Source organism: Fibrella arboris (assembly GCF_041321095.1).
Classification (GTDB): domain Bacteria; phylum Bacteroidota; class Bacteroidia; order Cytophagales; family Spirosomataceae; genus Fibrella; species Fibrella arboris.
Genome location: NZ_JBGGWE010000009.1, coordinates 1 through 115,343, shown reverse-complemented (window position 1 = coordinate 115,343; position 115,343 = coordinate 1). Strand labels below are relative to the sequence as shown.

The window sequence follows — 115,343 nt, the reverse complement described above, 5'->3', positions numbered from 1 at the left end:
TTGTGGTCGCTGAGCCGCTGGTACTTTCTAAGCAGCCAGTAAAGCACGGTGCAGGCAACGCCGGTTAACAAAAACAATATGGTCGATACGACCGTCAGCCGCCGTTGCGTAGTCAGGTTCTCGCGGCGCAGGGCCAGTTCCTGCTGCTGGGCCCGAAGCTGAAGGTCTTTTTTCGCGGTTTCATAGCGCACACCCAGATGATAGATGGCCCCTTCCCGATCGGCTTTCAAGCTCTTTGCCAGAAACGTGTAGTGTTGCCGCTGGTAGTTGAACGCCTGTTTCCACTGACCCGTTTGCGCATAGAATTCGGTGTAGCGTTCGGCCAGAAGCTGGTTCTGCTCAAAGTCGCCGAGGTTGGCCAATTTTCGCTGCTGCGTAGCCATATCCAGCCACTGTTTGGCAATCAATGGATGACCAAGCGCCAGATAACACCCGGCTATCTGTTGCGCCGTGTTGATCGTTGAATAGGCTTCCTGCTGATCACGATTGATGGCATAGGCCTTTTTTAAGTACGCAATAGCCTGCCAGTTGTCGCGGAGGGCGAGCGCTTCGCCCAGGCAGGTGTAGATACGAGCCTGGTCGTACGGTTTTTTCAGGGCCAGCGCTAAGGCCTCGGCCCGTCCATAGTAGTAGATCGAACTGTCGAGCGACGAGGCCGGGGCCGTACCTGGTTTGTCGCGGTTCAATTTCTCGCCCAGTACATAGATACCGGCCAGTGAGACATAGGCACTCATCAAACCGTGTCTGGACCGGCTATTCGTGCTGTCCTGCCTGAAGTTGACCAGTGCCCGGCGGGTACTGGCCATCGCGTTGGAAAACTCCCGCTCACGGGTCTGATTCTCGGCGATCCACAGGTACGTTCGACCCACGTTTTCCGAATACCCCAGCGGCTCGCGGATCCGTAACGACCGAAAGAACCACCCCTGGGCCACCACATAGTCGCCCAGACCATTGTAGCGCTTGCCGAGTTGGTAGCAGAACTCAGCTACTTGAACCGAGTCGCCAGCGGCCATCGCCGCCTGGTATTCCCGCTGGGTGTGGGCTAATTTTTCGTACAACCGCTTACCGAGCTGCGGCGGCGCCTGAGCGAACACTGACCAGGCAGGTGCCAAGGCACCTGCCAACAACCACACTCGTCTACACATAAACCGGGTCATGAGGTAAGCAGGCGTTTAGGGGGTAGGGAGCTTGTAACCCTGAGTAACCAGACAGCCTATAGCTGTAAGTATACTATAAAATGATCAGTTGTGTTTAACGGCATACTATAGGGTTACAAGACTTATACCCTGACTGGTCAGCCTACCCGTGTTGCCCGATCGTTTTGTTTGTAAAAAAGGGGCTTTTGTAAGGAATAGCCCGCTATTGGGAGATTTGGCGGGCTATCAGTAGGAAATAGCTGTTTATTCGTAATGGTTTCGATTACTAGAGGAGCTGTTTTGAGCCTAGCCTGCTGATCGCTTTCCGTTTCTATCCACGCCTTATTCATGAAAACAGGACTCATTCGCTGGCCTGGATGACCAGCTAGCGCGAATGAGCCCTGTGCATTTTATCAGCTATAGGTCGTGGATTAAGAGATCCGTGCGTTTTCAGTCGGCAGCCGAAACAGGATCAGCGACCCTACTTCGGCGATGAACAGGTTGAAAAACGTAGTTGAAAGCCCGGGAAATTCGTAGGCCAGAAACACCTCGTCAGTGAGGATAAAGGCGGCCCATAAACCAATGGTCGCACCAAATGCCCGATGGGCTGCTGCTCGGCTGTCGCCAGTGTGCTTAAGCAGGCCGATCAGTGCCTGCCAGAATAGAACAGCGCCGATGCCTTCCCAACTAATGACACCCGCAAAGAATACGCCCGCCAACCCAGCCGTAGGACCATACATACCGACCACCTTACTAACCAGGCTGTAATTGCCCGACACAAACCGAAAACCGGTCGGCAACAGGTTCAGTGCTTTCAGGGCGTCGGTGGTGTTACTAAGCCAGACTACTGAAAAATAAAGCGCCCAGAAGAGCAGCAGGCCAGCTTTAATGCGTCGGTCAACGATGTGGTAAGGCGTTTGCATAGTGATGGTGCTAACTTTTACATTTCATTTACAATGTTTTACCGGTGCTTAACGACTGGTCGCTGACCAATGAGTTAGCTTTGTTTCGTTGGTACGCTAAACACGAAAGCCATGAAACAAATCGCGTTCTTCTGCTCACTCATTGCCGGTGTCGGTCTGGGTACGTCTGCCCAGGCGCAGCAACCCTTTACCAACTGCTCGGCTGCTTTTGTAGGCAAAAAAATGGTGGTCGATACGTATACGCCCGCCGGTAAATGCCAACTGGCGGCAGCAGCCACCGGTACATTGACGGTACAAACGGTCGCGTTATCGACTACCGAAAGTAAAGCTGTTGATCCGATCGATTTTAAAGTAGCCATTCGCGACAAGGCCACCGGTACGTTGCATCTGTATTCGGAAGAGACTTATCGCCGGGTACCGGTAGAGAACGTACTGGCCCGCTGTAAGAAAGGCGATCAGATCGTTTTGCTAACGGTCGATACGCGCTACGCCCTGCCGCATAACGAGATTCTGGTGCAATAACGTTGCTACAGGATCACAAAATCAACTACTGAACGCGTAAACCTACAAGGCCGTGAGCAAACTAAACAAACTTTATAGCATGAAAACGAAACTGATGCTGGCCCTTTTACTACTTTGCCCCCTATGCGTGCTCATCGGACGCAGTATAGCAAAAACGACGCCTGTCAAAACGTCGCTGACCGTTAATGGTCGTCCAATCAATTATGAGCTGTTCACGCTTAACAACCCTGGGGTATTGACCGTCATCGAAGGCGATCTGAAAGTGCTGGAAGAGCGGGCAATGCCCTATCAGTCGTTGCTGCTGCAAGGTGGCTCGGCCCGACAAGACGCCTCTGTTAGCGCTGGCTCCGCCTTTCAGGCAGCTGAAGTGTGGCCGTCTACCTGGCTTCGTGGTGAAGTAGCCGATGAGCAGGCAATGAAGCGAAAAGCGGTTCCCTTCCGGGTATTGCTGCGGCGGAATGGATCGGTGGTGAAGCAGTGGCCGGCCAATGCCGAAGAAACGGTTGAATCGCTCCCGCTAAAAGAAATTTGGCCGTCTGCCCGACTCGGCGACGAGCTGATCGTTGAGCCGATGGGCCGTTCTGGATCACAACCGGATGAGAACGCTGGAAAACAGGCTATTAAACTGAAAAAAGTGGACCCTGTTTTGCTTAAAGCGTTGCAGGAAGGTTGTTAATTGCAGTTGGGTAAACCGGCAGCTACTAGCCAAACAGATACATCATGAAAAACTCAATCAAACTCAGTCTGCTGCTTGGCGCATTGCTGCTGCTGAACGGCCTGGGCATTGCGCATGAAAACCCAACTGGCCCAATCGAGAGTTGTAACGCCTTAGTATTGAACGGTCATCGGGTCGATTATAGCACCTTTTGGCTGAATAAAACGGGTGTGCTGGCTATTGTTACCGGTGATCCGCAGTCGGCGAATCATAAGCCGGTTGCCTTTCGGGTGTCGTTACGCCGGGCGGGTACTGTTGTTCGGCAGTGGCCGGCTAACCAGACGGAGACCGTTTATTCGCTTCAGGTCGACGAGATCTGGCCAAACGCGCAGCTTGGCGATGAACTGATCGTTGAACCCGCCAACTGTCCTGCCGACGGATCAACGGGTTGCCGGGGAAAACAGGTTCTGAAAATGCAGGGTTTTAACTGGCTGTCGCACTGTTTGCCAGCCGACAAGTGCTAGATGTTTTCGCACGTTATACGCGCTAATCAATCGCCGCTGGTGATACGGCTGGTGGCAGGCAGCGGTTTTCTGCTGTTGCTGGGCTTGCTGTTTCTGCAATTCACCAGCAGTGTACCGGCTGATTCCAGCCTGGAAACGAGTAAAAGACGGTCTGAAAAGATCAACCTGGCCCTACGCCGCACGGCCGATCTGTTGCTGCGAGCTTCAGGCGATTCCTCCTCGCGCATTCCGGCGGTAGAGCAGGTGAACGCACAGACATTCCGGCTGGCCGTGGGGCGCGCGTTCCAGTACGGCAGGCTACCCGCCCTGCTTCATGAGTCACTTCAACGACATAAGGTTTCGGGTACGTATGATGTAGCCGTGCTCGACTGCAAAACGCAAGCGGTACAGCTAGGTTATTCAGTTACTGATCTGCTCGGTAGTAACCCCGTTGTTGCCTGTTCTGGCCGGGCAACGATTGATGGCTGCTACACGCTGCAACTAACGTTCGACGGGCCAGCACCGGTTGAGAAACCGACCCCGTTCTGGCCGTTTCTGGCGGTTGGCGGCCTGTTTGCCGGTGTGCTGTTTATCGCCTGGCGGCAGGCCACGCAGGTACGTTCAACGGCCACAGCGCCGGGCGCCGAAGCCCCCACAGTGTTACCCAATCAGCTCCGCTTCGGGCAGTCGTGCCTGAATCTGGATAGTCAAACGCTGACGTCTGGCCCCGAGCAGCATAACCTGACCTACCGCGAAGCCAAGCTGTTGCGCCTGCTGGTCAATCATCCGAACCAGGTGCTGGAACGCGATCTGATCCTGAAACAGGTTTGGGAAGATGAAGGCGTTACCGTGGGCCGTAGCCTCGACGTGTTCATTTCGCGCCTGCGGAAGCTGTTGAGCAGCGATTCAACCATTAAAATTGCCGCTGTTCACGGCGTCGGCTATCGCCTCGATGTGCAGATAAACTAGTACTTTGTTACATAAATCAGTTGAATAAGCAGCGTTTTTGTCATCCCGACGACAGGAGGGATCTTGGCGTTAGCCTGCTAGCAATGTGAGCAACCCTCAAGATCCTTCCTGTCGTCGGGATGACAAAATCGCTGCCTGGCAACATCTGAAAATTAGCCTGAGAGATGCTAGTTAGCCCCTCCCTTTTCTGCCTAATTTCTTAACCTCCTACCGTTATGCGATCAAGCATGTTACTGCTTGTGTGTATTGCCGTCACGGCCTGTCATGGGCAGCCGAAGAGTACCCCGTCGAAAAGTGGCGCGGTGCCTCCATCAACGACACCTGTAAACTGGGTGGGCGACCCGTCTAAAGCGTTTATTCAGTCGCAGGTGAGCGAGTACATCAGGCGTATGTTCGAGGATAAAGACGGAAACATCTGGTTCGGTACCCAGGGCGACGGTGCCTGTCGCTACGATGGAAAAACGCTGACGTATTTCACGCCGAAGGAAGGGTTCAGTGGCAAGGTGGTGCGTGGTATGGAACAGCTTGATGACGGGACAATCTGGTTTGCCACCAACAACGGTGTCTGCCGCTATGACGGGAAAACGTTTACCACCTTCACCGTGAAAGACGGGCTAAGCGACAATGATACCTGGAGTATGTTGAAAGACAGCAAGGGAAACCTGTGGTTCGGTACGTTGGGCGGTGTAACTCGTTACGATGGAAAAACCTTTGCCCGTTTTCCGCTACCCAAGGCATCTATTGCGGCTAATGCCCGGTTTTCGCCCAAACTGGTCTGGAGCTTTTGTGAAGACAGGGCAGGCAATATCTGGTTCGGGCTGGATGGCGATGGCGTTCGGAAATACGACGGAAAGTCGATCACGACCTACACGTCTGAAAATGGCCTGAGCGATAATAACGTCGGTGCCATTCTGGAAGACAAAGCCGGTATCCTCTGGTTTGGTACCCGCTATGGCGGCCTGAACCGCTACGATGGAAAGGCCTTTACAACGTTCACCGAAAAAGACGGCCTGTGCCATGACTTCGTCTGGACGCTCGTAGAAGACAAAGCCGGTACACTCTGGATTGGTAGCGCTGGCGGTGGCATAAGCCGGTATGATGGCCGTTCATTCACCAATTTTTCAATCAGTGAAGGGCTGGGAAACCGGTTCGTGCAGAGTATCCTGGAAGATGAACGGGGCGGTTTCTGGTTTGGTACCTCAGGCGGCGTCTACCGCTTCAACGGAAAAACGTTTACCAACTTTACGAAGAATGAGGCTAACCGCTAAGGTTGCTGACCGTTGTCAGATTTTCAGCTAGCTACGTCAGGTACGTTGGTGGCGGCTTATGTTCTTGTAGCCTTTGACATTGCTTCGCGCTATAGCGCGAAGCAACCTATAGCGCGAAGCGACTCTAGTTGCTGGAATTGTATATGTTAAACTAAGTGAAAAATCGTACTTACACAGACGTATATATTTTTATAATATGTTGATTGATAGATAGTTGATTTAAAAAAAGAGTCCTTTCTGCCGCCACTTTTTTTAACCAATGATTAACCACATTGGACACTAACTTCAGGCGTATTCTTGTTATTAATATGGTCGCCCGACCAGTTGATGTAAGTGCCTGCATATAGGCACCTGCGCGACGAAACGGGTTCACCCACGATCACGTTAAATCAAGATTTGCACATGAACGCGCTTACCAATTTCCCAACCGCCAACGCACTGATGCTGGGTTTGGGATTGCTGTTTGCCCAATGGCAACCCACGCTTGCGCAGACACCTACGTACGGCAATCAGCCTGCTGCCACTACGGCTGATCCAAATCCGTCTCTTTTTACGTCGATTGCTTCCTACCGCGATGATGTTCGCCGTGCGGCCCTGTTGGCTAGTCAGCAGCCGAATGTGCTCGATAAACTGGTTCAGCAACAGGACAACAGTCGCGATGCTTTCGAACGGCTGATCCAGTCATACGGCCAAACCAAACAGGGGTGGTTTTATGAACTGGCCCGCTTCCCCGACATTCAGCACGCGCTGGCCCTGCTGCCCGCCGGCACTGATCAGGCCACCGTTCAGGCGATCACCAAATCGATGCCGACCAGTTTGCAGGAGTCGACCTGGAAGGTATTTCGTCATCATCACGATGATCTAATACAGGCCGACAAGCTGAATCAGCAGGCTAATCAGTCGTTCGAGAGTCTGATTGCTCCCCTCGACGGCGCCACCCAATCGGCTTTCCGGCAGCTGATCACCATGCCGGATGTGCTATCATTACTGACCCAGCAGCTTGATAAAACGGCGCAGCTTGGCCGTGATTATCAGACTGATCCGCAAGGTATTACGCAGCAACTGACCGATCTGCATACGAAAATCGAAGCCCAGAATCAGCAGGAACTGGCTGACTATCAGAATCAACTGAATCAGGACCCACAGGCTCGTCAGGAGTTGCAGCAGGCTGGTCAGGAGTATGCCCGGGCGAATGGTTATAACACCAGTGGTATTAACCCGAACCCCGCCTGGCCTGCCAATTCGCCTAATTACTACGCAAACCCATACTCCTACTGGTTCGGATATCCCTACTGGTACGGTTCGCCCATGTGGTATCCTTCGTATGGCTACGGCTTTGGCACCGGTTTCGCCTATGGCCTGGGCGGCAACCTGCTGTTCTACGGACTGCCTTCATACGGCTTCTCGAACTGGTTCTTCAACCGGGGCTATTATTCGTACCCACACCTGTATAACCGGTTCAATACCTATTACAATGACCGGATTGTGGGCGGCCGTGGGTACGTTACTTATGGCAACCGTGGATTCGTGGGCGCCGCCCGTCAGGCATTTGGCACCGGCAGATACAGCAGCCGTGGCGGGGGTAGTTACGGTAACGTCTACAACGGTGGTGCCCGGATGAGCGCTCCGTCAGGACGTACCCAGTCGATGGGTAGCGCTCCTTCCTACCAGCCCCGCTCATTTAGCGGTGGAAACTACAGCAGTGGCCGCTCGTATGGCGGTGGCGGTAGCTTCGGCGGTGGACGTTCCTTCGGTGGCGGTGGTGGCTCACGTGGCGGTGGCCGTCGTTAGGTTTATCACTTGACCAAAAAGCCCCGAATCTGACCGATTCGGGGCTTTTTGGTTTTGCTGGTTATTGGGTTGATAAGTCATCGTGCCGGTTAGGAAATCCAGAGCATGACGGAATAAACCAATTGCCATTTACCTTCCTTTGCCTCCAGAAAAATCACGTAGCCCGCGCCATTTTCGGACTCATTTGATTCTGAGTAGTAACAGGTTGCTTTCGTGCCATCGGACGAGTACGCTACTTTCGAGAACTGAATCAGACCACCGAATGTCGGATAGTCTTTTTGCAACTCATAATAGCCTCTGCTACCCTGCCTGTTGAAATAATAGGCCCTTTTTGCTGGAGTCCACCAAGCCGACTGGCGGCAGGCCAATACTGGTAATCGGGATAATAAGTAGCTGGTAAATTGGGCTGTGTCGACGGTATTAAAAAAAAGGGCCCAGTCAGGTCTTTTGTAGTCCTGATCTTTAGGCGGGAACATCGTCGCTTCAATCGATTCCTGCGATTTTTTAAAGTCAAACGAGAAACCAGCTGTACTGCCATTGAGAACCACTGTTGTGGTATTTATGAAAAGTAACCTGCCTCTTTGGTAGGCAAGCTGGCTGTTTGCGCAACCGGAATAATCATCGATGACCGCCGAATACACTGCGTAGTCGGTATCAGGCAAAGCAGGAGTGCCGGATTGCCCGTAGCAGCGGAACTGGCTACCGAGAAGCAGGGCGACAACAAGGAAAATCTTATACATGTTTACATACACAAAATATACGTCCTATGTCTCTACGGCTTCACGGGTTGATAAGCGCGAACAGCTTGTTGGTTGATGCCGATCAGCAGCGTGTTACCTACTGACACAACGCTACGGACATCGCCCGTCAACCCGAAGCCCGCCTGTGCGGGGGGGATGGCAACAAATCCGCCCCGGCCATTGCCCCGCAACAATTCCCCACTATTGGCATCGGCCCGGCCGAAGCGCAGGCGCGCCTGCGTTGTGTTGCCGCAGAGAAGTAAATCCTTTGTACCGTCGTGGTCGTAGTCCAGTGCGGTGATTGTAAAAATGGGCGCTAGCTGCGCGGCGGTGGGCAGGGGGGCGGCCGTATACTTGCCGGTCGAACTGCTCAGGAACGACATGGTTCGAAACTCGTTAGCCGTCAGGCGTTTGGCGTCGCGGAGTTCGTCGCTGGTGAACACGTCGGTCAGGGTGGCGTTGGCGTAGGTGTCGTAGCTGGTGAATCGCTGCCGAAGCATGCTTAGCTGGTCGAGCAGTTCGTCGCGGGTGGCGTGGGGGTAGCGCTTACCCTGCACATACAGGCACAGGACCGGATCTATCTTGCCGTTATTGTCGAAGTCCTTGTAGACCAGTTCGGCGGGTTGGCGGTCACTGGCGCGGCATTGGGTGTTCAGGCCCTGATTGCCCACTACCAGATCGGGCCGACCGTCGCCGTTGAGGTCATCGACCAGCAGTTTGTTCCACCAGCCCCGGTATTCCTTACCCAGGAAAGCCGTTGTCTGATCGGTCAGTTTTCCGCCGTTTACCAGACCAAGTACCGTAACGGGCATCCATTCGCCAACCACAACGAGTTCGGGGTTACGATCGCCGTTGAGGTCTGTCCAGGCGGCATCGGTGACCATACCAAGCTGAGCCAGCATAGGGGCTAACTGCGCTGTCTGATCGGTAAATTTGGGTTGGCCGCCAGGTACGTTGCCCCCGTTGATCAGCAGATAACTGCGCGGCGTTTCGGGGTAGCGACCCGGAATAACCCGACCGCCAACGAAAAGGTCGGGCCGATTATCGCCATTCACATCGGCAACCCGCACGCAACTGGTGCTGGTTCGCATGGTAGGCAGGGCGGCGGGGCTTTTGGTGAAATGCCCTTTTCCGTCGTTCAGATACAGCCGATCCTGCAAGCGTGGATCATTGGGCTGGAAAGCACCGTAGCCGCCGCTACACACGTAGAGGTCGGGGAAACCATCGCCATTGGCATCGAAAAAGGCCGCATCGGTGTTGGCCGAGGCGGTATCGGCGTCGAAAGCGGGTTGGGGCAGGCGGCTGAACTGGCCCGACGCCTGCTGCATATAGATCGCCCCCGCCTGACCGCTGCTGCCTCCTACGAACAAATCTTCACGACCGTCGGCATTGATATCGGCTTTAACCAGGCATGGACCACTAAATGACAGCGCATTGACCAGCAGCGGCTGCCGCTTGAAATCATTGATCGTGGTGGTTGGCTGCGTATAGGCCAGTGGCGATTTGGTGGCGCGGAACAGCGTGGGGGCAGGGGCCGGAACACGGTATGTTGACCGGGCATCGGCTTCCCGGATGGTCAGCAGCTGGTCTGCTTTTACGTTGGTTAGCAGTTGCTGTTTTCCCGTTGGCCAAACAACCTGTACAGAGTCAATGCTGGTACCGGTACCCAGGCCGAAGTGCAGCCGGGGCGACACGCTCGACTGGTAGCCCTGCGTAGGCATCTGTTCGGCATACTGCCGGTTGCCTTTCCGCGAAATGGTCACCTTGGCCCCAACTCCCTGTGTATTGGCCCCGCCACCAACCAGCTTGATACCGAGGAAGTGGCCTTTTTTATCGGTTCCATTCCGGAAGATATAGGCGGGCTGGTTCGTGTTGTTGACAACCAGGTCGAGGTCGCCGTCATTATCCAGATCGGCATAGGCGGCGCCGGTGCTGTTCGACACTTGGGTGAGGCCCCAGGCTTGTCCGGCGTTTTCGAAGGTAACGTTTCCGTCCCGTTCGCCCCGATTGCGGAACGCGTAGTTCGCTACGTTCGACGAAGGCATCCGGTGAACCAGCTCGAGAATGTCCTCCCGCTGTGGGTTGGTGGGCCGGTTTTGCATGAAATCGGCCATGTACTTCAAAAAGTCCAGATTGGTGTAATCGCGGACGTACCCATTGGTAACGTACAGGTCTTTCCAGCCGTCGTTATCGTAGTCGGCCAGAAGGGGCGCCCAACTCCAGTCGGTGTTTGAAATGCCCGCCAGTTGCCCGGTTTCACGGAACGTGCCATCGCCGTTGCTGATCTGGAGCATGTTGCGCATGATCTGATGATGAAAGCCCGATTCCACGCTGAGCGCGTACTTTTCGTAGTTGTCGGGGGCCATCAGCAGTTTCTGCCGCCGGTTGTCTTCGGGCAGCATATCCAGCGTCAGAATATCGGGTCGGGTATCGTTGTTGACATCCGCTACGGCATTGCCCATCGAGAAGTTAGACGTATGGCCGACGCTCGTTTTGAGCGCATCCCGGAACGTGCCGTCGTGGTTATTGATGTACAGGTAGTCGGGAACAGCGTAATCGTTGGAAATGTACAGGTCGGGCCATCCGTCGGCATTCAGATCCGATACGCCCACGCCAAGCCCGTAGCTCAGTACCGAGCTGCTCAGACCCGACCGGCCAGTAACGTCGTCGAACCGGTTCCGCGTGTTCCGAAACAACCGCATGCCAATCTCCGGGTTCGTCTGTTTGCGCAAGGCCGCCGTGCTGACCTGATCGAGAACGGGCAACGATTTGGGATTATGATTCAGCAGGAACAGGTCCAGGTCGCCATCGCGGTCATAGTCGAAAAAGGTTCCTTGTGTGCTTTGGGCCGGGTTATTCAGACCGAACTGCGCGGTCTGGTCGGTGAAGTGAGGGATGCCCTGCGCGTCGGGACCGTCGTTGATGAAGAGTTGCGGCGTCCGGTTTTCGGGTCGTACACTGCCCGAATAACACAGAAAAAGGTCGAGCCGACCGTCGCCATTCACGTCGGCCATCGACACACCGGTGCGCCACGGCCCTTCGCGCCCGGCCACACCTGCCGCCTTGGTCACGTCGGAAAAGACCATGTTCCCTTTATTGAGGTACAACTGGTTGGGCACCATGTTGCCACTGAAATAAATGTCGTCTAAGCCGTCGCCGTTCAAATCGCCCACGGCCACACCACCACCGTTGTAGAAATATTCATACATCAACACGTTGGTATTCAGGCCTTCGTTGAGGTTATTGGCAAAGGTGATACCGGTCTGATCGGGCGGAAGCAGAGTAAACAAGGGTGGCCCGGTGGGAGTCGTAGCCTGTGTCGGTGCGGCCGATTCATTGGTCGATGAACTGTCCTGGCAGCTCAGAACGGCGAAGCAGGCGGCAACCAGTACTAGACCAGATGAACGTTGGAAAGGGAATGTCATGGAAAAGAAAAACGGAGAATACACGACAATATCAGCTGAGTTGTGGCAGTAAGCAGGAAATACCTGTAATGAACACAAATCATTAATGAAAAGATTGCTGTTGCGTGTGTGTGTTGCTTCGCTAGTCGAAGGGCCTAGCGCGCGAAGCAACACACACGCAACAGCAACCTACAGCGCAAGAACGATCAGCTGTGATTAATTCTGGTAAAAGAAATCCAGGTACGTTGCCCGTTGGTAACGATGACCAGGTTTAAATGACTAATGCCAGCGTGAGTTACGCTGGCATTAGTTGACGATAAGGAGTAAGCCGCACTTTTCAGCCGATTAGTCCTGCATTATGTACGGCTAAACAGACCTTTAGTACCCCGGGTTCTGCACCAGTTTGCTGTTCCGGTTTATCTCATCGCGGCTGACGGGGAGGAAGTACAGCTTATCCAGCCAGGCACGGTTCTCTTTCCCCGGATCAATCTCGACTACCCGATACGCATAGTCGTAGCTGGTAGGATCGTAGCGGTACTGGGTCATGGTCTTGCCTGGTTTCAACGTACCCGTGATACTGATGGTGTTTGCCTTGCGGCCCAGCGTCGTGGGGGCAATCATCCAGCGGCGGGCATCGTGGTAGCGTTGTTCTTCAAACACCATCTCGATACGTCGTTCGTTGCGGTACCGTTGCCGCAGGGCGTCGCCCGTCTCGGTCAGAGCAGGCATCCCTGACCGGAAGCGAATCCGGTTCAGCCACGTTTTTGCTTCCGCATCCTGACCCAGTTCAATGCAGGCCTCCGCGTAGTTGAAGGCAGCCTCCGTAACCCGGAAGAACGGCCAGGGAATCTGCTGGTACGTGTTCTGATCGACGATGGCCGGGTTGGGGTCAATGAACTTACGCATGTAATAGCCCGTGTAGCTACCGTTCCAGTCTTCCACCGTGCTCTTGCGGGTGTCCAGACCGGCGATCGATACCTTGCCACTCCCACTCGTTACTTCATATTGTCCCGTCTGGATCTGGTTGACCGGATCTTTCGCGGCTACGTCGGCAGTACGTGGCTTCCAGGGAGCGCCGTCGTACAGGATCGACGCGTAGAAACGGGGATCACGGTTGGCGTAGGGAGTCGTTGCCTTGGCCGGATCGCTCCAGCTGAATTTCGATCCATCCATCATCTCGTAATCGTCGACCAGCAGCGACACCGGTGTGTTACCCGCCCAGTTGTGGTACCCGTTTGGCCCGTTATACAGCCCTTGCTGACCACCTGCTTCCGGCTTCTGGTTGATGAACGAACGGGAGAACAAGACGTCCTGCTCGCCGCCACTACGCGACAGCGCGATGTTCATGTAGTTGGTTGTACCGGCGTCTTTCGTCACCGGAGCCGACAGGTTCAACTGGTAACCGGTGGTCAGGTCCAGTACCGCTTTGGCGGCGTCTTTCGCTTTCTGCCAGCGGTCGGCCCGGCTTCCGCTCACGTACCCAAGCAGTTGGGGCTGAGCAAACGTAGCGTGCGCCGTTGATTTGGCTTTAGCTGTCGCCGCATCGTAGAGGTCACTGGCGGCATAGGTCAGAATGCGTGATTTCAGCGCCAGCGCAGCCAGGTCGGTGGCCCGTCCTTTGGCCAGTGATTTGCCTTTCAGCAGGGCGGCTGCCGCGTCGCAGTCTTTTACAATGAAGTTGATACACTCCTCCATGGTGTTGCGGGGCAAGGCATAATCCGCTTCACCCAGCGAATACGCCTTGTCGACGATCGGTACGCCACCGTAGTAGCGCACCAGCTGATGGTAGTAGTAGGCCCGCAGGAACAGGGCTTCTCCCTTCAGCCGGTCCGCGATGCCGTTTGTGTTGGCAAAGCCCGGTGTGGCCAGATTCTGGAGCGCCAGGTTGGTAGCCCGAATGCGCAGGTACATCTGGTTCCAGTCGATGGTCTCGTTGATCCAGCCCGGATCGGCCGGGTTGGTACGGGCCTCGGTGATGGTCGTGATGCCCCGTCCAGGGTGCGTAAAGATGGTTTCGTCGGTCAGCGAAGCCAGTTGCTGCTCATTGAAGCCGCCCTGGCCCAGCCCGGCATAGATACCGGTCACAAACGCTTCGGCCAGTGCGGCATCAGACCACACGGTTGACCCGGCTACCTGATCCAGTGGCTGCGTATTGACGAACTGGTCATTACAGCCCGTTACAGCGAGCGATGCAATGAGCAGACTTAAACTGATGGTTTTAACTTGTCGTAACATAGTATTGGTAATTAGAAACGAAGCGTCAGACCCGAGTTGATGATGCGCGACTGTGGATAGTACTGACCCGTAGCGTTGTCGGCTTCGGGGTCAAACGAACCCAGTTTGTTAACGATGTTGAACAGGTTCAGCCCGTTTGCGTAGATCCGCAGGCTGCTGATGCCCACTTTTTTGGCAAACGTGTCTGGAATCGTGTAGCCCACTTCGAAGTTTTTCAGGCGGATATAATCCGCTGACCGCAGCCAGTAAGTATTGCCGCCCGAGTAGTACTGATCGCTCCGGTTGGCAATGCGTGGGTGAACGCTGCTGGGGTTTTCTACCGTCCAACGGTCGGTGTAGAATTCCTGCAGGTAGTTACCGATGTTGCCCGATTCGCCCAGGCTGATGTACTGCTGCGCCCCGGCTGCTCCCTGGAACAGGATCGTCAGGTCGAAGTTTTTGTACGAAGCCGTCAGGTTCATGCCGCCCTGGAACAGGGGCAGGTTCGTGCGGTTGTTACGTACCTGGTCGTTTGGCGTAATCTTGCCGTCGCCGTCATAATCCTTGTACTTCATATCGCCGGGACGAAGCGTCTTCACGATAGCCGAGTAGTCGATTTTGTTGGCCGAAATCTCTTCCTGGGTAGCAAACACCCCGTCGTACTGGTAGGCAATGTAGGTGTTGATCGGTTTGCCTGTGGTACGCTGCCAGTCTGGTGCGCCGGGGGCTTCATCCCAGAACAGGATCTTGTTCTGCGCGTAGCCACCGTTAACGCCCACGCTGAAGCGCAGGTCGCCCGCTTTGCCATTATAGCTGATCTGCCCGTCGAAGCCGCTGTTACGGACCCGGCCAATGTTTTCTGGTGGCAGCGTCAGGCCCGTTGTCCGGGGAACGGAGGCGTTACGCGGATACAGAATCGAGGTACGCAGGTTATTGAAGTAGTCGAACTCGAAGCTGATCTTCCCGTTCAGGAACTGCCCTTCTATCCCGATGTCGGCGTTGTTGGCCACTTCCCAGGTAATGTTGGGGTTAGGAATCCGGGCTTCGCCCAGCGTCTGCTGCTGCGCGTTGTTGATAATGTACGTATTGAACCCGTATGTTGCCAGGTACTGATACGTCGCCAGGGTGGTCGTGCCGGGTAAGTAAATCTGGTCGTTACCCAACTGCCCCCATGAGGCCCGTACTTTGAAGTAGTTCATCACCGGAGCGGCGCCTTTCCAGAAGTTCTCTTCCGAAATGACCCATCCCGCCATCACGCCGGGGAAGAACCCATACCGTGTTGCCTCCGGGAAGATATCTGATCCGTCGTACCGGCTCAGGAACTCGAACAGGTACTTGTCTTTGTAGTTGTAAGCGACCCGCCCGAAGTAGTTCAGACGCGCCCGGTTAAAGGCGCCTCCGTTGTTGTTCTGCTCCAGCGCTCCACCAGCAAACAATTGGTCGATAGATGGCGAGATGAAGTACCGACGGTAGGCGTTGAAGTTGTCGCCGGTGATGGTTTCGCGGTTCACCCCGGCCAGTACGGTGAGGCCGTGATCACCGAATTTCCGCTCATACGTACCGATAGCCCCCAGCAGAATGTTCAGCTGCGTGTTGTTGCCCAGCGTCAGGCGAGGTTCTGCAGGGCCGCGTACACTGGCCGTCAGGTTCGGGTTGCCGTTGGCATCTACACCCGAGCCGCGCTCATACAGCGTCCAGGGCGTTTCCCAGCGCCGGTTGTTCTGATTCAGCTTATCCACCGCCGCCGTTGCCGACAGTTTCAAGCCTTCAACACCCGGAATCTTGAGGTCAAGCTGGCCATTGGTCTGAATATAGTCCCGTTTGTCGCGATCGTAGCCCGTCGCATTCGTGGTAATGACCACCGGGTTTTCGCCGTTCTCGATATCGGGCCCCGGCCGGCCATCCGGCCAGAAAGCAGGCTGGTTCGGCTTTCCGCGCATCTGCATCCGAAAGATCGCCCCGGCCCCCCGCGTTGGGTAATACCGGAATTCTTCACGCCCCAAAATACCCAGCGCCAAATGCAGGTTCTTGCTGATGTTCGCGTCGATGTTGATCCGCAGGTCGTACTGCTGATAGCCCGTTGCCGAATTCTTGTAAAACGCATCCTGGTTCTGATACCCCAGCGAGGCCAGGTACTTGAAGTCGTCTGAACCGCCGGTCAGTTGCAGGTTATGACGCGCCTGCGGCGACCAGGTTTTCAGCGTCGATTTATACCAGTCGGTATTGGGGTGTCCCCAGGGGTCCGATCCATCGTTGTACTTCGTAATGTCGGTTGGCGAATACGGGGCCGTCCGTACCGTTCCGTCGGGGCGGGTATACGTACCTGTAGCCTTGTACGCCTGCGTGGCAGCGGCCCATTCGGCTACGGGTAGTTCGTAGATGTTCAGGTCGTTCAGCATGGTAGCGTACTGCGCCGCGTTGGCCAGTTTAGGCACTACCGTTGGCTGGGCAAATCCCTGGTTGAACGAATACGACAATTGCGGTTTGCCACTTTTGCCGCGTTTCGTCGTGATCAGAATAACGCCGTTGGCCGCCCGTGACCCGTAAATAGCGGCAGAGGCATCTTTCAGCACAGAAATCGTTTCGATGTCGGCCGGGTTGATCCGGTCCAGTCCACCCGCCCGGTCAGGAATACCGTCAACAACGACCAGTGCGCTGTTGTTACCCAGCGTGTTGGTGCCCCGAATCCGAATCGTCGACCCGTCGTAACCGGGTTCCCCACTGCGGTTCACCGCTGTTACGCCCGGCAAACGCCCGGCCAGCGAGTTCGATAGGTTGGTGGTCGGCGATTTTACCAGATCGCCCCCCTTCACGGCAACAACGGAACCGGTAATGGTTTCTTTCCGCTGGGTACCGTACCCCACCACCACCACTTCGTTCAGCGACTTGGTGTCTGCCGCCATGTTCACGTTGATCGCATTCTTTCCGTTGATCGGTATTTCCTGCGACACATAGCCGATATATGAGAACACGAGCGCAATGGCTTTATCGGGTGCAGTCAGCGTATACTGACCGTTCGCATCAGTCACCGAACCGGTAGTGGTGCCTTTTACCACAACACTCACGCCCGGTAGCCCCTGCTGTTGATCATCTACTACGCGCCCTGTAATTCGGGTCTGGGCATACGTACCTACTGCACACAGCAGCACGAATGCCCATGCTACGAACAGACGGCTTGTCGATAGCCAGCCTGGTGTTGAGTGATCCAGCCGTATCTGACCAGATACTCGTCTCGTAAAAAAAGTTCGCATAAATTATCCTGTCTTGTTTGTACTAATCGGCTACAAAAGAGGCTTTATGGGAGACGTTTACTAGCTATATGTTAAAATATTTTAATTTATCGTTAATGGTTTTATAATTCTGGATTCTTTCATATAAGTAATTTTAGTCATAAGAAAATAACCTAACAAGCTCATTCTGTAGGCTATATAGATTTAGCAGTAATCAGTTCTACGGGGTCTTAAAAAAATGGTCATTTCAGGCCGAAACTTAACCCTGGGTAGAGCCACGTTTCGGCCTGAAATGACCGTTTGAAGAACAGGTGTGAACAGGGTGCTCAGATAGGCACTCGTAGTTAACGAACTCGTGGGTAGGGTGTGTTGCCTTTTGCCCAGAACCACAGAATCCGGTTGTTCAGCTCGTCTTCGCCGGTATCGATCCCCTCCTCCGCTTCTTCTACCGACTCTTTGGCGTATTCCAGGGCACGGCCCCGCAAGGCTGATAGGGGTTTGTTCATTTCGTTGAGCGGAACCCGGTTAAGTAACGCTGTGTACTGGGTCAGATCGGGGTTATCGATGAAGCAGTCGAACATGGGCAGGGCGGTGGCGTCGATGACGTTCATGGGAGGGAGGCCCAGAATCTGCTCGATCGTGCGCACCATCGACGTCTGGTTGTAATTGGTCGTCACCGTCCGCTTCAGCCGCGAATACGGACTGACTACGAATCCGGTGGTTCGATACGCCGAAATATGATCCCAGCCCGATTGCGAGTCATCTTCGGTAATGAAAATGACCGTGTTAGCCGCAAACCGGCTTTTCTGAATCGCCTCAATGATGCGTCCCACGGCCAGGTCATTGTCGGCTACCATGGCGCGGGGCGTCGGGAACTTCGGGCTCATGCCCGAGGTGTGATCATTGGGCAGCGACATCACCATCAGGTTGGGCCATTGATCGCCGGGTTTGGCGGCGTATTCGTTCAGTTCACGAATGAAGGCATCGGCCCGCATCTGGTCGTTGATGATCTCGTCGTCGCAACCGGGGAAGTCTGCCGCCAGAATGGGACGTACCCGCGAAATGGTTGTGGTGTTGGTGAACGAGAACGGCTGGCCCGTCAAACGCATGTTGTAGAGTTTGGTCCAGTCGTGTTTGGCCTTGTCGAACTGGCAGGTGCAGGCTTCGCCGTAGATTCGGACGGTTTTTCCGTGGTCGAGGGCATTGTTCCAGATCATGCCTTTTTTGTTGTAGACCAGCGCGTCGTACAGCACGTGCGGATACGACCGAAACCAGCCCCGGACGCTCTTTTCGGTGTAATCGGTCACGATGGCGGCATCGACCCAGGAGTGTCCTTCGGCCGATGATTTGCCGGAGGCGTAGTAATTATCGAGCAGCACGAAATCCCGCGCCAGTTGGTGCTGATTAGGCGTGATGCTGTCGCCGAAGATGCACAGCGACGGCATGCCCCGGCCGTCGGGGATATCACCCAGCACCTGATCGTAGGTGCGGTTCTCTTTGATAATGTACACCACATGCTGAAACACCGACGGCTCACCGATCCGCTCCGGAACGGGGCGGGGCGGCGCGTTCCGACGGGGTAGTTTGGCCGCAATGGCCAGCCGGAATTGCAGGCTCAGTTGGCGCACCCGTTCGGTGTAGCTGTTCAGCTCACGCTCAGAAGGAAGTGGAATGATCGAGAGCGAAGCCAACTGCCGGTGCGAGTTGTAAGCCGGCTGGTCGGGCTTTACGTTCCGGCCCTGACTGCCCTGATCGGCTGGAGTAAGCGCACGGGCACCGGTTGCTTCCAGATTCGTGACATAGAGCGTGTTGTCGAGCAGCAACACCCCGCCCGGATAGGTCTGCGTAGGCACGTACCCACGAACCGCCGTTCCACGTGCCTGGTTGGGCCGGTCTGCTGGTCGCAAGTCAACTACGGCAATGGCGTTGTCGTGCCCATTGGCGACGTAGAGGGTTGTGCCGGCTGAGTCGAGCGCCAGGGCGTTGGGCGTGCTGCCAATGTAGGTGTCGCCCATGCCAAACAGGCCTACGGCCATGGAATCGATAACCTGCTTTGTCGCTGCGTCGATAACCGAGATGTAATCACTGTTACCATTGGCAACGTACAGCCGCTTCTTGTCCGGGCTGGGCAAAATCGCGTTGGGATGCAGTCCAACAGAGATGTCTGACTCGACACGCCCTGTCGCCAGCTCAATGACCGAGACCGTGCCCCGCGCGATGGCCCCGGTGCGGGGATCGATGTATGCCTGCCCCCAGGGTACGCCCGCCGTTTCGGTTTTGCCGGTCGAGTCGGGTACGTTGGTTGGGAGCGGCCCCGCCCAGTTTGTCACGAACGCCCGATCGCTGGTCAGGGCAAGGCCGTAAGGAGCCACGCCGGTTGGGGCAGTCCAGACCGTGCTGCGGTCGGCAAACCTGACTTTAACGAGTTGGTTGTTGCCGTTCAGGGCTACGTACAGAAACCAGTCGCCGCCTTCCATCCGGGCTGCCACATCGTTGGGGAGCGATAGGGGCGAGGGGGCCACCGGCGCAAACGGCAACAGCTCAACCTTACCCACCTTCCCATTCGTCCAGGCGGCGATCACCACGCCCGATTTGCCGTTTTCGCGTTCCGATGCCCCCCAGGCCAGGTACGTTTGCCCATTCACCACAAAAGCCTCGATGCCGGAGAACGTGCTCATCAGCCCTTTGGTCGCCGACGCATCGCTTAAACTCCAGCGGTACGTAATCTTCCGGGTAGCCTTGTCGAACACCGCTATGCCGTACCGATCTTCGATGACCAGTTGATTGCCGCCGGGAAGAGGCGTAAGATCGAGGGCGTGGTTTTCCAGTTTGGGATCGCCAAAAAATACGGCCGTTCCTGCCGGGTCGATGAGCCGGTTGTAGGGCATCGCCAGTGGAAACCCGTCAGCTGTCTGATCGGCCAGCGTCCGTTTGTCGGAGGCATGACGATGCGCCCGTTTTTGAGCTATAGCAGGTACTGTAAACGCCAGGAGAAGACCTGCAAGCAGGAGCCGGTTGAGCATAATGAGTGTTGAATGGACTATCAAATTTAATCGGCGCAGTGTGTTATTCGGTGTCGTCTTCTTAATGGCATAGCCCCCCGCCGGCATACCGGACCACCTACAGGAAGCCTGCTGGCGCATTCTAGCTCCGCGTTAGCGTACTAGTGCGCCAGCAGGCTCCCTGTAGGTGGTCCGGTATGCCGGCGGGGGGCTATGCCAATTAACAACGTACCTAGTACCCCGGGTTCTGAACCAGATAACCCGGCAGGTTAGAGGCGCCGTCTATGGCTGATTGAGGAATGGGGAAAAGGCGCTTTTGCGGGTTTGAATCTGTCTTTTCGGTCCAGGTGCCTTCGTATTTTCCAAACCGGATCTGATCAGTCCGGCGGGCCATTTCCCAGTACAGTTCAAAACCCCGTTCGCGCAGCAGCAGATCCAGGTTCATGCTGGTGAGGGCAGGGGGTGGGGCGGTCGCGGTGCGCGACGCCCGTACAACGTTCACGTCGGCGAGGGCACTGGCGGCGTCGTTGCTCTTCCGCAGTTTAGCTTCGGCGCGCATCAGGTACACATCAGCCAGCCGCACAATCGGGATATCGACATCGCCAAGGTTACGGCCCGATGACGATTTACGGCTGAATTCGTATTTCAGCACCCGATAGCCCGTGTTGTAATCGCTGCCAGCGACGGTGAAGTTTACCTGTTCGGTGAAGGTAACCGGTAAGGTAGGCCGGTTGCGCGATACGTTGAACAGCTTACCCACCCGGAAATTGGCACCACACTTGACAAACGCACCGTTTACCCGCACCAGGCCATATTGCTGCCCACGCAGGATACCCCGGTTCATGTTGAAGTTGGCATCTGTAATGCATGAATCGGCTGGGATGGTCCAGTTTTGCTTGAAGAAACGCGGATCGGCACTAGCCGGGTCGCTGGTATTGGCATTGACCCAACTCCGGTAAAAATCGGGGGTGATGGCCGGCCCATCGGTGCCGTTGGCCGCCGGGAAAGCGGGCAGCGGATACTGGTCGCCCGAGAGGGAGAAGTACGCCAGGCGATTGGTCCCGTTCAACTCAGCCCGCTGGTCGACGGCAAAAATCAATTCTTTGTTGGAATTATTGTCGGAATTGAAAATGGAGAAATAATCCCGCGAAAGCTGGTACTGGCCCGAGTTGATGATCTTGTCGCAATACTCCGTCACCTTGTCCATGTCTTCGGGTTTGAACGTGAGCTGTGTGGCGTACCGGTCGCGATACACGGCGGCGTTCAGGTACAAACGCGCCAGCAGCCCCCAGGCCCCGCCCTTGGTCAGGCGGCCGGGGCCAACGGTGGTGAGCAGGTCGGGTTCGGCGGCCAGCAGTTCTGCCTTCACGTAGTTGAGGGCTGCTTCGCCCCGCAACACATCTGAAATCGCCTGCGGGTTTTCTTTCAGGAACACCACCCCGAACAAATCGAGCATCATCATGTTGTAGTAGGCCCGCATGCCCCGTGCTTCGGCCATGTAGACTTTCACGTTGGGGTCGTTGATCGTCGGGAGTGCGCTGAGCGCCGTGATCGAGCGCGAAATTCCCTGCGTCAGAAAATTCCAGGTGTTGCGAATGTTGGGGTCGGTACTGGTCGAGGTGTGCTGGTGCAGGGCAATGTAAATGCCGTTATCGCCCCAGTCGGTACCACCCCGATACGGCAGAATAGCCTCGTCGGACGATATCTCCTGGAGAGCGAAGTAGTTCGTGTGCAGGAATATATCCGGCAGGCGGGCATATACCGGCGCCAGGTTACCATCAGCCGCCTGCTTATCGGTGAGGCCCGTTGCCGAGGACTCATCCAAAACGTTCTCGGTAAGATCAGTACATCCGTTCAGCACCATCAGGCCGAAACAGGTCAGTGTGAGAATAAGTGTCTTTTTCATTTGCGTATGTGGGTTACCCCACCCCCAGCCCCTCCCCTCAAACAAGGGGAGGGGAGTTGCACTACAGTAGCTTCGCTTACTTCGTGAAGTAACTTCACTGTAATCGGTAAAGTGGCGGAGCATTGTCCCCCTCCCCTTGGTTAAGGGGGGGGGAGTCGCACTACAGTAGCTTCGCTACTTCGTGAAGTAACTTCACTCTAATCGGTAAAGTGGCGGAGCAGTGCTCCCCTCCCCTTGGTTAAGGGGAGGGGCCGGGGGTGGGGTACTGTTAAAACGTGAGATTGAGGCCGAACAGGAATGAGCGGGCTTTGGGATAACTCAGGTAATCGATGCCGTACGACGAAATGCCGTTGACCGTGCGGTCGGTATTTACCTCGGGGTCATAACCGTTGTAGTTCGTGATCACAAACAGGTTTTGCCCCGTTGCCGACACCCGGATACCCTTTACCCAGCGGTTGATGCCCAGTTTCTGCACATCGACGTTGTAGCTGAGCGACAGGTTGTTGAGCCGGGTGAACGCCCCATCTTTCAGGAACCGGGTCGAGACCGGAGCCGAGTTATTGATCGACTCGTTTGGTTCGCCGATGGCTTCTGCCGGGCCGTTCAGCCCTTTCACCAGCCGGGCCTTGAAGAAGTAGGCATTGGCCGTGTTGTCGTACAGTTTATTGCCCGATACGCCGTTGAAGTTGGCCACCAGGTCAAAGCCTTTATAGCCGAACCCGACGTTGAGGTTGTACTGCTGGGTGGGCAATGCGCTACCCGCCGCAATACGATCTTTGTCGGTACCCCCAATGCCATCGCCATCTATATCGCGGTATTTGCTGACGCCTTTATCATCGATGCCGATGTACTCACGCAGGAAGAACGTACCGATAGGCTGCCCATTTACGTACCCGTTGACCGTGGCTGACGTTAGCCCGGCCCCCGACGCTGACCCGGAGGTGATGACTGAATACGGCGAGTTTTGTACGATGTTCCTGATGAACGTGATGTTGCCACCCACATCGAACCGGAAGCCGCCCGTGCTGGCGTAGCGGTAGTTGAGGTCCAGCTCAACACCCTGGTTGGTGATGGTCATGTCAGGTACGTTGGTCCAGTAGGTCGAAGCGGGCTGGATGGGGTCGGCCGGAATGACTTCGAGCAGAATCTTGCCCGACACTTTTCGGAAGTAATCGACCGTACCGGTCAGCGCGCCGTTGAACAGACCGAAATCGAGGCCAAGGTCGGTTTGGGTCGACAATTCCCACTGAATGTCCGGGTTGGCCAGTCGGGTGTAGGTGGTACCAGCCGGATACACGGTGGTGCCATCGAGCGGATAACTGGTGGCCGCCGAGGTGCTGGAGGTAAACAGCGCCTGGGTGATCTTCGAGGGTATTTCCTGGTTACCGGTCTGTCCCCAGCCAGCGCGCAGTTTCAGGTCAGAGAAGGGTCCCGATTTCATAAACGCCTCTTCCGACAGGCGCCAGCCTGCCGAGAACGACGGGAAAACGCCATACTTGTTATTGGCTCCGAACTTGCTCGACCCATCGGCCCGGACCGTTGCGGTCAGCAGATAGCGGTTGTTGTACTGGTAGTTTACCCGGCCAAAAAACGATTGAAGCTCGTTCTCGATGGCATAGCCACCCGGCCGATTGGTGGTAAGACTCAGTTCCTGCCCCAAAGCGGGGTTGTTGGCGGGCTCGATGGGCGACAGCGGGAATTTGTTGATGCTCCAGTTGCGGCCCGTCAGCGAAAATTTCTGGAACGAGTGACCCGCCAGCGCCGACAGGTTGTGCTTGTCGAGGTTTAGCGTGTAGGTGAAATAGTTCTCGATCAGCACGTTCCGGTTGTTCTGGTAGGTGGCGTCCAGGCGGCCATCCTGCTGGGGAATGAGGCTGGCAAAAAGCTGCTGATCGCGGGTCGAGCTGGCATTGTCGATGCCCAGGTTGAGCTTGTATGTCAGGCTTTTGGTGATCTTGAACGACGGCGACACACTGGCCACGACCCGGTTGATGGTAGTCACGTCTTTTTGCAAATCGAGCGACAGCAGCGGGTTCGTAAACGCCTGATAGCGAGCGGGCGCACCGGTTGCGTCGCGGGCTGGGTACGTTGGGTTGGCCGATAGTGCCGCCCCGATAATACCCTCGATGGGCGGACGTGTATTCTCTGTTTGCGATGCCGTCAGGTTCACGTCCAGCGTAAGCCGGTCTTCCAGGAATTTCTGCGACGCATTGAACCGTCCTGTATACCGGTTCAACTGGCTGTTTTTCAGAATACCCTGCTGATTCTGTACGCCCACCGAGCCGTAGTAGGTAAGCTTTTCGGCACCCCCACTGAACGACAGGTTATGGTCTTGCGTGATGGCCTGGCGGCTAATCTCCTTCTGCCAGTCGGTCGAGGCTTTCTGATCATCTACCACGCCTCCAACAGCGGCGACCTGCTTTTTATACTCCTCGGCCGAAAACAAGGCTATCGGGTGGGCGATGTTCGAGATGCCCACGTTCGTAGACAACGTCAGGGTTCCTGCACCTGCTTTGCCTTTTTTGGTGGTGATCAGAATGACGCCATTGGCCCCACGAGCCCCGTAGATGGCCGTTGCCGACGCATCTTTTAACACGTCGATGGCTTCGATATCCTGTGGATTCAGGAAATTGAGCGGATTGGTGGCACCGCCCGTGCTGGAGTTGTCGAGCGGAATGCCGTCGAGCACGAACAGGGGGGTGCTACCCGTTCTGACCCCACCCGGCCCCCGAACGGTGATGTTCTGCCGTCCGCCGGGTTCGCCGCTGGCTGCCGTGACGTTCACGCCGGCCACTTTACCCTGCAGCAGTTGCTCGGGCGAGTTGATGATACCCCGGTTGAAGTCGGTGCTTTTCAGCGATTTAACCGAACCGGTCGCGTCTTTTTTAGTGGCGGTACCGTAGCCGATCACCACGACCTGCCCCAAATCGGCCGACGAGGCAGCCAGCGATACATTGATGGTTGTTTTGCTGCCCACAACCATCTCCTGCGATACGAAACCGATGAAACCGAATACGAGCACCGCATTGTTGTCGGGCACCACGATCCGGTAGTCGCCGTTGGCGTCGGTAGTGGTGCCTTTCTGGGTACCCTTCAGCACCACCGTACAGCCTGCCAGTGCTTCGTTGGTGGCCGCGTCTGTCACCCGCCCGCTGATGGTGATGTCGGCCTGAAGATGTATACGTGATGAAGGGGCGTCCCGCTCCGAAGCCGGTATGCGATTTTCCCCTTGGACGGGTAGTATCAGGAGGGCCAGCAGGACGCAAAATAGCACTCTCCCTACGGCCGAAGCCAGCGCTGGAAAGCGATAATAATAGAATTGGGTCATAACAGATGTTGATTTTGGGTGCAAAGGTCCGGTTACACTGTGTACTGAAAACAGGGAATCAAGTATTTAAAAAAATGATAATATTTACGTTAAAACGGACGGTGGGAAGCACGTAATCTGACTGACTTATGCCCGAAAAATCCACTAGGGCGAAAATTATACTTAGCTTAATACTCTTTATTCTTTATATGAGTCAAGCAGTATATTATCTTACTGTTACGCGCCTGAGTACAAGTGCCCTATTCCAGGCAGCGAACGAGTGAAGGGGCAGGCGGTCGCTCAGGGGCAGCTTGACCGCCATCTGGCAGGCCGGATCACGACCGGGCTGGTTTGCTCATGCCGGAGAGCCGCGTAGCCGACTAGTCGGCAACTAAAAGAGGGCTGGTGGCTTATAGAAAACCAGCCGATGCCCTATAGTATGTCGGGTAGCCTTTTGTGCTTTGTCTCTGTAACCGATTGCATAACCAAAAACAGTAGCCTAAATGCTGTCCTGAAGCATCAGGACAACGCCTGTGTACTAATGAAAAGACTCGTCTTGTTTTGCCTTTTACTGGCAACCGGCACGCTGGCCAACGCGCAACTCCGACTCCCCAAACTGATTAGCGACGGCATGATTCTGCAACGTGATGCCAAACTGACGGTATGGGGGTGGGACAAGCCGGGCACAAAAATTGCCATACGGTTCAAAAATAAGCCTTACAGAACGGTAACGGATGCCACTGGAAAATGGCAGGTTGGGTTGCCCCCAATGCCAGCGGGTGGGCCGTTTACCATGGACATCAGCGGAAGTTCGCCGCTTACCATCAACGACATTCTTATTGGTGACGTATGGTTTTGCAGTGGGCAAAGCAACATGGTCCATCAACTGAACATCCATGACGTTACCTACGCCAACGAGATTCGGGAAGCCAACAGCCCGCAAATCAGGCACTATTGGGTGCCTACGCTGACCAGCCTGCAAGGGCCTCAGAGCGATATTCCGGAGGGCCATTGGAAATCGGCGGTGGGTGAAGATGTTCGGCCATTTTCGGCCGTCGCCTATTTCTTCGCGAAGAAAATCCAGGCGACATACAACGTACCTGTGGGCATTATCAACGCCAGTGTGGGGGGGACGCCCATCGAAGCCTGGATCAGCGAAGACGGGCTAACCGATTTCCCGACCCTGAAAGCTACCGTCGAGAAAAACAAGGATACGGCTTATGTCAACAGGGCCAACCGCCGACCGGCAACTGGACCAAACAGAGCCGCGCCGCCCGTAGATCTGGGCATGACAGCTACTCCCAACTGGTTCGATCTGGCCTATACGCCCAAAGGCTGGCGGTCGATCAACATTCCCGGCTATTGGGAAGACCAGGGCCTAAAAGACCTGAATGGCGTGGTCTGGTACCGGCGCGAAATCGACGTGCCGACGTCGATGGCGGGCCAGTCAGCCAAGGTGTTTCTGGGCCGGATCGTTGATGCCGATGAGCTATATATTAATGGTAAACAGGTAGGCAGAACCACCTATCAGTACCCGCAACGGCGCTACAACGTACCTGCCGGTGTGCTCAAAGCGGGGAAGAATGTTTTCGTGGTCCGGGTAACCAACACCGCCGGGAAGGGTGGTTTTGTACCCGATAAACCCTACTACCTGTTTGCCGGGGCCGATACCGTTGATCTGAAAGGCACCTGGCAGTACAAGGTAGGCACGGCCTACCGGCCCGCCAGCGGCGGTTTTGGTGGTGGCGTCAGTGCCCAGAATCAGCCTGCGGCCCTCTACAATGCGATGGTAGCGCCGGCAATAAAGTATGCGATCAAAGGAATTTGCTGGTACCAGGGCGAAAGCAACGCCGGTCGACCACAGGAATACCAAAAGCTGATGCCCGCGCTGATCAACGACTGGCGGAATCGCTGGCAGCTGGGTACGTTGCCATTTCTGTATGTACAGCTTCCTGGCTACATGGACTACAGCTACCAGCCATCAGAGAGTGATTGGGCGGTGCTGAGAGAAGCCCAGTTGACCGCTTTGACCGTCCCAAACACGGGAATGGCTGTGGCAATTGACCTGGGCGAATGGAACGATATTCACCCCGATAACAAAAAGGATGTGGGCGAGCGCCTCGCCCTGGCCGCGCTCAAAACAGCTTACCACGAAAACCTGGTTTCTTCCGGCCCATTGTACCAGTCGGCCACCATCGAAGGCAATAAAATTGTGGTCAATTTCAGCAACACTGGCAGTGGTCTAATAACCAATGATGGGGAAGCACCTGGTGAATTCGCTATTGCCGGGGCCGACAAAAAATTTGTGTGGGCACAAGCCGAAATCAACGGCGGGAAGGTGGTCGTGTGGAGCGATGAAGTGCCTTCGCCCCAGTTTGTGCGTTATGCCTGGGCCGATAACCCGGTTCACCCAAATCTCTACAATAAGGAAGGGCTCCCCGCTTCTCCATTCCGAACGGATAAGTAAGTCGCAAAGGCACCGTTCCCTCTGGTTCTGTCATCCCCAGGAAGGAGCGCTTTGCCATTGCGAAACCCTGGCGTTCCCGTTGATAGCGACAGGTACTGTTGATCGGACTCAGTCTTCGGGATACTGAAAGACGTGTAGCCAGACGGCCCCTTATGTCAGGCTAATCGTCCGGCACTACACGTTCCACCAGTAGGTCAGCTTCATCACCAGCGCACGGGTTTTCACGGCGAAATTGTCGGGCAGGTAATTGTCGGTGTATACGATGAACAGGTCGGACGCTGGTTTGTAGCGCCATTGTAGCCGGGTATTCAAGTTCACGTTTTTGATCTGCTCATTATACTGCATGAAGGCCGTCAGAAACAGCTTGTTCGTCATGGTCAGGTCGAGGCGGGGGCCAACGAGCCAGAACTGGGTAAGGCCCGATAACGCGGGGAGGTCGATTCGGTTGTAGTTGGCGCTGAGGGCGAGGCTGGCAAACGGTTGTATCCGGTAGCCCAGATCGGCGGTCAGGTTCAGGCGAGTGCCGTTATCGTAAAAACCACCGTAGCGCGAGGTAAAGCCATACGTAAACAGCTTCTGTGGTTGCGAGATGAACTCGGTCCCCCAGGCCTGCCAGTGGTGCAACGTACCTGCCATCAATTGCGCTTTGCCTGAATTGGTGGGATCGAGGTTGGTTAACAGACGCACGAAATCAGTGGCCGTCCAGGCGTTGAACGTGATGCGGTTACGAAACGTGATGCCGTACGATAGCCAGTGTTCGTTGTCGAGTTGCCGCGACAGACCCGTATTCATAAACGTCGTACTACTCACCGTTGGCCCGTGGCTCAGGATCGATGTACCCGTCGGAAAGAACAGGTAACCGGCCTGAAGCGCCAGTTTCTGGTAGCCGCGCCGGGGAACGTACCCAACTTCGGGATTATACTCTTCGCCCACATATTCGTGTTGTCCGCTTACCAGCCAGCGCCGGTTGTTGAATTGCAGGTTACCCGCCAGCACGTTGTTATTGGGTGTGCTTCCCGGCGAAAATGATTGCAGGTACAATAGCTTACCCGTCCATAAATTATTGGCCGACAAGAGGTTGTACTCGGCGCCGATGTTCCGGTTGTATTGTGAATAGGCCGTGGCGCCATCGGCCGGTACGTAATCGAGCGATTGTTTATTGACAAACAACAGGCCGATGTTCGACCGAACGCCCACGCGTCGTTGCAGGGCGGCTACGGTAAAATTCTGACGAGGCAGGGCCGTCGCCGGTACGTCGCCGGTCTGCATCTGCATCAGGCCAATCCGCCAGTCTTTGTTGAGTTTGCCGCTTACCCGTGCGCCATACCGGATAGGCACGCCAAGCCCGATTCGGCGGCTGAAAAAGGGCCGGATGGTGGCGTAGCCGAAGTTGGCGAACAGGTCGCCGTTTTCGAGAAAGAATTGCCGCCGTTCCGGGAAGAATAGCTCAAAGCGATCCAGATTGGTTACCTGACGGTCTACTTCTACCTGCGAAAAATCGGGGTTGATGGTCAGGTCCATGTTAATCGATGAGGTCAGCGCAATTTTGGCATCGCCCCCAAACGCCACCTGACCGGCGTTTACCTCCGGGTTGTTAAAGTCGCGTACGCTACTGGCCAGCGCATACGGAATCAGCGATACGTTGGGGCCCGCCGATGGGGGCGGCTGATCCCACACCAACGTACCTGTGTAGGCAAGCGAGGCCGTAGGAAACTGGCGCGGAATGGGCGTCCAGGCTGATTTTTCGGTGCTGGTCAGGTCTTGCCGACTGAAATTGAGGCCCCACCGGCCAACGCCTTTTTTGTAACGAATGGTCTTAAAGGGAATGGCCGCTTCAAACACGTACCGGTCGTCGTAATTCTTTACGGCCGACGTCCATTTATTATCCCAGCTCAGGTTGATCTTATTGCCGTCGTACATCAGGCCATCCCACTGCGCGCCGGCGGCATTTACCCCGAAAGCGAAGCCGTTGGTCTGATCGTCGAACGTATCGAGCATCAGGAAGAAGTTGTCATTTTTGCCGAAGTTCCAGTCTCGCCGCAGCGACTCGACCATATAGGGTTGCCCTTTCGGAAAATAACAGACGGCCACCACGTAGATCGTCTGATCGTCGTAGGTCATCCGCACCTCTGTCTGCACCCTGGCAAGACTGGTGTCCATGGGGAGCACCATCCGAAAATCAGCGGCCAGTTGTGCCTGCTGCCAGGCCGGTTCGTCGGCCACGCCATCGATCCGAACAGGTGAGGTGGCACGCCGCATGGCGTATTGAAATGAGTCGTTTTTTTTCTGGGCAAGTGCCGGTAACGTAACCAGGCCGATAACTAGCAATAACAGTAGACGATTCACAGGGAGAATATTCAGGTTGATATTCGTCAACGAAAGTACGCCCGTAAATCGGTCTACCGTTTTAAATGACTCAATAAAGCACCCAGGTATCTTTACCGCCGCCGCCCTGCGATGAGTTCACCACCAGTGAGCCTTTGCGAAGCGCCACGCGGGTTAGCCCGCCGGGAATAACGTTGATCTGATCGCCGTAGAGGATGTATGGCCGCAAGTCAACGTGGCGTCCTTCAGCCTGACCGTCGATGAGGCACGGCACGCGCGACAGGGAGATCGTTGGCTGGGCAATGTAGTTGCGCGGGTTCTCCTTGATCTTCCTGCGGAACAGGTCGTGGTCTTTTTTCGTGGCTTTAGGGCCGATCAGCATTCCATAGCCACCTGCTTCATTGGCCTCTTTCACCACCAGATCGGCAATGTTGTCGAGCACATAGTCGCGGTCTTCCTCTTCGCCGCAGATGTATGTGCGCACGTTCTGGATCAGCGGTTTCTCGCCCAGGTAATACTCGATAATTCTGGGTATGTAGGCGTACACCACCTTGTCGTCGGCCACGCCGGTACCAGGTGCATTGGCCAGCGCCACACGCCCTTTTTTGAACACGTCGAAAATACCCGGAACACCAATCAGCGAGTCGGGATTAAAGGTATTCGGGTCAAGGAACGTATCGTCGATGCGGCGGTAAATGACGTCGACGATCTGGAAACCTTTGGTCGTGCGCATCTTGACGTACCCACCCGATACCACCAGGTCCCGCGCATCGACCAGCTCGACACCCATTTGCTGCGCCAGATACGAATGCTCGAAATAGGCTGAATTGTATACGCCGGGCGTCAGTACCACCACCGTTGGGTTGGGCCGGTCGGCAATGTGCTGCAACATCTGCAAGAGCCGCGTCGGGTAATCAGAAACAGGTCGTACGCCGGTGTTTGCCAGCACTTCGGGAAACGTTTGTTTGGTCAGTTCCCGGTTTTCGAGCATATACGATACGCCCGACGGGCAGCGCAGGTTATCTTCCAATACCATAAACTCACCATCGTCGCCCCGGATCAGGTCAGTACCGGTTATGTGGCACCAGATATCTTTGGGCGGCCGCACCCCCAGGCAAGGCTCCAGAAAACATTTACTCGATTCAATTAACTCCCTCGGCACCACGCCATCTTTCAGCACCCGTTGTTCATTATAGATATCGTGAATGAACAGGTTGAGCGCCTTGATGCGTTGGATCAGCCCTTTCTCCATCTGATCCCATTCGGCGGCTTCGATGATGCGCGGAATGATGTCGATGGGCATGATGCGTTCGGTGCCTTCGCCTTCCGAATAGACGTTGAACGTAATCCCCATGCTCATCAGGGCCCTTTCAGCCGCCTGCTGCCGGCTGACCATGTCGTGGCTGGACAGTTGCTCCACGCGTTTCCGAAAGGGAACGTACCCATGACGAACCTTCCCATTGTTACCAAACATTTCATCAAAGAAATTTTCGGTCTGGTATTCATTGAATGAGAAACTGGCCGAAGCGGTACTCTGAGATTGCTTCATGCCATTGAGCGACTGACGTTGTTTCATACGAGTGAGGTCAATTCTGTGATCTGGCAAACAAGATAGCGACCAAAGCCGGCAAATGCAGAATTATGACCAATAGACACCAGGAAAACGGCAAATATTCATAAGACGGCTGCTATAAAAAGAAACGGGCTTTGCTTACCGACAACCTGTGTCCGTGAGCAAAGCCCGTTGGTGATTTATACGGTACGCGCGTGGTGCTTACCTTGGCCTGCGACCACCGCCACCGGCTGGCGTCGTTGTGGCTGGTGTGGCTGCCGGTTGTTGCTGACCACCGTTGTCACCGCCCCCGTCTTTCACGTCGTCGTTGTTAACCGACCGTTTGCGCCGGTTGCCCCCGTCGAAGCTGAGTTTGCCGAAGCGATAGCTGAAGTTGGCCCGGATACCTGCGTTGAACAGATTCTGGAGGCTATACTGCGAGAACACGGCTGAACTGGACTCCGACCGTTGGGTGAACGGGTGGTTGAAAATGTTTTCACCGGCAATACCGAAGCTGCCGCGCTTTTCATCGAAGTCATGTTTTACGCCAAAGCTGTAGAACATGAACCCGCCCTGGTAACCCTGCAATTGCACCTGCCGACCCCGCGCAAACATATTCGCCTGAACACCCCAGTTCTTTTTCAACTGAAGGCTGGCGAAAATACGGCCCGACACCACAAAGCCTGAGTTGCGAGCCTGCAAGGCCGGATTGGGGCTATTGTTCGATAGGGTTGAATAGTAGACGTCGCCACCGCCACCGAGCTGTAGTTTCGAGAATAGCGTTGCGTTACCGAAGATGTTGATACCGTAGGAGTTCTGCTGGCCAATGTTGGCGTAGCTCGATAGCAGCACGTTCTGATAAACAGGGTTGGTGACATCGCCAAAGGCGCGGCGCACGGTATCACGAACACTTTCGATCGAGTTGTTGGTGAAGCGGGCAAACAGCGACGTGTTGATGTACACCTGCTTGATGGTGGTGCTGGTGCTGAACTCGAAATTATCGGTTAGCTCTGGGCTCAGCAGCGGGTTACCCCGGGTGATGTTCAGGGGGTTGGCCGCATTTTCGTTCGGGTTCAGGAACTGGATACCCGGACGTTGCAACCGGCGGTTATACGCCAGCTTTACCGTTTGGCCTCCTTTCAGACTTTTCGAAATATTGACGCTGGGCACCAGGTTACCGTAGTTCGGAATATCAGCTACCTGCGAGGTCAGGGCGTCGCCGGTGGCTGAGCGGAAGCTGGCGTTGATAAACGTGTATTCGTAGCGGGCACCTGCCTTAATGGTCATTTTACTTTTCGAGCTATAGGTGTAGGAGAGGTACCCCGCCGTTACGTTCTGATTGTAGTCGAGGCCGTTGGGCTGGCGATTCGGGTTGTTGGTAAATCCGCCGGTTTCCCCCGCCGCTATCAGATAGGCGTAGTCGCTGGTTACCTGGCGCAGAATGCCTTTACCACCTACCTCCAGCAACTGGTTGGCTTTGATTGGCGTCTGGTAATCGAGCTGGATCGTCGATTCCTGGTTGCGGCTGGTGTTGTCGTTTCGTTCGCGGCTCAGGATGCTCTGCGCCAACTGGCTATCAAAAATATTGGCGGTGAAGTTGTTTGTCCGGTTGTTCTGGCTGAACAGGGTCAGAATGCTCAATTCCTGCTGCGGTTTATACGTCTTCGTGAAATCGAGGTTCACGTCTACCGTTCCCGAAAGATCTTTCACGTCGACATCGCGTACGCCAACGGTGGTGCCGCTAGGCAGGTACGTTGTCGTGGTCAGGTTATTCTGGAAGTTCATCTGGTTCCGGGCCCCGTAGCGAACGCTGGCCGTCAGCGCCGTTGTCTTGTTGATGTCGTAATCCCAACCCAACTGGTACTGACCAAACAGCCCCTGGTTGCGGGTATCGGCGGTTTGGGTAGTCAATACCGTACCAGCCGTTTGGCGGTTCTCGAAACTCCCCCTGATATTATACTGCGACCGGCCGAAACCGTTCAGCGAGAAGCCCATCTTGCCCGTGCGCAGGTTGCCCTGCAAACCGAGGTTGGCACCCCGGTTACCCACGCCCGAATCCAGATTCAGCGTGAAGCCCTGTAGGTTATTCTTCTTGGTGATGATGTTGATGATACCAGCCGACCCTTCAGCATCATACTTGGCCGATGGGCTGGTGATCACTTCCACACTCTTGATCATGTCGGCAGGAATCTGCTTCAAGGCATCGGCCACACTGCTGGCTACGATCGTGCTGGGCTTGTTGTTGATCAGTACGCGCACGTTGCTGCTGCCACGCAGGCTCACGTTGCCATCCAGATCGACGGTCAGCAAGGGTACTTTCCGCATGATGTCGGTAGCGTCGCCGCCTTTCGAGGTCAGGTCCCGCTCGGCGTTATAAACCAGGCGATCCACTTTTTCTTCCACAATGGCAGCCTGCCCCGTTACCACTACCTCTTTCAGATTGCGTACTTCAGGAGCCAGCGAGATGGTGCCCAGATTCACATCGGCTCCCCGGGCTTCGACCACCACGCGGGGGACAATCTGATTGCGATACCCCACGAAAGAAACCAGCAGCCGGAACGTACCTGATACGACCCGGTTCATGCTAAATCGGCCCTGGGCGTCGCAGACGGCCCCGTCGACCGGGCGATTGGTGGCCGTGTTGACCAGCGCCACGGAGGCAAATTCAACAGGCTGTTTGGTGAGTGAGTCGATAACAATACCGGACACCTTACCATTGCCACGCGGAATGTCTTCGGCACCCGCTACGCCCTGAGCAGGGGGAGCCTGCCGGGGCTGGCCATTACCAAAACCCGGGCTGGCTGGCGCAGCAGGTGTGGTTTGTGGCAGTGCGGTTGTCGATGTGCCATCTGTTGTTGTACCAACGGCTGCCGGTGCGCCGGTGGTGCTGGCGGGGCTAGCGAGACTCACGCTGGCCGGAGCCGCTGAGGTAGCCTGCCGACGGGTGGTGTCGGTGATGGTAGTATCTACGCCGGGGAGCCCTTTCACCGGAGAGCCCGCTGATGGCAGACCAAGCACCGAGGGGCTGGAGTCTACGGGGGCAGTGGTGCCACTAGCTGGCGTGGTCGACGCGGGCTGTGAACTGCTGCCTGGTAGAGAAGGAGTCTGCGACTGAGCGTTTTGTAGCTGAAAGGTGAGTAAACAAACGCTGAGCAAGGCAGAAAGTATTCGCTTTTTCATAAAAATTGGTTGTATCGTCGAGTAGGACAACAGGCTATTAATCACTTAACTAAATAGAGGACAAACCGGCTGATGGGTTGCGCGGAAATGCCACAAACTGCAAAGGTAAACCGGGTTTGTGCCGACGAACAGCGTGGTCGACACATTGACGCTGTTCCTTACGGAGTGGCCCATTAGTTGGATAGGCGGTCATTTTACGCCACTAATCCGCTTGCATTACTCAGCTCGGGGTACGTGAACGGCGCCAGTACCTCAGGTACGTTGCTGGGTTCTGTTCGCGACGTAATGCGTTTGCTGATCGACTGGCTGTGCATTTGTTTCGCCGGATACGTTGTTGCCAGCAAGTGCAGGGCGTCGCGTTCGGTCAGCTCATCGTGCAGCCAGGTACGTTCGGCGTCGGGGGTAAGCACGCAGGGCATCCGTTTTTTCTCGTTATGCACTGCCGCCAGCAGCGAATTGGCATCGGTGGTCAACAGCGAGAAGGTGGTGAGCACTTCGCCGGTGTCGGGGTCGGCCCATTCGTCCCAAAGGCCGGCAATGCTGGTGATGGGTTGGTCGGTGGTGAGGTAGAACGGGTACTTCTGTTTACCTTGCGTGTACCACTCAAAGAAGCCCGTGACGGGAATAAGGCAGCGTTTTGCCTGTTTCGCCGCCTGCCGAAACGAGGGCTTTTCGTAGATCGTCTCCGACCGGGCATTGATGGTTTGGGCCCGTAATTTGTCAGCTTCTGCTTTGGTTTTCACCCAGTGGGGAATGAGCCCCCAACGAATGGCCTGAAACTGGTCGGGTTGCTGGTGGGTCAGTACAGGGTAGGGCGGAAAGCTATAGGCGTTGATGTGATAGGCTGGCGCCACCGCTATGGAGCTGGGCATGGTGGCCTTGAAGCGTGCTTCAAGCGCAGGGGCATCGGCCACTAAGGACGTATGGAAACACATAGGGGATGGCGTTTAGAGTAAACAATGACCATGGCTCGTCGGGCATCGACTGGCCTGCCGAATAGCCAATAAACCACAACTGGCTAGAGGGCAATGAATGTTTTTTTGCACCATTTACCGGTTCCTGTGTTATTTGATCAAGCGTGATAATCGGAGGTCAGCTCCTGTCTTATTAGTTATCCATGTCAGAACTCATTCGTGACCTTACACCCCGGCAGATCGTTGCCGAACTAGATCAATACATTATCGGCCAGCATGAGGCCAAACGGAATGTGGCCATTGCTCTCCGTAACCGCTGGCGGCGAATGAACGCCCCGGCCGACATGCAGCGCGAGATTACGCCGAACAATATTCTGATGATCGGGGCTACGGGCGTGGGGAAAACCGAGATTGCCCGTCGGCTGGCGAAACTGGCCGATGCGCCCTTCGTGAAGGTCGAAGCCTCGAAGTTCACGGAGGTTGGGTACGTTGGCCGCGACGTAGAGAGCATGGTCCGCGACCTGGTCGAGCAGGCGGTGAACATGGTACGGACCGCCAAAAAAGAGGCCGTGCAGCTTCGTGCCCAGCAGATCGTGGAAGATATCATTCTCGATATCCTGATCCCACCCGTAAAAAGCGCCACCGGTGGAAACCAGCTCGGATTTTCCAGCGATAAGAGCGGCCAGAACGGCGACGGGATGCCCGACCCACATCAGGGCGATTCCGATTCGGAACTGAACGAACGTACCCGCGAGCGGTTTCGCCGGAAAATTCAGTCGGGTGAACTCGACGACCGCAAGATCGACATTGATGTGCAGCAGAATGCCGCGCCCAATATTGGGGTGATGGGCGGCTCGATCGATGAACTGTCGATGATGAACATTCAGGAAATGATTGGCGGCATGATGCCCAAAAAAGGCAAAAAGCGCAAAGTGACCATCGCTGAAGCCCGCAAGATCATGCTCGACGAAGAGGCGGCCAAGCTCATCGACATGGATGAAGTGAAGGAAGAGGCGATTCGTAAGGCGCAGAATACCGGCATCATCTTCATCGACGAGATCGACAAGATCGCCGCCAGCCGGTCGGGTGGTTCGGGCGGGCCGGATGTGAGCCGTGAGGGGGTGCAACGCGATTTGCTGCCCATCGTGGAAGGCTCGTCGGTGAACACCAAATACGGTGTGGTGCAGACCGACCATATCCTGTTTGTAGCAGCGGGAGCTTTCCACGTGGCCAAACCGTCGGACCTGATTCCTGAGTTGCAGGGCCGCTTTCCGATTCGGGTCGAGCTGCAAAGCCTGTCGGAAGACGATTTCTATCAGATCCTGCGCGAACCCAGAAACGCCCTGACCAAGCAGTATGAAGCCATGCTGGCGGCCGAAGGGGTCACGCTCTTCTTCACCGACGAGTCGTTGCGCGAAATGGCGCGTATTGCGTTCGAGGTCAATGCCGAGGTCGAGAACATCGGTGCCCGGCGGCTGCAAACCGTGCTGAGCCAGTTGCTCAACGAGTTCATGTTCGATATTCCCGACAGCATCCCGGCTGGCTCAACCGTTGACGTAACGAAAGAACTGGTGCAGGAGCGATTAAGTGGCCTGGTGAAGAACCGCGACCTGAGCCAGTATATTTTGTGAATGAGCGAAGGGCATGGGGCGGGGGAGTTTGCGGCCTGTAGTGTAGCCCCAGCGGGGCGTAACGTCGGTAGAAAATCGGGACATTACGCCCCGCTGGGGCTACACTACAGGCCGCAAAACCCCCCCGCCCTAAAACCTCACCGTCACCGTGGTGCCGTTGCCGGGGGCGCTGTCGATGAGCAACTCGCCTTTATTGAGCCGGACAAACTCGCGGCAGATGTCCAGGCCCAGACCGGTACCGCTTTCGCCCAGCGTACCCCGTTCAGATGCCAGGGCTGAGGAGGATGCCAGCTTTTCGGGCGACATCCCGATGCCTGAGTCCTGAATCGTCAGCACGGCACGGCCATTTTGCTGACCCGTGCTGAGCCGGATGCGGCCTCCCGGCGGGGTAAACTTAATGGCATTGTGCAGCAGGTTGCGGGCCACAATGTGAAGCTGCTGTTCATCGGCCGTAACCGGGGCTGGTTCATAGCGGCTGTTCACCGTCAGTTGCTTTTGCTGGATGGCGCTGCCGAAGAGCTGATGCGCGGCCTCGATAGCGACCGGCAGATCGAAGGAGGTGGGCCAGCTACGAAGCGTACCCCGCTGTAAGGTCGACCAGCTCAGGAGGTTATCGGTGGTGTTGTAGACATCATCGGCCAGTTGCAACATACGGGTGTAGCGTTCATCAGGCCCGGCTGCCGTTGTCTGTTCATGGGCCAGGGCCGAGAGCTGTACCTTCAGCGCGGCCAGGGGACTGCGCAGGTCATGCCCAACGATGGCAAACAACTTGTTTTTTGTGCTGTTCAGGGCCGAAAGCTCCTCGTTTTGATCAATAGTCAATTGCTGTATATGCAACGCTGCCTGTCGGGCAATATGTCCGGCGTAGATGATCGTGATAAACAGCAGTGCCCCATTCAGCAACTGACCAACTTCGAAAGGCAGCGGTACGAAATGGAAAATTAATAGCCTGGCGGCCAGGTAGCTGATAGCCATGAATGTCGACAAAAACCACGATGACTTCCGATCCAGTAAAATAATGGACAAGACCCCGATCACCATAAAATGCAGTTCCAGGTGCACGTCGGCATGCGCCATCAGCCGGGCGTAAAAACCCCGAACGGTACTGATATACGTAGCTCCCAACAGATACCACGAAGCCAGGTAGAGCTTATACCGATAGGTGAGCCAAAGGGTGGGCAGCAGGTAGGCCGACAGGGAGAACACACTGGTGAACGCCCGGTCATAGTGTTGGTAGGCTATGTTGAAAAGGATAGACACCAGCCCCATCAACAGGCCAAACCAGCCAATGTTGAGCAGCGTAATGAACCGGACCCGATCAACGGTAGGGAGCGCATCAAGCCCTTCTTCGGGGACCAGCCGCGCCCATAAGCGGGATAACCAGCGCATAGGGTGATCAGTTTACGCCCGTACTAATACCCAGCGACTGCATTTTCCGGTGTACGATAGGATGGTAGGTAACACCAATCGGCAGTTTGACCGTTTTAACCCAGATCTGTTTCGACTCCAGCCGTTTCAGGTGATCGATGTTGATAATGTACGATTTATGGATGCGGATAAAGCGCTCTTTCGGGAGTTCATCGGTGAGTACGGAGATGCGTTTATTCACCGCGAACATACCTTCACTGGTGTACATTTTGGTGTACAACCCATAGGCCTCCATGTACAGAATATCGGTATAGGCAAACCGCTGGAGGCGGCGGCCCGATCGAAAGAAGATTTCATCTTTTTGCGGGGGGGTGGGCCTGGGGTCAACAACCGTTGTCGACGACTGAATACGCTGTAGTACCCGGCTCACGGCCCGCAGAAACCGATTGAAATCGTAGGGTTTCGGTAGAAAATCAACAATGTCCAGATCGAAGCAATCGATGGCCAGTTCATGATGAGCCGACGTAACAATGACAGCCCGTGTGTTGGCGTTGGGCCGGGGCGATGCCTTGAGTAGATCCAGCCCATTCATATCGGGCAGACTAAGGTCTAAAAAAACAATATCGACCGCTGTGGTAGCCATGACCTGCAACGCTTCCATGCCGCTGGCACAGAGCCTGGGCTCGGCCAGAAACTGGACCTGTGCGATGTAGTTCTGTAGCTGCCCGGCGAAGATAGGCTCGTCTTCAACGATTAGCGGGGAGTAGGTTACCTTGGGGGTAAGTTCGTTCATGAGGCGGTAAAGAGTACGGTGAGAAAAGGATTTTCAAATATCGTGCTAAAGTACTTTTACCGTAGATACAGGGTAGTGGCAAAAGAAGTAAAAAAAGATATGATGAGCTATAAATAAAGCTCATTCCGCTAAAAATACGGCAAATAGGGGTAGCGTAAATTTCCGAATAATACTTAATCAGACAGAACGACGCATTTGGCCAATAAAAGCAGCCATTCAGCAAAGAAAGGGAGTTGTTTGACAACAAATGCCCTTCATAGTGAGAAAGCACACACCTGATTGTCAGCTTGGCAAACTAATAGATATACTGTGCTAGTGAGATGTGTATACCTACTTCTCGCTAGTGACATGGTTCAACTTGTACATAACGTAAACATGCTGCCCACTTCGACACGGCTGGCCCGCCTGTGGCCGAGCGTTAGCCACTCTTATCGGCTCCTGGTTGGGGCCATGCTGTTGCTACTGGTCTTTACGTACCCCGCCACGGCGCAGGACGGCTTCGTGGGCGATGGCTTCGGAGGCCGAAGCTGGTATAGACCCGCCAATATTGTGGCCGGCCAAAATATGGGAGCTGCCATCGTTAACGGGCAACTCTATATGTGGGCAACGCCTACCGGCAATGCCATTTTCCCAATACTGACCGTGCCATCCCCACCGACTTCGTATCCCCTTCAGGGGCGAGTTGATTATACAGGTACGGAACCCCTGACATCAATTCCCGGCAGTGAATCCGGCGTTGGTTTAGGAAGCGGCAAGACGTCAACGGGGAGTACTGTCGGAGCGTATGCCAATCCCTACCCGGTAGCGGCCTTTTCGAGTGTTAAATTGATATCGCTGACCGAGCAGGGGGGGGTTATCAAAACCGACGGAACGGGCTGGGTCTGGGGGCAAACCCGTTCCGCTAATACGTACGGGAGTTTGCTGAATTATCACGCGCCGGTGCAAGTGGTCAGCAATGCCAAATTCGTAAGTGCGGGAGCCAATCATAGCGTTTTTGTGAAGAACGATGGCACCGTCTGGACAGTGGGTGATAACAGTACAGGAGTATATGGTAATGGCACAACCGTGCCGGATTACACATCCCTTCCCAGCAAGCTAATGTCCACCACGGCTGTGCAAATGACGGGTATTACCAATGCTGCTCGGGTTGTTGCCTTTCATATTGGCACTTCTAATGCATCGACCACCCCAAGCGGTACGGTGGTACTTAAACAGGACGGTACGGTATGGGTAGCGGGCGCGGGGGGGGTGTTAGTGTCTACCAATCCAAACAAGTCGCCTACTCAGGTGCCCGGTTTAGCCAATATAGTTGATATTAAATGTACGTCAACAAATGCTGCCGCGCTGACCAATGCCGGCGATGTGTATATCTGGGGCTCTGGTACGGCTGGCCCGCAATACGGTAATGGAACGCCTAGTGCTGCGGGCAATACCTATACGCCTAAAAAAGTGCCGTTTCCGCCCGGTACGCCACCCATGGTTATGATCGAAGCGGACGGTTACAGCTATAACCCGCTTTTTTATAGCATCGATGAGAATCATACGCTTTGGCAGTGGGGAATCAATGCGGATGGTATGCCTACCCAGAGTGATGGCTATATACCGTCAATAATTGCCAAACACGTGCTGGATGTAAATCTGGCGGGATATGGAGTAATCTATATCACCCGAACCGCCGACTACCCGGCCAACGAGCGGTTATGGGCTGGGCTGGGATCGGCGGGCGGGGTCGGTTCGCTACTGGGCCTGAACCCGGAATACCTATCGTTAGGAGCGAAGATTAATCCTCTAGATCCTAGTACTATATATACATCGTTCTCGACGGCTAATAACTACTGGGTTCAATCGTATAACAAGGGTGTCTCTGGTACCTATTGGCCAGCCAACCCCGGTGCGTGGGGGCTGGGCGGCATCGGGCAGGTCGAAACGCCTACTACCATTGCCGGTTCGGTCGATTGCGGGGCTACGGCTATTGTGGGGAGTCTGGTGGCGGGTACGGCCTCCAATGTGCTGCTGAAAGTGACGGCTACGGTCAGCACCACCGGCACGGGTACGTTTACGGTCAGCGGCTCCGGCCTCTCGCCCGATCCCTCGCCTGCTACCTACACCGCCACCACCACCGGCCCGCAGACGTTCTACCTGCCCATGGCCTACGACGGCTCGACACTGGGGGCTACCACCTTCACCTTCAGTGGGTTAGGCGCGTGTACGGCCGATCTGTCGGGCCTGACCAAACGCCCGGTGCTCACGCCCATTACGCCCTTAGTGAATTGCACGCCGTTTACATCGGTAGTGATTAGTAAATAAGGAATTAAATCAGTTGGAGTTTAGCAACCTTCGGGTCAACGATAACGGTATCATGCTCAAAATCAAGCTTAATGCGCCATTTCTGCATGGTAGCGGCCCCAATAATGGCTTCTTCGGAAAGACCCGGAATCACCAGGAACTCATCCGACAGATGCACATCGTTGAGGTAAAAGTCAATGGCGATTTTGTGCTTGATTTCGATGTAATGACCCTCGGCGGCTGTGGAAACGAGGCGAGATTTTTTAAAGGGAATCAACGTGGTGAGTTCCGATGCGTAGGCATCGCTGATACACGAAAGGTTGGCGCCAGAGTCGAATAAGGCGTACAGCGTTTTGTCGGATTTAGAGCCTTCAAAGAGCAACGGCAGTTTGATAATGGACATAATGAGTCTGATTGACTTGAATACCAAAGGTAGTACAAACAAGTTTTAACGCATACCACCAATGACTTACCTCCTTCGACAATCGGTCCGTGTGGCGGTCGCCGGGCTGTGCTGGGTACTGACCCTGCTGGCCACCGACGCCCTGGCGCAGACCACTGTGGTGCTGCCCCGGTCGTGCAAAAGCTGCCCCCTCTCGACCCACGGCACGGGCGACATCACCAGTTTCGACAACTGTAGCGTAGCCAGTACAGGTACGCTCACCAGCGGCACACCGGCCTCGGCCGTGACCCAGACCATTGCCGTCACGGTGGGCAAGCTGGGTACGTATAACCTCCAGGCCATTGCCAACGGGGTCATTTTCTCGGCCTCAGGCTCCTTTACGGCAACGGGTTCGCAGCAGGTGGTGCTGACCGGCACAGGTACGCCCCTGGCCGTAGGTACGTATACCTACACCCTCAATACCACGCCCACCTGTAGCTTCCAGCGCATCACGCTGGCGGGCGCAGCCTCGGCGAAGGGAGCAATAGCCCCCTGTCCGGGTGCTTTTGTGAATGTCATGTCATTCGGGATGCAGCGCACAGTAGGTACGTTGGATGGATTTGCCTACGACGACCAAAGCCTTGGCTACGATAATATGTTTTTATCTGCCGATGGCAGCACACTCTACGATACTCGAGGCTATTATCACGACGTAAACAACCTGCCTGCCATTATCGCTAACAAGGGCAACAGCGGAGCAAAAGGTATGGACGCGGTGGTACCCGTGCAGGCAATCCGGCAGGTGTTTCCAGGTGTTACGTTTAAACAGTTCAGCCATGTTGACTTAGGGACTACGGCTGCAGGACGCTATGTTTTTTTGTTGACCAGCACCAACGACCTGTATGGGATGGTGCTGTTGATGCCACCTCCTAACCAATACTATCTTCCTATGATGGGGCCAACGCTGGCTGGAACAACTACGCCAGCCAGTGGCACAGCCTATAATGCGGGCCATTATCAGACCGTAAAACTCACCACGCCGACGATGAAGTTCAGTTCGTTCTGGCATGGATTCATAGGCGCCATGTTTGCCTATAATCCGGCTGACAATCTGGTATATTCCTGGGGCAATAACTTTGAAAGCCCACCCGGAACCCGAGGGTCGAACAATACACTGTTTAGAACCCCATCCTCGGATCTCGATTCGTATACACCAGGTCCGGCTACGGTGATCAATACCATTCTGACGCGAAATAATACCAGTCTCAAAGAGATGACCGATTCCGACGTGACGTTTTTGGTAGGGGCATCCAGTACTGTTGAATATAATCAACCACAGGCGAATGCGGTGTTTATCGGCAAAGACGGCAAGGTCTATCGGTATTTCTATATTAACCAGAAGAATTACAAAATCAGTTTGCCTGGTAGTGCAAAAGCCGTATCGGTTATGAGTACCGTGAATCAGTACGGCACCAAACTAATTGTTATTCTGGGAGACGACGGTAAACTCTATACGGATAATCTCCTGCCCTCACTATATGTTGATGCTACTTCCAGCGCCCCTTATTTGCCTACCACCAATGACCAGGCTATCACGGCGACACAATTTAACTCCTCCACCGTGGTGACGGGGGGGCCTAACTCGACCACCGGAGTCACGGCGGTAGATAACCTGACCATCGTTCAGATTCTTTCGCCCTGGAACACGGGTAGTCAATATGCCCAGTCGATAGGGGCGTTGGCCAACGACGGGACCCTGTATCGCATTTTCGACAATACGCCCCGCACGGAGTTGACTTCGAAGGGCGTTCCCATTGTGCCACTATCTACGGCTAACATCAATATTACGCTGCGAGACGGGCTGCCCCTGTTTTCCAAAATATTTACCGTTGAAGAAAGAACGCAAATAAATCAGCAATTCGTTGGTCGCTCCAAAACAACGGGGAATACCGTAGCCGCAGCAACAAACGGGCAAAATCAGGCTAATTTGAATGCTACCGCTTCCTTATCGCAGAACAATGGTTTTATCGGTCATTTTTCGGATACGGGTACGTTCATCAACTCGACCACCATTATGCAGTACGTCTGGTTCAATTGCTACGATCCCTGGAGTAACTAATGGTTGAGTCGGCTTTACCCCCAACCCCCTGAAGGGGGGCTAAACCATTCGGCGGAGCATTAGCCCCCTTCAGGGGGTTGGGGTTACGCCGGATAAAGTTTCGTAGGAATGGCCGATGTAAAGGCTATATCGTCCGTTCCTACGGAACTAATTACCAACGATTTACACCAAACCCCCCAATGAATTGGGGGGCTACAATATCGGTCGAGCCTACGGCTCTATCTATAGTTCGTGCCAAACCGAATTGCTATGAAACGATTGCTACTTCTTTTATCCTGGTTGCTGCTGAGTCTGGTGGCGCGGGCGCAGTATAGCGGTACCGGCACGGTGTCGCTCACGGCCCCCGTGGGCGCGTCCGGTGTGCAGTGGTACACCCTCAGCAGCGGGGCGCCGGTGGCCATCAGCGGGCAAACAAGCCCAACCTACGCGGCGGGTACGTCGGGTATTTACCTGGCCACCTACCAACTGGCCGGGCAGGGCGACTGTACCGACTATACCATCGTGATTTCGCAGGGTAGCTCGGTGACGCTCAATGGCAGCACCAACAACACCGGCGGCAGCAACTACCAGTGGTATCAGGAAGACGTAGCGGTTTCCGGGGCCACCACCGCCAACTATGCCGCCACCACCGGCGGTCGCTACCGCTTTGAGTTCGACAATGGCGGCAGTTGCGCCATCAAAAGCGACGACTATACCGTCTATACGCTCACACCCTGCGCCACGCCTTCGGTGGGTGGCGCGGCGGCGTTTGCGGGTGGTCCTCTCTGCGCTACGGCCAATACCGGTACGGTTACGCTGAGTGGACAGACCGGCGCGGTAGTGACCTGGCAAACCTCCACCAATGGTGGCACCACCTGGAGCGATCTGGCAGGTACGTCGGGGCGGTCGTACTACGGTTTTGTTACGGCGGCCAACGGGCAGCAGTACCGGGCGGTAGTGAACGGCGGCAGCGGCTGTGCGTCCGAGAATTCAACGCCCGTGACCATCACCACCAGCGCGGGGGCCTGCACTGCGCCGGGTACGCCCATTGCCGGGCCGGTGCCACCCGCCCTGCCCACCACCTGCGATTACCCCTCGGCCCCGGCCAACATCGTGCTGACCGGCACCACCACGGCCACGTACCTGCTGGTGGATATGGCCTCGGGCGTGATTGCGGGGGTCAACACCAGTACACCGAGTTTCAGCAACGTAGCCGCCGGGGTCTATTATGCCGTTGCGGCCCAAACGTCGGCTACGCTTGTCAATGCCACCGTGGGTAAGCTGGTGAGCGACGTGGGCGATGCCGTCAGCGGCTGTGTGGTCTGGTCGCCGACGGTGGCCCTTAAAGTCTGCACCACCACCTGCGATGCCACGTCGGCCCCGGCCAGCCTGAGCTTCACCGCCAGCACCGCGCCCGCTGGCCTGACCACCACCTACGTGCTGGTGGATCTGGCCATCAACACCATTGCCGCCCTCAGCAACACGCCGAGTTTCGGTGGGATTGCCACCGGCGACTACGAGGCACTGGCCATTCATACGCCCACTGCCACTACGCTCACGGTGGGCAGCAGCCTGTATACGTACCTGACCGGCAGCGGGTTAACCAACTGTGGCGGTACCGGAAGCGTGGTCTCGAATGCGTTGTTTTTCAAGGTTTGTTCGTCGCCACCCCCGGCACTGCCGCCAACAGTAGCCATCAACACGCCGAATAACGTGATCATTCCGGTAGCGGCGACCGCCACCAGCGCGAACCCGCCCATTTCAGGAACGGCTACGGCCCTGGCCTCGGTGACGGTGAATGCGCCGGGCGGGCAGGTGTGCCTTACGGCGGCGGATGCGAGTGGCAACTGGACGTGTAGCAGCCTGACCTTTGCCATAGGTTCGCAGACCGTCACGGCGACGGCCAGCAACACGGCGGGCGTAAGCAGCCCGGCTACGGCCAGCTTCACGGTGGTGCAAACGCCCGTGGCCTGCGCCAACCCGTCGGTGGGCGGCACGGTGGCGTTTGCCGGTACGTTGCCGTTGTGCAACGCCGGCAACGCCGGTACGTTGACGCTATCGGGACAGACGGGCGCGGTGATTAAATGGCAAACCTCGACGGATGGAGGCAGCACCTTTACCGACATAGCCAATACCAGTACGAGTCTGGCCTTTACCAATGCGGCCAACAATCAGCAATACCGGGCGATGGTACACAGCGGGGGCAGTTGTAGTCCCGCTTTTTCATCGCCGGTAACGATAACCACCAGTGCGGCAGCCTGCTCAGTAGCGTGTGCGGTGCTGCCCGATACAATAGCGAAGTAATAAACAGTACGCGTACCACTGGCTAACGAGCCAGGATCAGTTCTTTGAGTTTACGGAGGATATAGACGATCTGAAGGAGGTCGGGTAGGTCGGCAGCGTCGAATTTGCGGCTGACGTAGTAGTTGGTGTCCAGCAGGAGCGTAAAGTTCCAGATACTACCTACCAACCAGGCACCATAAATCGGTTTTGATGGACTGCCGTCGTGGTCGGCGTTGCGGTATTGAGCTACCAACATGGCGGCCAGCATCTGCGCTTCGGGGTCATTACTGTCTCCCTTTTGTTTCTTAAATTCTTGCAAAAAGAAATACGGAGTTCGGGGGGTGGCAATACCGGCAGATGAGGCAAGCAGACAGTCGCAGATAACCGAAATCCTGACATGATTGATCGTAGCCGTCATAGGACGCTCAAAAAAAGAAGCGATTTTATCGTCGGCTTCCAGATCGGCCACATCGAAGAGGATGCTGACAAATTTCATTTTAAGCTCTTCTTCGTTCCAGCCATCGCCCGAACGGAGGGCTTTTTTATGGAGTTTTTTAACGCGCTCCATATCCCCCTCTGTGAGCGTGCCAGTAGCTGTGGTCCACTGGTCTATCAGATCGCCTGACCGCAAACGGGGCAGGTTGAATTGAACCAGAATGGAGTCGATGTCTAAGGGAAGTTTTTTAGCTGTATCCATATATCCGTAAACGATGAAATTGACTTGTGCCTGTAAAGGTAGGAAGAAGAACCAAGTGCGGGGCGAAAGCCCCTAGACCGGACGGGGTAACCCGACCGGTTCTATACAGTTTGAGTCACGACCAGAAAAACAGCCGTTTTTTCAGGGTGAGAGAAGTACGTATATGCAATACCGTTAGCGCGATAAAACGCTGACCAACCAGTACCTAATGACCCTGGCAACGGGGCACCAACCGACCAACGACCAGTAACTACTATAAACCAGTAACACTATGACGCTTGCCCGTTTTTTCTCCGTTTCCCGTACCGCCATTACCCGACTGTCGGGTACGTCTATGTTGGGTACGTGCCTGTTGCTGCTGACGCTTGCCGTAGGCGTGCAGGCACAGACCAGTATCAACATTCCGGCCTGCGCCAACTGCCCGGCACCAACTGCCGGTACAACCTTCGTAGCCAATACACAAGGGTGTTTTAATACAAAAATGGCAAATGTATCGGCCTTTGGTTACTTAAATATGGGGGCCTCAGTTGCTGGTGAGGTGTACATCTGGGGTAATGCTCAAGGATTAGGTGGCTTCACCTATGCAGCTACTTCTGAATTTCCGGTTCCAACAAACTTGCCCTTGTCGGTTGGACAAGCGGTCAAGGTTGGTTCTGGCAGGCATACACAGGCTGCCATGACTAGTACGGGCGAATTTTATATGTGGGGATTTGCGGGTTCTGGCCTTGGTGGCATACCCGGTGGAACAACCAGCGCGTTTGACATACCCTATTCAACAACGGCTCCGGCTGCTCCTTTGACAACGCCGGGAGCAGTAGCCGATTTTGCAATAGCTACTGCATTTACGTTTATCGTTACACAGGCAGGTAATGCGTATGTGACTGGAAATGTGGGCAATAGCGCAACTACGACATCGAATGGTAATCTTGGAAACAGACTCCTACTCGGATGGAATCAAATCCCAGCCATTGCTGGCTCGATCTATACCCGCGTTTGGGCAACGGGTTCCAATTCACAGGCGTTTGCCATTTTTGAGGTAAAGAATACCACGACAAACGCGTACAGTTATTATGCCAGTGGAGCTAATTACGCCCAGCTATTAAGTACAAACGATCTGAGGTTAAAGAGTGGCGATCATCCATCCTATGTGTTGGCGCTGGATCAGATACCCGCCTTAATGGATCTGCCTGGAATAACGGGACGCGTACAGGAATTTATCATAGACGACATCACCAGTTCCATCATTATTAAAGTGTCCAATACAGAGTATTATTTCTCTGGACATTACGGCTCCACAACAGGTACTCACTTTATTAGTTTGGTGGCGGGAGCGTCACTGGCGACGACCCCAAGCTTCGGTATCACCTATACACCAAGTCCCCAACGAGTAAAACTACCGCCAGGGGTTACCGAAATCTATGACATGGGTTATGGAGGGTGGGCGACCCCGGGCATTTCAGCATCAAGCTGGATAATCGCAACCGATAAAGGACTGTATTATGTAGATAATGGTGGAACAGGAGACTGGAAATTAGATACCTATCACCTTACTGATGGGTCCGTAAAAGTTGTTGAAGGAGATGTTCAATATGGAACTGCATTCTTCTACATCGACGTAAATGGGTTCATCACTTATTCAGGGGAGATCGGGTTAAAAAATCGTAATGCTCAGGCCGGGATTGGCTATGATTATCGGGACATGGGACTGTCCTCGGGATTAACTTATCCAAGCGTATTACAACATACCTGTCTTCGAAAATAAGAATTCTATAGCCACTAATGGCAATAGGCAACGATGCCATCTAACAAGATTAGTTGATTAAACGAGTACGAACGCGTATGAGGAAATTACTCTATATAGGTCTATTGCTGTTCGGCCTGCCCTGCCTGGTGCTGGGGCAGTCGAGCGGTACGGGGCCATTCGCCCTGACGGCCCCGGCTTCGGCAACGAGCAACCTGCAGTGGTACAAGAATGGAACGGCCGTTAGCGGGGCCACATCTGCTTCGTATTCGGTGGGTACGCCCGGCGTTTACTGGGCAAGTTATGACCAAACCTCCCCCAGCAGTTGTTCGGGGGTGGTAACGGCCTACGACCTGGTGCTGCAACAGGGCGACACCGACATCAAGTCGCTGATCGGCCCGGCCGGGCAGACCGCTTACCAGTGGTATAAGGGGGGAACGGCCGTGTCGGGGGCTACCTCGGCTACGCTGAGTTTGCCCAACACCACCTCGGCGGTAGGTACGTATTACCTGAGCTACAACAACGGTACGTGTGTCATCACCACGGGTAATTTCGAGGTGTATGTCATCACCTGCGCCAACCCGTCGGTAGGCGGCACGGTGGCCTATGCGGGTACGTTGCCGTTGTGTAACGCCACCAACGCAGGTACGTTAACCCTCTCCGGGCAGACGGGCAATGTGGTCAAATGGCAAACCTCCACCGATGGCGGTACCACCTGGACGGATCTGGCGGGTACGTCGGGCAAGACCTATTACAGCTTCATCAACGCGGCGAACAACCAGCAGTACCGGGCGGTGGTCAACAGTGGCGCTGGCTGCACGGATGCCAACTCGGCCCCGGTCACCATCACTACCAGTGCAGGACCCTGTACGCCAGCCAGTTGTGATGATACTGCCGGTCAGATTGCCATTACGGTACCCAGTTCGGCAACGGGCAGCAACCTCACCAAACAGCTCATTGCCACCAACGCCGCCGGGCAGATCCAGTATGTATCGGCACCGGGCAGTACCTCTGTCGGGGGGGTGGCCGTGGGTACGTACTACGTCTACCGCGTCAGCTTCGACAACACCATCAGTCCGTTGCCAACGCTTACGGTCGGCACCAGTTTGTCGGGTATTGGGGGTGGGTGCGTGGCGTTTTCCAACCAGATCGTGTATCAGGTTTGTCTGTCGCAGCCGCCCACGGTAGCGATTGTCAGCCCAACCGCCAACTCGACCATCACCACCACGCCCACCGTTTCGGGGACAGCCACACCAGCCAGTACGGTCACTGTTTATTTCCCGAACGTCGACCCACTGCTGCCACCCGTGCAGTTTTGTCAGACAACCGCTTCGGCAACGGGCGCCTGGTCGTGTTTGGGGACAACGACCCTGACCGGCCCGGCAACCATTACGGCCATCGCGACTAACGCGAACGGAACCAGCATCCCCGCAACCACCAACCTGGTCATTGTTCCCGGCGCTGATGTATGCGCCGCAACACTGCCGCTGTTGTTGCCGCTTGGCTCGGCCCTGTCTATTCCGAACTATTGCCCAACCGCAACCTGGATTTACTACAAAGACCAGCCCACGTCTCCATCGGCATCCATGGCCATTGAGCCAAACGGCAATCCGTGGAATCCGCTCAATATATCCATTGACGCGACCACGGTTGCCAGCCATACGGTCACCCGGGAGGGCAAAACGGTGCAGTTGGCTAATCGGATGTTTCATATTCTGGCACCGGGTAGTTTTACGGCGAATGGAGGTATAAAAGTTCGGCTGTATTACAACCCGGCTGAATTTGCCAACCTGCCAATAGGCCGCCGGACCTGGTTTAAACACCCGGCGCACCTCAAAACAGCGGTACTGGCTGACCTGACTTCGGAAACGCTGACCAATGCGATTGCCGTCACGCCCGATGCATCGGGAACGGAACTGGGTGTGGGCGGTATTCAGGTGGCTTACGTTGAATTTCACCACGTTACCTCGTTCTCCACCTTCGGGTACATGGGGTCGGGAACCCCACCTACAGTAGCCATTACCAGCCCGGCCGCTACTACCACCACCAATACCAACCCGCCTGTTTCGGGAACGGCCACAGCCCTGGCTTCGGTGACGGTAAACGCGCCCAACAATCAGGTGTGCATCACAGCGGCCGATGCCAGTGGCAACTGGAGTTGCCCCAGCCTCACCTTTACGGTAGGCTCACAAACGGTAACGGCCATTGCCAGCAACACGGCGGGGGTGAGCAATACGGCTACGGCCAGCTTTACGGTCGTGGCTCCGGTGATTCCGCCCATCATTGCCATTACGACGCCTAAAAATGTAACAACTACTGATACGAACCCCCCTGTTTCGGGAACGGCCACAGCCTTAGCCTCGGTGACGGTGAACGCGCCGGGTGGGCAGGTGTGCATCACGGCGGCCGATGCGGGTGGTAACTGGACCTGTACGAGCCTGACCTTTGCCATAGGGTCGCAAACCGTCACGGCGACTGCCAGCAACACGGCGGGGGCGAGCAGTCCGGCTACGGCCAATTTTACGGTGGTGAGCAGTTGCCCTAACCCGTCGGTGGGGGGTACGGTGGCCTACGGGGGTACGTTGCCCTTGTGTAACGCTAGCAACGCCGGTACGTTGACCCTGTCGGGGAATACGGGCGCGGTGGTGAAGTGGCAGACCTCGACCGATGGCGGCACCACGTTTACCGACGTGGCCAATACCAGTACGAGTCTGGCATTCACGAACGCGGCCAACAATCAGCAGTACCGGGCAGTGGTGTATAACGGGGGCAGTTGTGCGACCGTGAACTCATCGCCTGTAACGATCACCACCAGTGCGGGAGCCTGCTCAGTAGCGTGTGCGGTGCTGCCGGGTACGCTGGCGAAGTAATAAACAGTACGCGTACCACTGGCTAACGGGCCAGGATCAGTTCTTTGAGTTTACGGAGGATATAGACAATCTGTAGGAGGTCATCCGATTTAGTGGCATCGAATTGTGTACTAACGCAATAGTCTTTGCCATTAAGTACGGTGAAGTACCAGTTTTTGCCTTGAATCCAGCAGCCATACAATGGCTTATTGTCCTGATTAAGCTCTTGGGCTAAAATCATGGCAGCAAGCATCTGACCCTCTGGGTCGTGGTTATCGCCAAGGGATCGCTTGAATTCCTGCAGGAAAAAGTAAGGCGATTTGGGGCGACCGGAGTTCATGGGCGAAGCAATCATGCAATCGATGGTGACAGAAATAAGGATGTCATTGACTTTGCCCGTGAGTTTACGCTCATAAAAGGTGCGAATCTTTTTAGGAACGTCGAGATAAGCAGCAAAAAGGATGAGTCCGATGAAGTTCATTTTAAGTTCTTCTTCATTCCATTCATCCCATTTGAGTTCAAGTTCGGTACGGGCTTTCTCGCACAGTTCCGCTTCAAAGGAGGAGAGTTTATCCGTTGCCGACATCCATTCATCAAGAATGGAGCAGTGGCGAATTTTCTCAATGGCAAACCGGTCAATCACTTCGAAAATATCGTAGTGATTCACCCTGATTGATTTCTTATCCATATATCCGTAAACGATGACATTGACTTATGCCTGTAAAGGTATACATAAGAACCAAGTGCGGGGCGAAAGCTCCTAGACCGGACGGGGCAACCCGGCCAGTCACATACAGTTTGAGTCACGACCAGAAAAACAGCCGTTTTTTCAGGGTGGACGAAGTACGTATATACTATACCGTTAGCGGCTCCTGGAGTACTGACACCGTTTTTTACTGAAAATGAACAGGACTATGTTTACTTTTTCTACGCTATTCACCAGCTTCAGAGCAGGTATCAAACACGCAGCCTGGTTGTTGGGTTGGGCAATTGCACTACTCGTGGCGGTGGGGCAGTTGGCTCATGCCCAGAACAGGCTCTGGTATTATGCCGGTAGCTATGATGGTCCCCCCACGTATGGTCAGGGATATGCCGGCGATGGCTTAGTGGCGTTTACATCGCCCGGCCAGGGGCAGTCTGTCGTGAATCGTCCCCCCCTTGTAAAGCTGTACTATCCAAGCAGCATCGCCTTTGATGCCCAGGGGCATATGTACATTGCCGATGAGAATAATCAGGCGATCCGCAAGGTTAATTATTATACCCATGTCATTACCACCATTGCAGGCACCCCGACTGTGGGTGTACAAGGTCCCTACAGTGGTCCGGCGGCTTCGACTGGATTGTACGCCCCTAGATCGATAGTCTATCGGGCGGCTGATAATAGTTTGTATGCCGCAGCAGGAAATGGTAAAGATTACATTATTAAGCTTGATCTGAACACCAATACCATCACGACGATTGCGGGTAATGGCGTTGCAGGGCTTTCTTCAGGTGATGGTGGCCCCGCCCTTTCCGCGACGTTAAACATCGCTTCATTCTCTAACCTTGCCTTCGATGCAACGGGTCAATTCCTGTATATAATCGATACGGGTGGTGCTGGTGCTACCAGTTTTATTCTTAGAAAAATAGACTTGACTACCAATACCATTACGAAGGTAGCCGATCTGCCGATATCGAGCCGGGCGCTTACTTTAGATCCCTCAAACAATGCCTATTTTGTTTGCCAGTGTGCCGCTAATAATCGGTTTCTTGTTAAAAAAATAACACCGGGTGGGGTTCAGACAACGCTTGCCGGTGGTGGTCCCGACGCTAATTCAGCCGATGGCGGAGATAATGTAGCCGGTACCACAGTCCGGCTGTTGTCTCCGGCGGGTGTTGCATTTGATACGGGCTATACCAATTTGTATTTTACGGATAATGGGGTGGTCAGAAAACTGAATCTGGCTACCGGCATATTATCTAAGGTTGTAGGCGATGCCACCTATGCGGCTTCGGGTAATTTCGCCGGCGCAAACCAGACAGATGGAGAGCTGGCTACCGAACCTTTTTCCTGGAACATGAACCAGGCGATGGACGTACAATTCAATCCCAAAAATGGTCTCCTTTATGTAACAGACAAGAACGCGATTTTTCAGGTAAGCCCTGCAGCACCCGCCATTACCCCAGAGCCGGTCTGTGCGGCCGGTACTACCGCTCCGGCCTTATCGGCCACGACCAAATCGAATGTTTGCCCGGCCACGACGGTTGATTTAAGCACCATTACGGCCAGCAATACCCCCGCGAACACTACCCTGACCTGGCATAGCGGCACACCGGCCACCTCGGCCAATAAGCTGAGCAGTGTAAACGCGGTAGGTGCGGGGACGTATTATGCGGCTTTCTACGATGCCACGAACGACTGTTATAGTGGCACGGGGTCGGCTACTACACAGGTAACGGCTTCGGTAACGACTTGTGCTGCCCCCTGTACCGCGGGCAGCACGGCTCCGGCCTTATCGGCCACGACCAAATCGAATGTTTGCCCGGCCACGACGGTTGACCTCAGCACCATTACGGCCAGCAATACGCCGGGCGGGACTACCCTGACCTGGCATAGCGGCACACCGGCTACCACGGCCAATAAGCTGAGCAGTGTCAATGCGGTAGCTGCGGGAACGTACTACGCGGCCTTTTTCGATGCCACCAACAACTGTTATAGTGGCACAGGCGGGGCTACCACACAGGTAACGGCTTCGGTAAACACCTGTAATTCCTGCCCAACAACGGCACCTGCTTTATCGGCAACTACCCGTACAATTAATTGTTTCGCTGGCACAACGTTTGCCAATTTGAACGCTTATGTTACGTCTACGGCACCTTCGGGAGCGGTTTTACAATGGACGACAGGCGGTGTAGTGGTATCTAACCCGACCTCGGTAACGGCCGCCGGTACGTATACAGCTACTTATTATAATGCTACGCTTAACTGTTCAAGTCCGGGGATAGACTTTACGGTGGTAACAACGCCCATTCCTACGTTATCCACAACAAGCATAGCTATTTGCCCACCTGCCACTACGGCAGATCTAACGGGTATTGCTACACTTGTTCCAGCCGTGTCGGGCTTTGTCGTGGAGTGGTGGAATGACCCCGATGGGGCAAACCCAGTATCAAATAGTGCGGCAGTGCCGGTGGGTACGTATCATGCCTATGCTTACAACCCAACTACAGGTTGTTATGGTGCAACACCATCTCCCACTGTTACAGTAGCTAATTCGGCTCCTTCTGCCCCGACGGGCGCAACTGCCAGTCCGGCCTCTATATGTAGTGGGGCCAATAGCACGTTGAGTGCCAGTTGTAGCACTGGAACTTTACAATGGTATAGTGATGCCGGTTTAACAACGAGTATCAGCAATGTTGTCTCGCCGGGTGGCACAACAACCTATTACGGCGCCTGCGTGAGCGGCAGTTGTAAAAGCAGCAGTATACAGGTATCGGTGACCGTGAATACGCCCCCCGCCACCCCGACGCTGGGCGCACCCACGCAACCAACGTGTTCGGTGGCAACAGGTACGTTTACCATCACCAATTACGACGCTACGGCCACCTACACCTTCAGTCCGGCAGGCCCCACTCAGACTAATGGAACGGTAACGGCTTCGCCTGGAACCTACACCGTTACGGCCAGCAAGAGCGGCTGTACGTCGGGGGCTTCCTCGCCGGTAACGATCAATACCCAGCCTGGTGCTCCGGCTACGCCGACACTTGGCGCACCCACGCAACCTACCTGTTCGGTAGCGACGGGGACGTTCAGCATTAGCAACTACGATGCCTCAGCGACCTACACGATTAGTCCTTCGGCGGGCGTGTCTCAGAGCGGAGCGACCATCACTGCCCCGGCTGGGACATACACGGTGCAAGCTACGCTAAGCGGCTGTACATCAGGACCTTCGCAGGGAGTAACGCTCAACCCGCCGGTTTGTCAACCCACCGTTGCCATCACAACTCCCAACAATGTAACAACGACCAACACCAACCCCCCTGTTTCGGGAACGGCCACGGCCCTGGCTTCGGTGACGGTAAACGCGCCCAACAATCAGGTGTGCATCACCACGGCGAACGCGAGTGGTAACTGGACGTGTAGCAGCCTGACCTTTACGGTGGGGTCGCAGACGGTCACGGCCATTGCCAGCAACACGGGCGGAGTCAGCACGGTCGCTACGGCCAATTTTACGGTGGTGAGCAGTTGCGCCAACCCGTCGGTGGGTGGCACGGTGGCCTACGGGGGTACGTTGCCCTTGTGTAACGCCAGCAACGCCGGTACGTTACTCCTGTCGGGGAACACGGGCAGTGTGGTCAAATGGCAAACCTCCACCGATGGCGGTACCACCTGGACTGATCTGGCGGGTACGTCGGGCAAGACCTATTACAGCTTCATCAACGCCGCGAACAACCAGCAGTACCGGGCGGTGGTCAACACCGGTAGCGCAGGTTGTGGCGATGCCAACTCGGCCCCGGTTACCATCACCACCAGTGCGGGCGTTTGCTCGCCAGTGGCCTGCGACAAAACCGCTGGTAGTCTGACCTTTACGGCTACGCCCGCCGTGTCGGGTACCAATTTTAGTCATGTTATTATTATGACCGATGGGTCGGGCGTGATTCAATATGCCTCGGCACCGGGCAGCAGCACCGTAACGGCTGCGGCAGGCGGTCCTGTGGCGTCGGGTACGTACCTGGTGTATCTGGTCAGCTACGACAACACGCTCTCGCCGGTACCAACCCTTACGGTCGGCACCAGTTTGTCGGGCATTGGTGGCAACTGCGTGGCGTATTCGGGGCAACTGCCGCTGAAGGTGTGCGCGGCCCTGCTGCCCCCGGTGGCAGTGAGCGACATTGCCAACACGAACATCAACACGCCGGTATCGGACAATGTGCTCACCAACGACAAAGACCCGCAGGGCGGACCGCTCACGGCGGGCCTGTTGAGTCAGCCTGCCAGCGGTACGGTGGTGCTGAACCCGAATGGCAGCTACACCTACACGCCGCCAACGGGTTTTACGGGCATTGCCAGCTTCTGCTACAGCATCACCAATACGGCGGGCCTGAGCAGCAGTGCCTGCGTAACGGTGAATGTCAACCCGGTGCCATCGCCCAACCCAGGGGCCAACAACCCACCGATTGCGGCGAACGATGCCACCCAGACCACCGCTGGTATGTCGGTGACGGTGGTTGTACTAGCCAACGATACCGATCCTGATTCGGCTACGAGCCTGAACGGTCAATTGAATACCCCTGTGCTGCTGGCTCAACCGGCGACGGGTACGGCCGTGGTGAATGCCAATGGCACGATGACCTATACGCCACCAGCGGGCTTTACGGGTGTTGTTTCGTTCCCGTATCAGGTTTGCGATAAAGGCACCAGCCAGCCTTCGTGCGCTACGGCCCTGGTGACGGTGGACGTGCAGCCCACGCCACCAGCCAACACCACATTGGCTCCGGTAGCGGTGGACGATGCGTTGACCACGCGGGTGAACGTACCTAAGACGGGTACGGTAGCCGACAACGATTCGGACCCGCAGGGCTTGCCCCTGACCTTTACCGGTGGTCAGCCCGTCAGTGGCACGGTGGTGATGTCGCCCAACGGCAGCTACACCTACACGCCGCCAACGGGTTTTGAGGGACCCACCAGCTTTACCTATAGTGTGTGCAACAGCGCGGGTAAATGTACCAAAGCCACGGTGAGTGTACTGGTGCAGGCTCCACCGGCCCTGCCGCCTGTGGTGAAACCTGACATTGCCAATACCAACATCAACACGCCGGTGCCGGGTAACGTGCTGACCAATGACGTGGACCCACAAGGTGGTCCGCTGACGGTGAGCCTGTTAACGCCCCCAACGACGGGTACGGTGACGATCACGCCGACGGGTAACTATACCTACACGCCGCCAACGGGCTTCACGGGTGTAGTGAGCTTCTGCTACACGGCCAGCAACACGGCGGGCCTGAGCGCCAGCACCTGCGTGACGGTCAACGTCAACCCCGTGCCGTCGCCGATTACGAACAATCCACCTGTAGCGAACGCCGATGCCACCCAAACGACGCAGGGTACGCCAGTGATCGTAGCGGTGCTGGCCAACGACACCGACCCGGACTCAGCCACCAGTGCCAACGGTCAATTGAACAACCCGACATTACTCAGCCAACCGTCGACGGGCACCGCCGTGGTGAATGCCAACGGTACGGTGACCTATACGCCACCGGCTAACTTCACCGGGGTAGTTTCATTCCCGTATCAGGTTTGTGACAAGGGAACTAGCCAGCCTTCGTGCGCTACAGCGTTGGTGACGGTGAACGTCCAGCCTACGCCGCCAAGTGGTACCACATTGGCTCCGGTAGCGGTAGACGATGCCTTGCTGACGCAGGTAAACGTACCTAAAGCGGGTACGGTAGCCACCAACGATAGTGATCCGCAGGGCTTGCCACTGACCTTCACGACGGGTCAACCCACGTCAGGAACGGTGGTGATGTCGCCCAATGGGTCATATACCTATACGCCTGCTCCTGGGTACGTTGGACCTGACAGCTTCACATACAATGTGTGCAACTCTGCGTCTAAATGCACGAAAGCCACAGTGAGTGTCGATGTGCAGCCGCTGCCGGTCAACCAGCCACCGCTGGTTACGTCGGACGTGAATACGTTCATCGCGACGGTTCCGACGACAGGCAACGTGCTGACCAACGACAAAGACCCGGAAGGTACGCCCCTGACGGCCAGCCTCATCGGTACGCCGCCGACAGGCTTTACGCTCTCGCCCGATGGCAGCTACACCTACACGGCTCCCCTAAGCCAGACCGCGCCCGTGACGCTGGTGTATCAGGCCTGCGATAGAGCGACACCCCCAGCCTGTGCGACAACGACCCTGACGTTGACCCCGGTGCCGACTCCCTCGCCACTGGTCAACGATGCACCCATTGCCCTCAACGATGCGACCCGCACTACAGCCGGTGTGTCCGTGACAGTCAACGTGCGGGGCAACGACCGCGACCCCGAAGGATTGCCCCTGAGCAACCCCACGCTGGTGAGCCAGCCTACAACCGGTACGGCCCTGGTCAATCCTGACGGGACGGTGACGTATACCCCGCCTGCGGGCTTCACGGGGGTGGTGAGCTTCCCTTACCAGGTCTGCGATACGGGTACGCCCGTTGCCTGCGCCACGGCCGTGGTGACCGTAACGGTTGACCCGACCCCACCCGCCAGCCAGACTAACCTACCGCCAGTGGCTATCGACGATGCGCTATTGACGACGAAGAATGTCTCGGCGACGGGTACCGTAGCGGCCAACGACAGCGATCCCAACGTGGGTCAGACGCTGACCTTCAGTACGTTGACGACTCCGGCCACGGGTACGGTTGTCTTCAACGCGAACGGCTCCTATACTTACACGCCACCAACCGGTTTTGTAGGAACAACCAACTTTGTGTATCAGGTGTGCGATAACGGCTCGCCGGTGTTGTGTACCACCGCCACGGCCTACATCACTGTCAGCGATCCGGGCAACCTGCCGCCTGTGGTGACCCCCGATATTGCCAATACCAACAAAGACACCCCCGTGTCGGGTAATGTGGTGACGAATGATGTGGACCCACAAGGTGGTCCGCTGACAGTGAGCCTGTTAACGCCCCCCACAACGGGTACGGTGACGATCACCCCAACGGGTACGTATACCTATACCCCGCCGACCGGCTTTACGGGAACGGTGAGCTTCTGCTACAGTGCTACCAATACGGTAGGGCTTTCAGCGAGTGCGTGTGTAACGATCAACGTATTACCTGACCCCTCGCCTTTGGTCAATGATAAGCCTATTGCCAATAACGATGCCACCCAGACGACGCAGGGTACGCCTGTTATCGTGGCGGTGCTGGCTAATGACACTGATCCTGATTCAGCCACGACGCTGGATGGTCAGTTGAACAATCCGACGCTGCTTTCTCAACCGAGTGTAGGTACGGCCGTGGTAAATGCCAACGGTACGGTGACCTACACGCCACCGGCTAACTTCACGGGGGTAGTGACCTTCCCATACCAGGTTTGCGACAAGGGCACGAGTCAGCCTTCGTGTGCAACGGCTCTGGTGACGGTGAACGTACAACCCACGCCACCGGCCAACACCACACTGGCTCCGGTAGCGGTAGACGATGCCTTGCTGACGCAGGTGAACGTACCTAAAGCGGGTACGGTGGCGGCCAACGACAGCGATCCGCAGGGACTACCCCTGACCTTTACCGGTGGTCAGCCCGTCAGTGGCACGGTGGTGATGTCGCCCAACGGCAGCTATACCTACACGCCACCAACGGGTTTTGTGGGACCCACCAGCTTTACCTACAGTGTCTGCAACAGCGCAGGTAAGTGCGATGTAGCAACCGTCAGCGTCGATGTACAGTCACCAGGCAGCAACCCGCCGGTGGTGATCGGCCGGCCGCTGGTGACTACGCCTACTGACCCCGTTACCGTCTGCCTGCCCATCGTGGATGCCGACCAGCCCGACAGTTTCACGGCCTCGATCTGCGCCCAGCCTGCCAGCGGTACGCTCACGGCCAGTGTCAACAACGCCACCGGATCGCCGGACCGCCGCGAGGTCTGTCTGACCTACACGCCGGTGGGTACGTTCAATGGTCCTCTGACCGCCTGCGTGGGTGTCTGCGACAGCCAGGGCAATTGCACCACGGCGGTGGTGCCCATCACAGTGACACCGCCCAGTCAGACCGCCGTTACACCGCTGCCGCCGCTGGTGGTGGTGACCCCCATCAGTACGCCGAAAAACACCTCGGCGACGGTGTGTATGCCCATCCGGGACCCCAATGGCAGCGACACCCATACCGTAACGGTATGCAGTGTGCCGGGTAAAGGCACGGCAACGGCCAGTGTCAACAATACTACGCATGAGGTCTGTGTGATCTATACGCCCACCTCCGGCAGTGTGGGTCAGGATAAAGTATGCCTGACCATCTGCGACCAGACGGGTCTGTGTACGACCGTGACGGTGCCAATTCAGATTGTGGACCCCACGCCACCGGGTCCGGGTGTTGAGCCGCCGGTGGTAACGCCAACACCGATTGTGACGGTAGTCGACAAGCCGGTGACGGTGTGTACGGGCATTGCCGACAGTGGCACCGACAGCCACACGGCGACGATCTGTGGCTTGCCCGACAGCGGCACGGCTACGGTCATGGTCGACAACGCCAGCCACGAGTTGTGTGTGGTGTACCGGCCGGGAAGCGTCCCTGCCAGCACGAGTGTATGCGTGGAAGTGTGCGATCAGACGGGTCAGTGTACGCAGGTGATTCTGCCCATTACGGTACTGCCAGTCAATCAACCGCCGGTGGTTCGTCCCGACATTGCCAACACGACTATCAATACGCCGGTGCCGGGTAATGTGCTGACCAATGACAAAGACCCACAAGGTGGTCCGTTGACCGTCAGCCTGTTAACGCCGCCCACAACAGGAACGGTGACGATTTCGCCGACGGGTAACTACACCTATACGCCGCCAACCGGCTTCACGGGTGTAGCCAGTTTCTGCTACAGTGCCACCAATACGGCGGGCCTGAGTGCGAGCACCTGTGTGACGGTGAACGTCAACCCCGTGCCATCGCCCTACCCAGGGGCCAACAACCCACCGATTGCGGCGAACGATGCCACCCAGACCACCGCAGGTACGTCGGTGACGGTGGTTGTACTAGCCAACGACACCGATCCTGATTCGGCTACCAGCCTGAACGGTCAATTGAATAACCCTGTGTTGCTGGGTCAACCGGCGACGGGTACGGCCGTGGTGAATGCCAATGGATCAGTCACGTACACGCCACCGGCTAATTTCACCGGTGTGGTTTCATTCCCCTATTCGGTTTGTGATAAAGGCACCAGTCAGCCTTCATGTGCAACGGCCCTGGTGACGGTGGACGTGCAGCCCACGCCACCGGCCAACACCACATTGGCTCCGGTAGCGGTGGACGATGCCCTGACCACGCGGGTGAACGTACCCAAGTCGGGTACGGTAGCCGACAACGATTCGGACCCACAAGGCTTACCCCTGACCTTTACCGGTGGTCAGCCCGTCAGTGGCACGGTGGTGATGTCGCCCAACGGCAGCTACACCTACACGCCGCCAACGGGTTTTGAGGGACCCACCAGCTTTACCTATAGTGTGTGCAACAGCGCGGGTAAATGTACCAGGGCCACGGTGAGTGTGCTGGTGCAGGCGCCACCTGCCCTGCCGCCTGTGGTGAAACCTGACATTGCCAATACCAACATCAATACGCTGGTGAGTGGCAATGTGCTGACCAATGATGTGGACCCACAAGGTGGTCCGCTGACGGTGAGCCTGTTAACGCCGCCCACAACGGGCACGGTGACGATTTCGCCAACAGGTAACTATACCTACACGCCACCAACCGGCTTCACGGGAACGGCCAGCTTCTGCTACAGTGCCACCAGCACGGCGGGCCTGAGTGGGTCTACCTGTGTAACGGTGAACGTCAATCCGATTCCATCGCCAGTAAGTAACGATAAGCCCGTCGCCAACAACGATGCCACGCAAACGACGCAGGGTACGCCAGTGGTCGTAGCGGTGCTGGCCAACGATACCGATCCTGATTCAGCCACGACGCTGGATGGTCAGTTGAACCCGCCGACACTGATTAGCCAACCGAGTGTGGGTACGGCCGTGGTGAACGCCAACGGTACGGTAACGTATACGCCACCGGCTAACTTCACGGGTGTAGTGACCTTCCCGTATCAAGTCTGCGACAAGGGTGCTTCTCAGCCTTCGTGCGCTACGGCTCTGGTGACGGTGAACGTACAGCCTACGCCGCCAAGTGGTACCACGCTGGCTCCGGTAGCGGTAGACGATGCCTTGCTGACGCAGGTGAACGTACCTAAGTCGGGTACGGTAGCCACCAACGATAGTGATCCGCAGGGCTTGCCGCTGACCTTTACCAGTGGTCAGCCCGTCAGCGGTACGGTGGTGATGTCGCCCAATGGGTCATATACCTACACGCCTGCTCTTGGGTACGTTGGGCCTGACAGCTTTACGTATGCGGTCTGCAACAGTGCGGCTACCTGTACCAAAGCGACAGTGAGTGTCGATGTGCAACCCGTGCCTCAACCGCCTGTGGTGATTGGTGAACCCCTGGTTACGACCATTGGCAAACCCGCTACGCTCTGTCTGCCCATCGTGGATGCCGACCAGCCCGATAGCCATACGGCCTCGATCTGTGGACAGCCCGCCAGCGGTGTCGCCAGCGTCAGCGTCAATAATCTTACCCATGCGGTCTGTGTGATCTACACCCCAACGGCCACCTTCACAGGACCCACCACCGTTTGTGTGCAGGTCTGCGACAGCTACGGGCTGTGTACCACCACGATTGTACCCATCACGGTGCAGCCCGCCAGCCAAACCAGCACTACGCCCAAACCACCTGTGGTCGTGGTGGTGCCGGTAGTCACGCCCAAAAACACGCCGGTAACGGTGTGTATGACGGTTGTAGACCCCAATCTGACGGATACCCACAGCGTAAGCGTGTGTAACGTACCGGGTAAAGGCACGGCTACGGCCAGTGTCAACAATACTACGCATGAGGTCTGCGTCACCTATACGCCAACCTCCGGTAGCGTGGGTCCCGATGCCATCTGCCTGACGGTCTGTGACCAGACGGGCCTGTGTACGACGGTAACCGTGCCGGTACAGATTGTGGACCCCACGCCACCGGGTGATGGTGTTGAGCCACCGGTAGTAACCCCAACACCGATTGTGACGGTGCCCAACAAGCCCGTTACGGTTGTCACGGGTATAACCGACAGCCTGACCGATAGCCACACGGCTACGATTTGTGGCGGGCCAGCTAGCGGCACGGCGCAGGTGGGTGTAGATAACGTGACCCATGCCCTGGCTGTAACCTACACGCCGGGTTCATCGGCTCCGGTGAACACCACGCTGTGCGTAACGGTGTGCGACCAGACGGGCCAGTGTACGCAGGTGATTCTGCCCATCACGGTACTGCCTGTCAACCAGCCGCCGGTACTGACGGCTGACATAGCCAACACGAATATCAACACGCCGGTGCCGGGTAATGTGCTGACCAACGACAAAGACCCACAAGGTGCTCCGCTGACCGTCAGCCTGTTAACGCCGCCTACAACGGGAACAGTAACGCTTACGCCGACGGGTAACTATACCTATACGCCGCCAACCGGCTTTACGGGAACGGCCAGCTTCTGCTATTCGGCTACGAATACGGTAGGGCTTTCAGCGAGTACGTGTCTAACGATCAACGTATTACCCGACCCCTCGCCCTCGGCCAATGACAAGCCTATTGCTAACAACGATGCTACGCAAACGACCGCAGGTACGCCAGTGATCGTGGCGGTGCTGGCTAATGACACTGATCCTGACAGTGCCACGACGCTGGATGGTCAGTTGGATAATCCAACGCTGGTTTCTCAACCCAGTGTAGGTACGGCCATGGTGAACGCCAACGGTACGGTGACCTACACGCCACCGGCAGATTTTACCGGGGTAGTTTCGTTCCCCTATTCGGTTTGCGATAAGGGCACCAGTCAACCTTCGTGTGCTACGGCCCTGGTGACGGTGAACGTCCAGCCCACGCCGCCAAATGGTACAACGCTGGCCCCGGTAGCGGTAGACGATGCCTTGCTGACGCAAATGAACGTACCCAAGACGGGTGAGGTGTGGCGCAACGACAGTGACCCACAGGGCTTACCGCTGACGTTCACGACGGGTCAGCCCGTCAGTGGCACGGTGGTGATGTCGCCCAACGGTAGCTATACCTATACGCCGCCAACGGGTTTTGAGGGACCCACCAGCTTTACCTACAGCGTCTGCAACAGCGCGGGTAAATGTACCAACGCGACAGTGAGTGTACTGGTGCAGGCCCCGCCTGCTCTATTGCCACCGATTGCTACGTCGGATATTGCCAACACGAATATCAATACGCCGGTATCGGATAATGTGCTGACCAACGACGTGGATCCGCAGGGTAACCCACTGACGGTGAGTCTCATCAGCCAGCCAATCAGCGGTACGGTGAGCCTGCTGCCCGACGGTACGTATGTCTACACACCACCGACCGACTTTACGGGCGTGGCCAGTTTCTGCTACGCCATCAGTAACACGGCGGGTCTGAGCAGCAGTGCCTGTGTGTCGGTCAACGTGAATCCGGCTCCATCGGTACTGGGGAATAACAAACCCATTGCCAACAACGACAATACGCAAACAACGGCGGGTGTAGCGGTGACCATCAAGGCCATCGCCAATGATACCGACCCTGACGCGGCTACTACGCCGGACGGACAATTGAACAACCCAACGCTGATTGCTCAGCCGAGTGTAGGTACGGCGGTCGTGAATGCCAATGGGTCAGTCACGTACACGCCACCGGCCGGCTTCACGGGTGTTGTTTCGTTCCCGTATCAGGTTTGTGACAAGGGAACTAGTCAGCCTTCGTGTGCAACGGCGTTGATAACGGTGAACGTGCAGCCCACGCCGCCTGCGAATACAACGCTGGCCCCGGTAGCGGTAGACGATGCCCTGCTGACGCGGGTGAACGTACCTAAGTCGGGGGATGTGTCGGCCAACGACAGTGATCCGCAGGGCTTGCCGCTGACCTTTACCAGTGGTCAGCCCGCGAGTGGCACGGTGGTGATGTCGCCCAATGGTAGCTATACCTACACGCCACCGACCGGTTTTGTGGGGCCGACGAGCTTCCTCTACCTGGCCTGTAACAGTGCCGGTAAGTGTGATGTGGCCACGGTGAGTATCGATGTCCAGGCACCGACTGGTCTGCCGCCTGTGGTAACCCCGGATATTGCCAACACCAACAAGGATACGCCGGTAACGGGCAATGTGGTGACTAACGACAAAGACCCGCAGGGTGGCCCGCTGACGGTGAGCCTGTTGACGCCCCCCACAACGGGAACGGTGACGATCTCGCCAACGGGTAACTATACCTACACGCCGCCAACGGGCTTCACAGGAACGGCCAGCTTCTGCTATTCGGCTACGAACACGGCAGGCCTGAGTGCCAGTACGTGTGTGACGGTGAATGTGCTGCCAACGCCATCGCCAACGGGCAATAACGCTCCGGTGGCGAATAACGACGCGACGCAGACCACCGCAGGTACGTCGGTGACCATTGCCGTACTGGCCAATGATACCGACCCTGACAGTGCGACGAGTCTGAACGGGCAGCTCAGTAATCCAACGATTCTGGCCCAGCCCGCGCAGGGAACGGCCGTGGTGAATGCCAATGGTACGGTGACCTATACGCCACCGGCCGGCCTTACCGGCGTGGTTACCTTCCCGTATCAGGTTTGTGATAAAGCCACGCCAGCCCTGTGTACGACGGCTCTCGTGAGTGTGGATATTCAGCCGACTCCGCCAGTAGGTACTACGCTGGCCCCGGTGGCTATCGACGATGCGCTGCTGACCCAAAAGGATACGCCGAAAACAGGCACAGTAGCCACCAACGACTCTGATCCGCAGGGTTTACCACTGACCTTCACAACGGGTCAGCCTACGTCGGGAACAGTGGTGATGTCGCCCAACGGCAGCTACACCTATACGCCTGCCCCTGGGTACGTTGGGCCAACCAGCTTTACCTACAGCGTCTGCAACAGTGCGGGTAAGTGTGATGTGGCCACGGTGAGTGTCGATGTGCAGTCGCCCGTTAATCTGCCGCCGGTGGTAACGCCTGACGTGAACACGTTCATTCCGGGCAAACCAACGTCGGGCAATGTGCTGACCAACGACAAAGATCCCGAAGGTACGCCGCTGACCGCGACGGTGATTGGCACGCCACCCGCCGGGTTCACCATGACCCCCGACGGCAGCTACACCTACACCGCCCCCCTCAGCCAGACCGCTCCGGTGAGTCTGACGGTGAACGTCTGCGATTCGGCTACGCCACCCGCCTGTACGACCTCGACGCTGACGCTGACACCGGTACTACCGCCAACGCCCGGCAACGATGCGCCGATTGCTCTGAACGATGCGGGTCGCACAACGGCCGGTACGTCGACAACGGTGAACGTACTGGGCAACGACAAGGATCCTGAGGGCTTGCCGCTGAGTAACCCCACGATTGTTTCGCAGCCTGCACAGGGTACGGCCACGGTCAACCCCGATGGCACCATCACATACACGCCGCCAACGGGCTTTACGGGTGTGGTCACGTTCCCATATCAGGTCTGTGACACGGGCAGTCCGGTGGTTTGCACCACGGCGCTGGTGACGATGACAATAGACCCCACGCTACCAGCGGGCGTGACCAACGTGGCACCTGTGGCCATCGATGATAACCTGCTGACGACGAAGGGTACACCCGCCACGGGTACGGTGGCCAGCAACGACCGCGATCCGAACCCGGGTCAGACGTTGACGTTTACTAAGCTGACCAATCCGACGAACGGTACGGTTGTCTTCAATGCAGACGGTAGCTACACCTACACGCCTGCCCCTGGTTTTGTGGGCACGGATCACTTTGTGTATCAGGTCTGCGACAGTGGTTCGCCGGTGTTGTGTACCACTGCCACCGCCTACCAGACCGTCAGCGATGTGCCGACGCTGGCTCCCGTACTGACTCCGGATATTGCCAACACCAACAAGGATACGCCGGTAACGGGCAATGTGGTGACCAACGACAAGGACCCGCAGGGCGGCCCGCTGACGGTGAGTCTGCTAACGCCGCCCACAACGGGCACGGTGACGCTTACGCCAACGGGTAGCTATACCTACACGCCGCCAACGGGCTTTACGGGTACGGTCAGCTTCTGCTACAGTGCCACCAATACGGCGGGCCTGAGTGCGAGCACCTGTGTGAGCATTACGGTAAACCCTGTGCCTTCGCCGCTGGGTAACAACCCGCCGATTGCCGACAACGATGCCTCGCAAACGACCGCCGGTACGCCGGTGATCGTAGCGGTGCTGGCTAATGACACTGATCCTGACTCGGCCACCAGCCTGGATGGTCAGTTGAATAACCCGACGCTAATTGCTCAGCCGAGTGTAGGCACGGCCGTGGTGAACGCCAATGGCACGGTGACCTACACGCCACCTGCTGGCTTCACGGGTGTGGTTTCATTCCCGTATTCGGTTTGCGATAAGGGTACGAGTCAGCCTTCGTGTGCAACGGCGTTGGTGACGGTGAACGTACAACCTACGCCGCCAAGTGGCACTACGCTGGCCCCGGTAGCGGTGGATGATGCGCTGCTGACGAAGCCGAACGTACCTAAAGCGGGTACGGTGGCTACCAACGACAGTGATCCCCAAGGCTTACCGCTCACGTATGCCGGTGGTCAGCCTACGTCAGGTACGGTGGTGATGTCGCCCAATGGGTCGTACACCTATACGCCTGCTCCTGGGTACGTTGGGCCAGCCAGCTTTACCTATACTGTGTGCAACAGCGCGGGTAAGTGTACCAACGCCACGGTGAACGTGCTGGTGCAGCAACCCATCGACCCCGCTGCCCTGGTGTTGCGGTTGAAGGTGCTCTTGCAGGGCGCATTGATTGGTGGAACCAATAACCTGATGCGCGACGATCTGCGGAGCCAGAAGTTCCTGCCCCTGACGGAACCCTACTCAGCCATCGGCGGTGACCGCTTTACCCACGTCAACGGCGGCGGCGAGACGATGCCTGCCAGCGTGACAGCCCTGAATGTAGGGACGGGCGACGCCATTGTCGACTGGGTGTTTGTGGAACTGCGTAGCCCCGCCAACCTCTCGGTAGTGGTGGCTACCCGCTCGGCCCTCGTACAGCGCGATGGCGACGTGGTGCTGGCCAGCGATGGTGTATCGCCGCTGAGCTTCACAGGCCTGTCGGGCAGCAGCTTCTACGTGAGCGTCAAACACCGTAACCACCTGGGTGCCATGACGGCCACGGCCATTCCGCTCTCAACCACCGGTACGCTGGTCGACTTCACCACCATGACGGGTGCCCAGCTATGGAACAAAATCGTGGGTACTTACGACTACGAGGGCTGGGAGCAAACCACTGTGGGCAACAAGCAGGCTTTGTGGGCGGGTGATGCCAACCACAATGGTAAGGTCAAGTACCAGGGCACGGCCAATGACCTGATCCTGATCTTCGCCGAAGTGATCGGTACGCAGGCTGGTAACGCAAGTCCCCTGTACAATTACAACAATGCGCTGGGGTACTATTTCGGGGATGTGAACATGGATGGGAAGGTGAAATATCAGGGTACGAGCAACGACACCTCGCTGATCTTTACCAATGTGATCACCAACTTCCAGACCAGCACCCAGATGAACAGTGCCCAGCTCTATAATTTCGACTGGATGCTGGAACAGCTCCCTTAATCACAGTCCAGCTGGACGTACCCAGACCAGGTACGTCCAGCTTTTTCTACGCTCTATTCGCTTTAGCTGATTACCTATGAAAAAGCTGATCTTTCTTTTTAGCCTGCTGTGTCTGGCATTGAGTGGCCTGGCCCAGACCGTAGACTATACCCTGCGCTACAATATCGCCCAGAACCGGTACGAGGTCTACGCCAAACCCAACTTCACCCAAACCCAGTACAACTGGGGCAGTGCCCAGGTGTCGGTAGTAACACCTGCTTCACTGGCCAATATGGCCTTCGCCATCAACAGCGTGGCCGCCGGGGGCTGGACCGATAATTCCCAGGCCTATGGCGTACTGGGGTCCGACTTTCACGGGGTTGGCTCCAACGGCCTGAAGGTCGATCTGACATCGGGGCAGGAAACCCTGCTGTTCACCTTTGTGCTGCCGGGCGGGGTGTGTTTGCCGGGCCTTCGGCTGTTTGTCAACGGGTCTGACCCTGATTCGGGCGTGGCGGGGATGAATGGGGGCGACTTTGCCAACACCATGTATTCGGCCAATGACATACTGGGGGCCACCAATCTGTATAGCCAGAACTACGCCAACACGGGTACCGCCTGCACCGCCTGTAACCTGACTGCTCCCACCCTAAGCAAATAGCGCCGATGGATACGAAACAGAGCTACTCCTGGGTATTGCGTGTAGGGGCGACAATCGCGCTGCTGCTGGGTTTGGGTGTGGCAGCAACGGTCGTTGCGGTCCCCACCGATGGGCTGGTTACGGGCTGGCTGGCCGACTCGGATGCGGATGGCGTCGATGACGCCACCGACTTGTGTCCGGGTACCCCCACTGGCACGGCGGTCAATGCCTACGGATGCCCCCTCGCGGTGGCTGGCTGCGATTACACCACCTCGACCGTGACCCTCACCAGCAGCGGCGGCAGCAGCGGCACCGCCGTGACCACCCGCTATGTGCTGGCCTCCAATACGGGGACTATCCTGCAAATTAGCCCTACGGCCAGCTTCTCGGGCCTGAGCGGCACGGCAACCTATATGGCCGTTGCCCTGACCTACGAAGCGCCCATCAGCAACCTGGCCCCCGGTAATGCCCTGAGTGCGGTGTCGGCTTCCTGTTTCGACTGGTCGGATGCGCTGGTGTTCAGGGCCTGTGTGGCTTCGACCACACCAACGCCCGTCTGCGACTACCAGGTTGGGCAGCTCATTACCCTGCAAGGCGCGGGAGGAAGCGCTGGCGCAGGCATCAAAACCAGCTACGTGCTCACCGATGCAGGCGGTAAGCTGGTTCGGGTATCGGCCAGTCCTTCGTTTGCTACCTCAGGGCTGGTGGCAGGAACGTACCTGGCCTATGCCCTCACCTACGCTGACGACGCCAGCGTGGCCAACCTGGTGGCGAATGGCGTCAACACCGTGAGCAGCGTAATGGCCAGTTGTCTGGCTCAGTCGCCCGGGTTATCGTTGCAATTGTGTGGTAATTGTGCAGCTGAGTGTTTGCCCCTGGTGGTGACGCGAATTCGATAAGGAGTTACGAATAAAGGGCATCAAAAAGGGGTGGCGAGGGTACTTGGCTGGTCGATCTGTCGTTGGTAGCTCAGTTTATCAGGCCTGGTACACATACGGGTGAGCAGGCTCCGTATTCCATCCGCCGTAAACCGTTCGCTCAATTTAGCTGACTGACCCCGAAGTAGTGCTGGTTCTGATTAGCATGACCACTGCATTCATGAACACAGCATACCCACAACGTACCTCACCCGCTGACAATCGATTTACTACCTTCTGGTGGGCCGGTTATGAATGTACCGACCAGCAGAATGCCTTTGGCAACCGCGTTGATTTTTTGCCGCTAACCGGCCACCTCGACCGACTGGATGAGGACTATCGCGATATCGACCGCCTGAACATACGTACCGTACGGGAAGGAATCCGCTGGAGTCAGGTGGAGAAACGAGCGTACACCTATGACTGGACGGTGGTACGTCATATGCTCCAACGGGGAAAAGCGCTGGGTATTCAGCAGATTTGGGACATTTGCCACTTTGGTTATCCCGATGATCTGACGCCGCTTCATCCCATGTTTGCCCGCCGTTTTGCAGCTATCTGTCGGGCTTTCGTGCCTGTTTACCGGGAGGCGTACCCAGAGGGTCCACTCATCGTAACGCCCATCAATGAGGTAAGTTTCATTTCTTGGCTTGGTGGTGATGTATGCGGCACCTCGCCCTACTGTACCAAACAGGGTTTTGAAGTGAAAATGGGGTTGATCCGGGCATACATCGAAGGCATTGTCGCCATGCGGGAACTGGACCCGAACATACTGGTGATGACCACCGAACCGCTGGTAAATATGGTGCCACCGCTCAACGCTACCCGGTCTGAAATAGGCAACGCGAAACGCGCTCATGATAATCAGTATCAGGCCGTTGATATGCTCCTGGGGCGTTTACATCCTGAACTGGGTGGCCGGCCCGATATGGTTGATATCGTTGGGGTGAATTTTTATTATAACAACCAGTGGGAGTTGCCCAGTTACCAGTTGCTGCCGTGGGGAAATGAAGGACGTGATCCGCGGTTCAGGCCCCTGCATCACCTTTTTCTTGAAGTCTACAAACGCTATCGCAAACCCATTGTACTCAGCGAGACCAGTCACCCCGGCATCGACCGGCCCGCCTGGATACGCATGATAGCCCGCGAGTGTGTGAAGGCCCGGCAGGCAGGCATTCCCCTGGAAGGCGTTTGCTTGTACCCGATCATCGACCGTCCCGACTGGGATCAGCTGACGCCCTGGCATCGGGCTGGCCTGTGGGATGCTGCCCCCCTCGGCACCGATTTAGAAATGGGGAACGCACCGGGCCGTCATCTATACCAGCCCTACGCAGAAGCATTGCGGGAAGCACAGACCATGATCGCTTAACTAAACAGGACCGGCTACTATCAGCTTGGCCGTGAGCCAACCTTCACTGATTCGGCTGCTTGGCGCGGTTAGTTGTCAGTCTCGTTGATCTTCGTTTCGAGCACTTGAACTTGGGCAACTGGAAGTTCAAGCGCTGCGGCAATCGTAGCAACGCTCATGTGTAGATTCAGCATAGCCTTCACCGCTTTTAAAAGCCCCTGCTCTCTGCCCTGTTCCAGCCCTTGTTCCAGGCCCTTCTCCAATCCTTCCTGAATGAGTTGTTCGTAAAGCGACATACTGTAGTTGTTTGCCTGTTTGGAAACGTCTTGAAAGATAATGACAACCTCCGCTTTTGTCAAGGAGGTTACCCACGTTAAATAGATAAGCGAGGTTCAAAAAAAACGTTCACCCCGTTCATCAGACAGTAACCGGTTTATTCCGTCGGCGATAGAGTGAAGCGATCTTTCCAGTAAACGCCTTTGTCGACTGTTCTGCAATAATACGCCGGTTAAACGAGCATAATCTGTTTGGAAGCTGGGCAGCCTGTTCAGAATCGTTGACAGGTCTATCAACACATAATCAAAGCTGGGTACGTAGGGCGAAACCGCATCTGGCAGTTGCTCAAAATAAGACCGGATCTCGCGCTTTTTCCAGCGCCGCCTGCCATGATAAACCACAACCGGGATAATGGGCAGCAACGGCTTTTTCTCCGAAAGCTGCGCATCCCACACAGTCAGGACATATCGATTCAGCTGGAAATGAATGTAGGGTTCGGTATAGCTTTTGTGCTCAAGCAGAACCGCAATTCGCACTGGCTGATCGGTCAGGCGAGCGGTAAAAACCAGATCAGCAAAATGCTCGCTAAGGGTTTCGTCTGTGTACGTATCGAACTCCCGTTCCAGTGAAGAAAAGTCGAGCTGGTTGCGAAGTGTTTCAGGGAGATACACATTCAGGAAGTCGGCCAGGATGTCTGTTTGAGCGAACGTTTCTTTAAAATAACGGTCGTGCGGGTTGTCGGTATGGTGGGACATTACTTTTTGGCGTTGTACAGGCGCTCGCCACCAACCCAGGTCTGGGATACTTTTACGTCTCTCAGTTTTTCATTAGGAGCTTTCATGATATCGCTGTCAAGGATGACAAAATCGGCCTGTTTGCCGGCGGCGATGCTACCCCGCAGGCTGTCTTCAAAGCAGGCGTAGGCGGCCCAGCGCGTCATAGCCAGCAGCGCTTCCTTGCGCGAAACGGCATTTTCGGGCTGGTAACCGCCTTTGGGGTAGTTCTTGGCGTCTTGCCGGGCTACGGCCGAATGAAAGCCAAATAGTGGATTGACATATTCGACGGGGAAATCGCTGCCGAAGGTGATATAGCCGTTCTGCTTCATTAAGTCTTTGAACGCATAGGCCCCTTTTACCCGCACCGGTCCCAATCGCTCACCGGCCCAGTACATATCGGAGGTCGCGTGGGTAGGCTGTACCGATGGAATAATAGAATATCGACCAAACAACTGGACGTCTTCGGGCGAGACTACTTGCGCGTGCTCGATCCGCCAGCGGCGGTCGTTCTTTGTTTTCAGGTACGTTCCATACAGGTTTAGCATCAGATGATTCGCTGAGTCGCCGATGCAGTGCGTGTTAGCCTGGAAACCGCTGTTCGCAATCAGTTTCGTTACGCGGTCCAGTTCAGCAGGGCTTAAGAGCAGAAAACCGCTGGTCTCGGGGCGGTCAGAATAAGGTTTTCGTAAGCAGGCCCCGCGCGAACCTAACGCCCCGTCGGCATACAGTTTGAACGACCTTACCGTCAAGCGATCGGTTTGGTAGGGGCCATGTTTCAGGTAATACTCCAGGTTCGCTTCGCCCAAGCTGATCATGGCGTAATCGCGGATTTTAAGCTTTTTCTCATGGTGCAGCTTAGCCACCAGGTCAATATCGGTGCGGTTCAGGCCAGCGTCTGAAACTGTGGTCAGGCCCAGTTCAAGGCATACTTTTTCAGCAGCCTGCAACATCTTGGTCTTGGCCGCTTCATCGGGTTGCGGAATCACCCGCCGGACCACCTGCATGGCGTTATCCACCAGCACACCGGTTGGCTGTGAACCCGCCAGCACCACTTCGCCGCCCGGCATGGCCGTTGAGCCAGTAACCCGAGCGAGTTTGAGTGCTTTATCATTCACCAGTAATGCATGGCCATCAATGCGGGTCAAGGCTACGGGAATGTTTGGAAACGCATCGTTCAGCCGTTTATTGGTCGGAAAACCGCGTACGGGTGAATCACTTGCTGGCCAGTCGTTCTGATCCCAGCCGCGGCCAATGATCCAGAGCACATCCGGGTGGTTGGCGTGGTAGGCCTTCAAGCGTGTGATCACCTCCTGGTACGAGGTGGCGCCCACAAGGTCGGCCTGGCTGAGCATCTGGCCGAGACCCAGAAAATGGGCGTGCGGATCGTAGAAACCCGGGTAAACGGGCTGTCCGTGCAAATCGATGAGGCTGTCGGAGCGGTAATCGTTCAGGATGGTTTCGGAGGTGCCGGTGGCCACGAAGTTGCCTTTATCAACAGCAAAGGCCTGAGCCACGGTGAACGATGAATCAGCCGTGTAGACAGTGGCGTTTGTGAAGATAAAGTCGACCGAACGGCGGCCAGAACAGGCGGCCAACAGCATGGAAGCGAACAGGAACAGGCAGATAGAGGGGCTACGCATGGGGAGTTTGATGACAGATTGAACAAACTTACCAGATTCAGGTACGTTAGCCAACTCGCCACCTAACGAAGGACCGGACTTAACGTCTGTAGACAATTGAGCTGTTTGCATTAGCCACCTCGCCGCCCAGGCGCACCATGACCTCGCTGCCTCGTCGCACCATCACCTAGGCGACGAGGCAGCGAGCCGTACAGGGACATCGTTGCCTAGTCGCATCGTCGCGTAGCGACCTAATGGCTGTAGCTCTCTTGGCTTCCCATCAGTATTCCGTCGCGTAGCGACCTAACAATTCAGCGTGTGATCAGGTCGCTACGCGACTAGGCGACTAGGCGACTATGCAGCTAGGCGATGGTGTGCCTGTGCGACGGGGCAGCTAACGCAAACAGCTTCTTAGAACAGCGGTAGACAATGCTTTTTGCTCTACTTTTATCGTTCTATTTAGCTATCTGTCAATTAATAGGCCACGTAGCCTGATTACCACTTCTCAATTTAACCAGTATCGTTCGATGCGCCTCTTACTCGCTCTCTTCTTTTCACTCGTCATTACCGTTTCCATTGCCCAGCAGCAGCCGTTTCAAAACCCTGTACAACGGGCGCTGCGAAATGCCTACATAACGCAACAGGGTGAACAATTGCTGCTGGCCGATGCCATTGCCGCAGCGCTGGCAAACAACTACCAGATAAAAGGCCTGCAAACCCAGGAGCAAATAGCCCGGAACGAACGGATTCCGGCCAACGCGGGCTTCTATCCGCTGATTACGGGTAACGTAAGCACCAACGGTAGCAAGCAGAGCGTCAACCAGACGTTTGTTGATAACATCCGCCCGCCGCAGACGCTGAACGGCATTTTCAACCGAACAACCACGGCGGGGGTAAACCTGAACTGGACGGTGTTCAATGGGCTGGCCAATTTTGCCACTTACGAGCGCTTTGGCGAGCTGGTGCGCATTAGTGAAGTAAACACCCGGGCCAGCGTTGAACAGACGATCGCCAACGTAGCCACGGCCTATTACGATGTGGTTCGGCAGCTACAGCAATTGCTCTCGTTCCGGCAGGCGCTCGATATTTCCCGCGACCGGCTTGAGCTGGCCAAGGCAAACTACGAAGTAGGGACACGCTCGAAAGTAGATTACCTGACGGCACAGGTCGACTATAACGCAGATAGCGTGACACTGCTGACGCAGGAGCAGAGCCTGCGGTCGGCTAAGGTGTTACTGAACACCCTGATCGTTCGTGACCCGCTGACCGATTTTGCCGTTCGGGATACCATCCTGGTGAACCCAACCGTAAGCATCGACCAGATCCGCCAGCAGATGGCGAGCAACAACCCCCTGCTGGTCGCGGCTGCGCTGAATCGGCGTGTGGCCGATATTGGGATCCGACTGGCACGGGCTCAACGCCAGCCAACGCTCAACCTGCAAACGGGCTATAACTTCACGTTTATTGATAACGAAGGGGGCTTCGGTGTGGCGCAGGGCCGCAACCGTGGATTGACCTACGGGGTCACGGCTGCCGTTCCAATCTTCAACGGGGGGAATCTCCGCCGCCTCGAAGCCAATGCCCGTGCTAATGCGCTGGCCGCTGAATACCAGCAGGCAGATCAGAAAGTGGCGCTTGAACAGGCTGTAGCCCAAACGTTTACGCAGTATCAGAATAGTCTGGCGTTGTTGAATGTAGAAGTGCAGAACTACAAAATTGCCCTTGAAAACATCGATATCGCCTACGATCGCTACCGGGTGGGCAATTCAACGCCCGTTGAGTTTCGGGATGTTCAGCGCAGTTCAGTAACTGCCCAGGCCCGGCTATTCGACGCCGAGTTCAACGCCAAAGCCGCCGAGATCGAACTCCTCCGACTAAGCAGTACCATCAGTCAGGTTTTCCTGGGAACGAAACAGTAGTAGCGGTTGGCAGTGGCTGTTTGCCGGCTGAGGTGCCTGCATGCTTGCATGTGGCTTGCCAACGGCCACTGCCTGCTGTCAACTACGTTTTCACCTGGTCGTGCAGGAAGGCTAGCAGGAGCTTTTCCACGCCGTCGAGGCCGTGGGGGCTGGTTTGGCGGAAACGGTTGCGTTTCTCGATGTATGGGTTCAGATCCTGGCATTCGTAGGCTTCCAGAATCTGCGGGTGAACGTAATGTTTCCGGCAAACGGTGCGCGTGTTGCCCAGGCGGTGTGCTACTTCATCAAGCACCGTATTGACGTTCTTTTTGGCATCTTTTTCGGTTTCGCAGGGTTCCAGGTCAACCAGCAGGCGCAGGGCGTTGGTAGTGCCCGCCCAGGTTCGGAAATCCTTGGCCGAAAACTCGTCGCCCATCGTTTCCTGTAGGTATGTGTTCACCATGCCCGAGTCGATACCGTGGCGATTACCGTCTTCGTCAATGTACTGGAACAGCTCTTTTCCGGGAAGCTCGCGGCAGGCTTTCACCAGTTTGGCAAGTCGTTTATCGTGCAGCGTAATGTCGTGGTAAATGCCTTTTTTGCCTTTAAAGCTGAAACGTACCTCACTATCGTTGGCTTTCACGTGCCGGTTTTTAAGCGTCGTCAGTCCATACGAACCGTACTCTTTTTCATACGCCGCGTTGCCCACCCGGATCAGCGTCTGTTCCATCACGCTCAGGGCAATGGCAATCACCTTGTCGTGGTCTAGCTGTCGGCGGTTCAGATCCTTGTGAATCCGCTCACGAAGCAGCGGCAATTTCTCGCCAAAGGCAACCATCCGGTAAAACTTCGTTTCGCTCCGAATGGCATTCCAGTTGGCGTGATACCGGTATTGCTTGCGACCTTTGGCGTCGATGCCCGTGGCTTGTAAATGCCCGTTTGGTTTAGGGCAGATCCAGACGTTTTGGTAGGCGGGTGGCAGGGCCATCTTTCGGATACGTTCCAGCGTAGCTTCGTCGTCGATGACTGTCCCGGTAGTGTCGAGGAACTCATAGTGATCGCCCTTAACCCGGCGAGTAAGTCCCGGCATGGTATCGCTGACGTAGACCAGTTTAGCCGCTTTAGCCACTTTGGTCGGATCTTGTGCTAATTCAAGAAGATTCATAACGTTTTTTAGAGATGGCCAATAGGGCCACTAGCCTTAACCCGGAATAGCCAGGTTGGGTTTATCAGTGGCCTTCCAGCCATCGATTAGGCATCTATTTACCCGACAACAGGGGTAAAATAGGTGTAGCGCGTCTTTGATTGACAGAATAGTACACAAAGGAGCATATAACTAGCAGAAGTTATACCGCCTATTCACTTATTTTTGACCCTACTTGTTCTACTTTTAATGCTATAAACGCCCGAATTTCCTTTTCCATGAATCAACTCGTTACAACGGATTACATTGTTTTTCTCCTCTACTTCGTCGGCGTATCGGCCTATGGGTATTGGATATACAAACAAAAGAAGACCCACGCACTCGATACAAAAGACTTTTTCCTGGCCGAAGGGTCGCTGACCTGGTGGGCCATTGGGGCATCGCTGATCGCCTCCAACATCTCGGCCGAGCAGTTTATCGGTATGTCGGGGAGCGGTTATACGCTGGGGGTGGCTATTGCGGCTTATGAATGGCTGGCTGCCATTGCGCTGATTATTGTGGCGGTCTGGTTCATTCCCATCTACCTGAAGAATCATATCTTCACGATGCCGCAGTTCCTCAGCACGCGCTATAACGAAACAGTGAGTCTGATCATGGCCGTTTTCTGGCTATTTCTGTACGTATTCGTTAACCTGACGTCTATTCTGTTCCTTGGCGCTCTGGCCCTGTCGAATCTGGTGGGCACTGATCTATTCCACCCCATCATTATCGCGCTGAGCATATTCGCGATCATCATTACACTGGGGGGGATGAAAGTAATTGGCTTCACCGACGTAATTCAGGTGCTGGTGCTGATCGTTGGCGGGCTGGTAACCACGTACCTGGCGCTGGATAAAGTATCAGAAGTGCTGGGCGTAGGGAGCGGCGCCATCGATGGGTTCAGTGCTATGATCGCCAATGCGGATGATCACTTCCACATGATCTTCGAGAAGCCCGGCCCTAACACCTCGCAGGCCGACGTGAACAAATACCTCACGCTGCCGGGTATCAGTATGTACCTGGCTGGTCAGTGGATTGTGAACCTGAACTACTGGGGCTGTAACCAGTACATTACCCAACGGGCGCTTGGTGCCGACCTGAAGACGGCCCGTACGGGTATCCTGTTCGCCGCTATTCTGAAAATATTTATGCCGCTGGTCGTTATGGTACCGGGTATTGCGGCCTACGTCATCTATAAAAACGGTGGCCTGCAGGCAGAGATGACAACCAACGGAAAAGTGATGGCCGATAACGCCTACTCGGCGGTGTTGACCTTCCTGCCAAGCGGCCTGAAAGGCCTGTCGGTTGCTGCGTTGACCGCCGCCATTGTGGCGTCGCTGGCTGGTAAAGCCAACTCGATCTCGACCATCTTCACGCTCGATATTTACCATAAGTACGTGGATAAGGTAGCCACAGAGAAGAAGCTCGTCTGGATTGGCCGGTTAACGATCGTGGCGGCTATGGTGATCTCTATTGCCCTGGCCTGGGGCGATGCGCTCGGTATTGGTGGCGAAGGTGGTTTCACGTTCATTCAGAAATATACCGGGTACGTTAGTCCCGGCATTTTTGCCCTGTTCATTCTGGGTTTCTTCTGGAAACGCACCACCGGTACGGCGGCCATTGTAGGGGTGTTGCTCGGCTTTGCCCTGGCTGTACTGTTCAACAACTACGCGCCAAGCCTGTTTGGTAACGAAACCATCCTGTACACGGCCTTTCTCAACAGCGATTCAGGCAACATGGAAATTCCATTCCTGATCTGTATGGGCTGGTCGTTTGTGTTCACGGTGCTGGCCATGGTGCTCATTAGCCTGGCTGGTCCGAAGGTGAACCCAAAAGCATTCGAGATCGATGCAACGATGTTCAAGCTAAACCCAACCAGCATTCTGCTGATCGTGATCATCTTCATGCTGTTGTCAGTACTATACATCCGGTTCTGGTAAGAGACCTGTCGTAAGTCAATAAGTCGTAAGTCGCGTTGTTGCTCACTCTTTTTTGATGCGACGGCGCGACTTACGACTTATTGACTTACCTCTTACGACTACTTGTTTAACTTGCGGCCTCAATTGCCTCATTCCGTGAACGAAATACGTGTATTTGCTCCCGCTACTGTTGCCAACGTGGCCTGTGGCTTCGATATCTTTGGGTTTGCCGTCGATCAGCCCGGCGACGAAGTGCTTCTTCGCTTATCAGACGAACCTGGTGTTCGTATCCTCGATATTATTGGTGACGACGGCCGGCTCCCGCGCGAAGCGGCCCGCAACACCGCTGGCATTGCCATTCAGGTGTTTTTGAAAAAAATTGGCCGTACCGACGTGGGCTTCGAGATGGTGCTCACCAAGCATATGCCCTTGGGTAGCGGACTGGGTTCCAGCGCGGCCAGTGCCGTAGCCGGTGTTTTTGCTGCTAATGAACTGCTGGGGCGCCCGTTGCCAACCATTGAGTTGCTTCCGTTTGCTATGGAAGGAGAGCGTGTGGCCTGTGGCTCGGCCCATGCCGACAACGTAGGGCCGTCGCTGCTGGGTGGTTTTGTGGTGGTGCGTAGCTACGCACCGCTCGATGTGATCAAGATTGAAACGCCCGCCAGCCTCTTTGCCACACTGGTGCATCCCGATGTGGAAGTGAACACAAAAGATGCCCGCTTCATCCTGAAAAATGAAGTGTCGCTAAAAAACGCGATTATCCAGATGGGGAACGTGGCGGGGCTGATTGCGGGTCTGACCAAGCCCGATTATGACCTGATTGGCCGCTCCATGGTCGACGTGATCATTGAGCCGGTGCGCTCGATTCTGATTCCTGAATTCAACGAGGTTAAACAAGCCGCACTCGATAATGGGGCACTGGGCTGCAGTATTTCGGGTTCTGGTCCGTCGATGTTCGCGCTGAGTCGTGATGTTGAGACGGCCCAACGCGTTGGGCAGGCCATGCAGCAGGCGTTTCTTTCGGTGGGCATCACTGGCGAAGTGTATGTGTCGGCTATCAATACGGTTGGTCCCAGGATCTTAGCGAATTAGCCGTCGTAGCATGGCCACCAAAAAACGGAGTCGTTAAGCAGTTGGTATATTGCTCAACGACTCCGTTTTTTGGCGATAACGTACCTGACTTACATGGTTTCGCCGGCACGGAAGATGTCTTCCTGGTCGGGGAGCGATGGGTTCAGGAAGACATCAGCGCCATTGAGCGAGTAGCGTTGTGGCTCATCTGCCGATCGGAGCCGGTGGTGCTTGTAGGCGCTGACAGACGAGTAATGACACACATACGATTTACGGGTCATGTCGGCATTACGGATCGGATCACCACCGTGCGCCAGCGACGCGTGCCAAAGCAGTACGTCCCCTTTTTTGATCAAGAGTGTTTGGCGCTCCATACCGGCCTCCTGACAAACTTTATCGAGGTACCGGGCAAAATCATCGGGATTGTAGGTCGACTCACCGTTGAAGAAAATGCCATTACCGAAATCAAATTTCTTGATTTTGTGCGAACCAGGGTAATAGTATAACGGACCCGCATCGAACTGCACATCTTCCAGCGCAATCCAGGCGGCGGCCAGGTGACTCGGAATTTCAGACACCACATAGGCAAAGTCCTGGTGGGTAGCCTGCTGACTACCGAACTTGAACAGAAGGCTCTGCATGGCCACCACACGCTCACCAAAAACGGCTTCCAGGAACGTGACGATATTGCGGTGCAGCATGATCTTCTTGCCTATGATCGACGAGTTGTGGAAGTCCATGAACTTGATGTACTTGCCACCCAACACTGATTTTGGTAACGCCCGCGCCTCCTGCACTGGTGCCGCCTGATACTCGGGCAGGTCGACCCGGATATTGACCTTGTATTGTTCGTTATGCTCAATTAATTCTTCGGTTTCGCGCCAGAGCTGATCGGCCCATTCGGGTGCAATTGCTTTTTCGAGGATAACAAACCCGTTTTTTTGCCAAAAATGAAGTTTTTCGGCCATGTCATACGATAGGCCCTGGTGGTCGCCGGCAAACTTTTTGGCGAAACCGTCGATATCTGCACCAGGCCGGTCAATCCAGGGAAGCGTTTTGGGGTCAAACTCACGAACGACTTTAGGAGCAGGCTGAATGGCCTTTTTGATAATCGATTTTAGACTGGATGTAATGCTCATGCTGCGAAAAGGATTGATTAGCGTTGTTCTGATTCGGAACGGCCTGGTTTGATACGCTGAATGGAACCAAAAATAACGGGTATGAAGGCTTTAACAACAAACAGATTTATTTTATCATACACGATCGTCGGTCAGTATACCGAACGGATAGCCAGTGATGGCCCCACCCCCAGCAACTGATACGAACCATCGACGAAACGGAGTATCCGAACCTGGTAATCGCCTGGCTGTAACCGACCAGAAAGAAAGGATAGCGTGCTACCGCGCCTGAATGGGCCTCTGGCGGCCATAAAATCGCGGATGCTTCCTTTACTCGGCGCAGCCGGAAACAGGTAGGTATGCCGGTCGGCACCCTGCAGCGCAATGAATGTGCCTTTATCGGTGCCATCACTCAGGTGGAAGGCGAGGGTCTGGTTATCAATCGTTATGTAACAGGGATGGTCGCCCAGAAACGCATTGCGAACAAGATCGTCCTGGTAGCTGCTGATCATCAACGAGTCGGTTGAGGAGCCGGTCGACCAGGCTGTTGGCGGGGGCAGGCTGTTGGGAAACCGATAGATAGCCTGGCGATGAACGCTCGTGAGCAGACTGTCGGTATACTGCCGGAGGTAGGGGATGGGCAGTGTGCTACCGTTATTCAGAAAGTTGAATGCATCGGTTTGCCGTTGCTGAAAACCCACCACAATGCGCGGCAGACAGGCGTGCAAAGCGCCAACGTTCATCAGCATAGCCAGTAGGGTGGTACCCAGGGCCCAGCCTGTTTTTAAGCGCGGTGTAGTGATGGCCAGCCCCAGCAGGTACACTAGGCTCAGCATCAGGTGCGCATATAATTTATACCGGTCGCGCAGCAGTTCGTCGGGCAGGCGGTGTATGGCCAGCAGCAGGGCCGTTGCCACGATAAACAGCCCGAAAGCCAGCCATTCAGGCATGATAGGGACCCGTCGGAGCCGTTGGCCCAGCGCACCAATACTGGTGGTCCATAAAAAAAGCGCTGCTGCCATCGTCAATGTCAGTAAAAGGCCACCAGCCAGTGGTAAAGTGGTGCTGGTCTGATTGGTAAACGCGCTGCCAAGGGCTAAACAGAGGTTCGGCAACCAGCTCAGGAAGGGTGTACGCTCGTGAGCCACAGACGATAGCCCCAGCATGACAAACAGCACCAGCGCTGTGCTGCCAAGCCAGATCCACAGCGTTTGGTCGCGACGGCGCTGGCTGATGAGCAGTAAGGTGCCGATGAGAAAAGCCAATAGGCCATTTCCGCTGGTCAGCGTGGCGGCGATACTGAGTAGCAAAGGCCAGCCGATTGGCGCCCGGCGGTGTAGCTGATGTAAGGCTTCCTGCACGAACCAGATCACCGTGAAATTTTGCAGGGCTGCCATGCCCCAGAACATGTTCTCGTGCGACTGGAGGCTGAAAATCCAGAACGGGATGGGCAAAAAATACCAGATGGGTAGGCTCAACTGCCGAAAGCCGCGCCATAGTTGCCAGCCGATACCTGCCAGCGACAGGTTACCCAGCCAGATCAGCAGTTCGATGTTGAGCTGGCCGGTCAGGTAGAACGTCGCCAGGCTCACCAACCGGTCGTAGATGATCCGGTGCGTGTTATGCAGGGCGATCAGGTCCGTGAACCGGTCGGCCCACGATACCGCCGGGTCCTGCCAGTGGGCTACGAAAATCAACAGGGCATAATCATCGTTGAAAACAACATTGGCGGCGTAGCGAAGCAGCGCCCATAGCCAGATGGCAACTGGTAAGGCAATGAGGAGACCGGCGTACGAGGAAAAGCGGGCTGAACGGATGTGAGTAGCCAACGACAACAGGCGGAGTAGACTAGTGTGGCCGCAAAGATAGCTCTTTAGCCTACTCTCCAGACTGACCCGGCTCATACCGCTAACCGGATACAATGGCAAGCGGGTCTGGGTACGTTGCCAAACGCACAGCAATAGCATTACCAGCCCAATCCTGTTTGCCGCTAAATCTTTTTTTCAGCAGACAAGGCCAAATTACTGTTGCATGATGATACGGCCTATGCTATGCTGACGCACGAACAACCTACATTTACACACTGGCAAGATCATCCTGACGCCTTCCCCAGGCTACTTCAAGCTATTGCTGATTTAGCCCCTACTACTGACGAAGAAGGCCAATTTCCGGAGCAGGCCTTTCTGGAGCTGGGCAACGCGGGCCTGCTGGCCGTTACCCTGCCCGATCAGCCACTCGATAGCAGGGGCCGTAATACGCCTGCTTTACTCGGCCTGCTCAAACGCATTGGCGCCGCTAACCTGGCCGTTGGGCGGGTATACGAAGGGCATATCAATGCGTTGCTGCTCGTGCAGGTGTATGGCACGCCAGACCAGCAACAGCGCTGGTATACCGATGTGCTGCACCGGCAAACGTTATTCAGTGTCTGGAACACGCAAGCTCACAACGGAGTACGCATTCATTCGTTGGGCGGAGGACGCTACGAGCTGGAAGGCAGTAAAACATTCTGTTCTGGCGCTGGCTGGATCGACCGGCCGCTCATTACGGGCGAGCTGATGGAGAACGGGCAGGCACGAGGTTGGCAAATGTGTGTGCTCCCCACCGCCGCCGTTGATGAAACCGTGGTCAATAATCAGTTCTGGCAGCCGCTGGGCATGCGGGCCTCGGCCAGCTTTAGCATGGATTTCACGGGCCTTATCATCACCGACAAGGATCTACTGGGTAAACCTGGCGACTATTTCCGGCAACCTTATTTCAGCGGTGGCGCTATTCGGTTTGCCGCCGTTCAGCTAGGCGGGGCCGAAGCTATGCTCGATGCCACGCGGGAGCTACTCCGCTCGATGGGGCGCACCGACGATCCGTTTCAGAAATCACGGCTGGCCGAGATGGCCATTCAGATCGAAACCGGCAACCTCTGGCTGGCACAGGCCGGGGCCCACAACGATGACTGGGGAATTGACATAGCGAACCGGGCTGATCTGGTGCAGAAAATGGTGGCCTACGCAAACATGACCCGTGCGGCGATCGAAACCATCTGCCTGGATGTGATGCGGCTGGCCGAACGGTCGGTAGGAGCCAGGGGGCTGTTAAAGCCGTTGCCCTTCGAGCGCCTTCACCGTGACCTGACCATGTATTTGCGCCAACCCGCTCCCGACGCTACGCTGACTGAGATCGGTCAGTACGTCGGGCAACAACAAACGCCTGTCCATACCCTCTGGACTTGATGAACCATGACGCAGAAAGAGGCAGATAAGGTGCCGGCAAGCCTGGCCAACGTGCTGCGCAGTAGCCCGGTCTCAATGGACGCTCACTCACTGGGCCGCACGCTGGTACTGGCCCCGCACCCCGATGATGAATCGCTCGGTTGTGGCGGTACAGTGGCGTTGCTCCGGCAGGCTGGTTTTTCCGTGCATGTCGTGTTTATCAGCGATGGTACTCTGTCGCACCCTAACTCGGCAACGTACCCAGCTGCCCGCCTGCGCGACCTGCGTGAGTCAGAAGCCCTGGATGCGCTGGTTGAGCTGGGCATGACCGAACAGCAGGCTACGTTTATGCGCCTGCCCGACCGGAACGTACCCACGAGGGGAAGCGCTGGTTTCGATGAAGCCGTTGATGAGATCGTGTCTATACTGACGTCGTTTGGCCCCACAACGGTGCTAGTGCCTTTTGAGCGTGACCCGCACCCCGACCATCGGGCCACTTACCAGCTTTTGCAGGGGGCAATGGCCCGATTGACTGCCCCTCCGCGTGTGCTGGAATACCTGATCTGGCTCTGGGAACTGGGCCAACTGGAGGATTTGCCGCAACCCCATGAACGACTGGCTGTTCGGGTTGACATTAGTTCGGTCGTGGACCAGAAGAAGCGGGCTATTGACGCCCACCAGTCGCAGGTAACGCGGATGATCGACGACGATCCATCGGCCTTCTACCTGTCGCCCGAGTTATTACGCCATTTCGATACACCCTACGAACTCTTTCTAGAAACCCCTTTATCTGCATGAATCCGCCTAAAAATACGCTGACGCCCCATTATTTTGATGAGGTATACGGGGTTAATGAAGACCCCTGGCAATTTACGACCAGCCCTTATGAACGGGATAAATACGCGGCTACTATGGCAACCCTGCCGAAACAGATGTATGAGTCGGGCTTCGAAATTGGCTGCTCGATTGGCGTACTGACCCATCAGCTGGCCACCCGCTGCCGCCAGCTACTCGCGGTCGACGTGAGTGAGGTTGCCTTGCGGCAGGCCCGGCAACGGCTGGCGGGAGACCCACAGGTTCGTATCGAAAACAGGATGATTCCCGCCGATTTCCCCGATGAATCCTTCGATCTGATTCTGGTTTCGGAAGTAGGCTATTACTGGTCGATGGATGACCTTCGAAAAACCCGGCAACTCCTGTTCGACCACCTGGCCCCTGGCGGTCAGCTACTCCTGGTGCACTGGACACCTTACGTTCACGATTACCCGCTGACGGGTGACCAGGTGCACGACGCGTTTATGGAAAAAGCAGGTGAAGGGCAGCCGCTCCGGCATTTGCACGGCCAGCGTGAAGAAAAGTACCGCCTCGATCTGTTTGAAAAAGCATAGGGAACGACCAGGCCCTAGCCCTCATCCCTCAGCCAGGTACGTAACCAACTGATGGCTTCGGTGATTGGAACAGCAGCGGAATCATCGGTTTGTAGCGTCGTTGAAAACTGCGCATCGACAGCTTCCCAATACTGGCCGAAATAAGTGCACATAGCGAGCTGGCTTATCAGCCAGCCGGTAGCCGTACCCAACTGGCGAGCCAGGGGCGCAAGCCTGGTTAAGCTGCCGGGCTGGGTACGTTGCTTCCAGGCCTGCCGAAGGTCACGCCGGAGCCGGAAACGATTAAGCGAAATCTGCGGATTTTCAACTAACTGACAGCAGCCCGATAACTGCTGACTGGCCCACTGCTGCAACTGCCACGACAGGCCCACCTCAACGCGCCCCTGTAAGCGGGCTGAGGTATAGACCCGGACCGCCGGGCTCTTGCGGATACGCGCATCAATGCGATGGAGTGCTTTTACGAAGGCATCATCTTCAAGGTAACGCACAACAGGCAACCGTCCTGCCCGCAGGTAGGCCTGGCAGGTAACGGCCAGGCTAGCGCCAAAATGCTGAAAATGCCGCGGCCACGGGTCATGAGGGCACGGATCGATGGTCGACTCGGCCTGAGCCAGCAGGTGCCGGTAGGTAGCGTCGCGGAGGTGGGGGAGGCGGGCCGGGCCGCGTTCCGGGTACGTTAGAATACGACCGCCAACGGCATCGTTTCCGGCGTCTATCTCCCGTAGAATATGACTGATCCAGTGAGGGTCTACCAGCGTGTCGCCATCCGTTGAAGCAATGACCCCCTGCGGATGCCCGGTCTCCTGAAGCCGTCGGCAGGCTTCGTCCATCAACAGGCGGCGCACGGTGCCGATATGGGCCGATTCGGGCGATAGCGTAATATCCGTGACGCATAGCGCAAATGACGGATGTTGCTGCTGGTAGCGACGTACCTGGTCGTATGAATGGTCGGTGCAGTTATTGGTCAAAACAAGCACCTCATAGAGTGTATGAGTAAGGCGTTGACCCGCCAGCGTAAACTGGTTACGGAGTGCGTCGAGGGTTGGTATAATTCCATCGGCTTCGTTGCGGACCGGAACCACTACCGATACCCGCCTGGACGATGTTGGCGGACAACTTGTGAACAATAAGGAGGTAGCTGGTAACTGGCCCGATAAAGTCGGTAGCGTAACAGACATAGTCAGCGTAACGCCGGCTGGTTGAGTGGCAGCCGAACAATACAAACTGAACCGGCAGAGCAGGCTAATGTTGTAAAGCCTGATTCTATGACCTTGTCAGGGGGGATCTGGCTGGCGCACAGGCAGGCCCACACATCAGCCAGATTCCCCAGGCAAACTCATGCTATGGTGTAGCGCGCATGGCAGCGAAGTAGCGGATCGAGTAGCTGAAGGTGAGCATGAAGTAACGACGAAGCACCAGGCTCTGTGTATCTTCGATATACGTTTCGCTGGTTGTCCGGGTAATACTACGGTTCTGGTTCAGCAGGTCATAGCCCGAAATACGCCATTCACCCTGCTTCTGCTTGAACAGGAACTGACCGATGCTGGCATTGAGTAACACAAACTGCTGGTTATAGCCCGCCGCCCGGCCTGTGTTGCCATTGTAGTAAAGATCTGTCTGCACAAAAAACCGGTTGCCGAACCGATGGAACGCCCGTAGGTTCGCCGTATTAGTTAGGTAACGGGTGTTCTGCTGGGGCTGAATCGAGTAGGTGGCAATCGAGTAGGTAACATTGCCCGACAGGTTCAGATCCGTTTTTTCGTTGATGTTCGTATTCAGGCTGAGCCCCTGCCCGATGTTCATATTGACCGATGTGTTCGACTGACCGTTCACCAGGCTCACACCTCGTGAGCCGTTCAGGCTGCTGGTCCAGTTGACGTTGATCTTCTGCTCACCCCAGTTCATCGGTTTGCCAAAGCTGGTAAACGCAAAGACCGAGTAATACCCATCTGTGTTGATGGGTTGAGACACCTGAGCCCCCGCAGGAGTAATTGTGGTGGCGTTGACAATGCGGTTGTAGGTGCTGGTCAGGCCAACCGACGCCACGAAGTTCTTGAACGTGGTCTGATCGAAGGTGCGGTAGTTCAGATTCAGCGTGTGCGTATACTCGGGCCGCAGGTTCGGATTACCCGACCGGATATTCAGCGGGTTACTGTTGTCGATGATGGGCTGCAACTGCGTGACCGAGGGAGCGTTTACCCGCGTGCGGTAGTCGGCTGTGAAGGTACGGCCACGAGCGATGGTGTACTGAAAACGCGCATTAGGAAGAACGTTCTGGAACATCTTGGCCACCGTCGTATCGCGCGAGAGGTTGTCTGATTTCAGACTGGCGTTCTGAAAATCGAAACCCAGCGTATACTGGTATTTGAGCCGCCGATACTGGTAGGACGTACCCACCCGATTCGTGATAAACGTATTGTTGAACTTGTTGGTCAGCAATACATTCAGGCGGTCATACTGACCGGTTTCTGGGTTTAAATCATTCGTCCGCTTATCCGACTCGTTGTTCGACAGGCTCAGGTTATACCGGAACTCGAGGGTTTTGGCCAGTGAAAGCGGCTCGGTATACGACAGGGTCAGGTTGTTGGTCAGCGCATTGGTGAGCTGGCGGGCCTGCTGGTTTATCGAAGTTGAGAAGGGGTTCGTAGTGCCGCCTACTAACGTACTGCTTCCCCCGCCCGTCAGTGTACTGCTGCCTGCTCCGGTGCTGGTTGACCGGAAAAACTGGTTCTGCGACTGGTTGAGGCTGTTGGTCGTGTTATCGTTGACGGTCGTGATCAGGTTGGCCGAGAAGGTACGTCCCCGCCGTTTGAACTTGTGCATCCAGAGCAACGTGTTACTCCCCGACAAACTCTTGCCGTCACTGTTATACAGACTGAGGCTGGTGTTCAATGGCTGTCCGGCCCCGTCTGTTGTGCGTGAATCGCTATTGGTGTTGCTGTTACTAAGCGAATACGTGAAATTCGGAATCACCCGGATCGAGTTCGCCGAATCGAGGCGGTAGTTGAGCTGCACGTTGAACCGGTGCGAGTTGGTGAGGGCCATGCTGCCGTTCGTGCGGTCGGTGAAGTTCTGGGTACGTTCGCCACCCGCGGTTGTGGCCGGTAACGACGTTTCACGGCGGCTCGCCTGCTGGTTCAGCACGTTGGTCTGGTTGAAGAAGTAGCTGCTGCTGATGTCGATCTTCGTTCCCAGGGCGTCGGAGAAGTTAAGTCCCGCTGCGCCCGCCCGGGTAATCCCCGTTGGACCAGCCAGGCCGCTGCCCTGCGTTTGACCGGTGCCGGTAGTTGCGCGGCCACCTCCAGCGTTACCGCCTCCACCGCCACCGTTACTCAGCCCTTCGCCAGTAAACCCCTGTTGGTTAATGTTATTCAGCTGGCCAATGGCCGAGAGCTGCTGACCATTGTTGAAGCGGTTTACGCTGATGCGACCCTGGTAGCGGTCGTCGGTGCCGTAGCCAACAGATTGCTGACCGAATACACCCCGCCGCCGGTCGCGTTTGGTGACCAGGTTGATGGTGCGGTCGCGCTCGCCATCATCGACGCCCGAAAACTGCGACTGGTCCGACTGGCGGTCAAACACTTCTACCCGCTCAATCATATCGGCGGGCAGGTTGCGGGTCGCCATTTTGGGGTCATTGCCAAAAAACGGTTTACCATCCACCAGGATCCGCCGGACGTCCTGTCCCTGCGCTTTCACATTTCCGTCGCGATCTACTTCCATGCCCGGCATTTTCTTGAGCAAATCTTCAGCCTGTGCGTTGGGTTGCGTCTTGAACGACGATGCATTGAAAGCCACCGTATCGCCACGTACGCTCACCGGCGGTCGTTCCTGAACAATGACCACTTCCCCCAGATTCTGTGCCTGTGGCTGAACCAGAATGGTGCCCAGCACCACCTCCGGTTTGTCGGGAGTGATTGTGACCTGAAACGTCTTCGTCCTGTACCCAACAAAGGAAATCAGCAGTCGATAGGCCCCCGGCGTGATACCAGTTAGCGTGAAATCGCCTTCGCCACCTGTCGACTGTAGCTGTACAAAGGATGAGTCACGAGCGTTGAGGAGTGATACGTTGGCTTCCAGCAGGGCTTTCTGCGACGTCGAATCAATGACTAGTCCTTTGATCACACCAATCTTGGCGGTAGAAGCACGCTGAGCCAGCAGACTGCCAGAGATCAGGAAAAAGACAAGTAGTAAATAGTTGCGCATGGAGCAGACGAAGTGAGTTGGTGAAGTAGACTGAGCAGCCTGGGTACGTTGCCATTTGCAGGCAACGTACCCAGGCTGCTAACCGTTAGTTCCGCTGCTGGAACTGCATGCCGCTCTGCTGCCGGAACGTAGCCATGGCTTTCCGACGGATTTCATTAAGTTCTTCTCTGGTAGCCGGTTTGGCTGCTGGATTTGGTTTCAGGCTGGCTTCGTCGACCGTTCCGGCGGCCACTTTTGTAGCCCGGTACATCAGGTCGTCGCTTTCGATCATCAGTACCACGCCTTTGTCGGGGGTGAGGTTAGGCGTGGGTGAAAACGTGTAGGGAAGTTCGGTCGTGAACCAGACGGTACAGGGCTGATCTTTAAGGGTGCAGGTGGCCCGCTGGCAGGTATAGCCTAAAAACTTCTTGGTCTTGTTCGATACCTCCCAGTCGGCAGGGCGGGTGGCCGGTTGTTCAGTTCGGTAGTAGTCTTTGTGGGTCGAATCGACGGTAACGGTCGTGATGGTAAACGCTTTGCCCGTCGACATATCCGTGAATTGGGTGTCCTCTACCGGGAAACGCATACTCCGAAACCGATCCATCTGACGCCGCTGTTCGGCCGTTGGGCCCTGCTGACCGCCCCCTCCGCCATTGCCATCTCCGCCGCCGGGTCCACCTGGGCCGCCGCCCTGGAAGCGCATCTGCATCATGTTGCGCCGGTCCACTGGCTCGCGCATAGCCCACTGCCCGGCAAAGCGGTAGTTTTCAACGCTTTCCATCGTTTCGGGTGGGTTAAACGTACTGCCGTTCGGCAATGTACCCCCCGGCCTGACCTCCTGCCCGTTGATGTTGACCCGCATATTCGACAGGTCGGTGCGGCGCATGGTTTCGTACGAAATCGTGCCCGACGTGGGGGCACTGGTTTGGGCCGAAGCTGCCCCTGTCAGAAGCAGACCAATGGCCAGTACAGCGATGTGATGTAATTTCATACCGTAAAGTAGTGCAATTGTCAGGAACGTTGCACGGCGATTTGGCAAATTGCCCGTCTTCTGCCGATGAGTCGTGTGTATGTGTAGACAACCGGACAGGCAGGTGCCCATCAAACTTTGGGCGGTCCGTCTGCCGGTCAGCGAATAGCCAGATTATCAATCCAATTACCGTTTATGTTCCCCACTGCTACGGAGTCTGCCCTACGTATCGTTTCGATTGTACCCTCCCAGACTGAATTACTATTTGATCTTGGCTTGGCCGCTGAAATTGTAGGTATTACCAACTACTGCGTACATCCAGCTGATAAAGTAATCGGTAAACCGAAAGTTGGCGGCACCAAAAACGTACAGCTCAGCCGGGTAGCCGACCTGCAACCAACGCTGATCTTGGCCAACTATGAAGAAAATACAGAAGCCGATGTGGTGGCATTGCGGGCGATTGCGCCCGTTCACATCACCGACGTAAAAACCCTGCCCGATGCCCTCACTATGATCGGCGACATGGGCGAACTGGTGGGTCGGCAAGCGGAAGCTGATGGGCTGGTTCGGCAGATTGGCGCGTCTTTTGCAGCGATCCGTCCTGTAATGGAATCAGGCGACTTGTCGGTCGCATACCTGATCTGGCGAAAACCGTATATGGTTGCCGCCCGTGATACGTTCATCGACGCTATGCTGACTGAGGCAGGTTTTCGCAATGCCTTTGGTGATCAGGCCAGCCCAAGCTGGCCGAGTCCACGGTGGGTACGTTACCCGGTTGTTACGGAGACGGATTTGAAAGCGGCAAAGCCGGACCTGGTTTTTCTGTCGTCGGAGCCATATCCGTTCAGCCAGAAGCACATAGCCGACATACAGGGATGTTGTCCGGGGGCTCAGGTATGTTTGGTCGATGGCGAATTGTTTAGCTGGTATGGCAGTCGGCTCCGGCAGTCGGCTCCGGCAGTCGGCTGCTTACTTCGCCCAACTGCGTAGCCGCCTGATCAAGGGAGCGTGATCCGTTACGAAAAATAGTAAGCACTTTAGCTAGTTGATCTACAGAATAAATCGGTAGACGTTCGTAATTTTCCCCCATGATGAAATTAGCATTACCCGTACTTGTGTTTTCAGCCCTATGGCTGGGGCAGGGGTGCCAGTCAAAAGCCGGTAAAGAACAGACCGGTGCTGACAGCACGGCCACAACCACCACCGATTCTGCTCCTGCCGATTCGACCACCACATCACCCGCTTCGGTAGCGCCCAGCGATTCGGCCAGTACCGATACGACTGCCGCCGCTGGCAAAGAATTATCTCCGCTCGATTCGCTGGGTCTGATTGGCCCGAAAATCACCGGCGCTATCCTGCCCGGCAAGCGTATCCTGGCCTACTACGGCAATCCGCACTCGAAAAAAATGGGTGTGCTGGGCGAATACCCCAAAGATGAAATGCTCCGTATGCTCGACAAGCAGGCTATTCCCTGGGTAGAGCAGGACTCAGCCAAAACGCCGATCCAGAAAGCGCTACACCTGGTGGCTATTTCAGCGCAGGGAGCACCGGGCAAAAACGGCCACTACAGCATGCGGATGTCGGATAAAACCATCCGGAAAGTCATTCGCTGGGCCGCTGAACATAACTCCATCTGCTTCCTCGATATTCAGGTTGGCCACGCACCGCTAGGCCCCGAAATGGAATTTCTGAAACCCTACCTCGAACTGCCTTACGTTCACCTGGGTATCGACCCTGAATTTGCGCTGCGTACAAGTGGGGCCAGACCCGGCTCAAAAATCGGTACGTATGACGCCGCCGATATTAACGAGGCGACACAGTTTCTGAGCAAAATTGTTCGGGACAAAAAATTGCCGCCCAAAGTGCTGGTCGTTCACCGCTTCACCCGCCGTATGGTGACCAACTACAAGAACATCAAGCTCGATCCGAACGTACAGATCGTGATGAACATGGACGGCTGGGGACCACCATCACTGAAACGTGATACCTACCACGACTATATTCAGACGGAACCCGTTCAGTATACCGGTTTCAAACTGTTTTACCACAACGACATGAAGAAAGTCGATCTGCGGTCGAAACACAAAGTGCCCCACCTGATGGAGCCATCAGAAGTGTTGTCGCTCAACCCTAAGCCATTGTACATCCAATATCAATAAGCCAAACTGAGTAAAACAGGGCCGGTCTGGGTACGTGACAACTTATTATCACGTACCCAGACCGGCTTCGTTATGCAGGTACGTTCCTGAATTTGATAAATAGTGGTATATTTATCCTTGAAAATTCTATAGTCAACTTATAATTTTCAAGGATGATTGACAGGCATATCAGCCATCGGTTGCTGGAAGACCTAGCTTATTTTCCCGCAGTAGGGCTTATTGGCCCGCGCCAGGTTGGTAAAACGACCTTAGCAAAACAGATTGGTAGTCAGCTTAGTAAGCCAGTAGTATACCTCGATCTGGAACTTGATTCTGACCAACGGCGACTGGCTGATGCAGAAACATTCCTGAAGCCATACGCTGGTCATTGCGTCATACTTGATGAAGTACAGCGAATGCCGCAGCTATTCACGCTATTGCGTGCCTTGATCGACCAGCAACGTGAGCCTGCCCGTTTTCTGTTGCTGGGCTCGGCTTCGCCCGAACTGGTACGGGAAACGTCGGAAAGTTTGGCGGGACGTATCAGTTACCTTGAACTGATGCCTTTCTCATGGCCAGAGGTGAAAGATCGAAGCACATTACAGGAGCATTGGCTCAAAGGAGGGTTCCCGGATGCCTTTCTTGCTCCCCGGTTGCCGCTTACGTTTCGCTGGCTGAACAATTTCATTCAAACCTATATTGAGCGAGACCTACGCTTGCTGGGCTATGAGCTGTCGGGACGGGTACTGACCAATTTGCTGCAAATGTTGGCGCATGTCAACGGGAATATTCTGAACGTCAGTGATCTGTCCCGCTCGTTGGGCGTTACTCAGCCAACGGTAAATCGCTACCTCGATTTGCTGGTTGGTAGCTTCGTCGTTGATCGATTAACGCCTTATTCGATCAACATAAGCAAACGCCTGGTGAAAGCGCCCAAATTGTATATCCGGGATTCTGGCGTATTGCATCAGCTATCGCAGACCACCACCTACGACGTCTTATTGGGGCACCCCATCGCAGGAGCATCCTGGGAGGGGTATGTCATTGAGCAGATTAGGCGGGTAGTAGGTACTGATTGGTCGTTCTATTACTACCGCACACATGCCGGGGCCGAAATCGACTTATTGCTCATCACGCCCGACGGTAAAAAGGTGGCCATAGAGATCAAACTTTCCAACGCGCCCACCGTATCGAAGGGATTCTACAGTAGTCTCGACGACATAAAACCTGATCATGCGTTCGTCGTTATTCCCGATGGCGACAGCTATCCCAAAGACAACGACCTGTGGGTATGCAACCTTACTGATCTGTTGATTGATCAGCTTCCTCACCTTTACAGCGAGTAATATCTGTTGGGTTGTACGGTTTCCATAATCCTGTCCATTTCCTATCTTTAGTAAAACTCGTATTACGCTAGGGAAACGCCTGTTATCGACTTGATAGAAGAGTTTAAGTCCGAAGACATCAGGTCTGTAAACCATTCCAAACTGATTGGTCGTGTCTGTAGTACACTTGATCGCTACGACGCTGAGTATGATGTACTCCCCGAACTGGAATTGGAGTTACCAACCGGTAAATGCAAACCCGACGTGGCTATCTATGCTAAAATTGGCAATGACTGGTTCAACGATATCATTTATTACACCCAACCACCTCTGATTGCCGTTGAAGTGCTTTCCCCAAACAGGGTTTATCAGACCTGACAGACAAAGCATTCAAGGTCTATTTTCCGGCTGGTGTAAAAGCAGTTTGGCTCATTGTACCTATGCTTCATCTCGTTCAAATTCTGTTGGCCGATGGCACGCAGCTAGCGTACCCAAACGGCTTGTTGCATGACCCAATTTTAGGATTGGAAGTAGACGTAGACCGGCTGATGCGGTGAGTTGACAACACTACTCTGGTTCAAGGTTTATGGGTAGGTGGTAACGCACACTAACGGGCTTGCCTTTATGAAAGCCTGGCTTCCAGCGAGGCATTTTTTCGATGACTGAGACTAGATAGCGTTTCATAGCCGCTCTATCTCTGCCCTGTATCCGTACAATGTCAATGTCGCGTACATACCCTGTTCGGCTTACAGTGAAACCGATGAAAAGCTTTCCTACGTATTCATAGGGTCGGTCAGGCAAGCGTAGATGTTTACCCAACCAGGCGTACATGGCCGCTTGCCCACCAGGAAATTCAGGGGACCTTTACACGACTGTATATACCTGGTCCGGTACCCGCTTACGATTACCCTGACCAGATGCGCTCAGAGAAAACCATAGACTCAGGAAAACTAGTCGTAGCATATCAGTTATTCTGAGATTTGTTTAAGCCGCTCGGTGATTTTGTCATCAGACAGTGAGGCAACCTCTGATTTGTCGTATAAAGCCAGAAGGTAGATCTTTTGTGCGACTACACGGACAGTAGTAATAACACGTCCACCTCCGGCTTTTCCAGTTCGCTTACTTTTAATCAACAAGCGTATTTTGTAACAGTCTTCGCCAAGTGAATCGCCTTGAGTAGGTTGTAGCAGCAACGACTCAGCTAACCTCTGTAAATCAGTTTTTAAAGAAGGATATTTTTTCAACAATCGTTTGACATCACGTTCAAAATCTTCGGTTGGTATAATTGTGAAAAACCACTGTCCATATATAGAAATTCTTATAGCGAGTTTAAAAACTCGTTTAACGTCCGCAGGTTGGCCTCACCTCGTTCATCTGCCTTTGACTGCTTGTAGCTTCGTTCAATACGGTCCAATACAGCTTCTTCATTATCAGGCTGCTCATCGACGGTAACTTCTAACGATGCGCCAATTGCTTTAGCTAGTTCCTCGAAAAGGGGAATATATTGATCTTTCGTTTTTATGATAAGCGTCATAAGCTGGATGTTAAAATGTGCTTAATACTCAATTTCCTCCTCATCCAGCAACTGCTTGATGTTGAGCTGGCAGTCATCCAAAATAGAAATAGACGTTGACCAGTCGACGATGTGCCAGGTAGGGTCGTTGCGGTCGATAACGTAGACTTTTTGCATGCTCGTGATAATCCAGAAGATCCGTTCGACGCCGAAATCGAGCAATTTTCGGGCTTTCTGCATGACGTATCCATCAGCCCCGTTCTCAAACCCGGATACATCAGCCTTGATGTCTACTTCAATGACAATTTTGGGCGGAATGTCGAAGTACTTTCCACGTAGTTTATCCATTTTCGCCTTTTCATAAATAACGACATCGTTACAGAGGTTGTCATTTAGAGCGAGATGTAAGCCAATTTCATTTGTGGCTAAGAGATACTGCTTGCGGTCAATCTGACCATACAAATAACCGGTTAGCAGCGCTACCAATACGCCCTGTAAATCAGAACACGACATAACTTCCTCAATGGTCTTTTTCCCCGCCAGCACATCGTGGTAGCCTTTGTAATAGACAGGCTTCCCTACCCACTGCTCGTAGATAAGCGCAGCAGGTACGTTGCGCTTTGATGAGCGTCGCGGTTGGGTACGTGTCTGTTTATCAGCAATCGCAGTCATACATTCCTCTTGTTGAATGAGTAATCAAGTTAGTGAGAATTGATGAGTTGAGCAAAAGACACTAGAGTTCCATTATAAAGGTGTGTGCCACACACGACGCCTCTTTTTGGTATATCCCTTTTTTATACCGCCATTCGTCATAAAAAGTTGTCTGTAGCGCCCGTAGGCCGTAGATTGTGCTGCTTTTTAGCGCGTTTGCCCAATAATCCAATATTATCTTCATTATATGAATAGACGTAACTTCATCAACTTATCAGGACTGGGTGTTGGGGGGCTGCTCGTTGGTGGCGTGCCCGTTTACGGGAATACGGTATCGGTGGAACGGCTGCTGGAACCTGGTGTGGATGTGGCGACCAAAAAACGGCTGGCCGACATTGCGCTCAATGCCGCCAGGAGCAAGGGCGCCTCCTACACCGATGTGCGCATTGGTCGCTACCTGCAACAGTATGTGTTTACCCGCGAGAAGCAGGTGCAGAACATCAGCAATGCCGAATCGTTCGGGGTTGGTATCCGGGTAATTGCCAATGGGACCTGGGGCTTCGCGGCCACCAGCGACGTAACCCCCGCCGGTATCGCCAAATGCGCAGAAACGGCCGTGGCCATCGCCAAAGCAAATGCCAAGCTTCAGAGTGAGCCAGTGGTGCTGGCCCCGCAGAAAGGCGTGGGTGAGGTGTCGTGGAAAACGCCGATCAAAAAAAATGCCTTCGAGATTCCGGTGAAGGATAAAATTGATCTGTTGCTGAAAACCAACGCCGCCGCTATGGATAACGGGGCAGGCTTCATGACATCGAACCTGTTCATGATCAATGAACAGAAATATTTTGCCTCGACAGACGGGTCGTATATTGATCAGGATATTCACCGGATCTGGCCAACGTTTACCGCAACGGCGGTAGACCGGGCCGCCGGGAAGTTCAAAACCCGCGACGCGTTCAGCTCACCCATGGGCATGGGCTACGAATACCTGGACGGGCTGGCCTCGGAGAAAATTCCCGGTCCGGACGGACTGGTTGGGTATCGGAACTCCTATGATATGGTGGAGGATGCCACACTGGCCGCCAAGCAGGCGAAACAGAAAATGACCGCCAAAACCGTTACGGCTGGTAAATACGACCTCGTTCTCGACCCGAACCACCTCGGCCTGACCATCCACGAATCGGTAGGTCACCCAACGGAGCTTGACCGGGTGCTGGGTTACGAAGCCAACTACGCCGGTACGTCTTTCGCCACGCTCGATAAATGGAAAACCAAGTCGTTCAAGTACGGTAGTGATCTGGTCAATATTGTGGCCGACAAAAAACAGCCGTTCACGCTGGGTACGGTAGGCTACGACGATGAAGGCGTGCCGGCCAAAGAATGGGATCTGATCAAAAACGGGGTGCTGGTCAATTACCAGGCTATTCGCGATCAGGTGGCTATCCTGGGCGGGAACGAATCGAACGGTTGCTGCTATGCCGACAACTGGGATTCGGTGCAATTCCAGCGGATGCCGAACGTGTCGTTGAAACCCGGCACCGAAAAACGGTCGGTGATCGATATGATCAAGGGCGTCGATAAAGGCATTTACATCATCGGTCGTGGCTCGTATTCGATTGATCAGCAACGGTACAACTTCCAGTTCGGGGGGCAGCTGTTCTACGAGATCAAGAACGGCGAAATCGTTGGGATGCTCGACGATGTGGCCTATCAGGCCAACACGCAGGAGTTCTGGAACTCCTGCGCCCAGCTCTGCGACAAAGACGATTACCGCACCTTCGGCTCGTTCTTCGACGGAAAAGGGCAGCCTTCACAAGTCAGCGCCGTCTCGCACGGAAGCCCGACTACCCGTTTCAACGGCGTCAACGTAATCAATACCGGACGGAGAATCTAAAAAGAGTTTGCTGTTTGCTGTTTGCTGTTTACTGTTGCTTCGCTCATCAGCAGCGCAACAGTAAACAGCAAACAGCAAACAGCAAACAGAAAAAAATATGGCTATTCTAACAGAAGCAGAAGCAAAACGAATAATTGATAAAGTGCTCTCGTTCTCCAAGGCCGATGAGCTAAGTGTAAGCCTGTCGGGTGGACGACGGGGAAACATCCGCTACGCCCGCAACGCGGTGTCGACCAGTGGCGAATCGGAGAATATATCGCTGGGCGTAACGGCGTCTTTCGGTAAAAAAACGGGTACGGCTACCATCAACGAACTGGATGATGCGTCGCTGGAAAAGACGGTTCGTCGGGCGGAGGAAGTGGCCCGGCTGGCCCCTGAAAACCCCGAATACATGCCCGTGCTGGGGCCGCAGACGTACCTGAAAACGGACCCCTACGCCAAAAGTACCGCCAACATGGACCCCAACTTCCGGGCACAGGCAACATTCGATAGCGTGGACCCCTGCCGCAAGAAAAACCTGACGGCTGCCGGGTATATGGAAGATTCGACCCGGTTCAACGCCATTGGCAACACCAAAGGATTGTCGGCCTATAACCGCGAAACATCGGTCGAGTTTTCGGTCACCGTGCGCACGGCCGACGGCACTGGCTCCGGGTACGCCACCCGCGATGTGACGGACGTGAGCAAGCTGAACACCCGCGAGGCCACCGAAATTGCCATGCAGAAAGCCATGGCGTCGACCAATGCCCGGGCCCTGGAGCCCGGAAAATATACGGTCATTCTGGAGCCCGCGGCGCTGGTAGCCAACGTCGATGCGTCGCTGCTGAACGCGATGGTGCGGTCGATGGATGCCCGCTCGGCCGACGAAGGGCGGAGTTTCCTGAGCAAAAAAGGCGGAGGTACCCGACTGGGCGAAAAACTGTTCGACGAACGCGTGACGATCTACTCGGACCCAACGAATCTGGAGGTACCCAACGGGGCGTTCAGTGGTGACGGCCGACCGCAGGAAAAAGTGACCTGGATTGAGAAAGGCGTGGTAAAAAACATGCCGTACTCGCGTTACTGGGCCGAAAAGAAAGGCGTTCACGCCACGCCGGGCGGTGGTAACTTTATCATGGAAGGCGGTACGCAGTCGCTGGCCGACATGATCAAAAACACCGAAAAAGGCATCCTGGTCACGCGCTTCTGGTATATCCGTCCGGTTGATCCGCAGACGCTGCTCTATACCGGCCTGACCCGCGACGGGACGTTCTACATCGAAAACGGCCAGATCAAATTCCCGGTCAAGAATTTCCGCTTCAACGAAAGTCCGGTCATTATGCTCAATAACCTCGAAGCGCTGGGCAAACCGGTCCGTATGGGTGGCAACCTGGTTCCGCCCATGAAGATCCGCGACTTCACGTTCACTTCTCTTTCAGACGCCGTATAAAAAGGTGTTTATTGTTTGCCGTTTTCAGTTGCTCCGCTACGCCGGCCCGTGCAAATGCAACGATTTGCTACTCAGCAGCGCAACAGAAGACAGCAAACAGTAAACTGAAAACTAAAACATTCTTCTTCCATGAATAGACGCGATTTTAACCAAATGCTGGGCCTGGGTGCCGTTGGTATGCTGGCACCCACGATGCCTGCTTTTGCCCGCACGGTATCCGCCGAAGCCCTGCTGGAGCCGGGCCTCGACATTGCCGTGAAAAAACGGCTGGCCGACGCGGCACTCAACGCGGCCAAAGCGAAAGGGGCCACTTACGCCGACGTGCGAATTGGCCGCTACCTCAACCAGTCGGTGCTCACCCGCGAGAATAAGGTGCAGGGCATCATCAATACCGAGTCATTTGGTGTGGGGGTGCGTGTCATTGCCAATGGCTGCTGGGGCTTCGCTTCAGTAGGCGATGCCCGTAACGAGTCGGTAGTAGCCAAAGCCGCTGAAACCGCCGTAGCCATCGCTAAAGCTAACGCCCGGTTGCTGACCGAACCCGTAGTACTGGCTCCTCAGAAAGGATTCGGTGAGGTAAGCTGGAAAGCGCCGATCAAGCAGAATGCCTTCGAAGTGCCCGTTAAAGAGAAGGTCGATTTGCTGCTGGCCTGTAATGCCGCGGCGATGAAAAACGGGGCCAATTTCGTCAACAACGTCATGTTCCAGGTCAACGAGCAGAAATATTTCGCCTCGACCGATGGTACCTACGCCGATCAGGATATTCACCGGATCGGGCCCAGCTTTACAGTGACGGCCGTTGATCCGCAGAGCGGTAAGTTCTCGACGCGGAATTCGCTAAGCTCCCCCATGGGCATGGGCTATGAGTATTTGCAGGTAAATCCGGCCGATAAAGTAACCGGCGTAACGACCCGCTACAACAAGGGCTACGATATGCTGGAAGACATTACGCTGGCGGCGAAACAGGCCAAAGAGAAACTGTCGGCCAAGTCGGTGGAAGCGGGCAAGTACGACCTCGTCCTCGATCCGTCGCACACCTGGCTGACGATCCATGAATCGGTGGGCCACCCGCTGGAACTCGACCGGGTATTGGGCTACGAAGCTAACTACGCAGGTACGTCCTTCGCCACGCTCGATAAGTGGCAGTCGAAGAATTTCCAGTACGGCAGCAAGCAGGTTAACTTCTTCGCCGACAAAACCCAGCCCGATTCGCTGGGGGCTGTAGGCTGGGATGATGAAGGCGTGAAAACGAAACGCTGGGATTTGGTAAAAGACGGCGTGCTGGTGAACTACCAGGCTATCCGTGATCAGGTGCATATCATTGGCGAGAAAGAGTCGCAGGGTTGCTGCTACGCCGATAACTGGAGCTCGGTGCAGTTCCAGCGGATGGCCAACGTATCGCTGGCGGCAGGCAAGACGCCACTGTCGGTCGAGCAGATGATCAAAGACGTGAAGAAAGGCATCTACATCATCGGTGACGGTTCCTTCTCGATCGATCAGCAGCGGTACAACTTCCAGTTTGGTGGTCAATTGTTCTACGAGATCAAGGACGGTCAGATTGCCGGTATGCTGAAAGATGTGGCCTACCAGGCCAATACCCGCGAATTCTGGAACTCGTGCGTGGCCGTTTGCGACGAAAGCGATTACCGGCTGGGTGGTGCCTTCAACGATGGCAAAGGGCAGCCGAGCCAAAGCAGCGCCGTCTCACACGGGAGCGCCACAGCCCGGTTCAGCGGCGTCAACGTCATCAATACGGCAAGGAAAATTTAAAATCAGTTTACAGTTTGCAGTTTACTGCGGTCCGCTGCTGCGGTGCTTCGCCACGGCACGATACGTACCTAGAGCAACGCACCGCAGCAGCGGACCGCAGTAAACTGCAAACTGTAAACAGCAAACTATAAACAGTAACCTGTTTTATGGCCATCCTATCAAAAGAAGAAGCTAAAAAGATCATCGACAAGGTACTTGCCTATTCCAAGGCCGATGAGATGAGTGTAGGCCTGTCGGGCGGACGCCGGGGCAACATTCGGTATGCGCGTAACTCGGTGTCGACCAGTGGCGAATCTGACAGCCTGGGCCTGTCGGTTACGTCGGTGTTCGGTAAAAAGTCGGGTACGGCCACTATTAACGAGTTCGATGATGCGTCGCTGGAAAAGACGGTACGTCGGGCCGAGGAAATTGCGCGGCTGGCCCCCGAAAATCCCGAGTATATGCCCATGCTGGGGCCGCAGAAGTATCTGGATACCAATACGTTTGCCCAGAGTACGGCCAACATCAACCCGGAGTTCCGGGCGCAGGCTGCCTTCGACAGCATCGACCCCTGCCGCAAGAAAAACCTGACCGCTGCCGGGTACATGGAAGATACGACTGGTTTCACGGCCATTGGCAACAGCAAAGGCCTGTTCGGCTACAACAAATCGACCAGCGTAGACTTTTCGATTACCGTACGTACCGCCGACGGGACCGGTTCGGGCTACGCCAACCCCGACGTGAACGATGTCAGCAAACTCAGCACCCGGGCTTCTACTGAAATTGCCATGCAGAAGGCATTGGCGTCGGTAAATGCACGAGCCCTGGAGCCGGGTAAATACACCGTCATTCTGGAGCCAACCGCCTCGGTTGAACTGCTGCAAAATATGATGCGGAGCGTCGACGCTCGTTCGGCGGATGAAGGGCGTTCGTTTTTGAGCAAGAAAGGCGGTGGCACCCGGCTGGGCGAAAAACTCTTCGATGAGCGCGTCACTATCATCTCTGATCCGATGAACCTCGAGCTGCCGCAGTCGCCCTTTGGTGGTGGCGGAGGCGGCGGTGGCCGTTTCGGCGGCGGTGGGAACGACGGCTTACCGCAGGAGAAACGTACCTGGATCGAGAACGGCATCGTGAAAAACCTGGCCTATTCGCGCTTCTGGGCCGACAAGAAAGGGGTACAGCCTATTCCGGGGCCAGGTGGTTTCATCATGCTGGGCGGCAATCAGTCGCTGGCCGAGATGATCAAGAGCACCGATAAGGGTATTCTGGTTACGCGGTTCTGGTATATCCGCGCCGTTGATCCGCAAACCCAGCTCTACACCGGCCTGACCCGCGACGGGACGTTCTACATCGAAAACGGCCAGATCAAATTCCCCGTCAAGAACTTCCGTTTCAACGAAAGTCCGGTCATCATGCTCAACAACGTCGAAGCGTTGGGTAAGCCCGTTCGCGCAGGCGGCAACCTGATTCCGCCGATGAAGATCCGCGATTTCACGTTCACCTCTCTTTCTGACGCCGTGTAGGTTTATGGACGTTTACCGCAAAAAGCCACCGGGTTCCGGTGGCTTTTTGCCTGTTGAACAGTGGATATCAAAGGTTAGTTGTCACCCCGTGTCGCTTGCCACAGGCAAGCGACAACGGAAACAACGGAGTCATTAGGTGGTCATGTTTCGTAAATAATCCTCGTAAACGAGCAATGACCACCCAATGCCTACCCAACAACCACTATGCTAACTGCCGTTCGTGTAACTTCCAGCGATCTAGTTGCTGAAATGGCTAAATTTCATGGGCTGGTCAACACATACCTGGCATCCGCTATGCAACGACAGGGCCTTCAGGAACATCTTTCGACGGGGATCGTGTGTAGCCTTTGTCATAACGTACCCAACCAATCTCTTTTACTAAAAACTCAATGAACCGCCGACACTTCAACCAACTACTGGGCCTGTCTGCCGCTGGCATTCTGCTGCCCAATGCATCGTCATTCGGTCGATCTGTCGATCCGAGTGTGCTTCTCGAGAGTGGCCTCGACGTAGCTGTAAAAAAACGCCTGGCCGATGCGGCGCTTAACGCTGCCAAAGCAAAAGGAGCCACCTACACCGACGTGCGCATTGGCCGGTACCTGCGCCAGTTTGTGATCACGCGCGAAGACAAAGTGCAGAACATCGTCAACACCGAAAGTTATGGCGTAGGTGTACGGGTTATTGCCAACGGATGCTGGGGTTTCTCGGCCCTGGTCGACGCGAAAAACGAGGCCGACGTGGCGCGTGCTGCCGAAGAGGCGGTGGCTATTGCCAAAGCCAACTCGCGCCTGATGAAAAAACCAGTCGAGCTGGCCCCGCAAAAAGGGTACGGCGAGGTGGAGTGGAAAGCGCCGATCAAGAAAAATGCGTTCGAGGTGCCCATTCAGGAAAAGGTAGATCTGCTGCTGGGTGTAAACGCGGCAGCCATGAAAAACGGGGCCAACTACGTGAACTCGGTGCTGTTCATGGTCAACGAGCAGAAGTACTTTGCCTCGTCAGACGGTACCTATGCTGATCAGGATATCCACCGCATCTGGCCAATTTTCAACGTGACCTGCATCGACCCTAAATCGGGTAAGTTCGAGACTCGGAATGCCCTGAGCGCCCCCATGGGCATGGGCTACGAATACTTGCAGGTAAATCCGTCTGATAAAGTAACGGGCATCACCACGCGCTATAACAAGGGCTACGACATGCTCGAAGACGTGACGGCGGCGGCACAACAGGCGAAACAGAAACTGTCGGCCAAGTCGGTCGAGGCGGGTAAATATGACCTGGTGCTCGATCCAAGTCATCTTTGGCTAACCATTCACGAGTCGGTGGGTCACCCGCTGGAGCTCGACCGCGTGCTGGGTTACGAAGCCAACTTCGCCGGTACGTCCTTCGCTACGCTGGATAAATGGCAATCGAAAAACTTCCAGTACGGCAGCAAGCTGGTCAACCTCATTGCTGATAAAACGCAGGTTGGGTCGCTGGGGGCGGTTGGTTATGATGACGAGGGCGTCGCCACCAAAAAATGGGATCTGGTAAAAGATGGTATACTGGTAAATTATCAGGCCATCCGCGATCAGGTGGGTATCATTGGCGAAAAAGAATCGCAGGGCTGTTGCTACGCCGACTCGTGGGGCACGGTGCAGTTCCAGCGCATGGCCAACGTCTCGCTGGCGGCGGGACAAACACCCTTGTCAGTGCAGGATATGATCAAAGATGTCAAGAAAGGTATCTACATCATCGGCGACGGGTCTTTCTCGATCGATCAGCAGCGGTATAACTTCCAGTTTGGTGGTCAGCTGTATTACGAGATCAAAGACGGCCAGATTGCCGGCATGCTGAAAGACGTGGCCTACCAGTCGAACACGCAGGAGTTCTGGAACTCGTGCGCCGCCATCTGCGACGATCGGGATTATCGCCTTGGCGGCTCGTTCTTCGATGGCAAAGGACAGCCTTCGCAGGTTAGCGCCGTCTCGCACGGGTCGGCAACGACGCGTTTCAATGGTGTCAATGTGATCAATACAGCTAGAAAAATTTAGTTTCAAGTTTCAGGTTTCAAGTTTCAAATGCGTTGCCTGATCATCAGTATGTTGACGAGCAGCGCACCTGAAACTTGAAACCTGAAACTTGAAACTTGAAACCTGAAACTTGAAACCTGAAACTCTTTAAAGATGGCAACAATCTTAACTGAAGCGGAGGCCAAGGCTCTGCTCACCAAAGTGCTCAGCTACTCGAAAGCCGACGAGTGCGAAGTGAACCTATCGGGCGAAAAGCGGGGCAATATCCGTTACGCGCGCAATGAAGTCTCGACCAGCGGTGCCAAGACGAACCAGAATCTGGTGGTGCAATCGGCGTTTGGCAAGAAAGTCGGCACGGCTACCGTGGACGAGTTCGACGATGCTTCGCTCGAAAAAGTGGTTCGTCGGGCTGAAGAACTGGCGAAACTGGCACCCGAAAACCCGGAATACGTGGGTGTTCTGGAGCCGCAGACGTACCTGAAAAGCAATGGCTATTTCGCCAGCACGGCCAACCTGGCGCCCGATGCCCGCGCCGAAGCCGTAGCCAAAAGCCTGGAACTGACCCGAGCCGCTAAATTGACCGCCGCCGGATTTATGGAGGATTACCACGGCTACTCGGCCATGATGAACTCGAAAGGCCTGTTTGCCTACTACCCCGATACCAACGTCAACTTCTCGCTGACGGTACGGACCGACGATGGCAAAGGGTCCGGGTACGTGATCAAGGGCTTCAGCGACGTAACTAAGCTCGATACAGCCGCCGCTACGCGCATCGCCATGCAGAAAGCGACTGCTTCGGCAGATGCTAAAGCGCTGGAACCCGGCAAATACACCGTCATTCTGGAGCCTACGGCAGCCACTGTACTGCTCGAAAATATCTTCTTCGCCATGGATGCCCGCTCGGCCGACGAAGGACGGAGCTTCCTGAGCAAGCCGGGTGGCAAGACCAAGCTCGGCGAAAAGATCGTTGACCCCCGCGTAACGATCTACTCCGATCCGACCAACGCCGAACTGCCCGCTTCACCCTGGGCAGGTGATGGACAGGCGCAGCAGAAGATGAGCTGGATCGAGAAAGGCGTGGTGAAAAACATGGCGTACTCACGCTACTGGGCGCAGAAGAAAGGCGTAAAGCCCGTTCCATTCCCCAACAACGTGATCATGGCGGGTGGAACAGCCTCGCTCGAAGACATGATCAAAAGCACCCAGCGCGGTATTTTGGTGACCAAGCTGTGGTACATCCGCACGGTCGACCCGCAAACGCTGCTGCTCACCGGCCTGACCCGCGACGGGACGTTCTACATCGAGAATGGCAAGATCAAGCATGCCGTGAAGAACTTCCGGTTCAACGAAAGTCCGGTCATCATGCTCAACAACCTCGAAACGCTGGGCAAACCCGAGCGCGTGGTCAGCACCGAATCGGATGCGAACTACCTGGTTCCGCCCATGAAGATCCGCGAGTTTACGTTCAGCAGCTTGTCAGACGCAGTGTAAATTCCGAATTTAGTCTACTGAACGACCAAATCATGTCGCCAGATGCCCGTTATTTCTATGTTTTATGGGCTGATTGTCAGCCTATATTATTTTGACAACTAACAGCACAAACTGCCTCACATTCATGTTCGATACGGTGAAATGGAAGCCGTTTTCAAAATAGATGATGGCGACATGTTAGACGGAAAACTGCCAAAAGGAAAGATAAAACTGGTTCAGGCTTGGATTGAAATACATCAGGAAAGCTTGATGGCCGATTGGCAACTGGCTATTAGTGGACAAAAGATTTTTCCGATCGATCCTCTAAAGTAATTGATGTATGAATCCGCGTGTAGTTGCTGTAAAGCCGATTGACAACTATTGCCTTGAGTTGGTTTTCACGAATCAGGAACGTAAACGGTTTGATGTGAAGCCTTACCTGGGAATAGGCTTGTTTGAGGAACTTCGTGATCTGGTTTTGTTTAATGGAATTCAGGCAAGTCATGGAAGTATACGCTGGCCAAATGACCTTGATCTTGATCCTGATACGCTTTACCTGGATAGTCAACCGGTTGACTGAGTACAGGTTCCGCCCATGAAGATCCGCGAGTTTACGTTCAGCAGCCTGTCAGATGCGGTGTAGAAGGTAAATACACAGAATAATGTAGCACTAGTAAAGCGGACATAAGTCGTCATTCGACTATGTCCGCTTTTTGCTTTAGCCTACCCTTTAATTTAGTGTCATGCTAGCCACTCGCGTTGCCCGTTTGCTTGAAGCCCCCGATGCCCGGCTCGTTATTGAGCGCGTTTAGGCTATTCTGGATGATGAAACACAGCGGCGTCGTGCGTTCCGCGAATGGCTCACGGATGACGTGAAAGCCGGTTTATCAACGGCGAAGTGATTATGCACTCACCCGTGCGTCGTCGACATTTAGACGCATTGAAGTTCCTTGAGAACCTGCTTCAAAACTTTGTTGTACTCCACGTTCTTGGCGCGGTTGACTCAGAGAAAGCACTGGTCAGCCTGACGCGGAATGACTATGATCGGACCGCCGATGCGGCCAGATAGCTGCTTCTGGAATAAGGAAATAGCCAGTACGTTCGATGACGAAACAATGGTGCATCCGGCGCCCGACCTGATCGTCGAAATTTTGTCAAGGAGTACGACCAGCCGGGATCGGGGAATAAAATTTGAGGATTATGCCGCGCACGGCGTTCGCGAATACTGGATCATTGACCCGGTACGTGAATCGCTGGAACAATATCAGCTAGATGAGGCCACGATGGCCTTTGCTTCGGCGGCTACTCTGTTTGTTGGCGATACGCTTGACGCCCTGACCGTACCAGGATTTCGTATTCCCGTAAAGGCCATTTTTGACCAGCAACTGAATCTGGAAACGCTACAGCAACTGATGCAAACAGATCGTAAGGAATTTTGATCGATTAGTAGGCCGCTATACACTGGTAATAACGTAAAGGGCGGACTTTGGTTTGCCCTTTTTCGTGACTTGAAGTGACACTAGCACGCTTTCAAAATAGAAATTAGACGTTAGCAGGCAGCGCTTTTGTCATCCCGACGGAAGGAAGGATCGTGGCGTTCTTTCTGGAAGGGTCAGGCGCTATTAGAAGGAACGCCACGATCCTTCCGTCGGGATGACAAAAGCGTTATAATTAAATTCGATAAGAACTAGTTTGAGCCATAAAACGGGTTAGAACAGCGTATTTGCCCATTTTATGGCTCAACTTATGATTTGAGCCGTCTCAAATTAATGATGAGGCGAGCGGGGGAGGGGCACCGGCCACCTTTGGTCCATCATTCAGCGCATCAACTGGTCAACGTCGAACAAGGTGCCGCTGGTGATCCGACCAATGGCCCGTTTACTCTACTCCGCTTTTCTTTTATGCATCGTACTGGGTGTGGCTACGGCCCAGTCCATTACGGGTTCTGTTCAAAACGCCGGGAATAGCCCCGCCCCGTTTGCTGCGCTGAAACTATTGCGTGCACCTGACTCCACCTTCGTGAAAGGTACCGTGGCCGATGAGGCGGGGCGCTTCACGTTCAGCAACGTACCTGCGGGGGCCTACCGGGTCCAGGCTTCGTTTGTGGGCATGAATAACGCCACCAGTAAAGAAGTGCGGGTGCAGGCGGGGCAGGCAACGTACCTGGATCCCATCCAGCTACAAGCATCAACCAACACCCTGGCGGCGGTGACGGTGCGGGCCGGCAGACCGTACGTCGAACAGCGGGCCGATAAGACGGTCCTGAACGTGGCGGATAACGCTACGGCGCAGGGAAAAACAGCCTACGAAATGCTCCAGCAGGCGCCTGGTGTGGTGATCGACCCGAACGATAATGTGCGCATGGCAGGTAAACAGGGCGTGAACGTGTTCATCGACGGAAAACCAACCAACCTCTCGGCGGCCGACCTCGCCAACCTGCTTCGGGCAACGCCGGCGTCCAACATCGCTACGGTTGAACTGATCTCGAATCCTTCGGCGCGGTACGATGCCCAGGGTGGGGCGGGGGTCATCAACATCAAATTCCGGCGCGATAAAAGCCTGGGGCTGAACGGTAACGCCTCGGCGGGCTATGGCCAAAGTGACCATTACCGCGCCAATGCCGCCGTTGACCTGAACTACCGCGCCAAACGCCTGAACCTGTTTGGTAACCTGTCGGGAAGCGATAATTTCCAGAACACCAACGTACGCATCAACCGGTATCTGGCGGGGGCGCAGTTTCTGCAACGCGGGTTCGATGCCGACGGAACACGGGCGGTCGTCTACAAAGCGGGTGCCGACTATACCGTCGGCACCCGCCATACCCTTGGCCTGATCGTGGCGGGTAATGCGGCATCGAACCAGTTTGGTACCTACACTACTACCGATATCTTCGGTAAACGCACCACGCCCGATTCGAGTTTGACCAACCGCGTCGATAGTCCCAGTCAGAATAACCGGATCAACGCGGCGCTCAATTATCAGTATGCCGACACGCTGGGCCTGACCCTGTACGTCGACGCCGATTATACCCGATTTGGCAACACCGCACCCAGCCGCATCACCAGCGAGTACACGGGCGCTGAGGGGCAGCCCCTGTTCAACCGCCAGAATCGGTTCGACGCCACCACCGACATCACGATCCTGACGTTCAGAGCCGATCTGACAAAAGAATGGAAGAGCCGCCACCGGTCCGACGCTTCGGTAACGATGGAAACGGGCTTTAAACATACCGACGTAGATACCGACAACGATCTGCTGGCGTTTACGGGCGTTGAAAACCGGGCTGACGTAAACCGAACCAACCGCTTCACGTACCGCGAAATTGTGACGGCGGCCTATGCGTCGTTGAACCGAAAAACGGGCAAACTGACTATGCAGGCCGGATTACGAGCCGAAAACTCGCTGGTAAACGGCCGGTCAACCGATTTGCTCAAGCGCACCATCAACCGTCCTGACACCACGTACCTGAACCTGTTCCCAACGGCTTATGTACAGTATCAGGTATCGAAAAACGGGCAGCTATCGGTGAACTACGGTCGGCGGATTGGTCGGCCCAATTACCAGGACATGAACCCGTTCGTGTACCAGATAGACCCCTACACCAGTCAGCGCGGGAATCCGTTTCTGCGGCCTTCGTACACACAGAATGCGGAGCTGAGCTACACCTATAAATGGGCGACGACGCTGAAGATCGCCTATAGTTCAACCAGCGATTTTTCGACCGACGTGATCCGGCAGGACGGGCTGACTGCCTACCAGACCGTGGACAACGTGGGTAAGGCAACTGTGTTGAACCTGTCGATAAACTCGCCTTTCGCTATCAAAAAATGGTGGAACGCCTACCTCTACGCCGGCGCCACCTGGACTCGTTATCAGGGGGCAATCGCAACAAATCAGGATGTCGATCAGCGGGCGTTTGCCTTCGAAGGCTATATGCAACACTCGTTTACGCTGTCGAAAGTCTGGGAGGCGCAGGTATCGGGGTTCTGGAATGCACCTACCCGGCAGACGATCTACCAGATTGGCGGGTTGGGGGCCCTGAACCTGAGCGTTCAGAAGAAAGTGATGGATGGTCGCGGCCGGGTCAGCTTCGGCATCGATGACCTGCTGAACACCATGCGCTGGACACAGGCGGGCGAGTTTGCCGGTGGTGCCCGGTTCGACATTTACCGCAAATGGGAAAGCCGCCGCGCCACTATCCGGTTCAGCTACCGCTTCGGCAATAACGAGGTGAAAGGTGCCCGCGAACGCAAAGACAACACCGGTGCCGAGCGCATCAAGACCAAGGGTAATCTGTAACCAGGATTCTTAGAATTTGGCTTGATTATCAGGATACTAAACCACCTGCGCCCATGAAAACGCTTCGCTTGCTCATTTGCCTGAGCCTGCTGCTGCCAGCCAGCGTGGCTGCTCAACAGCTTCAACGCGTGACGATCACGCTCAAAAACAACGGCCTCTTACCCAAACACGTCAAATTTTTGGAGAAACGTGCTGGCGAGCCGTTCAACGTCTTCACGACGTACCTGGCACCGGGGCAGACTTACAAAGTCGAATTGGTACCAGGTACGTTGCTGTCGCAGGTGAATCAGGAAGAGATCAACGCCTCGATGCGTGGCCTCGACGTACCCGGCAAACCGCTGCTTGTCGTGAAGCCTGAGGATGCTGGCAAGACAGTTAATCTTATTGCCAAAAAGGAGCCGATAAACGGGACAGAAAGGCCCAGGTTATAATCTGAGCCGTCTCATTTTCTTTTTGAGGCGAAGTGAGGGCCACTCACCCACCACCTTTGATCCAGTCAATTGCATAAACACAATCACCATGAAAACACTATTCGCTGCTCTGGCACTAATCCCGTTGCTCACCGATTGCCAGTCAGCTCGTTTCGCTAATCGCGTTACGTCTGTCACAACTATTCCTGCCAGCAAGGAATTTAATCTGGGCGATAACAGTCACGGTCCTTTCTCGGCACAGGTCAAAAACATTGGTTCTGTTGCCGTATTGGTTAACCAGCGGCAAGCCGACGGGAAACAACTAGCACTAGGCGAATTGAAACCTGGTGACAGTCGGTCCTTGACGTTCGATGCCCAGTCTTCGGCTGTATTTGTCAACGTATCACCGGACCAATCAGCTGAGTTATCTCTGGTATTGAAAGGAGACCTTAATCTCAGTATGGGATATACCAACGGAAAATAAAGTCAGTACATAATCATAATCACAATCACCATGAAATCGCTCATTGCTCTCTCCCTCATTACTTGTCTCGTAGCTGGCACGGCCAAACCTGCCGCTGCCCAAACGGCTAACGTACCTGCTACGGCAGCCACCGTATCCGTAGCAGGCAAGGCCGACCGGGTTACGTTTATGCTCAAAAACACGCTTGGTTACCACCGTATGTTCCGGGTCGAAGGGCCGGGCATTGCCTATGGGTTCACGATGAACAAGCGCGAGACCGTTCCCTGTAATTGGCCGGTAGGGTCGAAGCTCTATTTCAGTAACGATGGCGAAACAACCAAGGGGTTGATCCTGACCGTGACAGCGGCCGACGCGGGTAAAACCCTGCCGACGGGCGACGCCACTGCCGATAACACGCGGGCTGATAGACCAGCGGCCGACGCAACCGCGAATAAGGTCACGTTTGTGCTCCACAGCACGAGCCTGATTCCCCGGAAAATCACGCTGATCAGTTATGAGCCCGGCGCTACAGGCAACGGAACCTCTGGTTTTATGCTCGGTATAAAAGGCAATAGAACATGCTCGTTTCCGGTCGGTACCAAACTCTATCTGGCTAACAGCGAGCAGGTCGATGTGGTGATGAGCGGAAAGCGCATCGACACTGGAAAGCCTTTTCTGGTGGTGAAAAAAGAAGATGCTGGCCGAGTGGTCGATCTCGATTAGTTTAGTCATTTCTTTTCCTGCCCATACCTGCAACCTCCATGACGTTTTACTTCTCTGCCTATTCAACTCCCTTACTGTTTGGCTTCATACAGGGTTGGGTCTATGCTATTCTTCTGTGGATCAGGGGCTATCGGGAAGAGAGGCTGTCGGATAAACTGCTTGGTGGCGTGCTGGTGGCCCTTTGCTTCGAGATTTGGGTGTATATGCTCGGTTTCGGTGGCATCGAGATATTGTGGCGGCAGTTAGAGTTTTTTCCCCGCGATTTAGGCTATTTGCTGGGGCCGCTTGTTTATTTCTACCTCAAAAGTCAGTTCGACTCCACTTTTCGGTTTCGGCTCCGCGATGGCTGGCATGCCCTGCCGTTTATTAGTCACTGGGTATACCATATCACTGTGTTTGCCCAGGGACCGGCGTTTGTGCAACAGTGGGAAACCAACGTGCATAACCCGCTTCAGATCGGTAACATCGAATTTGTGGTGCTGCTTGTACAGCAATACGTTTATCTGTACTTATCGTTTCAACTGTACCGGGGCTATCGGCAGTGGATCAAGCACCAGTTTTCAGAAACCGACACCATCAGTTTCCGCTGGTACCGCAACTTCCTGATCGCTCTTATTGTCACAGCTACGATTAACCTGATCGTAACGCTTTTCGACATCTGGCTCGACCTTTCTTTCTGGCAGGATTGGTGGGGAAACCTGGCAGCAGTGGTGCTGATCTACTATGTGAGCATTGAAGGCTATGCCCAGACCCAACTGGCCCGAAAATTAGTATTCAAACCTGAGGTGACTAGTAGTGAGGCTGTTATGCCGGAAAGCCACGGTTTAGAACTACTCGCAGGGAAAAGTGCAGTGCCCAACCGTCAGCCAACCGTAGCTGCGTTATCGGCTGATCAGGCAAAAGTGGCTGTTCTGCTACCCGACTTGCCCGAGCGTCTCTCGACCTTATTGAGTTTCATGGAGAGTGAGAAGCCGTATTTGGAGCCCGATTTGGCCCTGCCCGATCTGGCGCGGCGAATGCACACTAACCCGGTGCTGCTCTCGCAGGTGATCAACGCGGGGGCGGGCAAGAACTTCAATGATTTTGTGAACGAGTACCGGGTCGATGAGTTCAAACGACAGGTACGTGACCCCGCCAATGCGCACCTGAGTTTCCTGGGCCTCGCACTCGACTGTGGCTTTAACTCAAAAGCGACCTTCAACCGGGCGTTCAAAAAATTCACAGGTACGTCGCCAAAGGAATTTGCTGATACGTAAACAGGACCGGCAACCAAACAGATCAGTAAAAACAGAAAAGCCCGTCGGCGCTGGGCAGACAGGCTTTTTACGATAGGTATGGGTAAGATCACCCACGCTGCTCAAAAGTTTTAGAAGCCATTTGCGTTAGCCGTCGCGTAGCGAAGGGGGCGGACCGAACCTTAAACGTCTTCGCTATACGTAATTTCGTCGCGTAGCCACACCGGCGGACCGGACCTAATAGCTGTAGTTAAATGCTTCGTTATAGGCATTTTCGTCGCCTAGCCGCAACGTCGCCTAGGCAACTCGTCGCGTAGCGACCTAATGTTTGTAGAAAATTGAGCTGCCTACATTTGATTCCGTCGCGTAGCGACCTAACGTCTGTAGAAGATTGAGCTGCCTACGTTTGATTCCGTCGCGTAGCGACCTAATGTTTGTAGAAGATTGAGCTGCCTACGTTTGATTCCGTCGCGTAGCGACCTAACCACATGATGAAGTGTTAGGTCGCTACGCGACG

General features: G+C 55.3%; 72 protein-coding genes (1 of these 72 running past the window's edge). 41 read left to right on the top strand and 31 right to left on the bottom strand.

Translation table 11 applies throughout. The annotated features are described in order from the left end of the window. On the bottom strand, nt 1-1,145 hold the 5' portion of the coding sequence (locus ACAW75_RS16620) for a sensor histidine kinase (RefSeq protein WP_370729867.1). The gene continues 598 nt to the left of window position 1, outside the view; only the first 1,145 of its 1,743 coding nucleotides appear in the window; the start codon lies at nt 1,143-1,145; its stop codon lies beyond the left edge, outside the window. 422 nt (nt 1,146-1,567) lie between these two features. Then, nucleotides 1,568-2,059, bottom strand: a complete 492-nt coding sequence (locus tag ACAW75_RS16615; RefSeq protein ID WP_370729866.1) for a hypothetical protein — start codon at nt 2,057-2,059, stop codon at nt 1,568-1,570. A 111-nt stretch (nt 2,060-2,170) separates the two neighbouring features. On the opposite strand from ACAW75_RS16615, the gene ACAW75_RS16610 reads away from it, so the two are divergent. From ACAW75_RS16610 to ACAW75_RS16585, 6 genes are all read left to right on the top strand, one after another. Continuing rightward, nucleotides 2,171-2,581: a hypothetical protein gene (locus tag ACAW75_RS16610; RefSeq protein WP_370729865.1), complete on the top strand. Its 411-nt coding sequence runs from the start codon at nt 2,171-2,173 to the stop codon at nt 2,579-2,581. 79 nt (nt 2,582-2,660) lie between these two features. Further along, nucleotides 2,661-3,257 (top strand): hypothetical protein, encoded by a 597-nt coding sequence (locus ACAW75_RS16605; protein WP_370729864.1) that lies wholly within the window; start codon nt 2,661-2,663, stop codon nt 3,255-3,257. Nucleotides 3,258-3,301: 44 nt separating this feature from the next. Next, the gene (locus ACAW75_RS16600; protein WP_370729863.1) at nt 3,302-3,760 is read left to right on the top strand and encodes a hypothetical protein; all 459 of its coding nucleotides are present in this window, start codon (nt 3,302-3,304) and stop codon (nt 3,758-3,760) included. Further along, the gene (locus ACAW75_RS16595; RefSeq protein WP_370729862.1) at nt 3,761-4,708 is read left to right on the top strand and encodes a winged helix-turn-helix domain-containing protein; all 948 of its coding nucleotides are present in this window, start codon (nt 3,761-3,763) and stop codon (nt 4,706-4,708) included. Nucleotides 4,709-4,923: 215 nt separating this feature from the next. Beyond that, nucleotides 4,924-5,976: a ligand-binding sensor domain-containing protein gene (locus ACAW75_RS16590; RefSeq protein ID WP_370729861.1), complete on the top strand. Its 1,053-nt coding sequence runs from the start codon at nt 4,924-4,926 to the stop codon at nt 5,974-5,976. 402 nt (nt 5,977-6,378) lie between these two features. After that, the gene (locus tag ACAW75_RS16585; RefSeq protein ID WP_370729860.1) at nt 6,379-7,767 is read left to right on the top strand and encodes a DUF3300 domain-containing protein; all 1,389 of its coding nucleotides are present in this window, start codon (nt 6,379-6,381) and stop codon (nt 7,765-7,767) included. Between the two features lie 89 nt (nt 7,768-7,856). Here ACAW75_RS16585 and ACAW75_RS16580 read toward each other — a convergent pair whose 3' ends face one another. The 7 genes from ACAW75_RS16580 to ACAW75_RS16550 form a co-directional block, all read right to left on the bottom strand. Further along, nucleotides 7,857-8,507 (bottom strand): hypothetical protein, encoded by a 651-nt coding sequence (locus ACAW75_RS16580; RefSeq protein WP_370729859.1) that lies wholly within the window; start codon nt 8,505-8,507, stop codon nt 7,857-7,859. Between the two features lie 32 nt (nt 8,508-8,539). Beyond that, nucleotides 8,540-11,932 (bottom strand): VCBS repeat-containing protein, encoded by a 3,393-nt coding sequence (locus ACAW75_RS16575; protein ID WP_370729858.1) that lies wholly within the window; start codon nt 11,930-11,932, stop codon nt 8,540-8,542. Nucleotides 11,933-12,289: 357 nt separating this feature from the next. Beyond that, nucleotides 12,290-14,146: a RagB/SusD family nutrient uptake outer membrane protein gene (locus ACAW75_RS16570; RefSeq protein ID WP_370729857.1), complete on the bottom strand. Its 1,857-nt coding sequence runs from the start codon at nt 14,144-14,146 to the stop codon at nt 12,290-12,292. An 11-nt stretch (nt 14,147-14,157) separates the two neighbouring features. Further along, nucleotides 14,158-17,376: a SusC/RagA family TonB-linked outer membrane protein gene (locus tag ACAW75_RS16565; RefSeq protein WP_370729856.1), complete on the bottom strand. Its 3,219-nt coding sequence runs from the start codon at nt 17,374-17,376 to the stop codon at nt 14,158-14,160. A gap of 323 nt (nt 17,377-17,699) precedes the next feature. Beyond that, nucleotides 17,700-20,378: a bifunctional YncE family protein/alkaline phosphatase family protein gene (locus ACAW75_RS16560; RefSeq protein WP_370729855.1), complete on the bottom strand. Its 2,679-nt coding sequence runs from the start codon at nt 20,376-20,378 to the stop codon at nt 17,700-17,702. A gap of 211 nt (nt 20,379-20,589) precedes the next feature. Then, on the bottom strand, nt 20,590-22,263 hold the full coding sequence (locus ACAW75_RS16555; RefSeq protein WP_370729854.1) for a RagB/SusD family nutrient uptake outer membrane protein: 1,674 nt from the start codon (nt 22,261-22,263) through the stop codon (nt 20,590-20,592). A 268-nt stretch (nt 22,264-22,531) separates the two neighbouring features. After that, nucleotides 22,532-25,591 (bottom strand): SusC/RagA family TonB-linked outer membrane protein, encoded by a 3,060-nt coding sequence (locus tag ACAW75_RS16550; protein ID WP_370729853.1) that lies wholly within the window; start codon nt 25,589-25,591, stop codon nt 22,532-22,534. A gap of 520 nt (nt 25,592-26,111) precedes the next feature. On the opposite strand from ACAW75_RS16550, the gene ACAW75_RS16545 reads away from it, so the two are divergent. Next, nucleotides 26,112-28,037, top strand: a complete 1,926-nt coding sequence (locus ACAW75_RS16545) for a sialate O-acetylesterase (protein WP_370729852.1) — start codon at nt 26,112-26,114, stop codon at nt 28,035-28,037. 174 nt (nt 28,038-28,211) lie between these two features. Here ACAW75_RS16545 and ACAW75_RS16540 read toward each other — a convergent pair whose 3' ends face one another. From ACAW75_RS16540 to ACAW75_RS16525, 4 genes are all read right to left on the bottom strand, one after another. Further along, on the bottom strand, nt 28,212-30,383 hold the full coding sequence (locus ACAW75_RS16540; protein ID WP_370729851.1) for a carbohydrate binding family 9 domain-containing protein: 2,172 nt from the start codon (nt 30,381-30,383) through the stop codon (nt 28,212-28,214). Nucleotides 30,384-30,453: 70 nt separating this feature from the next. Next, entirely contained in the window at nt 30,454-31,938 is a 1,485-nt protein-coding gene (locus ACAW75_RS16535; RefSeq protein ID WP_370729850.1) for a circularly permuted type 2 ATP-grasp protein, read from the bottom strand. A gap of 198 nt (nt 31,939-32,136) precedes the next feature. After that, complete coding sequence (locus tag ACAW75_RS16530) at nt 32,137-35,094, bottom strand: TonB-dependent receptor (RefSeq protein ID WP_370729849.1); 2,958 nt, start codon at nt 35,092-35,094, stop codon at nt 32,137-32,139. A gap of 194 nt (nt 35,095-35,288) precedes the next feature. Next, nucleotides 35,289-36,029, bottom strand: coding sequence for an SOS response-associated peptidase (locus ACAW75_RS16525; protein ID WP_370729848.1), 741 nt, complete (start codon nt 36,027-36,029; stop codon nt 35,289-35,291). 182 nt (nt 36,030-36,211) lie between these two features. Here ACAW75_RS16525 and hslU point away from each other — a divergent pair, with 182 nt between their 5' ends. Then, on the top strand, nt 36,212-37,639 hold the full coding sequence (hslU, locus tag ACAW75_RS16520) for an ATP-dependent protease ATPase subunit HslU (protein WP_370729847.1): 1,428 nt from the start codon (nt 36,212-36,214) through the stop codon (nt 37,637-37,639). A 129-nt stretch (nt 37,640-37,768) separates the two neighbouring features. Here the strand turns inward: hslU and ACAW75_RS16515 are convergent, their stop codons facing one another. Together ACAW75_RS16515 and ACAW75_RS16510 are read right to left on the bottom strand one after the other, a co-directional pair. Further along, on the bottom strand, nt 37,769-39,028 hold the full coding sequence (locus ACAW75_RS16515) for a sensor histidine kinase (protein WP_370729846.1): 1,260 nt from the start codon (nt 39,026-39,028) through the stop codon (nt 37,769-37,771). 7 nt (nt 39,029-39,035) lie between these two features. Continuing rightward, the gene (locus ACAW75_RS16510) at nt 39,036-39,800 is read right to left on the bottom strand and encodes a LytR/AlgR family response regulator transcription factor (RefSeq protein ID WP_370729845.1); all 765 of its coding nucleotides are present in this window, start codon (nt 39,798-39,800) and stop codon (nt 39,036-39,038) included. A gap of 348 nt (nt 39,801-40,148) precedes the next feature. Between ACAW75_RS16510 and ACAW75_RS16505 the strand changes: the two genes are divergently transcribed. Beyond that, complete coding sequence (locus ACAW75_RS16505; RefSeq protein WP_370729844.1) at nt 40,149-42,107, top strand: RCC1 domain-containing protein; 1,959 nt, start codon at nt 40,149-40,151, stop codon at nt 42,105-42,107. A 4-nt stretch (nt 42,108-42,111) separates the two neighbouring features. Here the strand turns inward: ACAW75_RS16505 and ACAW75_RS16500 are convergent, their stop codons facing one another. Next, on the bottom strand, nt 42,112-42,489 hold the full coding sequence (locus ACAW75_RS16500; RefSeq protein WP_370729843.1) for a retropepsin-like aspartic protease: 378 nt from the start codon (nt 42,487-42,489) through the stop codon (nt 42,112-42,114). A 61-nt stretch (nt 42,490-42,550) separates the two neighbouring features. Here ACAW75_RS16500 and ACAW75_RS16495 point away from each other — a divergent pair, with 61 nt between their 5' ends. After that, complete coding sequence (locus tag ACAW75_RS16495) at nt 42,551-44,587, top strand: hypothetical protein (protein WP_370729842.1); 2,037 nt, start codon at nt 42,551-42,553, stop codon at nt 44,585-44,587. Nucleotides 44,588-44,836: 249 nt separating this feature from the next. Further along, complete coding sequence (locus ACAW75_RS16490; RefSeq protein ID WP_370729841.1) at nt 44,837-46,870, top strand: DUF8696 domain-containing protein; 2,034 nt, start codon at nt 44,837-44,839, stop codon at nt 46,868-46,870. A gap of 22 nt (nt 46,871-46,892) precedes the next feature. Here the strand turns inward: ACAW75_RS16490 and ACAW75_RS16485 are convergent, their stop codons facing one another. Continuing rightward, nucleotides 46,893-47,546, bottom strand: coding sequence for a hypothetical protein (locus tag ACAW75_RS16485; RefSeq protein ID WP_370729840.1), 654 nt, complete (start codon nt 47,544-47,546; stop codon nt 46,893-46,895). Nucleotides 47,547-47,817: 271 nt separating this feature from the next. On the opposite strand from ACAW75_RS16485, the gene ACAW75_RS16480 reads away from it, so the two are divergent. Beyond that, complete coding sequence (locus ACAW75_RS16480; protein ID WP_370729839.1) at nt 47,818-49,308, top strand: hypothetical protein; 1,491 nt, start codon at nt 47,818-47,820, stop codon at nt 49,306-49,308. A 77-nt stretch (nt 49,309-49,385) separates the two neighbouring features. Next, a complete protein-coding gene (locus tag ACAW75_RS16475; RefSeq protein ID WP_370729838.1) occupies nt 49,386-52,157 on the top strand; it encodes a DUF8696 domain-containing protein in 2,772 nt (923 codons plus the stop codon). 22 nt (nt 52,158-52,179) lie between these two features. On the opposite strand, the gene ACAW75_RS16470 is transcribed toward ACAW75_RS16475, so the two are convergent. Next, nucleotides 52,180-52,824: a hypothetical protein gene (locus ACAW75_RS16470; RefSeq protein WP_370729837.1), complete on the bottom strand. Its 645-nt coding sequence runs from the start codon at nt 52,822-52,824 to the stop codon at nt 52,180-52,182. Between the two features lie 226 nt (nt 52,825-53,050). Here ACAW75_RS16470 and ACAW75_RS16465 point away from each other — a divergent pair, with 226 nt between their 5' ends. From ACAW75_RS16465 to ACAW75_RS16450, 4 genes are all read left to right on the top strand, one after another. Next, nucleotides 53,051-69,508: an Ig-like domain-containing protein gene (locus ACAW75_RS16465; protein WP_370729836.1), complete on the top strand. Its 16,458-nt coding sequence runs from the start codon at nt 53,051-53,053 to the stop codon at nt 69,506-69,508. A 76-nt stretch (nt 69,509-69,584) separates the two neighbouring features. Continuing rightward, the gene (locus ACAW75_RS16460) at nt 69,585-70,148 is read left to right on the top strand and encodes a hypothetical protein (RefSeq protein ID WP_370729835.1); all 564 of its coding nucleotides are present in this window, start codon (nt 69,585-69,587) and stop codon (nt 70,146-70,148) included. A gap of 5 nt (nt 70,149-70,153) precedes the next feature. Beyond that, a complete protein-coding gene (locus tag ACAW75_RS16455; protein ID WP_370729834.1) occupies nt 70,154-71,026 on the top strand; it encodes a hypothetical protein in 873 nt (290 codons plus the stop codon). Nucleotides 71,027-71,225: 199 nt separating this feature from the next. Then, nucleotides 71,226-72,413, top strand: a complete 1,188-nt coding sequence (locus tag ACAW75_RS16450; protein ID WP_370729833.1) for an amine oxidase — start codon at nt 71,226-71,228, stop codon at nt 72,411-72,413. 68 nt (nt 72,414-72,481) lie between these two features. On the opposite strand, the gene ACAW75_RS16445 is transcribed toward ACAW75_RS16450, so the two are convergent. The 3 genes from ACAW75_RS16445 to ACAW75_RS16435 all read right to left on the bottom strand — a co-directional run bounded on the left by ACAW75_RS16445 (nt 72,482) and on the right by ACAW75_RS16435 (nt 75,084). Then, on the bottom strand, nt 72,482-72,688 hold the full coding sequence (locus ACAW75_RS16445) for an RpnC/YadD family protein (RefSeq protein WP_370729832.1): 207 nt from the start codon (nt 72,686-72,688) through the stop codon (nt 72,482-72,484). Nucleotides 72,689-72,784: 96 nt separating this feature from the next. Next, a complete protein-coding gene (locus ACAW75_RS16440) occupies nt 72,785-73,423 on the bottom strand; it encodes an Rpn family recombination-promoting nuclease/putative transposase (protein ID WP_370729831.1) in 639 nt (212 codons plus the stop codon). Next, nucleotides 73,423-75,084: an amidohydrolase gene (locus tag ACAW75_RS16435; RefSeq protein ID WP_370729830.1), complete on the bottom strand. Its 1,662-nt coding sequence runs from the start codon at nt 75,082-75,084 to the stop codon at nt 73,423-73,425. Before ACAW75_RS16435 ends, ACAW75_RS16440 begins: the two co-directional genes overlap by 1 nt. Nucleotides 75,085-75,590: 506 nt before the next feature. Between ACAW75_RS16435 and ACAW75_RS16430 the strand changes: the two genes are divergently transcribed. After that, nucleotides 75,591-76,982: a TolC family protein gene (locus ACAW75_RS16430; RefSeq protein ID WP_370729829.1), complete on the top strand. Its 1,392-nt coding sequence runs from the start codon at nt 75,591-75,593 to the stop codon at nt 76,980-76,982. Nucleotides 76,983-77,064: 82 nt separating this feature from the next. On the opposite strand, the gene ACAW75_RS16425 is transcribed toward ACAW75_RS16430, so the two are convergent. Further along, nucleotides 77,065-78,126 (bottom strand): DNA topoisomerase IB, encoded by a 1,062-nt coding sequence (locus tag ACAW75_RS16425; RefSeq protein WP_370729828.1) that lies wholly within the window; start codon nt 78,124-78,126, stop codon nt 77,065-77,067. A gap of 257 nt (nt 78,127-78,383) precedes the next feature. Between ACAW75_RS16425 and ACAW75_RS16420 the strand changes: the two genes are divergently transcribed. Both ACAW75_RS16420 and ACAW75_RS16415 read left to right on the top strand, forming a co-directional pair. Beyond that, the gene (locus ACAW75_RS16420; protein ID WP_370729827.1) at nt 78,384-80,084 is read left to right on the top strand and encodes a sodium:solute symporter family transporter; all 1,701 of its coding nucleotides are present in this window, start codon (nt 78,384-78,386) and stop codon (nt 80,082-80,084) included. Between the two features lie 135 nt (nt 80,085-80,219). Then, nucleotides 80,220-81,155, top strand: a complete 936-nt coding sequence (locus ACAW75_RS16415; RefSeq protein WP_370729826.1) for a homoserine kinase — start codon at nt 80,220-80,222, stop codon at nt 81,153-81,155. An 89-nt stretch (nt 81,156-81,244) separates the two neighbouring features. Here the strand turns inward: ACAW75_RS16415 and ACAW75_RS16410 are convergent, their stop codons facing one another. After that, a complete protein-coding gene (locus ACAW75_RS16410) occupies nt 81,245-82,273 on the bottom strand; it encodes a phytanoyl-CoA dioxygenase family protein (RefSeq protein WP_370729825.1) in 1,029 nt (342 codons plus the stop codon). 131 nt (nt 82,274-82,404) lie between these two features. Beyond that, nucleotides 82,405-84,081, bottom strand: a complete 1,677-nt coding sequence (locus tag ACAW75_RS16405) for a hypothetical protein (RefSeq protein WP_370729824.1) — start codon at nt 84,079-84,081, stop codon at nt 82,405-82,407. A 222-nt stretch (nt 84,082-84,303) separates the two neighbouring features. Between ACAW75_RS16405 and ACAW75_RS16400 the strand changes: the two genes are divergently transcribed. From ACAW75_RS16400 to ACAW75_RS16390, 3 genes are read left to right on the top strand one after another with little or no spacing between them, the layout of a single operon-like run. After that, nucleotides 84,304-85,476: an acyl-CoA dehydrogenase family protein gene (locus ACAW75_RS16400; RefSeq protein WP_370729823.1), complete on the top strand. Its 1,173-nt coding sequence runs from the start codon at nt 84,304-84,306 to the stop codon at nt 85,474-85,476. A gap of 6 nt (nt 85,477-85,482) precedes the next feature. Further along, the gene (locus tag ACAW75_RS16395; RefSeq protein ID WP_370729822.1) at nt 85,483-86,253 is read left to right on the top strand and encodes a PIG-L deacetylase family protein; all 771 of its coding nucleotides are present in this window, start codon (nt 85,483-85,485) and stop codon (nt 86,251-86,253) included. After that, a complete protein-coding gene (locus tag ACAW75_RS16390) occupies nt 86,250-86,843 on the top strand; it encodes a class I SAM-dependent DNA methyltransferase (RefSeq protein ID WP_370729821.1) in 594 nt (197 codons plus the stop codon). The genes ACAW75_RS16395 and ACAW75_RS16390 overlap by 4 nt, the downstream gene beginning before the upstream one ends. 14 nt (nt 86,844-86,857) lie before the next feature. On the opposite strand, the gene ACAW75_RS16385 is transcribed toward ACAW75_RS16390, so the two are convergent. The 3 genes from ACAW75_RS16385 to ACAW75_RS16375 all read right to left on the bottom strand — a co-directional run bounded on the left by ACAW75_RS16385 (nt 86,858) and on the right by ACAW75_RS16375 (nt 92,019). Further along, nucleotides 86,858-88,021: a glycosyltransferase gene (locus ACAW75_RS16385; RefSeq protein ID WP_370729820.1), complete on the bottom strand. Its 1,164-nt coding sequence runs from the start codon at nt 88,019-88,021 to the stop codon at nt 86,858-86,860. 163 nt (nt 88,022-88,184) lie between these two features. Beyond that, a complete protein-coding gene (locus ACAW75_RS16380; protein ID WP_370729819.1) occupies nt 88,185-91,049 on the bottom strand; it encodes an outer membrane beta-barrel protein in 2,865 nt (954 codons plus the stop codon). An 85-nt stretch (nt 91,050-91,134) separates the two neighbouring features. Beyond that, the gene (locus ACAW75_RS16375; protein ID WP_370729818.1) at nt 91,135-92,019 is read right to left on the bottom strand and encodes a GLPGLI family protein; all 885 of its coding nucleotides are present in this window, start codon (nt 92,017-92,019) and stop codon (nt 91,135-91,137) included. A 174-nt stretch (nt 92,020-92,193) separates the two neighbouring features. Here ACAW75_RS16375 and ACAW75_RS16370 point away from each other — a divergent pair, with 174 nt between their 5' ends. The 4 genes from ACAW75_RS16370 (at nt 92,194) to ACAW75_RS16355 (ending at nt 95,839) form a co-directional block, all read left to right on the top strand. Then, complete coding sequence (locus ACAW75_RS16370) at nt 92,194-92,988, top strand: helical backbone metal receptor (RefSeq protein WP_370729817.1); 795 nt, start codon at nt 92,194-92,196, stop codon at nt 92,986-92,988. 98 nt (nt 92,989-93,086) lie between these two features. Then, nucleotides 93,087-94,157: a hypothetical protein gene (locus tag ACAW75_RS16365; RefSeq protein ID WP_370729816.1), complete on the top strand. Its 1,071-nt coding sequence runs from the start codon at nt 93,087-93,089 to the stop codon at nt 94,155-94,157. A 152-nt stretch (nt 94,158-94,309) separates the two neighbouring features. Then, nucleotides 94,310-95,482 (top strand): ATP-binding protein, encoded by a 1,173-nt coding sequence (locus ACAW75_RS16360; RefSeq protein ID WP_370729815.1) that lies wholly within the window; start codon nt 94,310-94,312, stop codon nt 95,480-95,482. A 90-nt stretch (nt 95,483-95,572) separates the two neighbouring features. Then, a complete protein-coding gene (locus ACAW75_RS16355; protein WP_370729814.1) occupies nt 95,573-95,839 on the top strand; it encodes a PDDEXK family nuclease in 267 nt (88 codons plus the stop codon). 189 nt (nt 95,840-96,028) lie between these two features. Here ACAW75_RS16355 and ACAW75_RS16350 read toward each other — a convergent pair whose 3' ends face one another. The 4 genes from ACAW75_RS16350 to ACAW75_RS16335 form a co-directional block, all read right to left on the bottom strand. Beyond that, nucleotides 96,029-96,292 (bottom strand): energy transducer TonB, encoded by a 264-nt coding sequence (locus tag ACAW75_RS16350; RefSeq protein WP_370729813.1) that lies wholly within the window; start codon nt 96,290-96,292, stop codon nt 96,029-96,031. A gap of 137 nt (nt 96,293-96,429) precedes the next feature. After that, the gene (locus tag ACAW75_RS16345; protein WP_370729812.1) at nt 96,430-96,705 is read right to left on the bottom strand and encodes a hypothetical protein; all 276 of its coding nucleotides are present in this window, start codon (nt 96,703-96,705) and stop codon (nt 96,430-96,432) included. 74 nt (nt 96,706-96,779) lie between these two features. After that, nucleotides 96,780-96,995, bottom strand: coding sequence for a hypothetical protein (locus ACAW75_RS16340; RefSeq protein ID WP_370729811.1), 216 nt, complete (start codon nt 96,993-96,995; stop codon nt 96,780-96,782). 21 nt (nt 96,996-97,016) lie between these two features. Continuing rightward, a complete protein-coding gene (locus ACAW75_RS16335) occupies nt 97,017-97,646 on the bottom strand; it encodes a Uma2 family endonuclease (RefSeq protein WP_370729810.1) in 630 nt (209 codons plus the stop codon). 226 nt (nt 97,647-97,872) lie between these two features. Here ACAW75_RS16335 and ACAW75_RS16330 point away from each other — a divergent pair, with 226 nt between their 5' ends. The 14 genes from ACAW75_RS16330 to ACAW75_RS16265 all read left to right on the top strand — a co-directional run bounded on the left by ACAW75_RS16330 (nt 97,873) and on the right by ACAW75_RS16265 (nt 114,847). Then, the gene (locus ACAW75_RS16330; protein WP_370729809.1) at nt 97,873-99,516 is read left to right on the top strand and encodes a TldD/PmbA family protein; all 1,644 of its coding nucleotides are present in this window, start codon (nt 97,873-97,875) and stop codon (nt 99,514-99,516) included. A 97-nt stretch (nt 99,517-99,613) separates the two neighbouring features. Further along, a complete protein-coding gene (locus ACAW75_RS16325) occupies nt 99,614-100,945 on the top strand; it encodes a TldD/PmbA family protein (RefSeq protein WP_370729808.1) in 1,332 nt (443 codons plus the stop codon). Nucleotides 100,946-101,074: 129 nt separating this feature from the next. Continuing rightward, entirely contained in the window at nt 101,075-102,715 is a 1,641-nt protein-coding gene (locus ACAW75_RS16320; protein WP_370729807.1) for a TldD/PmbA family protein, read from the top strand. Between the two features lie 146 nt (nt 102,716-102,861). Then, entirely contained in the window at nt 102,862-104,217 is a 1,356-nt protein-coding gene (locus ACAW75_RS16315; RefSeq protein WP_370729806.1) for a TldD/PmbA family protein, read from the top strand. A 389-nt stretch (nt 104,218-104,606) separates the two neighbouring features. Then, nucleotides 104,607-106,247 carry a TldD/PmbA family protein gene (locus ACAW75_RS16310; RefSeq protein ID WP_370729805.1) on the top strand — a complete coding sequence of 547 codons (1,641 nt, stop codon included), beginning with the start codon at nt 104,607-104,609 and terminating at the stop codon, nt 106,245-106,247. Between the two features lie 132 nt (nt 106,248-106,379). Further along, complete coding sequence (locus ACAW75_RS16305; protein WP_370729804.1) at nt 106,380-107,717, top strand: TldD/PmbA family protein; 1,338 nt, start codon at nt 106,380-106,382, stop codon at nt 107,715-107,717. 111 nt (nt 107,718-107,828) lie between these two features. Continuing rightward, the gene (locus ACAW75_RS16300; protein WP_370729996.1) at nt 107,829-108,029 is read left to right on the top strand and encodes a DUF4160 domain-containing protein; all 201 of its coding nucleotides are present in this window, start codon (nt 107,829-107,831) and stop codon (nt 108,027-108,029) included. 7 nt (nt 108,030-108,036) lie between these two features. Then, complete coding sequence (locus tag ACAW75_RS16295) at nt 108,037-108,276, top strand: DUF2442 domain-containing protein (RefSeq protein ID WP_370729803.1); 240 nt, start codon at nt 108,037-108,039, stop codon at nt 108,274-108,276. A gap of 460 nt (nt 108,277-108,736) precedes the next feature. After that, nucleotides 108,737-109,135 carry a Uma2 family endonuclease gene (locus tag ACAW75_RS16290; protein WP_370729802.1) on the top strand — a complete coding sequence of 133 codons (399 nt, stop codon included), beginning with the start codon at nt 108,737-108,739 and terminating at the stop codon, nt 109,133-109,135. A gap of 430 nt (nt 109,136-109,565) precedes the next feature. Then, complete coding sequence (locus ACAW75_RS16285; protein WP_370729801.1) at nt 109,566-111,995, top strand: TonB-dependent receptor domain-containing protein; 2,430 nt, start codon at nt 109,566-109,568, stop codon at nt 111,993-111,995. A 53-nt stretch (nt 111,996-112,048) separates the two neighbouring features. After that, nucleotides 112,049-112,426, top strand: coding sequence for a hypothetical protein (locus ACAW75_RS16280; protein ID WP_370729800.1), 378 nt, complete (start codon nt 112,049-112,051; stop codon nt 112,424-112,426). Between the two features lie 88 nt (nt 112,427-112,514). Next, nucleotides 112,515-112,889 carry a hypothetical protein gene (locus tag ACAW75_RS16275; RefSeq protein WP_370729799.1) on the top strand — a complete coding sequence of 125 codons (375 nt, stop codon included), beginning with the start codon at nt 112,515-112,517 and terminating at the stop codon, nt 112,887-112,889. A 30-nt stretch (nt 112,890-112,919) separates the two neighbouring features. Then, a complete protein-coding gene (locus ACAW75_RS16270; RefSeq protein WP_370729798.1) occupies nt 112,920-113,591 on the top strand; it encodes a hypothetical protein in 672 nt (223 codons plus the stop codon). 38 nt (nt 113,592-113,629) lie between these two features. Continuing rightward, entirely contained in the window at nt 113,630-114,847 is a 1,218-nt protein-coding gene (locus tag ACAW75_RS16265) for a helix-turn-helix domain-containing protein (protein ID WP_370729797.1), read from the top strand. The last annotated feature ends 496 nt before the right edge of the window (nt 114,848-115,343 follow it).

What these genes read in the sequence shown, in the direction of transcription:
- ACAW75_RS16615 (WP_370729866.1), bottom strand. Translation starts at nt 2,059, where the DNA reads ATGCAAACGCCTTACCACATCGTTGACCGACGCATTAAAGCTGGCCTG.
- ACAW75_RS16610 (WP_370729865.1), top strand. Translation starts at nt 2,171, where the DNA reads ATGAAACAAATCGCGTTCTTCTGCTCACTCATTGCCGGTGTCGGTCTG.
- ACAW75_RS16605 (WP_370729864.1), top strand. Translation starts at nt 2,661, where the DNA reads ATGAAAACGAAACTGATGCTGGCCCTTTTACTACTTTGCCCCCTATGC.
- ACAW75_RS16600 (WP_370729863.1), top strand. Translation starts at nt 3,302, where the DNA reads ATGAAAAACTCAATCAAACTCAGTCTGCTGCTTGGCGCATTGCTGCTG.
- ACAW75_RS16595 (WP_370729862.1), top strand. Translation starts at nt 3,761, where the DNA reads ATGTTTTCGCACGTTATACGCGCTAATCAATCGCCGCTGGTGATACGG.
- ACAW75_RS16590 (WP_370729861.1), top strand. Translation starts at nt 4,924, where the DNA reads ATGCGATCAAGCATGTTACTGCTTGTGTGTATTGCCGTCACGGCCTGT.
- ACAW75_RS16585 (WP_370729860.1), top strand. Translation starts at nt 6,379, where the DNA reads ATGAACGCGCTTACCAATTTCCCAACCGCCAACGCACTGATGCTGGGT.
- ACAW75_RS16580 (WP_370729859.1), bottom strand. Translation starts at nt 8,507, where the DNA reads ATGTATAAGATTTTCCTTGTTGTCGCCCTGCTTCTCGGTAGCCAGTTC.
- ACAW75_RS16575 (WP_370729858.1), bottom strand. Translation starts at nt 11,932, where the DNA reads ATGACATTCCCTTTCCAACGTTCATCTGGTCTAGTACTGGTTGCCGCC.
- ACAW75_RS16570 (WP_370729857.1), bottom strand. Translation starts at nt 14,146, where the DNA reads ATGTTACGACAAGTTAAAACCATCAGTTTAAGTCTGCTCATTGCATCG.
- ACAW75_RS16565 (WP_370729856.1), bottom strand. Translation starts at nt 17,376, where the DNA reads ATGCGAACTTTTTTTACGAGACGAGTATCTGGTCAGATACGGCTGGAT.
- ACAW75_RS16560 (WP_370729855.1), bottom strand. Translation starts at nt 20,378, where the DNA reads ATGCTCAACCGGCTCCTGCTTGCAGGTCTTCTCCTGGCGTTTACAGTA.
- ACAW75_RS16555 (WP_370729854.1), bottom strand. Translation starts at nt 22,263, where the DNA reads ATGAAAAAGACACTTATTCTCACACTGACCTGTTTCGGCCTGATGGTG.
- ACAW75_RS16550 (WP_370729853.1), bottom strand. Translation starts at nt 25,591, where the DNA reads ATGACCCAATTCTATTATTATCGCTTTCCAGCGCTGGCTTCGGCCGTA.
- ACAW75_RS16545 (WP_370729852.1), top strand. Translation starts at nt 26,112, where the DNA reads ATGAAAAGACTCGTCTTGTTTTGCCTTTTACTGGCAACCGGCACGCTG.
- ACAW75_RS16535 (WP_370729850.1), bottom strand. Translation starts at nt 31,938, where the DNA reads ATGAAACAACGTCAGTCGCTCAATGGCATGAAGCAATCTCAGAGTACC.
- ACAW75_RS16530 (WP_370729849.1), bottom strand. Translation starts at nt 35,094, where the DNA reads ATGAAAAAGCGAATACTTTCTGCCTTGCTCAGCGTTTGTTTACTCACC.
- ACAW75_RS16525 (WP_370729848.1), bottom strand. Translation starts at nt 36,029, where the DNA reads ATGTGTTTCCATACGTCCTTAGTGGCCGATGCCCCTGCGCTTGAAGCA.
- hslU (WP_370729847.1), top strand. Translation starts at nt 36,212, where the DNA reads ATGTCAGAACTCATTCGTGACCTTACACCCCGGCAGATCGTTGCCGAA.
- ACAW75_RS16515 (WP_370729846.1), bottom strand. Translation starts at nt 39,028, where the DNA reads ATGCGCTGGTTATCCCGCTTATGGGCGCGGCTGGTCCCCGAAGAAGGG.
- ACAW75_RS16510 (WP_370729845.1), bottom strand. Translation starts at nt 39,800, where the DNA reads ATGAACGAACTTACCCCCAAGGTAACCTACTCCCCGCTAATCGTTGAA.
- ACAW75_RS16505 (WP_370729844.1), top strand. Translation starts at nt 40,149, where the DNA reads ATGGTTCAACTTGTACATAACGTAAACATGCTGCCCACTTCGACACGG.
- ACAW75_RS16500 (WP_370729843.1), bottom strand. Translation starts at nt 42,489, where the DNA reads ATGTCCATTATCAAACTGCCGTTGCTCTTTGAAGGCTCTAAATCCGAC.
- ACAW75_RS16495 (WP_370729842.1), top strand. Translation starts at nt 42,551, where the DNA reads ATGACTTACCTCCTTCGACAATCGGTCCGTGTGGCGGTCGCCGGGCTG.
- ACAW75_RS16490 (WP_370729841.1), top strand. Translation starts at nt 44,837, where the DNA reads ATGAAACGATTGCTACTTCTTTTATCCTGGTTGCTGCTGAGTCTGGTG.
- ACAW75_RS16485 (WP_370729840.1), bottom strand. Translation starts at nt 47,546, where the DNA reads ATGGATACAGCTAAAAAACTTCCCTTAGACATCGACTCCATTCTGGTT.
- ACAW75_RS16480 (WP_370729839.1), top strand. Translation starts at nt 47,818, where the DNA reads ATGACGCTTGCCCGTTTTTTCTCCGTTTCCCGTACCGCCATTACCCGA.
- ACAW75_RS16475 (WP_370729838.1), top strand. Translation starts at nt 49,386, where the DNA reads ATGAGGAAATTACTCTATATAGGTCTATTGCTGTTCGGCCTGCCCTGC.
- ACAW75_RS16470 (WP_370729837.1), bottom strand. Translation starts at nt 52,824, where the DNA reads ATGGATAAGAAATCAATCAGGGTGAATCACTACGATATTTTCGAAGTG.
- ACAW75_RS16465 (WP_370729836.1), top strand. Translation starts at nt 53,051, where the DNA reads ATGTTTACTTTTTCTACGCTATTCACCAGCTTCAGAGCAGGTATCAAA.
- ACAW75_RS16460 (WP_370729835.1), top strand. Translation starts at nt 69,585, where the DNA reads ATGAAAAAGCTGATCTTTCTTTTTAGCCTGCTGTGTCTGGCATTGAGT.
- ACAW75_RS16455 (WP_370729834.1), top strand. Translation starts at nt 70,154, where the DNA reads ATGGATACGAAACAGAGCTACTCCTGGGTATTGCGTGTAGGGGCGACA.
- ACAW75_RS16450 (WP_370729833.1), top strand. Translation starts at nt 71,226, where the DNA reads ATGAACACAGCATACCCACAACGTACCTCACCCGCTGACAATCGATTT.
- ACAW75_RS16445 (WP_370729832.1), bottom strand. Translation starts at nt 72,688, where the DNA reads ATGTCGCTTTACGAACAACTCATTCAGGAAGGATTGGAGAAGGGCCTG.
- ACAW75_RS16440 (WP_370729831.1), bottom strand. Translation starts at nt 73,423, where the DNA reads ATGTCCCACCATACCGACAACCCGCACGACCGTTATTTTAAAGAAACG.
- ACAW75_RS16435 (WP_370729830.1), bottom strand. Translation starts at nt 75,084, where the DNA reads ATGCGTAGCCCCTCTATCTGCCTGTTCCTGTTCGCTTCCATGCTGTTG.
- ACAW75_RS16430 (WP_370729829.1), top strand. Translation starts at nt 75,591, where the DNA reads ATGCGCCTCTTACTCGCTCTCTTCTTTTCACTCGTCATTACCGTTTCC.
- ACAW75_RS16425 (WP_370729828.1), bottom strand. Translation starts at nt 78,126, where the DNA reads ATGAATCTTCTTGAATTAGCACAAGATCCGACCAAAGTGGCTAAAGCG.
- ACAW75_RS16420 (WP_370729827.1), top strand. Translation starts at nt 78,384, where the DNA reads ATGAATCAACTCGTTACAACGGATTACATTGTTTTTCTCCTCTACTTC.
- ACAW75_RS16410 (WP_370729825.1), bottom strand. Translation starts at nt 82,273, where the DNA reads ATGAGCATTACATCCAGTCTAAAATCGATTATCAAAAAGGCCATTCAG.
- ACAW75_RS16400 (WP_370729823.1), top strand. Translation starts at nt 84,304, where the DNA reads ATGCTGACGCACGAACAACCTACATTTACACACTGGCAAGATCATCCT.
- ACAW75_RS16395 (WP_370729822.1), top strand. Translation starts at nt 85,483, where the DNA reads ATGACGCAGAAAGAGGCAGATAAGGTGCCGGCAAGCCTGGCCAACGTG.
- ACAW75_RS16390 (WP_370729821.1), top strand. Translation starts at nt 86,250, where the DNA reads ATGAATCCGCCTAAAAATACGCTGACGCCCCATTATTTTGATGAGGTA.
- ACAW75_RS16385 (WP_370729820.1), bottom strand. Translation starts at nt 88,021, where the DNA reads ATGTCTGTTACGCTACCGACTTTATCGGGCCAGTTACCAGCTACCTCC.
- ACAW75_RS16380 (WP_370729819.1), bottom strand. Translation starts at nt 91,049, where the DNA reads ATGCGCAACTATTTACTACTTGTCTTTTTCCTGATCTCTGGCAGTCTG.
- ACAW75_RS16375 (WP_370729818.1), bottom strand. Translation starts at nt 92,019, where the DNA reads ATGAAATTACATCACATCGCTGTACTGGCCATTGGTCTGCTTCTGACA.
- ACAW75_RS16370 (WP_370729817.1), top strand. Translation starts at nt 92,194, where the DNA reads ATGTTCCCCACTGCTACGGAGTCTGCCCTACGTATCGTTTCGATTGTA.
- ACAW75_RS16365 (WP_370729816.1), top strand. Translation starts at nt 93,087, where the DNA reads ATGATGAAATTAGCATTACCCGTACTTGTGTTTTCAGCCCTATGGCTG.
- ACAW75_RS16360 (WP_370729815.1), top strand. Translation starts at nt 94,310, where the DNA reads ATGATTGACAGGCATATCAGCCATCGGTTGCTGGAAGACCTAGCTTAT.
- ACAW75_RS16350 (WP_370729813.1), bottom strand. Translation starts at nt 96,292, where the DNA reads ATGTACGCCTGGTTGGGTAAACATCTACGCTTGCCTGACCGACCCTAT.
- ACAW75_RS16340 (WP_370729811.1), bottom strand. Translation starts at nt 96,995, where the DNA reads ATGACGCTTATCATAAAAACGAAAGATCAATATATTCCCCTTTTCGAG.
- ACAW75_RS16335 (WP_370729810.1), bottom strand. Translation starts at nt 97,646, where the DNA reads ATGACTGCGATTGCTGATAAACAGACACGTACCCAACCGCGACGCTCA.
- ACAW75_RS16330 (WP_370729809.1), top strand. Translation starts at nt 97,873, where the DNA reads ATGAATAGACGTAACTTCATCAACTTATCAGGACTGGGTGTTGGGGGG.
- ACAW75_RS16325 (WP_370729808.1), top strand. Translation starts at nt 99,614, where the DNA reads ATGGCTATTCTAACAGAAGCAGAAGCAAAACGAATAATTGATAAAGTG.
- ACAW75_RS16320 (WP_370729807.1), top strand. Translation starts at nt 101,075, where the DNA reads ATGAATAGACGCGATTTTAACCAAATGCTGGGCCTGGGTGCCGTTGGT.
- ACAW75_RS16315 (WP_370729806.1), top strand. Translation starts at nt 102,862, where the DNA reads ATGGCCATCCTATCAAAAGAAGAAGCTAAAAAGATCATCGACAAGGTA.
- ACAW75_RS16310 (WP_370729805.1), top strand. Translation starts at nt 104,607, where the DNA reads ATGAACCGCCGACACTTCAACCAACTACTGGGCCTGTCTGCCGCTGGC.
- ACAW75_RS16305 (WP_370729804.1), top strand. Translation starts at nt 106,380, where the DNA reads ATGGCAACAATCTTAACTGAAGCGGAGGCCAAGGCTCTGCTCACCAAA.
- ACAW75_RS16295 (WP_370729803.1), top strand. Translation starts at nt 108,037, where the DNA reads ATGAATCCGCGTGTAGTTGCTGTAAAGCCGATTGACAACTATTGCCTT.
- ACAW75_RS16290 (WP_370729802.1), top strand. Translation starts at nt 108,737, where the DNA reads ATGATCGGACCGCCGATGCGGCCAGATAGCTGCTTCTGGAATAAGGAA.
- ACAW75_RS16285 (WP_370729801.1), top strand. Translation starts at nt 109,566, where the DNA reads ATGGCCCGTTTACTCTACTCCGCTTTTCTTTTATGCATCGTACTGGGT.
- ACAW75_RS16280 (WP_370729800.1), top strand. Translation starts at nt 112,049, where the DNA reads ATGAAAACGCTTCGCTTGCTCATTTGCCTGAGCCTGCTGCTGCCAGCC.
- ACAW75_RS16275 (WP_370729799.1), top strand. Translation starts at nt 112,515, where the DNA reads ATGAAAACACTATTCGCTGCTCTGGCACTAATCCCGTTGCTCACCGAT.
- ACAW75_RS16270 (WP_370729798.1), top strand. Translation starts at nt 112,920, where the DNA reads ATGAAATCGCTCATTGCTCTCTCCCTCATTACTTGTCTCGTAGCTGGC.
- ACAW75_RS16265 (WP_370729797.1), top strand. Translation starts at nt 113,630, where the DNA reads ATGACGTTTTACTTCTCTGCCTATTCAACTCCCTTACTGTTTGGCTTC.